We start from the raw sequence: 112,368 nt of genomic DNA, 5'->3' as shown, positions 1-112,368 counted from the left end.
GTACGGCCCCGCCGCCGTCTGTGCCGAGCAGGACGAATGGCGCACGCTGCCTGAACACGATCGCGCCACGATGAAGGCGCGCCAGGGCGTGCGGTATCACCTGCAATCGCAGGTGGCGGTGCTCGATCCGGAAACCATGCAGTTGGTGCCGGCCGACGGCGAGACCATTGGCGAAATCATGTTCCGCGGCAACATCTGCATGAAGGGCTACCTCAAGAACGAGAAGGCCACGCGCGAGGCCTTTGCCGGCGGGTGGTTCCACACCGGCGACCTGGGCGTCTGCATGCCCGACGGCTACATCAAGATCAAGGACCGCAGCAAGGACATCATCATCTCCGGCGGCGAGAACATCTCCAGCGTGGAGGTGGAAGACGCGCTGTATCGGCACCCCGCCGTGCTGGCCGCTGCGGTGGTCGCCCAGCCGGATGCGAAGTGGGGCGAAACGCCCTGCGCCTTCGTTGAACTCAAGGACGGCGCCACCGCCACCGCAGAAGACCTGATCGCGCACTGCAAGACGCTGCTTGCAGGCTTCAAGGTGCCCAAGGCGGTGTTCTTCGGGCCGCTGCCCAAGACGTCGACCGGCAAGATCCAGAAATACGAGCTGCGCCGCAAGGTGAAGTCGACTTCGGCGATTGATGTGTGACACACGCTGACGGCGTGGGCGTTGCCTGCGCTGCCCGCCTGCAGAGAAAAGCCCCTCGCCATGGCGAGGGGCTTTTTGTATCTGGCAGCCTATCTGCCGCCACCCCTCAAGGCACCGCCGCAATCGCCATCCCGCGCGGGATGTTGCCGGTGGCGGCCGACCCGCTGGCCACGGCGGTCAACTTGCCGGTGGTGCTGTCGATGCCGTACGCGCTGACGCTGTTGTCCACTGCGCTGACCACGTAGGCGAAGGTGCCGGCGGGGTTGACGAGCACGGTCACGGGTGCGGTGCCGGTGGGCGTGGTGTCGACCAGCGTGAGCGCGCCGTTGGCGGGGTTGATGCTGAAGACGCTGACGGTGTTGTCCAGCACGTTGGCCACGTACAGGAATCCGCCCGACGGTGCGATGGCGATGTAGAACGGGTTGGTGCCGGTCGCCACAGGTGAGCCCGATGCGGTGAGTGCCCCGGTGCCATCAATGCTGTACACGCTCAACGTGTTGTCTGCCGAGTTGGCCACGTAGGCAAAGGTGCCTGCGGGGTTCACAGCAATGAACTGCGGCGTGCCGCCCGTGGCCACGACGCTGCCCACTTGCGTGAGCGCGCCCGTGCTGCCGTTGATGCCGAACGCCATGGCCGTGCCGGTGGCGTTGCCGCTGTCGGCGTTCACCAAGTAGGCAAAGGTGCCCGCGCTGTTCAGGGTGACGGTGTACGGGTTGTTGCCAGCCGTGATGGGCGCCAGCGCCGTGAGCGCGCCCGTGCCGGTATCCACCGAGAAGGCCGACAGCGTGTTGTCCCCAAAGTTGGCGGTGTACGCGAACTTGCCGTTGGGCGTGCGCGCAATGCTGTACGGCTGAATGCCTGTGGGCGTGGCCGAGCCAACCACCGTGAGCAGGCCGGTTTCTGCATCGATGGCGAGCGTGCTGACGGTGTTGTCGTTGGCGTTGGCCACGTAGACGTACTTGCCTGCCGGGTCGATGGTGAGCGACAGCGGCCCTTGTCCCACGGGCACCGACGCGCCGATGGCTGTGGGCATGCCGGTGGTCAGGTCCAGCGTGAAGGCGGAGATGGTGCCGTCGTTCGAGTTGACTGCGTAGCCGAACAGCGGCCGCGGCGCGCAGGCCACCGCAATGGTGCTCACGTTGCTGGTGCCGACAAAACCGCTGCCGTTGGTGACGGTGCAGTTCTCGCCCGAGGGCCGTGTGCCGACCGTGGCGGCATACGGTGCGCCCTGTGCCAGCGCCGTGGCGAACTGGAAGCTGCCGTCTGCGCTGACCGTGACCGCGTCGCCGCCGTTGTTCAACAGCGTGACGGATTTGCCCGAGGCCAGGCCGGTGACGGTGCCGCCCACGGAGTAGGTTGCCGGGGCGGGTGCAGGTGCCGGTGCGGGCGTTGGCGTTGGCGTTGGCGTTGGCGTTGGCGTGTTGTTGCTCGTCGGTGGGGTCGTAGCCGTTGCATCGTCACCGCCACCGCAGGCGGTGAGACCCAACGAAAGCGCGGCGGCCATCACCAGTGCGGCACCGTGCATGCCGCGTGCGTGCCGTGGGGCTTCGGGCGGGGCGGGCGCAGGCGTCGGTTGTGCGTTTGCGTTTGCGCGGCATCTGCGTTGCGCTTGGGCGATCAAAAGCTCGGCCATGGCTTCCCCCGGTTCTCGTTGTCGCGGTCTGTTGACGCGCGTTTCCCCGAAGGATAGAAACCCCTACCCAAACGCCGACATAGGCCAATTGACCGACAAAGCCCTCGGCTTCATGGACGGAGGCGCCGCTGTAGGTCTCGTGCATGTGATTGGCGCGATACTGGCGGCTCTCGTCTGCTCTGCTTCTTGCCCGCTACTTGCCCACACGCACTGCCAGCCATGTCCAACGCCACCCCGAACCACAACGCCGTCGTGATCCGCCAGCTGTCTTCCACCAATGCGGCCGATGTGGCGGACTACCGCGCCATTCGTCTGGCTGCGCTCAAGGATGCCCCCGATGCATTCGGTTCAACCTACGAGGCTGAGGTTGGGCTCGCGATGGAAGCCTTTGCCGAGCGGCTGGCCACCACCATCGTGCTGGGTGCCTATGCGGCAGCGGCAGGCGGAGGCGACGCGCGCATCATCGGCATGGTCGGGTTCAAGCAGCAGACGATGACCAGGCTCGCGCACAAGGGTTTTGTGTGGGGCTTTTATGTGGAGCCGGCAGCGCGCGGCCGCGGTGTGGGCGTAGCGCTGGTGGAGGGCATCGTGGCGGCGGCAACGGGGTTGGTCCAGCAGCTCACGTTGTCGGTGGTGCAGGGCAATGATGCGGCGCTGGCGCTGTACGAGCGTTGCGGGTTTGAAACCTATGGCGTGGAGCCGCGCGCGCTCAGATCGGCCACCGGCTATGCAGATGAAGTGCTGATGGTGCGCTTCCTGCACGGTTAAGCCTGTAGGCGCAGCGCCTACGCGTGGGCGCAAGCGCCGCTGTACAGCGATCGTCGTATTCGGGCCGACCTTGTTACGCCGCTGCAACGTATGGCGCGTTCAGCGGCACCGGGTTGCGCAGGCTCACGTTCAGCAGGTTCCAGCTGTTGATGGTGACGATCACAAAGCTCAGCTCGGCGATCTCTTCATCGCTGAAGTGTTGGCGCAGCCGGGCGAATTCTTCGTCGCTGGCATCGCTGTACGGGGTGTTGGTGACCAGTTCAGCCCAGCGCAGTGCGGCGCGCTCGCGCTCGGTAAAGAACGGTGCCTCGCGCCAGCCGGCCACGGCGTTCAGGTGGCGCGGGTCTTCGCCCATCTTCACCAGGTCGCTCCAGTGCATGTCGATGCAGAAGGCGCAACCGTTGATTTGCGACACACGCAGCAGCACGAGGTCGACCAGCTTTGCGCCCAGCAAGTCGCGGCGCAGGCCGTTCGACAGGTTCAGCAGGTTGTTGAACGCCTTCGGTGCGAGTTGGAAGTAGGCAATGCGAGGGGCTTGCGACATGAGCGGCTCCTGAGGGTTTGGCTTGATGAAGGAGCCGATGCCGGCGGCGGGTGGCTGCCTTGCGTCGCTCCATACCCTGAAGACGCCCCGCGCGGCCGGGTTGTGACAGCCCGGCCAAAAAATCTTCGTGTTTTTTTTATGCGCCGATGCCGATGTGCGCCAGCTTGTCGGGATTGCGCACCACGTAGATGGCCACGATGCGGCCATTCTCGATGACGAACGACTGGGCCGATTCCAACGTGCCGCCCACGTAGCGCAGCAGGCCGGGTTCGCCGTTCACGCGGGCGTGCACGTAGCGGACGTCGCCCATGGCGCGCACCAGCTCGCAGTAGATCTTGGTGATCTGGCCGGCGTCTTGAATGATGCGCATGAACGAAGGCACCTTGCCGCCGCCGTCGCCCACCAGTTGCGCGTCGTCTGCCAGCAGGGCGCGGATGGCATCGCGCTGGCCTGTACGTGAGGCTTCGGCAAAGCGCTCAAGCAAATCCCGATGCGCATCGGGTGCGACATCGAAGCGCGGGCGTTCCTGCTGCACGCGGTCGGATGCGCGATGCACCATCTGCCGGCACGCGGCTTCGGTCTTGCCCAGCAGGGCGGCGATCTCCGCGTAGTCCTGCTCGAACACCTGCCGCATGAGAAACGCCGCGCGCTCTTCGGGCGACAGGCGCTCCAGTACCCACAGCAGGGCCATCGACAAGTCGCCCGCCAGTTCCACGGCGGCTTCGGGCGAGGGCGCGTCGGATTCCGGTTCGACCAGCGGCTCGGGCAGCCACCAGCCGACGTAGGCTTCGCGCTCGGTCTTGACGGCGCGCAGGCGGTCGATCGACAGCCGGGTGACGACCGTTACGAGCCACGCCTCGGCCGATTGCAGCGTGGTCTGGTCGGTCTGGTGCCAGCGCATCCAGGCGTCTTGCAGCACGTCTTCCGCATCGGCCCGGCTGCCGAGCATGCGATAGGCAATCGCAAACAGGCGGGGGCGGGCGGCGGTGAAGATCGTGTCTTCGCTGTCGGTGCGGGTAGGGCTCGGGCTGCGCTGGGTCATGGCGGAGGTGTCGTCTAGGGATGATGCTCCCTAGACGGGCGGGCGCGGTCGGTTGTGACAGGGTGCGGCGATTATGCGGCGTTCGTCACATGTTGCGTGTCGGCCGCCGTCGCCGTTGCCGTTGCCAGCCACGGCGCCAGCGCCTGCTGCAGCGTGCCAAGGTCGATCGGCTTGCCGAGCAGGCGTGCGCCGGGGATGGGCTCGCCAATCTCGGCCTCCGTGCCGTAGCCGGACATCAGCAGCACATCCACATGCGGCTGCAGGCGCAGCAGCGTGCGCGCGAGGTCCGCGCCGGATTGGCCAGGCAAGGTGAGATCGCTCAGCAGAACCTGCACAGAGCGCGTGCGCGCCAGTGCGAGGGCGTCTTCAGCCGTGGCGGCAGATACGCACTGCAGGCCGAAGGTGGTGAGCACCTCCTGCAAGGCTTCGCGCGAGGCGGTGTCGTCTTCCACCAGCAGCACCGTAGGCGATTGTGAAGCGTCGCTTGCCACCGGATGGCTCATCGATTGCGATTGCGCGGTGCGGCTGGCGCTGAGCACGTTGCGCACCATGCGCGCCAAGTCGTCACGCCGGTAGGGCTTGCCGAGCAGCGTCACACCGGGCGGCAGCCTGCCGTCGTGCTGCACCTCGTCACGCGTGTAGCCTGAGACCAGCAGCACCGGCAGCGGCGGCACGCGTTGCGCGGCGCGTATCGACAGTTCGCCGCCCTTGATGGGGCCCGGCATGATCACGTCGGTAAAGAGCAGGTCGATGGGCGTGCCGCTGTTCATGAGTTCGAGTGCGGCCTGGCCGTTGGCTGCCGTGAGCACGCGGTAACCGAGCTGGCTCAACATGTCGACGGCGGTCAGGCGCACGTCGGTATCGTCTTCCACCACGAGAATGGTCTCGCGCCCGCCCATGGGCGTGACGATGGTGTCGTGCACCTCCACGGCATCGTCCGGGGCCGCCTCTGTGCAGCGCGGAAAGTAGAGCCGCACCGTGGTGCCCTGCCCGACCGCGCTGTCGATGGCGATGTGTCCGCCGCTCTGCTTGACGAAGCCGAACACCATGCTGAGCCCCAGGCCCGTGCCGTGGCCGTCGGGCTTGGTGGTGAAGAAGGGCTCGAAGACGTGTTCGACCACTTCGGGCGGCATGCCCACGCCCGTGTCGGTGACGGAGAAGACGAGGTAGTCGCCGGGGGCAGGCTGGTCGCGCTCTTGCCCCTGCGTTTTGTCGAGCGTGATGTTCTTGGCGGAAATGGTCAGCACGCCATTGCCGCGCATTGCATCGCGCGCATTGATGGCCAGGTTCAGCAATGCATTCTCGAGCTGGTTGCGGTCCGCCTGTACGTTCCACAAGTCGCCGGCCAGATGCGTTTCCACCTTGATGGCTTCGCCCAGCGCGCGGTGCAGCATCTCGCTCATGCCCTGAACCAGCCGCGTCGGGTTGACGACTGCCGGAGACAGCTGCTGCCTGCGTGCAAAGGCGAGCAACTGCGCGGCCAGCGTGGAGCCGCGCTGTACGGCCCGCGTGGCGGCGGCAATCCGATGCTGCACGCGCGCGTTGCCTGGCGCCTCGACGGAGAGCAGCTGTAGGTTGCCGGCAATCACCTGGAGCACGTTGTTGAAGTCGTGCGCCACGCCGCCGGTCAGGCTGCCGATGGCTTCCATCTTCTGGGCCTGGCGCAATTGCGCTTCCACTTCAGCGCGGGCAGACAACGCATCGGCCACGCGTTGCTCCAGCGTTTCGGTCAACTGGCGCAGGGCCTGCTCGGCGGCCTGCCGTTCGCGTTCGGTCTGCACGCGCTCGGTGGTTTCCACCACGATGGCCAGCACACCCGCCGGGCGGCCAGAGTCGTCGGGCAGCGGGCTGTAGTAGAGATCCAACCACACGTCTTCGGGGCGGCCGTTGCGCAGCAGGACGAGTTCCTTGTCGCGGTACGACAGCGTCCCGCCACCGAGGCAGACATCCATGACATGACGGTTGAAATCGGCCACTTCGGGCCAGCCCAGTTCAACGGGGCAGCCAAGAAGATAGGGATGACGCCCGCCGGCAAACTCGGCGTAGGCGTCGTTGTAGACCATGTAGCCGTGGCGGCCCCAAAGCATGACCAGCGGCACCGGGCATGCCAGCACCATTTGCACGGCGGCACGCAGGCTGGGGGGCCAATCCTGGATCGGGCCCAGCTCAGTGGAAGCCCAATCGAATGCCTGCACGCGCTGCGCCATCTCACCGCTCCAGCCGAGGCAGTCATGGTGATGCGCGAGAAACGGCATAAGGTCTCCTGTCTGACGGGCGGCACAGTGCACCCGAGTCGCGGTCATTCTAGAAAATCGGGTGCCCGGCCGGGGTCCGCATTCAGACGGCTCAAAGCGATCCTGTGCACGCAGAAAACGTGCCCGAGGTGTCCTGCACGCTTTGCGAGGGCTGTCTATCATGAGCATCCGTGCCCGCGCAGCAGCGCGCTTCGCACCAAGGTTTCCATCCACCACACGCCCACACTCCCAGGAGATTCCATGAAGTTGATCGGCATGCTTGATTCCCCGTACGTGCGTCGCACGGCCATTTCGCTCAAGTTGCTCGGGCTGCCGTTCGAGCACGCGTCGGTGTCGGTGTTCCGGCATTTCGATCAGTTCAGCGCCATCAACCCCGTGGTCAAGGCGCCCACGCTGGTGTGCGACGACGGCACCGTGCTGATCGACTCCACGCTCATCATCGATTACGCAGAAGCGCTGTCGGGCCGCAGCCTGATGCCCTCCGCCATTGCCGAGCGCCAGCATGCGCTGCGCGTGATCGGCCTAGCGCTGGCCGCGTGCGAGAAGGCGGTGCAGATCGTCTATGAACACAACCTGCGCCCGACCGAGAAGGTGCACGGGCCGTGGGTCGAGCGTGTACACAGCCAACTGCTGGCGGCGGTGGGGGCGCTGGAAGCGGAGTGGAAGGATGAGCCGTTGCCGGTGGACCAGAACGAGCTGACGCAGGCCGGCGTGACGGTGGCCGTGGCCTGGGCCTTCATCCAGCTGATGGTGCCGGACCGCGTGCCGGCAGCGGACTACCCGCGCCTGGTGGCGTACTCGGCGGCGGCGGAACAGCTGGGCGCGTTTCGCGAGTTGCCGATGGATGCGGTTTGATGGCCGCTCAGGCCACCTGCGGCTCGATGTTGGCCTGACGGTACAGCCCGCCCACCAGGTCGGATTCGGTAACGATGCCGGCCAGCCGGCCATCCGCATCCAGCACGGGAATGTGGTGGTGGCCGGCGCTGGCAAACATCGGCACCAGATCCGACATGGGCGCAGTGGCAGCGATGGTTTGCACGCGCGTCTTCATGTGATCGGCCACGCGCGGCGGTGTGAGCGCGCCGATGCTGAACCAGCGGCGCAGCGTCTGGCGCATGTCTGCCGGCGCCAGGCCAAGCAGGTCGACGCGCGTGACGATGCCCACCACGCGCCGACTTTCGTCCACCACCGGTAATGCCTTGAAGCCATGCTGACGCAGCAGTTGCAGTGCGCGCGGGATCGACGTGCCGGCCGAGACCGTGACCACCGGCGTGGTCATGATGTCGGCGCAGGTGAGCGCGTGGAACGTGCGCGTGTAAGCCTGCAGCTGCATCTCGCGCAGCACGGCTTCGATGTCTTCGGGGTCGATGTCGAGCAGTTCGCTCTGGCGGCGCAGCGCGGCGACGATGTCGGCGCGGGTGAAGCCGGCGGCGGTGGGCGGACGTTCAGCCGCAGGCAGGCGTTGCGCGTGCGGATACCGGTGGCCGGTAGCAGCGTGGTACACCAGTGCGCCCACCAGCAGCAGCGCTGACTGGATCAGGATCGGCTCGAGTACGAAGCGATAACCCAGCGCATGCACGGCCGGCCCGCCAATCACGGCGGTGAGCGCCACCGCGCCCGAAGGCGGGTGCACGCAACGCAGCGCAAACATGCCGGCAATGGCTGCGGAGATGGCCAGCGCCGACGCAATCACCGGATCATCGACGAGCAGCCCGAACGTCACGCCCACGGTGGCCGCCACCAGGTTGCCGCCGATGATGGACCACGGCTGCGCGAGCGGACTGGCCGGCACCGCAAACAGCAGCACGGCCGAGGCGCCCATTGGCGCGACCAGCAACGGGATCAGCGTGGAGGCGCCCGGCACCATCTTCATCATCGTGCCGGTAAAGAGGATGCCGACGAGTGCGCCGACGGCGGAACGGACGCGTTCGCTCCAGCGCACCGTCACGGGGGCGGGAATGAAGCTGTGGAGCCAGCGGCGCAGGGCGGGATGCAGAGGTGAAGCGGACATGGTCGACGGGACGGCGATTGCCCGGACGAGGCTTCACCAAAGTCAAAAAACGCAGCCGGCGATTGTATCACTCTGTGACATAAAGCACTGTCAGCGCTGTCATGGCGCGGAATGCTCCAATGTAGGGCGCAGATCACGCGGATTTGTCAACGAAACGTCACGGTTATTTCATGGGACGTGCCGAGACTGCTGGGCTTTCCAGCGCTCTCTCCGGGTTGCAAGCCCGCCGCACCATGTCCTTTACTGTTCGCCCTGCGTTCTCTCGCCCGCGTCTTTGCTCCAGCCTCGTTGCGCTGCTCGGCGCCCTCGCGCTTACCGCCTGCGGTGGCGGCGAGGACACCACCACGGCGCCGGTCGCCACCACGCAAGCCATTCCCGCGCCGCCGGCAGACCCGGGCTTTGTCGACACGGCGGCAGTGGCCACTGGCGTACCGGCGTTCGTCGACAACATCGCCACCAACCAGCGCGGCGATGCGCGCTACGCCACGCTGGGCACCAACGCCGGTGTGCGGCTGTTCACGCGCTTTCTCGATCTTTGGCAGCCGCTGACGGAAATCGTCGACGCTGGCGTGAGTGCGCCGGCCAATGGGTCGTTCCCGGCGGTGGTCGCTTCCACATGGACGGGCCTGCCGAATGACGGCACGGCCGGCGGCACGCAACTCAATCTGCCGGTCTTGAACGCAAACGTTCAATACGTGGTGAACGCCACCACCAACCGCACGCAGGCCCAGGCCGATGCGGCGTACTTTGACGACCGTCGCGGCAAGGGCTACAGCGTGAGCGACGGCATGGGACCGCTGACCACCGCGTGGCGCACGCTGGCGCAGCAGACCACATCCATCACCACCGTGCCGGCCGATGCAACCACCGTGCTCTACAACGACAGCGGCAACAACACGGGCGTGGGCACCTCGGGCGGCAATACCGCCTTCGGCAAGGTGGTCGACCTGATCAACACGGTGGGCAACAACGCCTCCACCGAGCCGTCCAAGCGCTTCTACAAATACGCACGGCCGTACCGCTGGAGCAGCAGCGTGGTCGTCGTGCCGACGCTGGTGCCGGCCGAGAGCCCGACGCCCACGACCGACGGCGGCTTCATCAGCGGCCACTCGGCCGAAGCGGTGCGCGATACCGTGGCAATGGCGTACCTGGTGCCGGAGCGCTTCCAGCAGATCCTGGCGCGCGGCATGGAACTCGGCGAGAACCGCATCCTGGCCGGCATGCATTCGCCGCTGGATGTAATGTCCGGCCGCATGATCGGCATCGCTGCGGCGGCGGCCAACCTGGCCGACCCGGCCAACGCCACGCTCAAGGCGGCGGCCTTCACGCAGGCGCACACCGCGCTGATGGCGCAGACCGGCACGGATGCCACGACCTTCCCGGCACTCGCCCAGTCCGGCACGCCCGCCACCGACCGCTTTGCCGATTACGCCACCAACCAGGCCAATTTCACGCGCCGCATGACGTTCGGCTTCACGCAGATCGGCGCGGCGACGCTGGCGCCGGTGGTGCCCAAGGGCGCCGAGGTGCTGCTGGAAACGCGCTTCCCGTACCTGAGCGCCGACCAGCGTCGCGTGGTGCTGAAGACGACAGAGCTGGCGTCCGGCTACCCCGTGCTCGACGACGCCGAAGGCTGGGGCCGCCTCAACCTGTTCGCGGCGGCCGACGGCTACGCCGCGTTCAACGGCAACGTGATCGTGTCGATGGATGCAACGCAGGGCGGCTTCAACGCGGCCGATACGTGGCGCAACGCCATCTCCGGCGCAGGCAAGCTCACGCTGCAAGGCACCGGCCGGCTGCGCCTGGCGGGCGCCAACACTTACACCGGCGGCACGCAGGTGGCAGGCGGCGTGCTTGAAGCCGATTCGACCAACGCGTTTGGTACGGGCGACGTGTATGTCGGCGCCGGCACGCTGGCGGTCAACGCACCGGTGGCGGTGGCCATTGCGGGCAAGTTCACGCAGTTGCAGGGCACCACGCTTGATCTGGCCATCGGCCCGAACGGTCAGGGCAAGTTGAGTGTGGCCGGCCTCACCACGATTGCCGGCGGCACGCTGCACGTGAAGTTCGTGAACGGCTACGCGCCCAAGGTGGGCGACACCATCGCCGTGGTGGATGGTGCCGGCAGCAATCGCCAGTTCGCGTCGGTGGTGGTGGACGGCTTCAAGGCCACGGCCATCTATACGGCTGCTGGCATCCAGATCCACCTGGACGCCTGATCGTTCATCTGAGCGGTAGCAGCACGTCCGTCACGGCTTCGTGCTCAGGCACGTCGGGGTAGAAGCGCACGCGCTGGAACAGCAACGGCGCGTCGCGCAATTCCTCGCCGCTGGCCGGCAGCCAATCGGCATACAGGTACGCCACGCTCTGGCCGAGCGTGTCGTCTGAGCCCGTGTGGCGCAGCACGGCGTAGCGGCCGCCTGCCAGCGTCTTGGCCACCACGCCCGCAGCATTGGGTGCGACCGGCGCGGGCGTGGCGGCGCAGATATCCATGCGAAACGCCTCGGGCGGCACATCGTCCGGGTTGTCGTAGACGACGTTGTACGTGGCCGAAACGCTCGGGGGCAGCCGATGCTCGCGGCGCCAAGCGATGAACGTGCGGATGGTCTCGCCCAAGCGCGCTGGGTCGCCGCGGTGCTCGATGGCGGCGACGGCCACGGCCTCGCGCACGACGATCTCGACGGATTGGGTTTGCGGTTGTGCGGGCATGTGGTGGCTCCTGAGGGCGCGCAGCGCCTGTAGATCGGTGGCCCAGGACGCCCACTGCGGCGCGGCGCGAAAGGCAGATGGCGATTGCCCTGCCTGCCTGCGGAACGCCCGCGCAAATGCTTCCGGCCCTTCGTACCCGCACGCCAGCGCGATGTCGGTGATGCGCGCATCGTCGCGATAGGCGAGTTGATGCGCGGCGCGCTTCAGGCGCAGCAACTGCACATAGCGCCCGACGTTCATGCCGAACAGCAACGAGAACTGGCGGTGAAAGTGATAGCTGGAAAACGCCGCTACGTTGGCCAGCCCGTCCACGTCGAGCGTGTCTTCCAGATGCGCGTCGATGTATGCGAGCACGGCGCGGAAGCGGGCGAGGTAGCGGTCGGTGGCAGTGGTCAACATGGGGCTCCTGGGTAGCGATACGGTAGCGGTGCGCTCCTTCGCGTGCCTGACCGCAATTGCTCGATGCCATAAAAAAACCGCCCCGAGAGGCGGTTCTTTTTTGCGGCAGCGTGCGTGGCCTTAGGCAAACGCCTTGGCTGGCTCGCCGCTCAAGCCGGCTGCTTCACGCAGCAGCAGCGCCTTGTCGGTCGCTTCCCAGCTGAACTCCGGCTCTTCGCGGCCGAAGTGGCCGTACGCGGCGGTCTTTTCGTAGATTGGGCGCAGCAGGTCCAGCATCTGCACGATGCCCTTCGGACGCAGGTCGAAATGCTCCTGCACGAGCTTGGCGATCTGCTCGTCCGGGATCACGCCCGTGCCTTCCGTGTACACCGTGATGTTGATCGGGCGTGCCACGCCAATCGCGTAGCTCACCTGCACCTGGCACTGGCGCGCCAGACCGGCGGCCACCACGTTCTTGGCCACGTAGCGCGCGGCATAGGCGGCCGAGCGGTCGACCTTCGACGGGTCCTTGCCCGAGAACGCGCCGCCGCCGTGCGGGGCCGCGCCACCGTACGTGTCGACGATGATCTTGCGGCCGGTCAGGCCGCAGTCGCCTTGCGGGCCGCCGATGACGAAGCGGCCGGTCGGGTTCACCAGGTACTTGGTGTCCGCCAGCATGTGCGAAGGCAGCACCGGCTTGATGATCTCTTCGATCACGGCTTCGCGGATGGCCTCTTGCGACATCTCCGGCGCGTGCTGGGTGGACAGCACCACGGTATCGACGCTGTGCGGCTTGCCGTCCACATAACGCACCGTCACCTGGGACTTGGCGTCCGGGCGCAGCCAGGGCAGGCGGCCGTCGCGGCGCAGTTGCGACTGGCGCTCGACCAGGCGGTGCGCGTAGTAGATCGGGAAGGGCATCAGCTCGGGCGTTTCATCGCACGCGTAGCCGAACATCAGGCCCTGGTCGCCGGCGCCCTGGTTCAGGTAGTCGTCCGATGCGCGGTCGACGCCTTGCGCGATGTCCGGCGATTGCTTGTCGTAAGCGACGAGAACGGCACAGCCCTTGTAGTCGATGCCGTATTCGGTGTTGTCGTAGCCGATGCGCTTGATGGTTTCGCGCGCAACGTGGATGTAGTCGACGTTGGCCGTCGTGGTGATTTCACCCGCGAGCACCACCAGGCCGGTGTTGCACAGCGTTTCTGCTGCGACGCGCGCATATTTGTCCTGGGTGAGGATGGCGTCCAGGATGGCGTCGGAAATCTGGTCGGCGACCTTGTCGGGATGGCCCTCGGAGACCGACTCCGAGGTGAAGAGGAAGTCGTTTGACACGGCTGTTAGCTCCAGATTGGCTATCACGTTGCCAATCCGCTAAGCCACGGCCGGCGACGCTTTAGCGGTATTTAGCAACCTTGCCGAGGTTTGTGGCCAAGCAAGGATTCGCCCCGCAAGTTGTCAGTTAACTCGGCGAATCGCGCTATTATACGCGGCACTTTTCGGGGCCGCAGCAAGGCCTGCCAAGACCCTGCTCCCCTGTCGACTGCGACCAACACATTGCAGCGTACGCACGCATGACCTTCCTCTACTGGCTGTTTTCTCGCCTGCCCCTGTCAGTGCTGCAGGCGCTGGGCGGCTGGCTGGGAGCGTTGGCCGCCAAGGTGCCCGGCCGCTATCACGACCGGCTCATCGCCAACTTCCGCCACGCCTATCCCGACGTTACGCCCGCCATGCTCAAGGAGGCCGGGCGCTCCGCCGGCCGGATGGTGTTCGAGATGCCGTACTTCTGGGTGCGCAAGAACGGGGCGGACGTCGCTCCGCACCTGTTCGACGTCTGCCGAACCATTATTGAGCGCGCACTTGCCGACGGGCGCGGCCTGATCTTCCTCACGCCGCATCTGGGCTGCTTCGAGGTGCTGCCGCAGGCTTATGCGCGCGAGCATCCGGTCACCTCGCTGTTCAAGCCACCGCGCAAGGAAAGCCTGCGCACCTGGATCGAGCACATGCGCGCGGGGCCGAACATGCAGATGGCCCCGGCAGACCCGCGCGGCGTGCGCATGCTGGTGCGCGCGCTCAAGCGCGGCGAGGCCATTGGCATCCTGCCCGACCAGACACCCACCGGCGGCGAGGGCGTATGGGCGCCGTTCTTCGGCAAGCCCGCCTATACGATGACGTTGGTGCACCGCTTGCATCGCCTGACAGGTGCGCCGGTCGTGGCCCTGTTTGCAGAGCGACTGCCGCGCGGCGCGGGCTACCGCTTGCACGTGGAAAACATCGGCGATCTGCCCGAAGACGCAACGCAGGCCGCCACGCGCATCAACGCCGCCATCGAAAAGTTGATTGCCGTGGCGCCGACGCAATATCTCTGGGGCTATAACCGCTACAAGCATCCCAAGGGCGCGGACGCTCCGCCCGCTGCCTGACACTGCTGCCTTTATGGAACGTTTCTCTGCCAAACTCGGACTCGGCTTCTTGTGGCTGTTGTCCTTCCTGCCGTACGGTTTTGTCGCGCGATTTGGCGAAGGCCTGGGCGGGCTGCTGTACCGCATTCCCAATGGCCGTCGCCGCGTGGTGCTGGCCAACTTGCGCGCGTGCTTTCCCGAGAAGTCCGACGCCGAGCGCGAAGCTATGGCGCACGACGTCTTCCGCAAGGTCTTCCGCAGCTTTGCCGAGCGCTCGTTTGCGTGGTTCGCATCGGAAAAGCGCCTGATGCGCGTGGTAAAGATCGACGACCAGGCCAACCTGCCGGCGCTGCATGGCCAGCCGCACATTCTCGTGACGCTACATCTGTCGGGCGTGGAGATTGGCGCGCTGGCGCTGACGGACTACCTGCGCAAGCACGTGGGAAACGCAGGCTGCTCGCTATACACGCGCATGGCCAACCCGGTGCTGGACGATGCCATCAAGGCGCTGCGCAGCCGCTTTGGCGCGACCATGGTGTCGCGCAACGAAAACATCCGCCAGATCATGCGCACCATCAAGCGCGGCGAGGCATTGCAGCTCATCTCGGACATGGATTTCGGCGAGCGCGACTCGGAGTTCGTGCCGTTCTTTGGCGTGCCGGCGCTCACGCTCAACGCCATTCCGCGCATGGCGTCGATGACGGGCGCCAAGGTCATCCCGATGTACACCGAGATCCTGCCCAACTACGAGGGCTATGCGCTGCGCATCCTGCCCGCGTGGGAGAACTACCCCACCGGCGATCTGACCGCCGACACGCGCCGCATGAACGCCTTCTTTGAAGACGCGATCCGCCCGCGCATCACCGAGTATTACTGGGTGCACAAGCGCTTCAAGCACCGCCCCGAGGGCATGCCGGGCATTTATTGATGCCGGGAGCCGGCCCGGGGCAACCGCGGCCGGCTCGCTTTAGAATGGGCGTTTTCCGAACGCTCATCGCCGCATCTGTGCGGCCTGCCATGAAACTGCACTTCACCAAGATGCACGGCGCGGGTAACGACTTTGTCGTGCTCGACGGCATCCAGACCCCGATCGACTTCACGCCCGAGCAATGGGCTGCCATTGCCGACAGACACTTCGGCGTAGGGGCGGACCAGCTGCTGCTGGTCGAGCGTTCGACACGGCCCGACGTCGATTTCCGCTATCGCATCTTCAACCACGACGGCGGCGAGGTGGAGCACTGCGGCAACGGCGCACGCTGCTTCGTCAAGTTCGTCACCGACCGCGGTTTGACCGACAAGCGCACCGTGCGTGTGGAAGTCATGAACGGCATCGCCACCCTGACGATGCAGGACGACGGCCAAGTCACAGTCGACATGGGCGCGCCTGTGTTCGAGGCGGCGCGCCTGCCGTTTCTGCCTGAAGGTCTGCCCACCCGCGTCGAAGGCGACGACACGCAGCACGCGCTGCAGATCAACGGCCGGACTGAATGGCTGTCCACGGTGTCGATGGGCAACCCGCACGCCGTGCAGATCGTCGACGACACGGAGGCCTTTCCCGTGCTGGAAGACGGCCCGCTGATCGAGTCGCATGCCGTGTTTCCGCGTCGCGTGAATGCGGGCTTCATGCAGATCGTCGATCGCCATTCCGTGCGCCTGCGCGTGTACGAGCGCGGCGCGGGCGAGACACTTGCTTGTGGGACCGGCGCGTGCGCAGCGGTGGTGGCCGGCATCCGCCGCGGCCTGATCGATTCGCCCGTCAAGGTGGCCACACATGGCGGCGATCTGACCATCGCGTGGGCGGGCGTCGGCCAGCCGGTCATGATGACGGGCCCCGCCACAACCGTCTTTGAAGGCACGCTGGACCTCGATGCACTCAAGCTGACCGCCGCCGCGCATTGATACGCGGATACCGCACGGCGGCCGGCGCGTACGTCAGAACAACAAGGCAACAAGGAGGTACCGTGGCATCCAGCGGCAAGAACCCGATTGACTCCTGGTATTTCGACGGCAGCAGCAAGTTCAAGATTGCCAAGTTCGATCCTGCCGCCAAGCCGTGTACCACGGGCAGTAAGGCGGGTGACCTGGCACGGCTGGCCGAACTCTCCGCGCGCATAGAGGCATTCCAGGACATTTTTTACGCTGAGCACCGGCGCAAGCTGCTGGTCGTGCTGCAGGGCATGGACACCGCCGGCAAGGATGGCACAGTACGCACGGTGTTCCGTGCGCTCGACCCGCTCGGCCTGCGCGTGGTGGGCTTCAAGGTGCCCACGCCGCTGGAGTTGGCGCACGACTTCCTCTGGCGCATACACGCACAGGTGCCGGCCGCTGGCGAGATCGTCATCTTCAATCGCAGCCATTACGAAGATGTGCTCGTCACTCGCGTGCATGGCGATATCGATGCCGCCGAGTGCAAGCGCCGCTACGCTCACATCAACGCGTTCGAGCAGATGCTGGCCGAGACCGGTACCACCCTCATCAAGTGCTTTTTGCATATCTCCAAGGACGAGCAGCGCGACCGGCTGCAGGAGCGTATCGACGATCCGCAAAAGCACTGGAAGCTCGGGATGGCGGACATTGAAGAACGCAAGCTCTGGGATGGCTACATGACCGCCTATGAAGATGCCATCAATGCCACGGCAACCCCGCACGCGCCCTGGCACATCATTCCGGCGAATTCCAAGTCGCATCGCAGCCTGATGGTGGCGGAGATTCTGCTGCAGGTGATGGAGCGGCTGAAGCCGGAGTATCCGGCGGGGAATCCGGCGTTTACGGGGTTGAAGATCGAGTAGTTGTTGGGCCTTGTTGGTCCATCCCGGCAGGGGATGAACCAAAGGCCAAACCAAAAAACAAAAACCCCGGTGAACCACTTCCGCCGGGGTTTTCCAACAACACCAAAACTTTAAATCGCGCTAACGCCGTACTTATCGCGATAAGCCGCAGCCTTCTCCCGATACCCTGCCAGCGCGGGATCGCCCGCGTTATCGAGATACCCCAACAGGTCGTCGAGGTTGGCAATCGACACAACCGGCATGCCGTATTGCGCCTGCACATCCTGCACCGCAGAGCGCTCGCCGATATCCACAGCGTTGCCGCTACGCTCCATCCGATCCATCAGGATCAGCACGGCGGCCGGCGTCGCACCAGCAGCGCGAATCAGCTCAACCGACTCGCGCACCGAGGTGCCGGCGGAAATCACGTCATCGACGATCACCACGCGCCCCTGCAGCTTCGCGCCGACCAGGCTGCCGCCTTCGCCGTGGTCCTTGGCTTCCTTGCGGTTGTACGCAAAACCGACGTTGCGGCCGAGGCCCGCCAGCGCCACGGCGGTGGCCGACGCCAGCGTGATCCCCTTGTAGGCCGGCCCAAACAGCATGTCGAACTCGACACCCGAGTCCAGCAGGGTTTTCGCATAGAATTGCGCGACTTGGCCCAGCAGCGCACCGTCTGCGAACTTGCCGGCGTTGAAGAAATAGGGCGACGTCCGCCCCGCCTTGGTCACGAATTCCCCGAACGACAGCACGCCGGCTTCCACCGCAAAGCGGATGAAGGATTGGCGCAACTCGCTGTTTTGGCTCATCTTTTTTCTCTGGTCTGCAAAAAAGTCCCGCCATGTTACGCATCATTTCCGCCAACCTCAACGGCGTTCGCTCCGCTGCCAGCAAAGGCTTTTTTGAATGGATGGGCAAGCAGGACGCCGATTTCGTCTGCGTGCAGGAACTGAAATGCGCGCAAGACGACATGACGCCAGAATTCCTGGCGCCGCACGGCTACCACGGCGTGTTCCAGCATGCGGTGAAGAAAGGCTACAGCGGCGCAGGCCTGTACACGCGCCACAAGCCGGACGAAGTCATCGTCGGTTTCGATAACGGCGAATTCGACGCCGAAGGCCGCTATGTCGAAGCCCGCTACGGCAAGCTGTCGATCATCTCGGTCTACGTGCCGTCGGGCTCCAGCGGTGAAGAGCGCCAGCAGGCCAAGTTCCGCTTCATGGACCTGTTCATGGAGCACCTCAAAGACCTGCGCCACGAAAAAGGCCGCGAGGTCGTGCTGTGCGGCGACGTCAACATCGTCCACAAGGAAATCGACATCAAGAACTGGAAGGGCAACCAGAAGAACTCCGGCTGCCTGCCCGAAGAGCGCGCGTGGCTGACCAAGCTGTTCGACGAGGTCGGCTATGTGGATGTGTTCCGCACGCTTGATCAGCGCCCCGAGCAGTACACCTGGTGGAGCAACCGCGGTCAGGCATACGCAAAGAACGTCGGGTGGCGCATCGATTACCAGATCGCCACGCCGGGCATTGCCGCCACAGCGCGCCGTACGTCGATCTTCAAGGACATCAAGTTCAGCGACCACGCGCCGCTGACGATCGATTACGACGCCAAAGTGCATTGGTAAGCGGTAAGTAAATCACTTTATTGCGCTGCCGCAGAAAATTCTCCGTCAGCCGCTACAATGCAAAACTCACGCGCCGGCACCGCTTGCCGGCGTTGTCTTTGGCCCCCAGTTTTTTAGCGAGATCACCATGGCATTCAAGGTTTTCGTCGACGGTCAGGAAGGCACCACCGGCCTTCGCCTGCTCGACTATCTGTCGCAGCGCGACGATATCGAGCTGCTGCGTATCGCCGACGACAAGCGCAAGGATTCCGCCGAGCGCGCCAAATTCCTGAATGCCGCCGATATCGCATTTCTGTGCCTGCCGGACGTCGCCTCGCGCGAGGCCGTGTCGCTCGTCAATAACCCGAACACCTGCATCATCGACGCCAGCACCGCGTTCCGCACGTCGGACGACTGGGTCTACGGCCTGCCGGAACTGGCCCAGGGCCAGCGCGAGCGCCTGCGCACCACCAAGCGGATCGCTGTGCCGGGCTGCCATGCCAGCGCCTTCGTGCTGCTGATGCGCCCGCTGGTGGATGCGGGCATCGTGCCGGCCGACTACCCGGTCACCGCGTTCTCGCTCACCGGCTACAGCGGCGGCGGCAAGCAGATGATTGCCGATTACTTGGCAGCCAATAACCCGAAGCTCGACAGCCCGCGCCCGTATGCGCTGGCGCTGGCGCACAAGCACCTGCCGGAGATGCGCGTGCAGAGCCGGCTGAGCCTCGCGCCGATCTTCACGCCGGTGGTCGGCAACTTCCTCAAGGGCCTGGCCGTGACGATCGGCCTGCACCCGCAGCACCTGGCGCGCAAGGTGAGCCCGACGGACATCGCTCGCGTGCTGGCCGATTACTACCAGGGCGAGCAGTTCATCCGCGTGGCGCCGGCCGACAACGTTGCGACGCTCGACAATGGCTTCTTCGACGTGCAGGGCGCCAACGACACCAACCGTGCCGACCTGTTCGTGTTCGGCTCGGACGAGCGCATGGTCGTCACCGCGCGCCTGGACAACCTGGGCAAGGGCGCGGCCGGCGCGGCGGTGCAATGCATGAACGTGCACCTGGGCGTGGATGAGGCGACGAGCCTGCATGTGGAAGCGCCGATTCCCGCAGCCGGTGCCGAGCACGCCGTGCGCGAAGCGGCTCCGGGTTTTGCGAGCTGATTGCCAGCTGAGCTGAAACGAAAAACGCGCCTTCGGGCGCGTTTTTCTTTGGTGGTGCGACTTACCTGCTTTGCGCGCCGGCCGGGATGTTGAACAACATGCCGCCGCCGTTGCCGCCCGCCATCACGCTCGGCGTCACGCCGTTCCACTTCTCGATGGCGGCTCGCTCGAGCTTCAGGCGCTCCCACGCCAGCAGACGGTCATCCAGCGACGAGGCGAGCGCATGGTTGGCCGCAGCTTCGCCTTCGGCAATCGCCACTTTCTTCTTGGCCTCGGCCTGGGCGGAGCGCACTTCGTTCTCGGTGCGGATCGCGTCCTGGATGGCCTTGGTCTTGGCGCTCACCGCATCGAGCAACGAGCGCGGCGGGCGCAGCGAGCCGACGATGCCGAACTGCTTGATCGACACGCCCAGCGGTGCAAGCCGCGCGTCCAGCTCGTTGGTCAGCCGCGCGACGAATTCTTCCTTCTTGCCGCCGTTCACGTCATCAAAGTTGTATTCGGAGCCGATGGCGACGATCACGTTGCGCGCGGTGTCGCGCAGGTAGCCGTGCGTGAACGTCTCGATGCGATCGGCGCGGAAGTTGGTGTAGAACGCCGGCACTTTCTCACGATCGAGCTGGTACGAAACAGCCACGTCCACATTCACGGGCACGGCGTCCTTGGTGTTGAACGTCAACTCTTCGTTGAGCGCGCGGCCTTCATTCACGTCTTGCGTCCAGATCACGCGCTGCACATACGTCGGGTACTGGATGATCGCCGTCTGCACGGGGTTGTAGAACACGAACCCGGTGACGACGTTTTCATGCGTGATGCCGCGATCGACGAGCCGGTTGATCTTGATGCCCGTGTAGCCGGGCGGAATGATTTGCCAGTTCAGCAGGAAAGTCCGCCCGATGGCCAGCGCCGCAATGGCGCCAAAGACGAGCGCGAGCAGTTTGACCGGCAGCTTGCTTGCCGTGACTTGAGGCATGAGGGTTCCCCTTGCTTGTTGGTTTGCTTCTGAGGTGTGGCTGGCGGGGCGGGCGCTGCTTACGCAGCGGCCCGCTTGCTGGCGCAGGAATCGTCAGCGATTCCCGTCAGGGATGGCCGCGCCCGGTGGGCGGGTGGTGGCAAGCGCGCTTGCCAATGATGATGAGGCGGTGAGCTTCAATACGGCCGAGGTGGCGCATTGCGATGCCCGGATGTTGCGATGCACAAAGTATAGGCGGGCGCCCGATTTTTGCGCCCCTCCGGAAGCACTAGAGCGCGGCTTCGAATGCGCGGGCGGCGCTGGCGTTCTGACGCCGAATCAGGCGTCGCCGGGGTTGATGCGCGCGGGGTTCCAGCCCAAGGCGTTGTACACGTGATACCGCGCGATGCCGATCCACTCGTGCAGCGCGAAATCCGTCAGCGCAAAGTTGTACGCCATCGGCAAGGGCGATGCCGCGGCTTGCAGATCGTCGGCGCGCACGGGCACCGGCGCCATGCCGAAGTGGGTGAAATACAGCAGGCTGCGCCGAAGATGGATGGCCGACGAGACGAGCACCGTGCGATCCGCCGCGTATTGCGCAAGCACCGTGCGCGAGAACTGCGCGTTCTGCCACGTGTTCATGCTCTTGGGCTCCATCAGCACGTCGGCCTTGTCGACGCCGAGGGCGACGAGTTCGCGGCCGTAGACCGTGGCTTCCGACTCGCCGTGGTGACGGGCATCGCCACCGCTGACCAGGATCTTGCAATCGCCGTCGGCCTTGCGGCAGGCCTGGTACAACTGCGCGGCTTCCACCATGCGCGGGTAAGAGAACAGCCCCGGCTCTACTGCATCGCCCACGCGGAACGTACCCGCGCCCAGCAGCACGATGGCGTTGCGCGCGCCCCATTGGATGTGCGGCTCGTTCTCGAACGGCTTTTCCAGCGAATCGAGCAGCCACGCCGGCACCGGCCCGCAGCCGATCGCCATCACCAGCACACCCGAGAACACCGCCAGCCCGCGCGCAGCCCGACGTCGGCCGCGGGCTGCACACACCGCTGCCACGATCACCAGCACACACAGGATGGTCAAGCTCACACGTTCCTCCAGGTTGGCGCGCTATGCGCATACGTGAGGAGGCATCGTAAAGAGGAATGAACGGTTGCGCGACCCGTCTGCTTACGGGGTTGTTGCGGCTGGCTGCGGATTGGCTGAAGGCAGCAATCGGATGTGCCTGTCACTCCGCCGCGCCAATCTTCCCCAGCAACGCACGCAACATCGACCGCTCGGCCGGGCCCAGCGCCGCAAGCATGCGCTCCTCCGTTTCGACGTGGGAGGCAACGAGCCCGTCAATCAGTTCAAAGCCTGCATCGGTGAGGGCGATCTGCAGGCCGCGCCGGTCCTCGGGATCGGTCCTGCGGACAATGAGGCCGCGAGTTTCCAGCCGGTCAAGCCGATTGGTCATGGCCGAAGTCGACAACATCATGTCCTTGGCCAGGGCTGATGGCGACAGCGCCTCTTCGCGGCCATTGCGGCGCAGGGTGAGCAGCACGTCAAATCCGGCCATGTCGAGCTCTGCCTCGGCCACGTTGGCGACGACCGCCTGCCGCAGACGTTCGCCCGCGCGCCAGATTTCACCGCAGACCGCCATCGGGCTCGGGTCGATGTCCGGACGCTCGCGACGCCACTGCGCGAGAATGCCGTCCATCGGCCCGCCTTGTGCCGGCGCTGAATTGCCTTGACCCATCGAACACCCCATCCTAGTATTTCGACATCAAACTACTTGATGTCGAATTTTAAAAATCGTACCGGGTTTGCGGGCCTCCAGCAATCGGCCTGCGTACGGCTTGCGTATTTCCAGCTCTTTTTGCAGGCAATTATTTCGACATCAAATTACGTTACGTGGAGATTTCTTATGCCGTTTAACCGTCTGGCTGCGATGTTGGCCACAGCCTTGGCGCCCATGCTGTGGGGCACCACGTATCTCGTCTTTACGCAGACGCTCCCTGTCAGCCACCCGTTGCTGGTCGGCGCGCTGCGTGCGCTGCCGGCTGGCGTGCTGCTGATGCTGCTGGGCCCTGGCCTGCCACCGCGAAACAAGCTGTTGCCGCTGCTTTTTCTCGGGCTGGCGAACATCGGCGTGTTCTTCGCGCTGTTGTTTGTGGCGGCGCAGCGCCTGCCGGGCGGCGTGGCGGCGACGATCATGTCGGCGCAACCGCTTGTGGTCGCGCTGCTCGCGTGGCCGTTGCTCGCTCGCAAGCCGCGCCCGGCGCAACTGGCGGCAGCGCTGGCGGGGTCGGTGGGTGTGGGGCTGCTGATTCTCGGCCCGGCGGCCAAGCTGGATGCAATCGGCGTGGCGGCGGCGCTGGCTGCTGCGTTCTCGATGGCGATCGGTACCGTGCTCATCGAACGCTGGGGCCGTATCGGTACGCCGCTGGCCGTTGCGGCATGGCAACTCGCGCTCGGCGGGCTGGTACTGCTGCCCGTGGCGTTGTTCGTGGAAGGTCTGCCGCCCGCGCTCACGGCGCGTAACGCGGTGGGCTTTGCGTACCTCATCGTCATCGGCACGGCGTTGGGCTACTGGCTGTGGGTGCGCGGCATCGGCGTGCTCGGCGCGGACGTGACATTCCTTTCGCTGCTCAGCCCGCTGACGGCGACGGTGCTCGGTGCGCTGGTCTTGGGCGAATGGTTCAGCCCGATGCAGACGGCCGGGGCAGTGCTGATCCTGGGCGCGACGGTGGCGGGGATGGCGTTGTCGCGGCGGGCGAAGGCGGCCGCACAAACAACAAGCCCCGCGAGGCCGGCAAAGGCTGCGGGGCTGGTTGAGCGGTGAAGCTGCTCGCGGTGCTTACTGGACCGACTTCGTGACGTACGAGAAGCTCTTCAGGTAGGTAGTCGGCGCCGTGCCCTTGTACGCGTAGCTGATCTCGCACTTGACGGTACGTTGCCCATCGACATCCCACCAGCAACGTTCGTCCAGGTCATAGGCCGCCGTTCCGGTCGAGCCGCCTTGCAATTGGCTGTCGTTGGAGTTGGTCGTCGCAATCACGTGGTGGATGCGCAATGTATTGAGCGTGCCCATGGGCGTGACCAACGGTTCGTAGGCTTCTACGGTCGACGTGATGCTGGATTGTTCCTGGTAGCCGGCCACACACCCGTATTGCCATGAGGCGGACCATGTTTTGCCCACGAACAGCGGGAAGTTCACCAGCGGGCGCTTGGGGGTGTAGCGGCAGACGTTGCCGTTTTGGTAGGTGCGCGACAGGCGGTTGGCATCAAGGTCAGACGTATAGCTCTCATCGGCCGCACCATCCAGGGTCGAAGTGGTGGAGGTCACGCCTGCGGTGGTATCAACATTGACGGTGGTGCTGGCTCGCTCATGCACATCCGTCGTGCCGTTCAGGCGCGAGTTTGTCTCCGTTTGGGTGATGACGCGTCCCACTTTGGGCGTTCCTGCCGTGTACTCATGCGGCGTCACCGTCACCGTCACCTTGGCCGACTTGCTCGCGTCCTTGGCCGACGTCACGGTCACCGTGAACGTGCCGCCCGGCGGGCTCTTCAGGCCGGCGGTCCAGCTTTGTGTGCTGGCACCCTTGACGGACACCTCGGTATTGCTCGTCGCATCGCCGGACTTCCAATTGACGTCGGTGCTGCTGTCCAGACGCAGGTCCTGCCCAGACTTGACCGTCAGCGTCGCAGTTTGGCCGCTGCTTGCGCTAAACGTTTGCACCTTGGTGCCGCCAACGGTTGCGCTGACCGAAAAGCTGTTCGGGTCAGCAACACCGCCGTCGCCGCTATCGCCGCCGCCACCGCAGGCGCTTAGCGCGCATGCCAGTGCAATTCCTGTAAATCCCTTGCCCCATGCCTTCATTTTTGTACGTATCCCTGTTGCTGTGATTTTTGTGGAGATTTGTGCGCAGAAAATCTGCCGGCGCAGCGTACAAGCGGCGCGAATTTGTTTTCTTAGGATTTGCTTAGTGCGGGGTGACTCCCCACTAACTGGTGGGCGTGCTGGTGATTAAGGCGATTGCGAAAGCAAAACGCGCTGCAAATCGAGGGGATATGCGCCTGAGCAGAGCATGCTGTGCGCAAGAACGGCTACCAATGTGTCTCTCGAGCGCATCGCTATGCAATCGGACGGCTTATCGAAGCTGACGCGCGGTAATACGTTGATGATTATTTACCGCCGCACCATTGGCCGCATCGGCGCCTCATCGCCATTATCAACAGGCGCGGCGCCCAGATATTGCATGTTCGACCGATATTCCGGCAGCTTCGCCATCGTCATATGGCGCGCGTCGGCAAATAGCGTGAGCGTTTCGGGCAAATGGCGCGACAGCACGGCCATGCGCGTGCGTCCCGATGGATGTGTCGACAGAAACTGCTTTTGCTCCGTCCCGCCAATCGAGCCCATTTTCTGCCACAGGGTGAGCGCGGCGCGGGGGTCGTAGCCGGCGCGCGAGGCGATGTCCATGCCGACCAGGTCGGCCTCGGTTTCCTCCGCACGCGAGAAGGCCAGCAGGTGCATCTTGGCGCCTTCGCCCAGGTCGGTATCGCCCCGGTTGCCGAAGCCGAACAATTGCGAGATGACGTTGGCGCCAAGGTTGGTGATCTCGCGCTGGCCGGCGCGGGCGCGGGCGTGCTCGCGCAGCGCATGGGCGATCTCGTGGCCGAGCGCCATGGCGAGTTCGTCGTCCGTCAGCTTGAACTGTTCGAGCAGCCCCGAAAACACGGCGATCTTGCCGCCGGGCATGCAGAACGCATTCACCTGCGACGAGCCGATCAGGTTGACCTCCCACTGCCAGTGCGCGGCGTCGGGGTTCCAGCGCGGCGCCTGCGGTGTGAGCCGCCGGACGATGCCGCGAATGCGGATCAAGTCGGGCACGTTGTCGGGCGCGAGCGCGCCTTCGTGGGCCGCGTTGTCGATGATCCCTTGGTATTCGGCCAGTGCGCGCTTGTCGATTTCTTCAGCGGGAATGACGAGGCGGATGTTGGGCGACGTGGTGGTCGGCGCTTCCAGCTTTACGCCGTCGGCCGGCACGGGCAGCGGGCCATCCATGGCGGTTGCCCACGCAGAGAGCGCGAGGCCGATAGCGGTCAGCAGGGAGCGTGTGGCGCGGGGCATATGGGTAAGGGGCCGAATCCGTGCGACATAATATCGGCCAACGCACCGCGCCACGCTACGTGGCAACCCGCATTCGCCTTCCCCACCGGCCCGCCGCATGACCTTCCACGATTACCTCGATATTTTCCGAAACCGCCGCATCGGCGCGATGTTGCTGCTGGGCTTTGCCTCCGGCCTGCCGCTGGCGCTCACCTCGGGCACGCTGCAGGCGTGGATGACGGTGGAAGGGCTCGATATCCGCACCATCGGACTGTTCTCGCTGGTGGGGCAGGCGTACATCTTCAAGTTCCTCTGGGCGCCGCTGATGGACCGCTTCACGCCGCCCCTCATGGGCCGCCGTCGCGGCTGGCTGGTCCTGACGCAGGCCGGGCTGGTGGCGTCGATTGCCGCCATGGCCTTCACGCCGCCGCACGCCGCGCTCTGGGCGCTGGCGGGGCTGGCCGTGCTGGTGGCGTTTTTGTCCGCGTCGCAGGACATCGTCTTCGATGCCTACAGCACCGATGTGCTGCATTCGAGCGAGCGCGGTGTCGGCGCGGCCGTGAAGGTGCTCGGCTACCGGCTGGCGATGCTGGTGTCGGGCGGCCTGGCGCTGTATCTGGCCGATCGCGTCATGGGCTGGAGCAACATGTACCTGCTGATGGCGGGGCTCATGGCGTTGGGCATCATTACGACACTGTGGTCGCCGGAGCCTGAGGTGTCGGCGCGCCCGCCGCGCAGCCTGCAGGAAGCGGTGGTCGGGCCGCTGCGGGACTTTTTCTCGCGCCGCGGCGCGTGGGCGCTGCTGGCGCTGATCGTGCTCTACAAGCTGGGCGATGCGTTTGCGGGCAGCCTGTCGACTACCTTCCTCATCCGCGGCGTGGGCTTTTCCGCCGGCGAGGTCGGCATCGTCAACAAGACGCTCGGCCTGGCGGCCACCATCGTGGGCGCGCTGTATGGCGGCACGCTGATGGTGCGGCTGGGGCTGGTGCGCGCGCTGCTGCTCTTTGGCGTGCTGCAGGCGGTGTCGAACCTGGGCTACTGGGTGCTGGCCGTGACGCCGCAGCATCTGTGGACGATGGGGGTGGCCATCGGCATCGAGAACATCTGCGGCGGCATGGGCACGGCGGCTTTTGTGGCCTTGCTGATGGCGCTGTGCAACCGGTCGTTCTCGGCGACGCAGTATGCGTTGCTGTCAGCGCTGGCTTCCATCGGCCGCGTGTACGTCGGACCAACCTCGGGCTACCTTGTTGAAGCCTATGGATGGCCTGCGTTCTATCTGATGACCGTGGCGTTTGCCTTCCCCGGCCTGGTCCTGTTGTGGTGGATGCGCAGCACGATCGGCCGCTATGAGGCCGAGCAGAACGAACGCGCCTTGGAAGCCCAAGCGGCCAAGGCCGCGTCAGCCTGATCGACTAACCCAAGCGGTTCGAGCGGTCGGCATCCGTAAAACCGGCCAGCGGCAGTGCCGCATCGATGCCTTTGCCCAGCGCAATGGCCTTGAACAGTTCGCCCATTTCCGCTTCCGACAGCAGCTTCTGCACGGCGTTGGCCGCCGGCAGAAACTGCATCGGGTCGGACGGATCAAGCGTCATCAGCAGCTCGCCGACGCCGGCGCTCAGCAGAAAGCGCGCCTGGCTCGTATAGCCGAGCAGTTCCAACCCGGCTTCCTGCCCCGCTTGGGCAATCCCTGAAAAATCGACGTGCGCGGTGATGTCCTGCAGGCCGGGCAGCCAGAACGGATCGTCGTGCGCGTGCTGCCGGTAGTGGCACATGAGCGTGCCGTTGGCGCGGTGCGCGTGGTAGTACTCGGCGGCCGGGAAACCGTAGTCGATCAGCAGCAGCAGACCGCGCTCGAGTGCCGCGCCGGCGCTGCGGATGAAGCCTTCGGCGGCTTCGTGCGATTCGGTGACGAGATCATCCGTGCCGGGCAGGGCAGCCAGCTTGGCAGGCACTTCCGACGGATCAACGAGCCGGTCTTCCCATTGCAGGCCGTTGTCGGCATCGAGCACCACGCCGCGCTGGTGCCACACGCCGGCGCGCCGCGCCCACAGCGACACGGGCATCGCATCAAGCACTTCATTGCCGATCATCACGCCAGTCAACGGCGCGGGCAACGTGTCATGCCACTGCGCGAGGGCCCCCAGCTCGGGGCCCAGCGCGTTCAGGCGTTCCTGCTGGCGCTGGCGAAGCTCGCCAGAGAGCTCGACGATGCCATAGCTGTCGGGCCGCGCGCCCAGCGCATCGAGTTCGGTGAGGATATCGGCGGCCAGCTTGCCGGTGCCGGCGCCAAATTCCAGCACGTGGCGCTGGCCTTCGGGCAATGTCTGCAGCACCTGCGCGATCTGGTGCGCCACGGTGCGGCCGAAGAACGGTGTCAGTTCAGGCGCGGTGATGAAGTCGCCGCCGTCTTCCACGCGGCGGCCGAATTTGGCCGCGCCGCCGCTGTAATAGCCCAGGCCGGGCGCGTAGAGCGCCAGTTCCATGTAGCGGTCGAATGGAAGCCAGCCGCCGGCGGCCGCAATGGCGTCGGCGATCACGGCGAACAGGTGCGCGGACTGCGCCTGCGCCGCCTCGTTGGGAAGCGGTAGACTCACGGTTTTGCTCATCGGCGAATTGTAAACAATGGCGCAGACGCCCAACCAGTCCACTGCGGAATCGGCCGCAGAATCCGCTGCACAGCGGCGCATCGCCCTCGTCACGGGCGCAGGCCGCCGCGTGGGGCGCGTCATTGCCCTGGCGCTGGCCCGGCACGGCTGGGACGTGGCCGTGCATTGCCACCGCTCGCGTGCCGAGGCCGACGCCGTGGCCGCCGAGATCGTCGCCATCGGCCGCCGCGCCGCCGTGCTGCAGGCCGACCTGTCGGACGAAGCCGCCGCCGGACGCCTGATTGCCGATTGCATCGCTGCACTGGGTACGCCCACTTGCCTGGTCAACAACGCGTCGCTGTTCCAGTACGACGTGGCGACCAGCTTCAGCTACGCGTCGCTCGATACGCACATGCGCACCAACGTGGCGGCGCCGCTGCTGCTGTCGCGCGAGCTGCACCGTGCGCTGACGGCCGATGGCGCCCAGGGCCACGGCGTCGTCATCAATCTGCTCGACCAGAAGCTCGACAATCTGAACCCGGATTTCCTCTCGTACACGCTGTCGAAGGCGGCGCTGTCGACGGCCACGATGCAGCTGGCGCAAGCGCTGGCACCGGCGTTGCGCGTGGTGGGCGTGGCGCCGGGCATCACGATGGTGTCGGGCGACCAGTCGCAAGGCGGATTTGCGCGCGCGCACCAGATGACGCCGCTGGGCCAGTCGTCCACGCCGGAAGACATCGCCGATGCGGTCTGCTACCTCGCCACCGCCCGCGCCGTGACCGGCACTACGCTGTTCGTCGACGGAGGCCAGCACCTGATGCCGCTGGCCCGCGACGTGATGTTCCTCACTGAATAATTCTTCCCCCGGACGCCCCATGCTTTCCCTGCTATCCCACCCGCGCCTGTCGCACTGCCGCCGCATGTTCCTGCGCAACTACGAAGTGCAGATCAACATCGGCGTGCACGAATTCGAGAAGAAGGGCGAGCAGCGCGTCCTGATCAACATCGAGCTGTACGTGCCGCTGGAGCATTCGTCTCCCACGGAAGACAAGCTGCACGAAGTGGTGGATTACGACTTCATGCGCGAGACCGTGGCGCGCCGCATGGCGCAAGGCCATATCCATCTGCAGGAGACGCTGTGCGATGACGTGCTGACTGCGATGCTCAAGCACCCGCATGTGCTGGCTGCGCGGGTGTCGACGGAGAAGCCGGATGTGTATCCGGATTGTGAGTCGGTGGGGGTGGAGGTGTTTCGGATTAAGGATCAGGCGTAAGCGGCTGTTCTTTGTTGGTGGTTCGCCCCTTGTTTCATCCCCTGCCGGGGCTGACTCACTTTCTTTGTCTTGCCAAAGAAAGTAAGCAAAGAAAGGCGCGCCCGAGATGGCGACTTCCCCTTGAATTTATGTCGCAGAGAGGGGAAGGGAAAAACTCGCTGCGCTCAGACAGTTTCCCTTCCTTTTTCCTCCCTGCAACAGAAATTCAAGGCGCCATCTAGGGCATCAACGGCCAGGCCGTTGGTGTGCGGGCGTTGGTGCCTGGGGTTTGGCGGCTTAAGCCGCCGTCGCGTATTCGCGGCGCTGGGCGTGCAACGCGCCCGCTACGCTGGCCAGCAGGTCCAGGGCCAGACGCGCTGTGATCCCGCCCTTGTCGTGGCGCGGGTTGTATTCCACCAGTTCGAATGCGGCGAAACGTGCATCGCGTGCGCAGGCCGCGAGCGCCTGGGCCATGCCGTAAGCGGTGAGGCCGTCCGTTTCGGGTGTGCCGACGCCGGGTGCGACGGCGGGGTCGAAGGCGTCGAGATCGAGTGTCACGCCAAAGGCCGCAGTGCCCGATTTGACCTGCCGGATGGCGTCGGCCATGACGGCGCGCAGGCCGTTGCGTGCCACTTCGGCGGCGTCGATGACGCGCACGCCGAGCAGATCCAGCAACGCGCGTTCGGCCGGTTCATAGCTGCGCGCGCCGATCACCACGACGTGTTCAGGCAACAGCTTTGGCGCGGCATCTCGGATTTGCGTGAGGGCCGCGGCGCCGTGGCCGAGCAGCGCCGCCAGCGGCATGCCGTGGATGGCGCCGGAATCGCTGGTCTGCGGTGTGTGGCTGTCGAGGTGGGCGTCGATCCAGATCAGGCCGAGCGGACCCTTCGGTCGCAAGGCGTTGGCCACGCCGGACCACGTGCCGATGGCGCACGAGTGGTCGCCGCCGATCACCACGGGCACATGCCCCTGGTGCACGCTGTGCGCTGTCGCATCGCCAAGCGCGCGCGAGAAACCCGCAACGCCCGGGAGCGCCGCCAGGCGCGCCGAGCGGCTGTGCCCGGCCGACGTCGCCAGTTCGATGTCGTGCACGAGCGCAGCGTGCGTGTCCGGCGTCTGCAACCGCGCCAGAGCGCCGGCTTCGAGCAGCGCACGCGGGCCGTCCTTGCAGCCGTCGTCTTGCGCGCCGCAGCCGATGGCCGCGCCGATCAGATCGATGATGGTCATGTCACTCCCCTTGCGAGTTCTTCCGTCACGCCACCTTGCGGCGCGGCCACCCTGCCAGCGTCTGGCGGATGGCTTCCAGCGCCAGTGACAGTTCAGCTTCGCCAATCACCAGCGGCGGTGTCAGGCGGACCACGTTGCCGTTGGTGTCCTTGGTCAGCACGCCGCGCTCGGCCAGCGCGAAGGCGAAGTCGTGTGCGTCGATGTCGGCGTCGAGCTGCAGGCCGATCAACAAGCCGCGTCCACGCACCTGCCGCACGCCATGGCCGACCAGCGATTTCAGCTCATTGATGAATGCTGCGCCCACGCGGGCGGCACGCTGTGGCAGTTGTTCTTCCATCAGCAAGGCAAGTGCCGCGCGTCCGATGTGCGCTGCAAGCGGGTTGCCGCCAAACGTGGAGCCATGGTCGCCCGGCTGGAACACGCCGATGACCGCCTCGCGCCCCGCGATGGCCGACACAGGGACCATGCCGCCCCCAAGCGCCTTGCCAAGCACCACCAAGTCGGCGTCAACGCCTTCATGCCAGCTCGCAAGCACATCGCCGGTACGGCCGAGGCCCGTCTGCACCTCGTCGCACACGAGCAGCACGTTGTGCTGGGTGGCCAGTTCGCGGGCGAGTTTGAGGTAGCCCGCAGGCGGTTCGACGATGCCGCCCTCGCCCTGCACAGGCTCCATCAGGATGGCGCCCGTGTTGGGGCCGATAGCGGCGCGCAGCGCATCGGCGTCGCCAAACGGGATGCGCCGGAAGCCTGCGGCGAAGGGGCCGAATCCGTAGCGATATTGATCGTGCGAGGAGAACCCGACGATCGTCGTCGTGCGGCCGTGGAAATTGTTCTCGAAGACGATGATCTCGGCCGCCTCGGGTGCCAGGCCTTTTACGTCGCGTGCCCACTTGCGCGCGGCCTTGATGGCGGTTTCGACGGCTTCGGCGCCGGTGTTCATGGGCAGCGCGCGGTCCATGCGCGTGATCCGGCAGACGTCGGCCAGGAACGGGCCCAGCTCGACGTTGTGGAAGGCGCGCGACGTCAGCGTCAGCCGGCCAGCCTGTTCCGTCAACGCAGCAACGAGTTTCGGATGCGAATGCCCGAAGCTGACGGCTGAGTACGCCGACATCATGTCGAGGTAGCGCCGGCCATCGGTATCGAAGAGCCACACGCCTTCGCCGCGTTCCAGCATGACCGGCAAGGGCGCGTAGTTGCGTGCGCCGTAACGGTCTTCCAATGCATAGCTCGGATGTTGCATTGCGGTCGTCATGATGGCCTCCTGCCTGGATCGGTCGTTCACTTGCGGCGGATTGTGCGATCTGACAGACTTGAAATCAAATCGAATGTTTTTCGTTTTTCGATCCAAAAATTTGATGAATTGAGGCGCCATGTCGCACTCGCCGCTGCGCTATCTGCATAGTTTCCTGACCGTCGCCAACGAGGGCAGCTTCGTGCGGGCCGCCGATCGCCTGGCCGTGTCGCAGCCAGCGCTGTCTTATCAGATGCGGCAGCTGGAGCAGTGGCTCGGCGTGCCCCTGTTCGAGCGCTCGGGGCGCAAGCTCGTGCTCACGCGTGCCGGCACGTCGGTGCGGGCGTGGTGCCGCGATGCGTTTGCCGGGCTGGATGAGCTGCGTGCCGCCTTGCACAGCGGCGAGATGGAGCGCGTGTCGCTCAAGCTGGCGAGCGGCTCCAGTTTCGGGCGCTATGTGCTGATGCCGGCGCTGCTGACGCCTTCGCCCGAATCCGATGCGCCGCTTCTCGACGACGTGCGCCTGGAACTCGCCTTTGGCAGCGACGAGGAGGTCTTCGGCCATGTCGAATCCGGTCGCGCCGATCTCGGCTTCGTCTACACGCCGCGCACCTCGCGCCTGTTTGAGCACCACGCTGTCTATACCGAGGAATTCGTGCTGGCGTGCAGCGCTGGCGCACTGCGTGAGCACGCTGCACCACGTACGCTGGCCGACTGCGCTGCGCTGCCCTTCGTCACCTACGACGAATCGGATGCGGTCTACGGGCTGTGGTTCAAGGCGCTGTTCCGGCGCATGCCCGAGACCACCGTCAGCGCACATCACGTCTCCGATCTGGAAGAGGTCAGCACCTTGGTAGAGGCCGGCATGGGCTGGTCGGTGCTGCCGCTGCACGCCATTCAGGATGCGGTGGAGCGCGGGCGCCTGCACGTCGTACGCCCGATCGTGGCGCGGCGCTGCCTGAATACCGTGTTCGCCGTGCGCCGCACATCGAGCTTTCCGAGCGAAGCGCAAGACCGCTTGCTTGTGCGGCTTGCGCAGCTTGACGCAGCGGCGCGCGTGTAGGCGCGCGGTCGCAACCTTCCCGGCTGTTCCGCAAACGCCAACATGTCGCCTTGAAATTAATTAATTCGACAATTAATATGCGCGGCATGGCAACCCGCAAACCTTCCACGCGCGGCCCAGGCCGCCCCCGTCGCCAGGATGGCGCAACGCAGGACGACCTCCGTGACCGCCTGCTCGACATCGCCGTCACCTTGTTTGCGCGCGATGGCGTCGGCCCGACCACGCTTGCCGCCATCGCGCGCGAAGCCGGGGTGACGGCGCCGATGGTGCATTACCACTTCAAGACGCGCGATCAATTGCTCGATGCGGTGGTGGAGGGGCGCATCCGCCCGTTGGTCGACCAGGTGACAGGCCCGGCGCTGGCCATCATCGCCGATGACGCGCATCTGCCCGACCTTGCGCAGACGGTGGCCGGCGTGGCGCAGCGCATGGTGGCGGTGGCGACGGCCACGCCGTGGTTTCCGACGCTGTGGATTCGCGAGATCGCCAGCGAGGGCGGCCAGTTGCGCGAGCGCGTGTTCGCTCGCATCGCGCTGGCGCGCGCCACGTTGCTGGTCGACCGCATTGCGCGTGCGCAGGCGGCCGGCGCGGTGAACGCGGCGCTGCAGCCGCCGCTGGTGATGGTGTCATTGATCGGCCTGGCGATGCTGCCGCTGGCGACGCGCGCGCTGTGGGGGCGCCTGCCGCTGGCGGACCGTGTCAGCGACGAGGACATCGGCCGGCACGTGGCCGCGCTGCTGCTGCACGGCATCGGCCCCGTCGCGGCGCCCGAGGACGGCGCCGGCAAGAAAGCGAAGCCGAAGCCAAAGAGCAAGGGGCGCAAGTAGGCGAACAGACAGGTCAATCGAATCCCGCGGAGGGCGGTATGCGGCAAGCGTTGTGCATCGGCAGGGCAGGGTGGTTTGCGGTGGCATCGGCCGCAGCGATGGCCCTGGCGGGCTGCGCCAAACAAGACAACCACACCTACCAGGGCTATGTGGAGGGCGAGTTCGTCTATGTGGCATCGCCCGTGGGTGGGCGGCTCGAACATCTTGGCGTGCAGCGCGGGCAGACCGTCAACGCAGGGGCGCCGCTCTTTGCGCTGGAATCGGTGGACGAGACGGCAGCTCGCCAGCAGGCAGCCGCGCAACTGCAAGGCGCCGAAGCGCAACTCGCCGATCTGAACGTCGGCAAGCGTGTGCCGGAGGTGGATGCGGTGCGCGCGCAACTGGCGCAAGCCGTGGCGGCGGACAAGCTTTCGTCGACGCAGCTGGCGCGAGACGAGGCGCAGTTCCGCGCAGGTGGCATCGCACAATCGCAACTCGATGCAAGCCGCTCGACCGCACAGTCCAACGCACAGCGCGTGCGTGAACTGACCAACCAGTTGCGCATTGCCCAGTTGCCGGCGCGCAATGATCAGATTCGCGCGCAATCCGCACAGGTAGAAGCCGCACGCGCCGCAGTGGCGCAAGCGCAGTGGCGGCTCGATCAGAAAGCGCAGAAGGCTACGCAGGGCGGGCTCGTGTTCGACACGCTGTATCGCGAAGGCGAGTGGGTCGGCGCCGGCAGCCCTGTGGTGCGCATGCTGCCGCCGGCCAACGTGAAGGTGCGCTTCTTTGTGCCGCAAGGCGTGGTCGGCGCGCTCAAGCTCGGGCAAGCCGCGCGCCTGCACTGCGATGGCTGCGCGGCCGATATCAATGCCACGGTCACGTACATCGCAACGGAAGCCGAATACACGCCGCCCGTCATCTACAGCAACACGACGCGCGACAAGCTTGTCTTCATGGTGGAAGCGCGTCCCGCCGTGGCCGATGGGCCGAAGCTGCGCCCAGGCCAGCCTGTGGAGGTCACGCTGCCATGAGCGCTGCCAGCCACGACGGTCAACCGCATGCTCGTAATGGCGACTACGCCATCGACGTGCGAGGCCTGAACAAGCACTTCGGCGACAAGCACGTTGTGAAAGACCTCTCCATGCAAGTCGCGCGCGGTGAGATCTTCGGCTTTCTGGGCCCCAACGGCAGCGGCAAGACCACGTCAATCCGCATGATGTGCGGGCTGCTGACGCCCGACAGCGGCAGCGGCTCGTGCCTGGGGTACGACATCCTCAAGCAGTCGGCGCAGATCAAGCGGCGCGTCGGCTACATGACGCAGCGGTTCTCGTATTGGGATGATCTTTCCATTCGCGAGAACCTGGACTTTGTTGCACGGCTGTATGAGATGCCCAATCGGCGAGAGGCGGTGGACAACGCGCTCGAGAACCTCGGGCTGGCATCGCGCGCCAAGCAACTCGCGGGCTCGCTGTCGGGCGGCTGGAAGCAACGCCTGGCGTTGGCTGCCTGCATGCTCCACAAGCCTGAACTGCTGCTGCTCGACGAGCCCACCGCCGGTGTCGACCCGAAAGCGCGCCGCGACTTCTGGGAAGAACTGCACCGGCTGGCGGCGGAGGGCATCTCGGTGCTCGTCAGCACGCACTACATGGACGAGGCCGAGCGCTGCCACAAGCTCGCCTACATCGCCTATGGCGAGCTGCTCGCGCAAGGCACCGCCGATGAGGTCATCGCCGGGCAGCGCCTGTCGACGTGGGCGGTCTCGGGTGGCAATGTGGTTGAGCTGGGCCGAAAGCTGGAAGGGCAGCCCGGCGTGGATCAGACCGTCGCGTTTGGCTCGGTGCTGCACGTGACCGGCGCCGATGCGCAAGCGCTGGAGGGCACGTTGCGCAAGCTCGCCGGGGAATCTGGCATGCGCGCCGATCCCATCAACACCGGCCTCGAAGACGTGTTCATCCACATGATGAAGCGCTCCTCCGACAATTACGGAGCGCAGCCATGAAGCCGGACGGCAATCGCTTTTCGTTCGTGCGCTGGTGGAGCGTGGTGCTCAAGGAGTTCCTGCAACTGCGGCGCGACCGCGTGACGTTCGCCATGATGATTGGCATTCCGATCATGCAGCTGTTCCTGTTCGGTTTTGCCATCAACGCCGACCCGAAGCACCTGCTGACCGGCGTGATTGCCGCAGACCAGAGCGAGTTCACGCGCAGCTTCCTGGCCAGCATGCGCAACTCCGACTACTTCGACTTGGCAACCACGCTGCCGGACGAAACCGCGGGGCGCGAGGCGTTGGCCAAGGGGCAACTGCAGTTTGTCGTATCGATCCCGCCGGACTTCACGCGCAAGCTCGTGCGCGGCGAGAAACCCTCGCTGCTCGTGGAAGCCGATGCCACCGACCCCGCCGCTACTGGCCTGGCCGTGGCCTCGCTTTCGCAACTGGTGCAGGGTGTCGTCAGCAAGGATATGAAGGGCGCGTTGTCACCTCTGGCAGGTGGCGCGGGCGGCTCCGCGAGCACCGCACCGCCGTTCGATGTACGCATCCACAAGCTCTACAACCCGGAAGGCATCACGCAGTACAACATCATCCCCGGCCTGATGGGCACCATCCTCACGATGACCATGGTGATGATGACGGGCCTGGCCATGACGCGCGAGCGCGAGCGCGGCACGATGGAAAACCTGCTCGCCACGCCGGTGCATCCGCTGGAGGTGATGACGGGCAAGATCGTTCCCTACATCTTCATCGGGCTGGTGCAGGTGACCATCATCCTGCTGATGGCGGTCTTCGTTTTCCACGTGCCGTTTGTCGGCAGCGTGTGGATGGTCTACGTGTCGGCGCTGCTGTTTATCGTGGCGAGCCTGACGGTGGGGATCACGCTGTCGTCGCTCGCGCAGAACCAGTTGCAGGCGACGCAGCTGACCTTCTTCTACTTCCTGCCCAACATCCTGCTCTCGGGTTTCATGTTCCCGTTCGTGGGCATGCCGAAGTGGGCGCAGGCGGTGGGTAACCTGCTGCCGATGACGTACTTCAACCGGCTCACGCGCGGCATCCTGCTCAAAGGCAATGGCTGGTTCGAGCTTTGGCCGAGCATTTGGCCGTTGATGGTGTTTACGTTGGTGGTGCTGGGGGTGGCGTTGCGGTTTTATCGCAAGACGTTGGATTGAGGTGGCTATGTGGACGCTGTGGATTCGACGTGCTGACGCTGGTGGTGCATCCCTTGTTTCGTCCCCTGCCGGGGCCGACTTACTTTCTTTGTCTTGCCAAAGAAAGGTAAGCAAAGAAAGGCGCGCCCGAGATGGCGACTTCCCCTTGGATTTATGTCACGGGGAGGGAGGAGAGGCAAACTCGCTGCGCTCAAACAGCCTCCCCTCTTTTTCCTCCCCGCGACAAAAATCCAAGGCGCCATCTAGGGCAGGGTACGGCCAAACCCTCTGGCAGCGTTTGCTGGCGTTAGGGCAAGCGCTGGTGGGTGGCGAGCGGTTGCTTGGCGTTGTGATTGTTGCCGCGCTGGGTGTGGGAGGCTGTGCCGTCGGTCCTGACTTCAAGACGCCGGGCGGGCCTGCGGCCGCGGGCTATTCCGCACAGCCTGTGTCGCCGGAAACCGCATCCGCGCCCGTTGTTGGCGGCGAAGCGCAGCATCTTGTCGATGCCAACGTGCCGGCCGATTGGTGGCACCTGTTCCGATCGCCCGCGCTGGATGCGTTGGTGGGCGAGGCGTTGCGGGCGAGCCCGTCCGTGGCCCAGGCGCAGGCGCGCTTGCGTCAGGCGCAGGCCGAAGCGCAGGCGCAGTTCGGTTATGCGTTGCCGTCGGTGGATGGCACCGTGTCGGCGGTGCGTCAGCAGATCAACCCGGAGGCGTTCGGATTCAACACGCCCAAGCCGGGGCCGTTCACGTTGTATTCGGCGTCGCTGTCGGTGTCGTATGCGCTGGATATTTTTGGCGGCGTGCGCCGGGCGCTGGAGGCATCGCAAGCACAGGTCGATACGCAGCGTTATGAACTGGAAGCGGCGCGGCTGTCTCTGGCAGGCAATGTGGTGACGACGGCGGTGCGGATTGCCGCGCTGGATGCGCAGATCGCCACCACGCAAAGATTGGCTGCCGAGCAGCGCAGTCAGTTGGAGATCACCGAGCGGAGGTTGAGCGTGGGCGGCGTCGCGCAGGTCGATGCGTTCTCGCAGCGCACGCTTGTCGCGCAAACCGACGCCACGTTGCCGCCGCTCGTGCAACAGGCCGCGCAGCAGCGGCATCGTCTATCGGTGTTGCTGGGCCGCGAACCTGGCGCCGGGTTGCCGGAGTTGCCGTCGCTTGACGCGCTGCATCTGCCGGACCCGCTGCCGGTGTCGCTGCCGTCCACACTCGCGCAGCGCCGCCCCGACATCCGCGCTGCTGAGGCAATGTGGCACGAAGCCAGCGCCAATGTGGGTGTCGCCACGGCCAACCTGTTCCCGCGCATCACTTTGTCCGCAGGGCTAGGTTCGGAAACCACGAGCTTCCGCAACCTTCTCGGCGCCGGATCGAGCATCTGGAACCTCGGCGCAGGGCTCACGCAGCCAATCTTCCACGGCGGTACCCTGCGCGCCAAAAAGCGCGAAGCCGAAGCCGCCTACGACGCGGCCGGCGCTGCCTACAAACAAGCCGTATTGCAAGGTCTGCAAGAAGTGGCCGACGCCCTGCACGCCGTGCACAACGACGCCCAAACGCTGCAGGCCAGAGCGCTGGCAACCGACCAGGCGCAACAGACCCTGCGCGCCGCCCAAGCCCGCCACGCCGCCGGCGGCATCAGCACGCTAACGTTGCTGGACGCCCAGCGTCAGGTCGACCAAGCCACGCTGCAACAGGTCCAGAGCCAAGCCGACAGGCTGCTCGACTCTGCTGCGCTAATGCAAGCCTTGGGCGGAGGCTGGCAATAAACCCACGACAAAGGGAAACCAAATCGACAACGCAAGCCTTCAGACGGTGTGGCCGTTGATGCCCTAGATGGCGCCTTGAATTTCTGTTGCAGAGAGGACAAAGAGGGGAGGCCTGTTTGAGCGAAGCGAGTTTGCCTCCCCTCCCTCTCTGCGACATAAATTCAAGGAATCTTTCGCCATCTCGGGCGCGCCTTTCTTTGCTTACTTTCTTTGGCAAGACAAAGAAAGTGAGTCAGCCCCGGCAGGGGATGAAACCGGGGATGAACCCCAAACACAAAACAATCAAACGGCAGCCCGCAACAACCGCTGCTGATAAGCCTGCAAATGCGCAAACGCCACCCGCAGCAGCGACACATCAACGCCCAACGCCCGCCCACGGCGCAGCATGTCCCCCACGATGTGATCCGCCTCCACCCGCGCACCACTCTCCAGATCTCGCAGCATCGATGCCGTCAGCGGCGACCCAGCCTGCGTCAGCACATTCAACCCACGCTCGCGCGCAGCCTGCCGATTCGGATAGCCCGACGCTGCTGCTACACGCTCGCACGCCGTGAACATCGCCTCGTTCAGCGCAGCGCCCTCATCCGTGGCGACAATCTCACCCACCGTCGCCCGCATCAGGCACGTCATTGCCGCCAGCGAAGTGAGGAAGGTGAATTTCTCCCACATGTCCTGCATGACGTTCTCGGCCAGCACGGAATCAAAGTTGGCCGTGGCAAATACATCGCGAATCGCCTCGGTGCGCTCGCGCGGCGCGTGCAGCGTGCGCTCGCCAAAGGTGATGGAGTGCACGGCGGGCCCTTGGCCGTTGCTCAGGTGCAGCACCGCACCATCGGGCGCGCTCGTCGCGCTGATATGGCACAGCCCACCCAGCACGCGCGATTCACCAAAGGCGGCATCGAGCCGTTCCAGATGCGCGAGCCCGTTGAGCACCGGCAGCACGACCGTGCGTTCACCCACGGCGGGGCGGATGGCCGTGATGGCGTCTTCCAGGTCGTAGGCCTTGCAGCTCAGCAGCACCAGGTCGGCACGGCCCCAAGCCGCGGCCTGGTCTGCGGTGAGGGTCTGCACGGGCAATTGCGCATCGCCGTGCGGGCTGCGGATCACGAGACCGTGTTCGCGCAACCGCGCCGCACGCGCAGGGCGCACCAGGAAGGTCACGTCCGCACCCGCCTGGGCGAGCCGCCCGCCGAAATAACCGCCGGTGCCACCGGCGCCAAGCACCAGAATCCGCATTGCTGTCGTCATGGGGTTCGTTTCCATCGAGCCGAAGATAGGCAAACGATTCTAGGCCTGTTCGCGCGACCCTGCAGACGGCGCCCCGCGCGCGCTAAAATGCTGATTTTCCTCACGATTTGACGCCCGTTCGGCCATTATTCAGCGCTGGCGGGGTCGATATGCCATGACGTTCTCCAATAATTTCCACCGCCTCGAAACCCGTCTGCAGTCGCAGGTTGGCCGCGCCATCGGCGACTTCAAGATGATCGAAGACGGCGACACCATCCTCGTGTGCCTGTCCGGCGGCAAGGATTCGTACACGATGCTGTCGGTGCTGATGGCGCTGCAGAAGCGCGCGCCGGTCGACTTCAAGCTGATCGCCATGAACCTCGACCAGAAGCAGCCCGGCTTTCCGGAAGAGGTGCTGCCCAACTACCTGAAGAAGCTGGGCGTGGAATATGTGATCGTCGAGGCGGACACGTATTCGATCGTCAAAGAGAAGGTGCCCGAGGGCAAGACCACGTGCTCGCTGTGCTCGCGCCTGCGCCGCGGCGTGATCTACCGCACGGCCAAGGAACTGGGTGCCAACAAGATCGCGCTGGGCCACCACCGCGACGACATCGTCAACACGTTCTTCCTGAACATGTTCTTCGGCGGCAAGATGAAGTCGATGCCCCCCAAGCTGGCCACCGACAACGGTGACCACATCGTCATCCGGCCGCTCGCCTATTGCGCGGAAAAGGACATTGCTTCCTACGCCCGCGCGATGGAATTTCCGATCATTCCGTGCAACCTCTGCGGCTCGCAGGAAAACCTGCAGCGCAAGAAGGTCAAGGAGATGCTGCTGGAGTGGGAGCGCCAGACGCCGGGCCGCATCGACAACATCTTCGCCTCGCTGCAGAACGTCGTGCCGTCGCACCTGGCCGACACGGACCTGTTCGACTTCAACGGCCTGACCACGGGCCTGGCGAAGATCGGCGAAGACGCGCTGTTCGGCCAGACAGCCTACGACCAGGCCCCGCTGGTGTTTGCCGGCTCGCATGACGACCGCATCGAGTTCGTGCGGTTTGAGCGCAAACCGGGCGACAAGCCCGCCGAGCAAGCCGTGCCGGGCGAGGTGGCCGCAGGCTGAGCGTGGCCCGCTCCCCATGTGACCCTCTCCCCATGTGGCGGGCGCGCCATGCCGGGCGTCCGCCATCCGCCTGACCGGCCAGCGGGCTACCCGTCTCGGTCATGGCGCGATTGCAACAATTCCACCATTTGACCGGTTCTGGGGGAGGGTGGGCCCCATGCTAGAATTTTTCCATCTGTGTCTTATACGCCGCAAAAGCGCCCCGCAGAAGGGTTTGCAGGCGGTCCGGCCATCCTGAGGGGAGGTGGCGGGCGGTGGGTTTCAGGCAGCCATTCCCGGTGCCGGCAACCCCTCGCAGGCTATCGCTTCGAGTCACTCTAGGAACCTCCTTGTGAATATCGTCATCCTGGCTGCAGGCATGGGCAAACGCATGCGCTCTGCCCTGCCGAAAGTGCTGCACCCCCTGGCCGGCAAACCGCTGCTGGCGCACGTCATTGAAACCGCACGCACCATGTCGCCGACGCGGCTGGTGGTGGTGGTCGGCCACGGCGGGGATCGGGTGCGCGAGATGGTCGGCGCGCCCGACATCGCCTTCGCCACGCAAGACAAGCAGCTGGGCACGGGCCACGCCGTCATGCAGGCCGTGGACCAGCTCGACGAGAGCGTGCCCACGCTGGTGCTCTACGGCGATGTGCCGCTCACCCGTGCCGAGACGCTGAGCGCCCTGGTGGGCGCCGCCGGCAACGGCCACCTGGGCGTGCTGACCGTGCACCTGGGCGACCCGACCGGCTACGGCCGCATCGTGCGCGACGCCGCCGGCCGGATCACGCGCATCGTCGAGCAGAAAGACGCCAACGAGACGCAGCTGGCCATTCACGAAGTGAACACCGGCATCCTCGTGTGCCCGACGGCCAAGCTCAAGAACTGGCTCGCCACGCTCTCCAACGACAACGCGCAGGGCGAGTACTACCTGACCGACGTCATCGAGCGCGCCGCCAGCGAAGGCGTGCCCATCACCTCCGCGCATCCGCTGGCCGAGTGGGAAACGCTGGGCGTGAACAGCAAGGTGCAGCTGGCCGAGCTTGAGCGCATTCACCAGCGCAACCTCGCGCAGCAACTGCTGGAAGACGGCGTGACGCTGATCGACCCGGCGCGCATCGACGTGCGCGGCAAGCTCACCTGCGGCCGCGACGTGGTGATCGACGTCAACTGCATCTTCGAGGGCGATGTGACGCTGGCTGACGGCGTGCGCGTCGGCGCCAATGCGGTGATCCGCGATGCCGCCATCGAGGCCGGTGCCGAGATCCTGCCGTTCTGCCACATCGAGAGCGCCAAGGTTGGCGCCGACTCGCGCATCGGCCCGTACGCGCGCCTGCGCCCCGGCACCGAGCTGGCCGAAGACGTGCACATCGGCAACTTTGTCGAGGTCAAGAACAGCCAGGTCGCGGCACACAGCAAGGCCAACCACCTTGCTTACGTGGGCGACGCCACGGTCGGCTCGCGCGTCAACATCGGCGCGGGCACCATCACGTGCAACTACGACGGCGCGAACAAATTCCGCACCATCATCGAAGACGACGCCTTCATCGGTTCCGACACGCAGCTCGTGGCGCCGGTGCGCGTTGGCAGGGGCGCGACGCTGGGTGCCGGCACCACGCTGACCAAGGACGCGCCCGAGGGCAAGCTGACGGTCTCGCGGGCGCGGCAGGTCACCATCGACAGCTGGCAACGCCCGGTCAAGCAAAAGAAGGCAGGCTGACAGGTTTTCTCCTGCGCCGAACAGCGGATGCCGCTTCGGCGCACGAGCATCGATACTGAATTACCGAGTGCGGCGCACATTGAGCGTGCGGCCGCACCCCAACTGGAGAAATCAACATGTGCGGTATCGTTGGCGCGGTTTCCACGCGCAATATCGTTCCCGTCCTGATCGAAGGCCTGCGCCGCCTGGAATACCGCGGCTACGACTCATGCGGCGTTGCCGTTCAGCGTGATGGCCAGCTACAGCGCGCGCGCACCGTTTCGCGCGTGGCCGATCTGGATGCTCAGGCACAGACGAGCCACCTGGATGGCGCCATCGGCATCGCGCACACCCGCTGGGCCACGCATGGCCGGCCGGACACCGTCAACGCGCACCCGCACTTTTCGGGCGACACCATCGCCCTGGTGCACAACGGCATCATCGAAAACTACGAATCGCTGCGCGAAGAACTCAAGGCCGTCGGCTACGGGTTTGAATCGCAGACGGATACGGAAGTCGTCGCGCACTTGATCCACCAGGCCTACACCTACCCGAGCAGCGCCACGCGCGGTGATCTGTTTGCATCGGTGCGCGCGTCGGTCAAGCGCTTGCACGGCGCCTATGCGATTGCCGTGTTTGCACGCGACAACCCCGACGTGGTGGTGGGTGCGCGCGCCGGCTCGCCGCTGGTGGTGGCGATCGGCGAGAACGAATCGTTCCTGGCATCCGACGCGCTGGCCGTGGCCGGTACCGCCAGCCGCATGGCCTACCTGGAAGAAGGCGACGTGGTGGAACTCACCCGCGACGGCTTCACCGTGGCCGATGCAAACGACAAGATCGTCGAGCGTGAAGTGAAAGAAGTCGGCACCTACGCCGCCGCTGTGGAACTCGGCCCCTTCCGGCACTTCATGCAGAAGGAAATCTTCGAGCAGCCGCGCGCCCTGGGCGACACGCTTGAAGGCGTGCAAGGCTTTGCGCCTGACCTGTTCGGCCCCGAGGCGGCCGCGGTGCTGCCCAAGGTCGACAGCGTGCTGATCCTGGCTTGCGGCACGAGCTACTACTCGGGCTGCACGGCCAAGTACTGGCTTGAATCGATCGCCAAGATCCCGACGCAGGTCGAGGTTGCCAGCGAATACCGCTATCGCGAGACGGTGCCCAACCCGAACGCGCTGGTCGTCGTGATTTCGCAATCGGGCGAAACCGCCGACACGCTGGCCGCACTGCGTCACGCACGCGAACTGGGCCACACGCACACGCTCGCCATCTGCAACGTGGCGACCAGCGCCATGGTGCGCGAGACGCAGCTCAAGTTCCTCACGCGCGCCGGCACCGAGATCGGCGTGGCGTCCACCAAGGCATTCACCACGCAGCTGGCCGCCCTGTACATGCTGGCGCTCACGTTCGCCAAGCTGCGCGGCCATCTGAACGCCGAGCAGGAAGAGGACGCGCTGCGTCATCTGCGTCACCTGCCGTCGGCGCTGAATGCGGTGCTGGCGCTGGAGCCGCAGATCATCGCGTGGTCGGAAGAGTTTGCCCGCCGTGAGAACGCGCTGTTCCTCGGTCGCGGTCTGCATTACCCGATCGCCCTGGAAGGTGCGCTCAAGCTCAAGGAAATCTCGTACATCCACGCAGAGGCCTACCCGGCCGGCGAACTTAAGCATGGCCCGCTGGCCCTGGTGACCGAGCAGATGCCCGTCGTGACCGTGGCTCCGAACGACGCGCTGCTCGAAAAGCTCAAGTCGAACATCCAGGAAGTACGCGCGCGCGGCGGCAAGCTGTACGTGTTTGCCGACGCCGATACGCACATCCAGTCAAGCGACGGCATCCAGGTGATCCGCATGCCGGAGAACTACGGGCAGCTCTCGCCGATCCTGCACGTGGTGCCGCTACAGTTGCTGGCGTATCACACGGCATTGGCGCGCGGCACCGACGTCGACAAGCCGCGTAACCTGGCGAAATCGGTGACTGTCGAATAAGTTTCGGCAGACGCAGAAAAAGAAAAGGCCGTCCTTCGGGACGGCCTTTTTTCGTGGTGTGCGCTTCGCCAGACAAGCATTCGCTCCACCGTTGCCTTAAGTATACCGCGGCCCCTGGGGCTTGCGGGAAGCCCCGGCGGCCGCAGTAGCATCGCCCCCCAATCTTGAAACCGACCGAAAGGAGGGCGAGACATGCGTGTGATGCCATCGACGTTTGAAGCGCAGGGCAGTGCCGTGGTGATGCCGGCCGGAGGTGTGAAATGAGCGGGCATGCCGTGGTGATTGCCGGCGGGGGACCGACGGGGCTCATGCTTGCGGCGGAGCTGGCGTTGGTCGGGATTGACGTCGCCATTGTGGAGCGCCGCGCCAACCAGGACGTGGTCGGCGTGCGTGCACTGGGGCTACATGCGCGCTCCGTCGAGGTGCTCGACCAGCGCGGTTTAGCCGAGCGCTTTGTCTCGCAGGGCAAGACCTATCCGGTCGTGCACTTCGGCGAGAGCCCGCTGGACATCAGCGACTTTCCCACTCGGCACAACTATGTGCTCGGCCTGTGGCAGCACCATACCGAGCGCATCCTGGCGCAGTGGGTGAGCGAGCTTCGCGTGCCGTTCTATCGCGCGCGGGACGTCACCGGCTTCTCGCAAGACGACACCGGCGTTGACGTCACGCTATCCGACGGCGAGATGCTGCGTGCGCAATACCTCGTTGGCTGCGATGGCGGGCGCAGCGCGGTTCGCAAGGCCGCCGGCATTGCGTTTGCAGGCTGGGACGCCACGACGAGCTGGCTGATCGCCGAGGTGCACACCACGCAGACGCCGCCCCCCTTCGGCTTCAAATACGATGCCATCGGCCGGCACGCCGTCGCGCCCATGGAAGATGGCAAGTGTGTCCGCGTCGTGCTGACGGAGCGACAACTTGGCACCGACAATGCGCCCACGCTGGCGGACCTGAGCGAGGCGTTGATCGCCGTCTATGGCACGGACTTCGGCGCGCATCGCCCGAACTGGATCTCGCGGTTTTCCGATATGGCCCGCCAGGCCGTGGCCTACCGCGACAAACGCGTGCTGCTGGCAGGCGACGCCGCGCACGTGCATCCGCCCATGGGCGGACAGGGCCTGAACATGGGCATGCAGGATGCCGTGAACCTCGGCTGGAAGCTGGCCGCGGTCATCAAACGAACAGCACCCGACAGCCTGCTCGACAGCTATCACGCGGAGCGCCATCCGGTTGCCGCGCGCACGTTGCGCAATACGCTGGCGCAGGTGGTGCTGCTTCGCCAGGACGAGCGCTCCAAGGCGCTGAGCGAGATCACCTCGGAGCTGTTTCGCATGGATGAACCGCGCAGGCGCCTTGTTGGGATGGTCTCCGCGCTCGATGTGCGATACGACTTCGGTGAAGGGCATCCGCTGCTCGGTCGCCGCATGCCCGATCTCGACCTGGAGACCGCCGAGGGCACGGTGCGCGTCTTCCACCTGTTGCACGGGGCGGGGGCGGTGCTGATCAACTTCGGCCCTGCGGATGCCATCGACATCGCGCCATGGGCCGATCGCGTGCGACGTGTCGACGCCCGCTATGCAGGAACCTGGTCGCTGCCGGTGGTTGGCACAGTGCCCGCACCTGCTGCGGTGCTGATCCGTCCTGACGGTCACGTGGCGTGGGTCGGTGACGGAACGACTGCGGGGCTGCAAGCGGCCTTGCATCGCTGGTTCGGTGCGGCGACGGCCTGAGCACCCGCCGCCAGCAGATACGGCCGGGTGGAGGGCGGCGTCTATCCAGGTGTTTGAAGCGGCAGGAGGGACCGCGGTGGCCGGTATGCTGCATGGCACCTGAATCACCGTCCCTCTGGAGTCCTGGCATGTTCAACGTCCTCAGCAAGATCGTCCTGCTCGCCGTGTATGGCCTCGCGCTGGCGAGCTATGCCACGCCACTGCCGCTGTCGGCCGACGCGATTGGCTGGCTGCGCATCGTGGCGCTGGTGTTGCTGGCTGCGCACCTGCTGGAAGTGGTGCTGTGCTTTCGCAAGGTCGCGCTGCACAACGGACCGCTGTTCGACAGCGTGCTGCTGACGTTGCTGTTCGGCTTTCTGCACTGGAAGCCCCTGGCCGACGCCGCGCGACAAGCCCGCTGATCGCCCCTCGTCGCCGCTGATTGGTCGACTAGCCGCAACGGCAGGGCAGACCTACTCTAGTTCCAGTCGTCCCTGGATTGACCAGTTGGGACTCCTTGCTGCAACGCGGCATCGATCATGGACAGAGTGGAACGAACGGCGTTTGTCTTTGCCGGCGGCGGCAGCCTCGGCGCCATCGAGGCCGGCATGCTGCGCGAGCTGGTGGCCTCGGGCGTGGTGCCCGACATGGTGGTGGGGGCCTCGGCTGGCGCCATCAACGCTGCCTTTTTTGCGTGCCATCCGCACGCGGCCGGCACGGCGCAGCTCGAGGCGCTGTGGCGCGGTGTGCGGCGCGCCGACGTGATGCCGTGGTCCTGGCGGGCGATGTTCAGCATGCTGGGCATCCTGGGCGGACAACGGGAACACCTCGTCGATGCGTCTGGCCTGCAGCGCCTGCTGACGCGGCATTTCGCGCAGACCCTGCTGGAGGCGGCCACGCTGCCGCTGCACGTCGTGGCCACCGACATGCGCACCGGTGCCGAGGTGGTGTTGTCGTCTGGCGCCATCGTGCCGGCCGTGCTGGCCAGCGCCGCCATTCCCGGCGTGTTTCCGCCCGTGCGCGTTGGTGATCGCCTGTTGATCGACGGCGGCGTCGCCAACAACACGCCAATCTCCGCGGCCATCCGGCTGGGCGCCACACGCGTCGTCGTATTGCCGGCGGGATTCGCGTGTGCCGACCGTCGCGCCCCGCGCAGCGCCATCGAGCACGCGCTGAACGCCTTGTCGCTGCTGGTCGCGCGTCAGCTTGTGCAAGACCTGGAACGCTGGGCCGGGCAGGTACCCATTACGGTCGTGCCGCCGCTGTGCCCGCTCGACGTGTCGCCCTACGACTACGCCCGCTGCGGCGAACTGATCGACCGTGCCGCTGCCGCCACGGCGGCTTGGCTCGCAGCCGATGGTCTGGCGGGCACCGGGATCCCGGGGGCGCTGCGTGAGCACCATCACAACGAAGATCACCCGAACTGCAGCGCAGACCCCCAAGGCATGCCAGCGGCTTGATGCGGATAGGGCGGGATTTTCTGTCTGGCGCTTCCATCCGCTTGATGGCTGGGCCTGCAGTTGCGGGCGCCATGCGAAGGATGGTGGGCATCTTGTCGAGCGCCTAGCCGGCGCGCACGGTCGCCCAATCCAGCCCGAACCGTGCGAGGTACTTGCGCAGCCGGTCGGCATCATTCACCTTGGCCTTCTCGGCGCGCGACACGTCGAAGAGCCGGCGTCCGGCGTCGGACAGCGATGCCGATTCACGGCACACGGCAATCACGTTCTCCAGCTGCATGCGGTCGAACAGGTCGATCGATGCCACCGCGTCGCCGATCAAGTTGGCAAGGCTGTCGCCTTTGCCTGCCGCATCCGGTTCGGCCCACGTGCGTTGCAGACGAGTGATTTCGTCCGCGACATCGGCTTCGGTAATGCGTCCGCCTTCGGCCAGCGTTGCCAGCCGCGTAACGCTGGCCGACAGTTCGCGGAAGTTGCCCGTCCAGCGGGCCTGCGGCGAGGTGACGAACTTCAGATAGATGCGGCGCGCCTCGGTATGGAAGCGCACTTGCTCGCCGTGCTCGCGCGCAAAACGGGCTAGTTCGAAATCCAGATTCGGTTCCAGATCTTCAGGGCGATCAGCGAGGCCCGGCAGGTCGAAGGTCCACAGATTGATCCGCGCGTATAAGTCTTCGCGAAAGCGCCCCTCGGCCACCCACTGCCGCAGGTCGCGCACGGTGCCCGCGATAAGCTGGAAATCGCTTTTGACTTCGCGGTCGCTGCCAAAGGGGAGGAAACGCTTCTCTTCGATGGCCTTGAGCAGCATGGCTTGTTCGTCCAGGCCGAGTTCGCCAATCTCGTCGAGGAAAAGCAGGCCGCCGTCCGCGCTGCGCAGCAGGCCCGCGCGCTCGGTCTGTGCGCCGGTAAAGGCGCCTTTCACGTGGCCGAAGAGCGCCGACATGGCGCTGTCGCCGCGCAGCGTGGCGCAGTTCACTTCGACAAAGCGGCCCGCCAGTTGATGGCGCGCTTTCTTCATCTCATACACACGGCGCGCGAGGAACGACTTGCCGGCGCCGGTCGGCCCGAACAGCAGCATTGGCGATTTGGAGCGCGAGGCCACGCGCTCGATCTGCTCGATCATGCGGTTGAACGCCGGGTTGCGTGTGGCGATGCCCGACTTTAGCAGCGACACCGTGTCTTCGCGCTCGCGTGCAAAACGCCTGGCGATCTTGTCGTAGCGCGAGAGGTCCAGGTCGATGATGCTGTAGCTGCCGGCCGTGTTGCCGAGTTCCTTCTTGCGCGGCGGTGCGGTCTGGATGAGCTGGGCCGGCAGGTAGCGCGCTTCGGCCAGCAGGAACCAGCAGATCTGCGCGACGTGCGTGCCCGTGGTGATGTGGATGATGTAGTCCTCGGCCTCGGTGTCGAAGGCATAGCTGCGGGTGAAGTCGTGCAGCGTGCTGTAGACCTCTTCGAAGTCCCACGGGTCGCGGAGCGACACTTCCACACTGCGCACCTCGGTCTCGGGCGATACGGACGCGATGTCCGAGCGCAGCCGTTCGAACAGGCCGCGGCTGCGGGCGTCGTGCAGCAGCTCCAGACGGTGGATGACGAGGTCGTCCTGCTGGCACAGGCCGACGGTCGGCCGCCACCGCTCCCAGCGCTGCGCGCCCTTGCCCACGTAGTCGAGCGTGGTACCGACGAAACCGATGGCGACGTTTTTTCGCATCCCGCGTGTTTATCCAAAAAGATAAACCAATATATCGATAGATCGATATTTCGGGAAGTTTAGCGTGCCTACATCTGCGTTGGATGCGTGAAAACCCAATGGAATCAAGGTGTTGCGAAGTTGGTCGTTCCATGGGAAGTGACCTGGCATACCCATTGCACTAGAGGATGTGTCCAACTCAGCGGGAGCGCACCATGATCAGCGGTAAACAAAAGCGCGCCGCCATCATGGCGCGGCGCCACGAGCGGCGAGAACAGGCAAAGATTGCCTGCCTGCGGGCACGAGCGCCGGTGTCGCCTCCACCTCCGCCTCCACCGCGAGGTAGCTTGCCGGTGGATTTGTCGCAACTTGCGCCGCACAACAGCTGGGGTTCCGGTCTGCCCCGCTTCGCACAGCACGGCTACTACGTCGATCAGTGGTACGCCTGCGTCGATTGCGGAAAGCATGAGGTCTGGACCGCCGCACAGCAGAAATGGTGGTATGAAACCGCCAAGGGCTATATCGACTCGATCGCCATCCGCTGCAAACCGTGCCGAGTGGCACGACGCAGCGGACGCACGATCAGCAAGAAGAACAACGACAACAACAAAGGAAGCAACGCATCATGAGCAGCTACAACACCCTTCACGTCGACAACGGCGCCGACATCAAGCTGTGGACCAACGGCGTGCCGGTGGAAGACGACGCCCGCAAGCAACTGATGAACACGGCCAAGATGCCGTTCATCTTCAAGCATCTGGCAGTGATGCCGGACGTGCATTTGGGTAAGGGTTCGACCATCGGCAGCGTGATCCCGACGCACGGCGCGATCATCCCGGCGGCCGTCGGCGTGGATATCGGCTGCGGCATGATGGCCGCGCGTACGACGCTCACGGCGGCTGATTTGCCGGACAACCTGCACGGCCTGCGCAGCGCCATTGAAGCGGCGGTGCCGCACGGCCGTACGCCGGGCCCGCGCGACAAGGGTGCGTGGAACACGCCGCCCGAAACCGTCGACGCCATGTGGGGCGAACTGGCCGATGGCTTCAAGCGCATCACCGACAAGTACCCGAAGTTGAAGAACACCAACAACTACAAGCACCTGGGAACGCTCGGTACCGGCAACCACTTCATCGAGGTCTGCCTGGACGAGGCGCAGCGCGTCTGGTTCATGCTGCACTCGGGTTCGCGCGGTGTGGGTAACGCCATCGGCAACCTGTTCATTGAACTGGCGCAGGCCGATATGCGACAGCACATCGCCAACCTGCCTGACCGCGACCTGGCGTACTTCGAAGAAGGCAGCGAGCACTTCAACGATTACGTTGAAGCCGTCGGCTGGGCGCAGGACTACGCGCGCCGCAACCGCGCCACGATGATGCAGAACGTGATTGCGGCGGCGCGCAAGGTCATCACCAAGCCGTTTGCGGCCGACGTGGAAGCGGTGAACTGCCACCACAACTACGTGCAGCGCGAAACCCACTTCGGGCGCGAGGTGCTGGTGACGCGCAAGGGCGCGGTGTCGGCACAGAAGGGGCAGCTTGGGATCATCCCGGGGTCGATGGGCGCAAAGAGCTTCATCGTGCGCGGGCTCGGTAACGAAGACGCCTTCTGTTCGTGCAGCCACGGCGCAGGCCGTACCATGAGCCGCACGCAGGCCAAGAAGCGTTTCACGGTCGATGACCAGATCCGCGCCACGGCCCACGTGGAATGCCGCAAGGACGTCGACGTGATCGACGAGATCCCGATGGCCTACAAGGACATCGACCACGTGATGGCCGCGCAGGCGGACTTGGTGGAGATTGTCCACACGCTGCGGCAGGTGGTGTGTGTGAAGGGCTAAGCGGGGGCGAGCATGCTGACGGGTGTTGAGCGTCCGGAACTGGAAGCAATGCGGCAGCACTTGCTGCAAGCCGGCTGCGTCTTCGACTTCGCGCTGTATCGCGTCGAAGCGCCGGATGGGCCTGGCATTGAGATTCACCGCCAGGCACTGGCCGGCTTGTTTGCGCAGCTTGGATGGCCCGCGCAGGACGTCCACCTGGACCGTGCTTGTCCCCGGACGCTCGGCGCGGCTGACGTCCGGGCGCTCACAAAAAAGGGTGGGGCGTTGGAACGTGCCTTCCTGGATCCGCCCTACGGCACGAAGCTCGAAGCCAAGGCGTTCTCGGAATGGGCGGCGGTGCTTGGCCTTCTGCCGGCTGACGGAGTGAACGTCATCGACTGGGTGGGCAACCCTGACGAAGAGCCCGGACGCAGTACCTGGTGCGATTACTTTGATGCAGGAAAGGAATGGTGGGGCATCTGGTGCCTGACCGTCTTCAACCCGCGATGCCGCACGCTGTGTGTTCTCGCGGCAAGCACCACCGATTAAGACAAGAACAACGAATCGCTATGACCTTCATCTACTCACACCCCGTCTCGGACGAAATCCGCGAACGCGTGCTGGCGGAGCTGACCAACATCGAACAGCAGCACGATGTGCGCGTGCTCTTCGCATGCGAATCGGGTAGCCGCGGCTGGGGCTTTGCCTCGCCAGACAGCGACTACGACGTGCGCTTCGTCTACGTGCATCAGCCCGAGTGGTACCTGCGCGTGGAGCCGCAGCGCGACGTTATCGAACTGCCCATCAGCGACGAGCTGGACATTTCCGGCTGGGAGCTACGCAAGGCGCTGCAACTGATGCATCGCTCCAACCCGACATTGCTCGAGTGGCTCGCTTCGCCCGTGGTCTATCGCCAGGACGCGGCGCTGGCCGCCCGCATGCGCATGCTGGCGCCGACGTTCTTTTCCGAGCGCAAGGGCCGTTGGCACTATGTGTCGATGGCGGCGAAGAACTTTCGCGGCTATCTGCAGGGCGAGACGGTTCGCATGAAGAAGTACCTGTACGTGCTGCGTCCGCTGCTCGCCGCACAGTGGATCGACGAAGGCCGGGGCATCCCGCCGATGCGTTTTGCCGACCTGGCCGACGTGATGGTGCGGGATGCCGCGTTGCGTGACGAGATCAACCAACTGTTGGCGATCAAGATGGAGTCGGGCGAGGCGGAATATGGCGCACGCTTTCCGCGTATCCATGCCTTCATCGAGGAGGCATTGGCGCAGGAAGACGTGCCTGCAGATTTCCGCCAAGCCACGGGCAATCCAGCCGCGCTGGATGCGTTTCTCCATGACACCGTGCTGACGCGCTGGCCCTGCACGACCTGACGCGCATTCCACGAAGGGTTGCGTAGTCCAACAAGAAAAACAAACCATGAACACCCTATTACAACGAAACGCACACCACGCGCAGTCCGCCGATTGCATCGAGCTGGACGGCGCACAAGGGGAAGGGGGCGGGCAAATCCTGCGTACGGCGCTCACGCTGTCCATGCTGACCGGCACGCCATTCCGGATCGAGAACATCCGCGCCAAGCGTTCGAAGCCGGGCTTGCTGCGCCAGCACCTGACGGCGGTGCAGGCGGCCGTGCAGATCAGCGGCGCGACGGTAGAGGGTGCAGAAGCAGGCTCGCAGACGCTGCGGTTTGCGCCGGGCGCCATCCGTGGCGGTGATTACCGTTTCGCCATCGGCACGGCCGGCAGCTGCACGCTCGTGCTGCAGACGATCCTCCCAGCACTTTGGTTTGCCGATGCGCCGAGCATCGTGTCGGTCAGCGGCGGCACGCACAACCGCGCGGCGCCGCCGGTCGATTTCCTCATCCGGGCGTGGCTGCCGCTGGTGGCGCGGATGGGCGTGACACAGACGCTTGCGCTCAAGCGCCATGGTTTCTACCCGGCGGGCGGCGGCGAGGTGGTGGCGACGGTGGCGCCGTGCTCGAATGCCTTGACGCCGCTACATCTGACCGAGCGCGGTGCGCAACGGGCGCTGCGTGCCGAAGGCATCGTTGCCGGCGTGCGCGGCAGCGTGGCGCGGCGCGAATTGGACACGTTGACTCGCCTCGTGCCCGGCGTCGAAGGCACGGTCCGCGACCTCGGCAACGCGGAAGGCCCCGGCAATGCGCTCGTATTGGATATCGAGCATGAGCACGTGACCGAAGTGTTCACGGGCTTCGGCGAGCGTGGCGTGACGGCAGAGACGATCGGCAAGGACGTGGCTCACATTGCGCAGCGCTACCTGCAAAGCACCGCAGCCGTCGACGAATACCTCGCCGATCAACTTGTGCTGCCGATGGCGCTCGCAGGCGCCGGTGCTTTCACGGTGGTCACGGCGTCATCGCACCTGCTGACCAACATCGGCGTGATCGAGAAGTTCCTGCCGGTGGAGGTGGCGGCGCGCCCGCTGGAATCAGGCGCCGTCCACGTCGAGGTGGCCTGACTGCGCCACCTCAACTTTCCGTGTCACTCCTTCTCCTTATGCACCGGAAACAACGCCGACAACACCTGCCGCGCCGTCCCGCGCAGCACACCGCTGGCGTCCGGGTCGCCGTACGCCAGGGCCGTCGCAAAGTTGCGCGCCTGCTGCAGCGTGACGTGCGGCGGCAGCGGCGGCACATCGGGGTCGGTCTTCACTTCCAGGACCACGGGGCGGTCTGCGTCGAGCGCTTCGTCCCACGCACCGGCAAGCTGGTCGGGGTTGTCGACGTAAATGCCCTTCAACCCGATCAACTCCGCAAACCGGTGATACGGCACGTCGGGGATGTCCTGTGACGCCGGGAATTTCGGGTCGCCTTCCATCACGCGCTGCTCCCAGGTGACTTCGTTCAGATCCTGGTTGTTGAGCACCATGCAGATCCACTTGGGAGACTTCCACCGCTTCCAGTATTTCGACACGGTGATGAGTTCGGCCATGTTGTTCATCTGCATGGCGCCGTCGCCCACGAGTGCGATGACAGGGCGATCGGGGTACGCAAACTTGGCGGCAATCGCGTACGGCACGGCGGCGCCCATCGAGGCCAGCCCGCCCGAGAGCGAGCCCATCATGCCGGGCTTGAACTTGATATCGCGCGCATACCAGTTGGCGCAGGTGCCGGAGTCGCTGGTGACGATCACGTTGTCCGGCAGCTTGGGTGACAGCTCCCACAGCACGCGCTGCGGGTTGACGGGATAGGCCGGCTGCAGCGCGCGCTCTTCCAGCGTCTTCCACCAACTCTCGTTCCAGCGGGCAATGCGGTCGGGCCAGTAGCGATCGGTCTTGCGCTGAAGCAGCGGCAGCAGCGCACGCAGCGTCTGCGCGCTGTCGCCGACGAGGTTGACCTCCATCGGATAGCGCAGCCCCAGCATGCCGGGGTCCAGGTCGATCTGTACGCCGCGCGCCTGGCCTTCCTTGGGGAGAAATTCTGCGTAGGGAAAGCCGGAGCCGACCATCAACAGCGTGTCGCAATGGTTCATCAGCTCCCAGCTCGGCTCGGTGCCGAGCAGGCCGATGGCGCCGGTCACATAGGGCAATTCGTCGGGCAACACGGCCTTGCCTAGCAGCGCCTTGGCCACGCCCGCGCCGAGCGTTTCCGCCACGGCTGCGACTTCTGCGCTGGCCCCGAGGGCACCCGCGCCCACGAGCATCGCCACCCGGCGGCCGCTGTTGAGGATGTCCGCTGCGCGTTCCAGATCGGCGGCTTGCGGGATCACGCTCGGCGCGCTGTAGCCGACGCCCGAGTGCACCGTGCCATGCGCGCGCGGCGGCTCGGCGTAGGGCATTTCCTGCAGATCGTTTGGTAGCACCAACGCCGTCACGCGGCGTTGCCCGATGGCGATGCGCACTGCACGATCCAGTAGGTGCCGCACCTGTGCCGGCATGCTGGCCTGGTGGACAAACGCGCCCGCCACGTCGCGGAACATCGCCGCCAGATCGACCTCCTGCTGGTAGTGACCACCGACCGCTGTGCGCGCCTGCTGGCCGGTAATCGCCAGCACAGGCATGTGGTCGAGTCGCGCGTCATACAGCCCCGTGATGAGGTGTGTGGCACCCGGCCCGGACGTTGCCATGCACACGCCCAGCTCACCCGTGAACTTGGCGTGCGCCGAAGCCATGAAGGCGGCCATCTCTTCATGCCGCACCTGCACGAACTCGATCTTGCCGCCCGCGCGCTGCAGGGCCCCGAACATGCCGTTGATGCCGTCTCCGGGGTAGCCAAAGATGCGCCGCACCCCCCAGTCATACAGGCGGGCGACGAGGAAATCGCAGACGGTGGCTTGCATGGTGTCGGTCCGGTATCGGGTGGTGGGTCGTCAGCTGGCGGTCTCGGCGAGCAGGGCTTCCTTGCGCGCGGTCATGGGTTCCTGCAGCGGTGTCAGGTCGATGTGCTGACGGACGAGCTTGGGAAAGAGTTCGGTCTCTTCCTCTTCCACGTGGTGCGAGACGTACTCGGCCAGTACGGTGAACTTGGCCGCGAACAGGTCGTCGCCCGCATGCATGCCGTTCAACTGCTTGATCAGGTCCTTTGCGGTGGCGTGCTCCACCACGGCTTCGTCGACAAGGTCTTTGAACGCTTCGCCGCCGTTGTCGCGCACGAACGGGTAGAACACCTCTTCCTCAAGCTGCGTATGGACGGTCAACTTTTCACACGCTTCGCGCACGATTTGCTCGCCGGTGGCTTTGTCTTTCTCCTGTTGGAACGTCTTGAACAGTTTTTTCACCTCGCGGTGATCGTCCAGCAGCATCGACAGCACAGCGCGTTGCGCCACAGGGATTTCCGCTTTGTTCATGGGGCTCTCCGGTAGGGGTTCTGGTTTGAGTACGCCGAACCGTCGAGCAAGCGGCATGCCGCACGCGCGTCTCTGCAGTCGATGCGGCGCAGGCAAGCTTCGTGCTGACACAGGTGGTTACGTGCGACAGAGGCCGCGCAATTGCGTGGCCGCCGCACATCATCCTGAACGTCAACTGATTGATGGGAGGTAACTGCTATGCAAACCACGACAACCGGCACCACGCTGGGCACCGGTACCGCCACTGGTGTGGGAACCACCGCCGGTGTACGCATGCGCATCATCGGGCGCGCCGATGCCGATTCGGCTGGCCCCGGCCCGGAACTGATGGCGGCCGATACGCTGGAGGGCAATCGCGTCGTCAACCTCAATGGGGAAGACCTCGGCAAGATCACCGACATCATGCTCGACGTGCAGCGCGGCCGGATCGCCTACGCGGTGATGTCGGTGGGCGGCTTCCTGGGCATTGGCGACAAGCTGTTTGCCGTGCCGTGGAGCGCCATGTCGCTCGACGTGGACCGCAAGTGCTTCGTGCTCGACGCCAACAAGGATCGCCTTGAGGCGGCTCCAGGCTTCGACAAGGACAGCTGGCCCACGATGGCCGATCCGACCTGGGCGCAGTCCGTGCACGAGTACTACGGTTCGCGTCCGTACTGGGAAGAGTATTGAGCGCTCAGTTGAGGCGCTCAGTTGAGGTGCCCGGGCACGCCGTTCGCTTGCGTGTCGTCAACCACGCTTGAAACAGGAGGGCGCCATGGAGAAAGGCAAGAAAGAGAAGCATCCGCACGCAGAGAAGCGTGAGGAGCTGGTGGAAAAAGCCGTGGAAGACACGTTCCCGGCCAGTGACCCGCCCGCCACGGGCGGCATCACGCGCGTTGTCGACAAGGATAAGAACGGCAGCGCACACCAGGACAAGCGCACCCACAACGGCAACCACCGGTAGTCATCACCCGGCACTGCCGCGCCCGCATCGCCTCTTTGGCATGCGGGCGTTTTTCTTCGATGCAGCCGCGTTAACGGTGCGCCAGGATGTTGATCACGTTGCCGAACGGATCGCGCACGTAAAAGCGGCGCACGCCCCAGGGCTCATCAACGAGCGGGTAGACGATCTCCAGGCCCAACGAGACGGCCCGCGCATGCACGGCATCCACGTCGTCCACCTCTACTGAAAGCGCCGGCACCGGCGTACCGTTTCCGCCTTCGCTGGCGATGCTGACCTGCGGCGTCATCGTGTTGGCCGCGTCGGCAAAGGTGACGATCCAGCCGTGGTCCATTACCGCTTCCAGATCGAGCAGTTCGGCATAGAACGCGCGGGCACGTGCCGGATCGGCAGCATGCAGGTTCGGGACGATGCGTCGGACGGCCATGCGGAGCTCCTTTTTACCGGTTCGGTGGCGGCATTCTAGTCACGGCTGTGACGCCGTGTTGGCATGCGCACGCGGCGCACATCACGTAAAGTGGCGGGCACTCGAACTACAGAGACACGCACGCCATGGAATTCCTGCAATCGCTGCTGGCACCCCGCCTGCAAAACGTTGAAACCTCCGCCATCCGTGAGCTGTTCAAGGTGCTCGGCAAGCCGGGCCTGATCTCGTTTGCTGGCGGCTTTCCGGATGCCGCCCTGTTTGACGTGGAAGGCCTGAAGGCCGCCGCCGACAGCGCGCTCACCACCGACGCCGCCCGCGCCCTGCAATATGGCGCCACCGAAGGCTTCGAGCCGCTGCGTGAGGCCATCGTCACGCTGATGACCTCGCGCGGCGCCACCGTCGCCAACACCGACATCCTCGTCACCACCGGTTCGCAGCAAGGGCTGGATCTGCTGGGCAAGGTGCTGATCGGCGAGGGCGACACGGTGCTCACCGAGGCGCCCACCTTCCTCGCCGCCATTCAGGCATTCAAGCTGTACGGCGCCAAGGTGGCCGGTGTGCCGACCGATGGCGACGGCCTGGACGTCGACGCGCTGGAGCAGGTGCTGTCCACTGCGCGTCCCAAATTCCTCTACGTGATTCCCAACTTCGGCAACCCCAGCGGCGCGCTGATGAGCCTGGAGCGCCGCAAGCGCCTGCTGGACGTGGCGGTGCGCCACAACCTGCTGATCGTGGAAGACGATCCTTACGGCGATCTGTATTTCGACGCGCCCCCGCCGCCGTCGCTGTACGCGCTGTCGCAGCAGACCGACGGCGCACAGGGGCGTGTGATCTACCTGGGCAGCCTGTCGAAGGTGGTGGCGCCGGGCCTGCGCGTGGGCTGGATGATCGCCTCGCAGCCGGTGCTGGGCAACGCGGTGATGGTGAAGCAGTTTGCCGACGCGCACACCTCCACGTTTGCGCAAGCCACGGCCGCTGCCTACCTGCGCAGCAATCGCCTGGACACCGTGCTGCCGCGCACGCGCGCTGCCTATGCCGAACGCGCCCACGCCATGGCCAACGGCCTGCGTGCGCTGCTGCCCGACACCGAACTGACCTTCAACCGCCCGCGCGGCGGCATGTTCCTGTGGTGCACCTTGCCGGGCCGCAATGCCGGCGATGTGGCCAAGGTGGCCATCGAGCGCGGTGTGGCGTTCGTGCCGGGTGCGGCGTTCTACCCGGTCGACCCGGATCGCTCGACGCTCCGCTTGTCGTACGCCACCTCGTCGCTGGCGCAGGTGGAAGAGGGGGTGCGCAAGCTCGCGCATGCCATTGGCGAGTTCAAGCTGGGCTGACGCCACCGGCAGGCTGCGGTGGCACCGGCACACACCGACGCGCAGCAAGACCCCGCGCTGCTGCGCCGCCTGCTGCGCGCCAAAGACCGCATGGACGCCGCCTCGCACGAGGCGTGGCCCGTCAAGCGGCTGGCCGAGGTGAGCGGCGTCTCGGCGGCGCATTTTGCGCGCTCGTTCAAGCAGGCCTTCGGCATTCCGCCGCACCGCTACCTGCTCACGCGCCGGATCGAGCAGGCCACCACCCTGCTGCGCGACACCGACCTGCCCATCATCGAAATCGCCTACGCCACGGGCTGGGAAAGCCTCGGCACCTTCGGCCGCATCTTTCGCGACATCACCGGGCAGAGCCCGAGCGAGCTTCGCCGCCACGCACAGGCCACCGCGCCCCAGCAACAACTCGACCGCGTGCCCGCCTGTGTGCTGAAGGCGGCGCAGCGGCCCGACCTCGTCACAGCAGTTTCGGAGAAGCGCCGCCAACTGGCGGAGGGTACAAATCCGTCACCCACCAACAACAAGGAGCGGTGATGAGCCAAGGGATCAATGTCGTCGGGCTGTATGTGGATGATCAGGATGCGGCGCTGGCGTTCTATGTCGACAAGCTTGGGTTTCGCGTGCATACCGACGTGCGTAACGGCCCGTACCGCTGGCTGACGGTGCAGCATCCGGAGCAGCCGTCGTTTCAGCTCGGCCTGTTCCAGCCCGGCCCGCCCATCCACGACGAGGCCACCGCGCAGACCTTGCGCGCCATGGTCGCCAAGGGCGCGATGCCGCCGCTGGTGCTGACCGTCGCCGATTGCCGCGCCGCCTACGCCCAATTGCGCGAGCGCGGCGTGGAATTCACGCAGGAGCCCATCGAGCGCTTTGGCAGTGTCGATGCCGGCTTTCGTGATCCGGCCGGCAACGGCTGGAAGATGATCCAGGCCGCCGGAGGTGCACAGTGAGCGCCCGCAACGGAATCCGCCAGTTTCACCGCTGGGTGTCGATGGCGTTCACGCTCACCGTCATCGCCAACTTTGTCGCCATGGGGCTGAGCAAGGGCGCGCAGCCGCCGGCGTGGATCACCTACGCGCCGCTGCTGCCGCTGGCGCTGCTGCTGTTCACGGGGCTCTATATGTTTGCGTTGCCGTACCTGGATCGGCGAGGCGGGCGGCGCGCAAATCGGGCCAACCGCGAAGCCCCCGCCGCTGGGGCCTGAGGCCGGTACGCCGAGCTCGGAGCTCGAACCGCGAGGCATTTTGCTCGGCCCGCCGAGCTCGGAGCTCGGATCGCGAGGCTTTTTGCTCGGCTCGCCGAGCTCGGAGCTCGAACCGTGACGCTTCTTGCTCGGCCCGCCGAGCTCGGAGCTCGAACCGCGAGGCTTTTTGCTCGGCCCGCCGAGCTCGGAACCTTGAGCATGGCATCGGCGGCCCGGCGCTCAATGTGCGATCGATGTGGCCGTCGGTCCGTCTGCCTGTGCGGCTTCATGGCGCGCACTGTTGCGCCACAACACCACCGCCACCACATGGCACGCGGCGGCTGCCCACCCCAGCATGCCCGGGCCGCCATGCGCCAGGGCCAGCGCGCCAACGCTCGACCCCAGCGCAATTCCCACATACACTGCAGACGCATGCAGCGACAGCGTGATCGGCGACACATCGGGCGCGAGGCGGATCAAGCGCGTCGCCTGCGCCGGGCCGAAGCCCCAGCCGGCCATGCCCCACAGCACGACCGCGCCGATGGCGACTGCGCCGGCCACCGTGCCGTGCAGCATCTGTGCCGACAGCGAGAGTACGGAGAACGCCAGCACGATGCCCGCGCTGCTGACCGCCAGCACGCGCGCCACGCCTGCGCGGTCGGTCATGTGGCCGCCCAGGCCCGTGCCCAGCGCCGCAAAGCTGCCGACCAGGAACAGCACGATGCCCACGTGCTGCGGCGCAAAGCCCAGCCCCTGCACAAAGAACGGTGCGACGTAGGTGTAGAACGTAAAGCCGCCCGCCGCCCACAGCGTGGACACCGCCAGCGCGCGCAGCATGCCGGGGCGGCGTGCCACGGACAGGCGCTGCGCCAGCGTGGTCACGCTGTGCGGCAGCGCACGCGGCAGGCCGAAGGCGAGGCCCGCGGTGGCCAGTGCCGACAGCACACCGCATGCGACGAACGTCGAGCGCCAGTCGCCCTGTGCCGCAATCCATGCGCCCAGCGGCACGCCGAGCGCCACCGCCACCGTGCCGCCGCCCGTGATGATGGCGAGCGCCGAGCCGCTGCGCGAGGCCGGCACCAGCGAGGTGGCCACCGCATTGGCCGTCGGCAGAAACACGCCGGCCGCCAGCGCCAGCAGCACGCGCGCCGCCATCAACTGCCCAAAGCCGTGCGCGGTGGCTGCCAGCAGGTTGCCTGCCGCAAAGATGGCCAGCGCGCCGATCAGCACGCGTCGGCGGTCGACATTGCCGAGCAGCGTCGCCATGACCGGCGAGCCCACGGCATACGTAACGGCAAACACGGTGACGAGCTGCCCGGCCGCCGGCACGCTCACGCCCAGGTCTGCGGCCAGCACCGGCAGCAGGCCGGCGATCATGAAACCTTCAGTGCCGATGGCGAACGCGCCCAGGCACAACCACCACAGCGATGCCGGCATGGTCGGCTCCTGTCAGAAAAGGAAAACGAAGAGGAAAACGGAGGGGGGCGGAGCGCGCAGGCTCCGCAGGGTTCAGCGCGCGGTGGAGGTGGCCGTCTGGCCGAACAGCACGCTGCGCTCGTCGTCGGAGATGTCTTCGCGGCGGCGGGAGTAGGCACGCTCCACCCCGGCATAGGCGCGCTGCGTGGCCGGCCGTGCGCCCACGGCTTCGAACCAGCGCTGCAGGTGCGGGAAGTCGTTCAAGTCCTGACCATGCCCGGCGTGCGGGACGATCCACGGATAGGCCGCGATGTCGGCAATGGTGTAGTCGTTGCCGGCAATGTAGGGGCGATCGGCCAGGCGGCGGTTGAGCACGCCGTAGAGGCGGTTGGTCTCTTTGGTGTAGCGCTCGATGGCGTAGGGCACGCGCTCGGGCGCATACACGTTGAAGTGGCCGATCTGCCCGGCCATGGGCCCCAGGCCGCCCACCTGCCAGAACAGCCACTTGAGCACTTCCATGCGGCCGTGCAGGTCGGCGGGCATCAGCTGGCCGGTTTTCTCGGCCAGGTAAAGCAGCATGGCGCCCGATTCGAACAGCACCACCGGCTCGGTCCCCTCGGCCGGGTCGTGGTCGACCATGGCCGGGATCTTGTTGTTGGGCGAGATAGCCAGGAACTCGGGCTTGAACTGGTCACCCCGGCTGATATCGACGGGGATGACGCGATGCGGCAAGCCGGTTTCGGCAAAGAACAGCGCCATCTTCAGGCCGTTGGGCGTGGCGCAGTAGTAGAGGTCGATCATGGCGGGGCCCTCGTGTTCTGTCATGTTGGTTGACAGAGTAGGCGCGCGAGTGGCCTTTTGTAATGTCCAGAAACTGGAATTTTCAGGTGACCACTTAGGGGTTGTGTGCCGCTTCGGGGTCCGCCGTTTCGCAGGAGCGTGCGTACCATTCCCACGCCGCCGTGCCGCACAGCACGCCCGTCGCCAGCGCGGAGACTGCGAGCGCGGGCAGTTCGCCCGCTGGCAGCCAGGCGCCGCCCAGCACCACCAAGCCAACCACATGCGCCGGGCGCAGCCGCCCGAAGATCGCCCACTTGAACAGCAGGTTGCCCAGCAGGTACAGCGCCGCGCTGCCCAGCACCGCCAGCGTTGTCCCTTCATGGGCGTGGCCCACCGGATGCGCCAGCACAAATTCATCGGCCACGGCCCCGACGATGATGCCCGCCACCAGCACCACGTGGATGTAGGTGTAGGCCAGCCGTGCGAGCCGGCCCGGATCCGCCGAATGCGACATGGTGTGCGCGCCGCGCTCGGCAATCGTGTCGAAGTACAGCCACCACATCGCCAGGCTGCCGATGAACGACATCGCCATCGCCGCGATGTTTTCGGCGGTCCAGCCGAGCCCGGCAAACGTGGAGCCCGTGACCAGCACCGATTCGCCCAGCGCGATGATGATGAACAGCGAGCAGCGCTCGGCCATGTGGCCGCCTTCCACGTTCCAGTCGTTGGTGGTGGAGCGGCCCAGGCCCGGCGTGTAGAAGCCCATCGAGGGGCCGAGCCATTCGATGGCCAGCGCGACGATCCAGCAGGCCCAGCGCACGGAACCGTCCGACAGGCCGCCTGCCAGCCACAGCACGGCGGAGATGCCAAGCCACGTGGCGATGCGCTGGAAGTTGCGTCGCATGGGCAGCGACTCGCCGCGCACGGCCCAGAGGAAGAACACCGTGCGCCCGAACTGCATGAACACATAGGCCAGCGCAAACGCCAGTCCGCGCGAGCCGAACGCCTGCGGCAGCGATGCCGAGAGCAGCAGCCCGCCCGTCATCAGAACGAGCATCAGCATGCGGATGGCGAGCTTGTCCGGATCGAGCCAGTTGGTGACCCACGAGGTGAAGATCCACACCCACCACACGGCCAGCATCAGCAGCAGCGCCTGCGCGCCGCCTTGCAGCGTGAAGTTGCCGATCAGCAGGTGCGAGAGCTGCGTCACCGCAAACACGAACACAAGATCGAAGAACAGCTCGATGTTGGTGACGCGGTGGTGGCCATGGGCCCCGTCGGAAGTGACTGGCGAGGGGCGGAGGTAACTGCGGGGCATCGGGTGTCCTGGGTACGGCCTGTGGAGCGATCAGGCCGACTGCATGCCGAGCGTGAGCGTACCTGCGCCCACCATCACTGCCCCGCCCGTGTAGCCGAAGCGGCGCTGCGCGGCCACGCTGGTCAGGCGCTTGGCGAGCAGCTTGGCGGCCAGCGCGTACATTGATGCGTTGGCGGCGGCCAGGATGACGAAGGTCGGCAGCAGGATCACGCTCTGCGAGAGGAAGGTCTGCTCGGCCGACATGAACTGCGGCACGAAGGCGACGAAGAAGACGATGCTCTTGGGGTTCAGCGCGGTGACCGTCCACGCGGACAGGAACCGGCGGCCGGCGGACTTTTGCTGAACAGGGATGGTCGCCTCGGGTGCGTCGTCGCGAAGGCGGCGCGCGCTGAGGATGGACTTGATGCCCAGATAGACGAGGTACGAACCGCCGATGAGCTTGAGCGCAGTGAAGGCTGCGGCCGATGCGGCCAGCAGTGCGCCCGCACCGGCAAGGGAAACCGCCATGGCGGTGGTGTCGCCTGCCGCCACGCCGGCAACGGTGCTCCACGCCGAACGGCCACGGTTGGCCAGCGAATCACCAATCACCAAAAGGATGGTCGGGCCCGGAATGAGCAGGATGATGATGCTGGCGCCGATGAAGGCCAGCCAGGTTTGGAGGGTCATGGGGTGGCTCGCTGTGTTGTTGGGGGGGAGGGGACACAGTTATCCATGAAAAAAATGGGGAGTCAAATGGAGGGGTGTTTTTTTGTTTTTTGGTTTTGGTGTTTGTGGTGCATCCCTTGTTTCATCCCCTGCCGGGGCTGACTCACTTTCTTTGGTCTTGCCCAAAGAAAGTAAGCAAAGAAATGCGCGCCCGAGATGGCGAAAGACTCCTTCAATTTTCGTAACCGTGCGGAGGCGGGGAAAACTCGCTGCGCTCAGACAGTTCCCCGCCTTTTTTCCGCCCGCTTACAAAAATTGAAGGCGCCATCAAGGGCAGGAACGGCCAAACACTCGGTATGCCGGTGCAAACGAAAAAGCGAGCCTTGGTGACTCGCTTCGTGTTCGATGGTTTGCTTTTCCCTTGCCCTAGATGGCGCCTTGGATTTTTGTTGCGGGAAGGATAAAGAGGGGAGGCCTGTTTGAGCGCAGCGAGTTTGCCTCCCCTCCCTTCCCGCGACACAAATCCAAGGGGAAGTCGCCATCTCGGGCGCGCCTTTCTTTTGCTTACTTTTCTTTGGCAAGACAAAGAAAAGTGAGTCGGTCCCGGCAGGGAACGAAAGGGAGGTGGACCACCAAGGCAAAAAACAACCCCAAAAAAACTACCCATGTCGCCGCGCCGCCAACCCCACCCCACTCACCAACAAAACCGCCGCAGCCACCTCAAGCCCATGCGGCAACCGAGCCTCATAAACAAATCCATACACCAACGCAAACACCGTCTCAAACACAATCAACTGCCCCGACAGCGTCAACGGCAACTTGCGGCTGGCCGCATTCCACAGGCTGTTGCCCAGCACCGACGCCCCCAGCGCCACGCCCATATTCACCAGCCAGAACATCCCCCACGCCGATGCGGGCTGCGCAGACGCCGTTGCCATGCCGGGCAGCAAAAACGCCGGCACGGCCAGTGCCAGTGACAGCACCCCGGTCGCGACGCCCGTCAACAGCGACCATTCCCGGCTCGTGAACTGCGGCCGCGCGCGCAGGTACCGCGCATTGCACACCGCGTACACCGTCCAGCACGCCAGCGCGCCCGCTGCCATCAAGAGCCCGATGAAATAGGTTCTGCCGCCGGCATCCGAATGCACGTCGGGCGCATCCAGATAAATGCACACCACACCGGCCACGGCCATCAGCAGCGGCAGGGCCAATTGCCGCAGGGGCAGGCTGCCCCGTTCCGCCGAGCCCGCGAGCGTGACCGTCACCGGCAACAACCCGACGATGAGCGAGACCGGCGCCACGCCCGCGCGCTGCACGCCCCCCGCCACGCACAGGTAGTAGAGAATGTTGCCCGGCAGCGATGACAGCAGCAGCGCCGCCCAGTCGCGCCGAGTCGTCTTGCGCCATAGCGTGCGCCACACCGGCAGCGCCAACGCGAGCGAGAGCACGCCGTACAGCACATACCGCGCGGCCGACAGCGCCAGCGGGGAAAACTGCGGCAGCATCTTCGGCGCGACGAAGATGATGCCCCACAGCGCCCCGGCCGCGACGCCGTAGCCGATGCCCGTGAGGTGGTCGCGCCGCGCGTCGTGCTGACCGTGATGAAGCTGCGTTGCAGTGGAGGTGTCGCCAACAGCCATGGAGCGCCTGTCCGAAAAGACCAATCGAACCGGCACTTTGCGCGTGCGCGCGCCGCGCGTCTTGGCGAAGACGGCTGCGCTTTGGCAAAAAAGGAAATGGCGGGCTAGCGCCGCACCGCTGCGGGCGTGATGCCGTGGGCCGCCTTGAGGTGGCGCGTGAGGGCGCTTTGGTCGTAGTAGCCGGTGCGCGCGGCAATCTCGGCGATGGGCAGGGCGGTGGTTTCCAGCAGCGTCAATGCATGCCGCAGCCGCACCTGGGCCAGATGCGCATGCAGCGTGGTGCCGTAAGCGGCGCGGAACAGCGTGGCGAGGCGACGCGCGCTCACGCCTGCCTCTGCGGCCAGCGCATCGGCGGTGAGCGGCTCGGCGTAGCGATGCTCGATGGCGTGCCATGCGCGCTCGGCACGGGCATCGGGGCGTGCGCGGATCTGCGTGGATTGATTGGCCGGATGCGCGGCCAGCGTCGCCAGCGCGAGCGACGACCACGCATTGGCCAGGACGGCATCGACGATGGGCGCGTCCTGCAGCCAGGTTGTCAGGGCGCGCAGGCCGGGCGTAAGCGGAAAGAACACGCGATCGGCCAAGCCGCCCAGGCTCGGGGCATCCACGGTTTGGCCGGGGATGTCGAAGACGATGAAACGGTTCGCGCCGGTGGCTTCAAACGCATGCGTGGCGCCCGCCGGGATGAGCGCGGCGTGGTGCGTGTCGACGCGGCCGCCGCGGCCGTCGACGTCCATCTCGAGGATGCCGCGTGCGGGCATCACGACCTGCATGAAGTCGTGCGAGTGCGGGGGCGCGGCCAGGCCGTAAGTGCGGAAGTCCAACATGGTGCCGCCGAGAATAGCACCGGCATCCGCCCAAAAAAATACCCGGCCCGGCCACAGATCGTCTGCGCCGGGTCTCGGAACTTTCACGGAAAGAGGATCCGTGAGAAGAGGAACAGCCGCATCGTGCGCTGTCTGCATGACAGCGGCATGTCAGCTGCGCCTGCGCCCTCATTCCTCCTGGATCGTCACCTTGTTCGGATAGAACGCCAGATAGCCCGCCACTTCACGCGCGACGGGCTTGGGTTGTTCGTACGTCCAGACGGCGTTTTCAGCGCGCACGTCGCCAGCCACGATCGTGTAGTACGACGCATCGCCCTTGTACGGGCAATGGGTGTGATGCTGCGTGCGCTCGAGCAGGTTCATCTGCACATCGTCGCGCGGGATGTACTGCACGGGCGGGTACGACGCCTCGCGCAGCGTGCGTGCCAGGTGCGTGCTGGCGATGGTGAAGCCGTTGAGGGTCACGGTCACGCGGCGCGGGTTCGACTCGACGGTGATGGGGTGATTCGGATCGATTTCGGGCATGCGGCACTCCTGCAGTTGGGCAAGGGAAGACGCTTCCACTGTAGCAAGCGCCGCGCGCGCCTTCCCGCCTCCCGCCACATCCCAGGCTTACCAGTGCGTTTCCGATTCCGGCGTGGACGAAACGCGATGGATCGCCAGGTCGGCACCCATGAATTCGGCCTCGCGGTCCAATCGCAGCCCCACGACTTTGCGCAGGATGCCGTACACCACCGTGCCGCCGATCAGCGCAATCACAATGCCGCCCGCCGTGCCCGCCACCTGCGCCCAGAACGACACGCCGCCCAGCCCGCCCAGCGCCTTCAGGCCGAAGATGCCGGCCGCGATGCCGCCCCATGCGCCACAGAGGCCGTGCAGCGGCCACACGCCGAGCACGTCGTCGATGCGCCAGACGTTCTGCACGCGCGTGAACATCCAGACAAACAGCACGCCCGCAATGCCGCCAACAGCCAGCGCGCCCAGCGGGTGCATCACATCGGAGCCGGCGCACACGGCCACCAGGCCGGCCAGCGGCCCGTTGTACGAGAAGCCCGGATCGTTCTTGCCCATCCACCACGCGGTGAGCGTGCCGCCCACCATGGCCATCAGCGAGTTGATGGCGACCAGGCCGCTCATCTTGTCGAGCGTCTGCGCACTCATCACGTTGAAGCCGAACCAGCCCACCGCCAGCACCCAGGCGCCGGCTGCCAGGAACGGGATGTTTGACGGCGGATGCGCGGCGATGCGGCCGTCGTCCTTGTAGCGGCCGTGGCGGGCGCCCAGCAGCAGCACCGCCGGCAGCGCGATCCAGCCGCCCACCGCGTGCACGACCACCGAACCGGCAAAGTCGTGGAACTCCGCGCCCGTCACGCTCTGCAGCCAGTGCTGGATGCCGAAGCGCTCGTTCCAGGCGATGCCCTCAAAGAACGGGTAGACGAAGCCCACCAGCACGAAGGTTGCCGCCAGTTGGGGCTCAAAGCGCGAGCGCTCGGCAATCCCGCCCGAGATGATGGCCGGGATGGCCGCCGCGAAGGTCAGCAGGAAGAAGAACTTCACCAGCTCGTAGCCGTTCTGCTGGGCGAGCACGTCGGCGCCGGTAAAGAAGTTGACGCCGTACGCGACCGAATAGCCGATGAAGAAGTACGCGATGGTCGATACGGCAAAGTCGACCAGGATTTTGACCAGTGCATTGACCTGGTTCTTCTTACGGACAGTGCCCAGCTCAAGGAACGCGAAGCCGGCATGCATGGCCAGCACCATGATCGCGCCCAGCAGGATGAAGAGCGCGTCGCCCCCGGTTTTGATGGAGTTCATTGCGGTTGTCGTGCGGGTTGAGGGTCAGCGCCATCCGGGTGCAGTGCATGCCCACAAATGACGCAAAAGGCGCCGACTGATGCAATTCTTGTTCCAACGGTGTGCAAAAAGGTGATATGGCGCACCATGGCCGTGCGCGCGAGGGAGGGGTCGGGCTGCGCGTTGAGATTGGCCCGAAATCGGTGCGTGATTGCCTTGAATTGGTGCGGGCGGTGTGGCAAATGCGCCGTCGTGGTGCGTTCTGCCGTGGGGAGGGTTACGGCTTGGCGCCGGCGACGCTGAAGGATGCCGCTACGGCATTCCACAGCGGCTCGTACCGCAAGCGCACGGTGCTGGCCTGTTCGGGCGATGTGGCGGGAGACTGCATGTGCAGCATCAGCAGCGCGCCGTCGGTCGGTACCATGAAGACGCGGCCGACCAGCGTATTGCCCGTGGCGCGCGGGATATGCGGGCCGGGCGATTCGCCGATGTAGCTGGCCCACACGCCTGGGCGCCCGCCGAACGATTGCGTGCCCCACCCGAGCAGTTTGCACGGGCCGGCCACGGCTTGCTTGACGGCGTCGCGCATCCAGCGCGGTTCGCGGTTGTCCGGCACGGCTTCAAGATCGCCCTCTGTCGGGCGCACGATCATTTCGAGGCGCGACAGCCCCGAGCCGCCCTGATTGGCCCACGCGCCGATCGCCACCCGCGCGGGGTCGGGCTTGCGCGGCGCTGTCGGGGGCACGCGCTCCCAGGAAAACGGCAGCCTGAGGCTCAGGCTCGCGCCGCGCGCATTCGGCCAGTCAGACAACGTTACGGCCTGGGTGAAGCGGCTGCTCAACTCATCGGCGGGGCGGTCGTCGTAGACCACCGCCAACAGCGTCTGCAGCGTGGCGCGGTCCTGGCTGCCCTGTGCGCGCTCAACAACGCGTCCGGCCAGGGCGTGGGCGGTCTGGGCCGTCTGGGTGGCAACGCCCACGCTCGGTTGGTGAATGTCCAGCGCACGCTCGATCAGCAGCTGGCGCTCGTCGTCGGATAGCGGAATGCCGGCGATCAGGCGGCGCGTGCGGGCCAGCGCCTGCGGGAAGGTGTTGTCGAACTGCGTACGGGCGCGGATCAGCTCTTCACGCTGACCGGGAAAGCGCTGGATGGCGCGGTCCAGCGCCTGCGATTGCACGGTCAGGAAACCAAGCACGCTGATCAGCCCCGGGATGGCGCCGGGCGTGTAGTCCCACGCCAGGGCGTGGCCGGACCACGCCAGCAAGGCAGTCAGACACCAGCGCATCGTTGCGCGGCTTGGCATTGGAAGTTCCCCCTGTGGCCGGACCCGTTTCCGACCAAAATCCGACTCTAACGATTTGTATCGATTGTGTGCAAGCTGGGTGTTGCACCAAGATTGGACCGCTCCAGCCGCCCGCAATTTGCGCAAAATGGTCCGGATGCCGGCGTGCTGATTTAAGGGAATGGCGCGCAGGCCATCATCAAGCCCCGGGGGCGCAGAAGAGCAGAAAGGTCCTCGCCCGTGCCGCCGGTTGACGTGTGCGTCAACCCCGAAAATACTGTCTGTTCGACCCGCCGACCGGCACGCTTCGCCTTGTGCGTCGTACAACACATCCAACGCCGGCGCCCCACTTATCGAAGGTGGAGACATGACCGATCTTTCCGCTGCCCGCGCGGCCGATCCCACGCCTGCCAGCGAAGCTGCGCCGGTGCGCAACAAGGTGCGCTTCGTGACGGCCGCGTCGTTGTTCGATGGGCATGACGCGTCGATCAACATCATGCGGCGCATCCTGCAGTCGATGGGCTGCGAGGTGATCCACCTCGGGCACAACCGCTCGGTGGATGAGGTGGTCAATGCCGCGCTGCAGGAAGACGTGCAGGGCATTGCCGTATCCAGCTACCAGGGCGGCCACGTCGAATACTTCAAGTACATGATCGACGCGCTGCGCGCACGCGGCGGCCAGCACATCCAGGTGTTCGGCGGCGGCGGCGGGGTGATCGTGCCGGCGGAGATCCGCGAGCTGCAGGACTACGGCGTCGCGCGCATCTACAGCCCAGAAGACGGCCAGCGCATGGGTCTGGCCGGCATGATTGCCGACATGGTGCAGCGCTGCGATATCGATCTCTCCGTCTACGCGCCGGCTACGCTGGAGCCCGTTGCCAACGGCGATCGCCGCGCTCTGGCGCAACTGATCACCGCGCTGGAATCGGGCCGCGTCGATCCGGCGTTGCGCGAGGCCGTCCACGCGGCTGCGATGGCCGCGCCGACGCCTGTGCTTGGCATCACGGGCACGGGCGGTGCGGGCAAGTCGTCGCTCACCGACGAGCTGATCCGCCGCTTCCGGCTCGACCAGCAGGACGCGCTGCGCATTGCGGTCATCTCGATCGATCCGTCGCGGCGCAAGTCGGGCGGCGCCTTGCTGGGCGATCGCATTCGCATGAACGCGATCAACCATCCGAACATCTTCGTGCGCTCGCTGGCCACGCGCGAGGCGAGCCGCGAGATTTCCGACGCGCTGCCCGACGTGATTGCCGCCTGCCGCGCTGCCGGGTTCGATTTCATCATTGTCGAGACCTCCGGCATCGGGCAGGGCGATGCGGCCATCGTGCCGCATGTCGATCTGTCGCTGTATGTGATGACGCCCGAGTTTGGCGCCGCCAGCCAGTTGGAGAAGATCGACATGCTGGACTTTGCCGATCTGGTGGCGATCAACAAGTTCGACCGCAAGGGCGCGCAGGATGCATGGCGCGACGTCGCCAAGCAGGTGCAGCGCAACCGCGAGCAATGGCACGCCCGGCCTGAAGACATGCCGGTGTTCGGCACGCAGGCCTCGCATTTCAATGACGACGGCGTGACGGCGCTGTATCACGCGCTGGCCGATCGGCTGACCGAGCGCGGCATGGCGCTGGCCGAACGCACGTTGCCGCGCCCAGCCGGCAAATGCTCCACCAGCCACGATGCCATCGTGCCGCCCGCGCGCGTGCGCTACCTGGCGGAGCTGGCCGATACGGTGCGCGGCTACCACCGCCGCGTCGACGCGCAAAGCCGCCTCGCGCGGGAACGTCAGCAATTGCAGGCCAGCCACCGCATGCTGGAGCAGGCCGGTGCCACGGTGCAGACGCTGTCCGCGCTCGACAAGCAGGCGGCCGAGCGCGACGCACAACTCGGCGCTGCCGAGCGCAAGCTGCTCGCCATGTGGCCCGACCTGCGCCGTGCGTATTCCGGCGACGAATACGTCGTGAAGATTCGCGACAAGGAAATCCGCACGCAGCTCACGCACACCACGCTTTCGGGCACCACGATCCGCAAGGTCGTACTGCCGCCGTATGAAGATGACGGCGAAGTGCTGCGCTGGCTGATGCGCGAAAACGTGCCGGGCAGCTTCCCGTACACCGCCGGTGTGTTCGCCTTCAAGCGCGAGAACGAAGACCCGACGCGCATGTTCGCGGGCGAGGGCGATGCCTTCCGCACCAACCGGCGCTTCAAGCTCGTCTCCGAAGGTATGGACGCCAAGCGGCTTTCCACAGCGTTTGACTCCGTCACGCTGTACGGCGAAGACCCGGCGCTGCGTCCCGACATTTACGGCAAGGTTGGTAACTCCGGCGTCTCCATCGCCACGCTCGACGACATGGAAGTGCTGTACGACGGCTTTGACCTGACCAGCCCTGCCACGTCGGTTTCCATGACGATCAACGGGCCGGCGCCCACGATCCTCGCGATGTTCATGAACACCGCCATCGACCAGAACCTGGCCCGGTTCCGCGCCGACAACGGGCGAGAGCCGACGCAGGACGAAGAGGCGAAGATCCGCGCGTGGGTGCTGCAGAACGTGCGCGGCACGGTGCAGGCCGACATCCTCAAGGAAGACCAGGGGCAGAACACCTGCATCTTCTCGACCGAGTTTTCGCTCAAGGTGATGGGCGATATCCAGGAATATTTCGTGCACCACCAGGTGCGCAATTTCTATTCGGTGTCGATCTCGGGCTACCACATTGCCGAGGCGGGCGCGAACCCGATCTCGCAACTCGCCTTCACGCTTGCCAACGGTTTCACGTATGTGGAGGCGTACCTCGCGCGCGGCATGCATATCGATGACTTTGCGCCGAACCTGTCGTTCTTCTTCTCCAACGGGATGGACCCGGAGTACAGCGTGCTCGGCCGCGTCGCGCGCCGCATCTGGGCGGTGACGCTGCGAGACAAGTACGGCGCAAACGAGCGCAGCCAGAAACTGAAGTACCACGTGCAGACGTCGGGCCGGTCATTGCACGCGCAGGAAATCGCCTTCAACGACATCCGTACGACGCTGCAGGCGCTGATCGCCATCTACGACAACTGCAACAGCCTGCACACGAATGCCTACGACGAGGCGATCACCACGCCGACGGCCGAGTCGGTGCGGCGTGCGCTGGCCATCCAGCTCATCATCAACCGCGAATGGGGCTTGGCCAAGTGCGAGAACCCGAACCAGGGCAGCTTCATCATCGATGAACTGACGGACCTCGTGGAAGAAGCGGTGCTGCAAGAGTTCGAACGCATTGCCGAGCGCGGCGGCGTGCTGGGTGCCATGGAAACCGGCTATCAGCGCGGCAAGATCCAGGAGGAGTCGATGCTATATGAGCAGCGCAAGCACGATGGCTCGCTGCCGATCATCGGCGTGAATACGTTCCGCAATCCCGACGCCGAGAGCGTAGTGCCGCCGCACATAGAACTGGCGCGTTCCAGCGAGGAGGAGAAGCAGAGCCAACTCGCGCGGCTGCAGGATTTTCATGCGCGGCATGCGGGGGAAGCCCCGGCTATGCTGCAGCGCCTGCAGCGGGCGGTGATTGAAGATCAGAACGTGTTTGCGGTGCTGATGGACGCGGTGCGGGTCTGCTCGCTTGGGCAGATTACGCATGCGTTGTTTGAGGTGGGGGGGGAGTATCGGCGGAATATGTAGGGGTTCTTTTTTGGTTGTTTTTGCCTTGGTGGTGCATCCCTTGTTTCATCCCCTGCCGGGGCTGACTCACTTTCTTTGGTCTTGCCAAAGAAAGTAAGCAAAGAAAGGCGCGCCCGAGATGGCGAAAGATTCCTTCAATTTTCGTAACCGTGCGGAGGCGGGGAAAACTCGCTGCGCTCAAACAGTTCCCCGCCTTTTTTCCGCCCGCTTACAAAAATTGAAGGCGCCATCAAGGGCAGGAAAGTCAAAGGACAAAACCCAAACCACCGGGGCGCCAGCCCCAACGACAAAGGCCCACTCGCGATGGGTTGGCCTTTTCTTTTGACGTTGAGCCCTTGATGGCGCCTTGAATTTTTGTGAGCGGGCGGATCAAGGAAGGAGGCTGTCTGAGCGCAGCGAGTTTGCCTCCTTCCCCGCACGGTCACACAAATTCAAGGGGATGTCGCCATCTCGGGCGCGCCTTTCTTTTGCTTACTTTTCTTTGGCAAGACAAAGAAAAGTGAGTCGTGCCCGGCAGGGTACGAAACAGGGATGGACCACCCGCCGTTCCGCCAGTAACAAGACATCATCCACCACTATCCAGAAACAAAACCTACCGCTGCATCACAGCCAGTGCCACCAAGATGCCCACCGGCGGCAACACGCACCAGAACGACAGCGTCGCAAACGCCAGCGCGCCCAACACCGCCCCGATGGCAAAGCCGGCAAGCGGCGGCACCATCTTGCGCAACCGCGTGCGCGCAACATCCTTCTGCGTACCGCCGGGCGACAGCAGCTCCACCACGTCGATCACGATCTGCGTGGTGTTGCCCGTCATGATCGTCGTGGGGGCGTGTTCCGACAGCACGATGCGCGCCTTGGCGTTCTGCACGCCCATCGCCGCGACACCAATCAGCCCGACGACGATCGTGGCCGGCGCATCGGCCGATTGAATCGGCAGCGCCAGCAGCCCCGCCGCCATGAAGGCCAGCAGCAGAACGGCCTGCGCAAGCAGCAGCGGCCGCAGCGGCGCCACGCCGCGCCGCGTGAGCGCCGTCACGGCGAGCTTGGTCGCCGCCACGGCCACCACGAACATCGGCAACGCCAGCAGTTTGGCGAGCACGCCTTGGCCGGAGCCCGCCAGTTCCAGGCCGATCATCACGAAGTTGCCCGTAACGTGCGCGGTGAACAGCCCAAACAACGCTGCAAAGCCGACCACATCCACATAGCCCGCGACGAACGCCAGCAGCGTTCCCTGGGCGATCAGGAAACGCGCTGACGCCGGTGTGGCCGTTGCAGACGACGCCGCTTCAGAAGGCAAAGCACGAACACCCGAAGGCGCCCCAGAAGCCGCGGAAGTCGCTGGTCGGCACATTGGCCGTGCGCGCTTTCTGGTGCGCGTGGCCGTGCACCGAACACGAACCGACGCACTGATGCACCTGCTGCTGCATGGGCGCAGCCGGCCGCCAGTGCCCGGGCACGCGCGCCACGGGCGACCACTCCGGCAGGACCGGAATGGGCGGCGGGCCGAACTCGGTGAACTCCGCCGCGCCGTAGACGATGCGGCCACCCACCACCGTGAGCACCGATTCGATGGTCTTGATATCGGCCTCGGGCACGCTGAAGAAATCCGCCGACAACGCCGCCAGGTCGGCGAGTTGCCCGACCTTGATCTGCCCCTTGTTGCCCTGGTCTGCGGAGAACCACGCGCTGCCGTGCGTATACAGCTCGAGCGCCACTTCGCGCGGCAGCCCTTCCGGATACAGCGCCATGCCGCCCACGGTGCGCCCGCTCGCCAGCCAGTACAGCGACGTCCACGGGTTGTAGCTCGACACGCGCGTGGCATCGGTGCCAGCGCCCACCGGCACGCCTTCGGCCAGCATGCGCTTGATGGGTGGCGTCTGTTCGGCAGCGGCTGCGCCGTAGCGGTCGACAAAGTACTCGCCCTGGAAGGCCATGCGGTCCTGGATGGCGATGCCGCCGCCGAGTGCGCGCACGCGCTCGATGTTCTTCGGCGAAATGGTCTCGGCATGGTCGAAGAACCACGGCAGGCCGTTGAAGGGAATGTCGCGGTTCACGCGCTCGAACACGTCGAGCATGCGCGAGATCGATTCGTCGTAGGTGGCGTGCAGCCGGAACGGCCAGCGCTGCGCGACGAGGTGGCGCACCACGGTTTCCAGCTCCTGCTCCATCGTCTCGGGCAGGTCGGGGCGCGGTTGCAGGAAGTCTTCGAAGTCGGCCGCGGAGAAGACCAGCATTTCGCCCGCGCCGTTGTGGCGGAAGAAATCATCGCCTTGGCGGTATTGCACGCTGCCGGTCCAGTTCTTGAAGTCGGCCAGCTCCTCTTTCGGCTTCTGCGTGAAGAGGTTGTAGGCGATGCGGATGGTGAGCTGGTTCTGCGCCGACAGTTCGCGGATGACCTCGTAGTCTTCCGGGTAGTTCTGGAAGCCGCCGCCCGCGTCGATGGCGCTCGTCACGCCCAGGCGGTTCAGCTCGCGCATGAACTGGCGTGTGGAGTTGACCTGGTATTCCGGCGGCAGCTTCGGCCCCTTGGCGAGCGTCGCGTAGAGGATCATCGCGTTGGGTTTGGCGATCAACATGCCGGTGGGCTCGCCGGAGGCGTCGCGCTGGATCTCGCCGCCCGGCGGGTTCGGCGTGTCCTTGGTGTAGCCGACCTGGCGCAGCGCCGCGCGGTTGAGCAGCGCGCGGTCGTACAAATGCAGCACGAACACGGGCGTATCGGGCGCGGCCTGGTTCAGCTCTTCGAGGGTGGGCATGCGGCGCTCGGCAAACTGGAATTCCGTCCAGCCGCCGACCACGCGCACCCATTGCGGCGATGGCGTGCGCGCGGCCTGCTCCTTGAGCATGCGCATCGCGTCGGCCAGGGAGGGCACGCCTTCCCAGCGCAGCTCCAGGTTGTAGTTCAGCCCGCCCCGGATCAGGTGCAGGTGCGAATCGTTCAGGCCGGGAATGACGGTGCGCCCGCGCAGGTCGATGACCTGGGTGGAGGCGCCGCGCTGGGCCATCACGGTGGCATCGTCGCCCACGGCAACAAAGCGGCCGTCACGCACGGCAACGGCGCTGGCGGAGGGGCGTTCGCGGTCGACCGTGTGGATGCGGCCGTTGTGCAGGATGAGGTCGGCGGTCATTGCGTCAGTATTTGGGAAAGATCGAAAAGCGTCCGGGCCCGGCAATCAGGACGGTGGTGAAGATGATCAGCAGCATCCATCCGAACTGTCCATCGGCAAGCGACCAGTCAGGATGCACTACCAGCATGGCCACCAGCAACGTGGCGATGATGGGCAGGCACGCCAGGCGCGTGAGCACGCCAAGCGCAATCAGCAGCGGACACAGCGTTTCTGACAGGATGGCGAGCAGCAGCGTGGGCGCGGCGCCCATGTGGAACGGGTCTTCAATGCGCGTGAGTTCCTGGCTGTAGTGCAGCACCTTGGGCAGCCCATGCACGGTAATCAGCAGGGCGCTGCCGGTCAGGCGCAGGAACAGCAGGCCAACATGCAGGGCGGTATCGGCAGGGGCCGCGGCGTGCGAGGGGTCGAGCGACAGGCGTGTCATGGCGTCAGCTTGGATTGCGCGGCGTGGTGCTGCCGGGCTCACCGCTGGCAGCAAGGCTTGTCGGCGGTGCCTCGGGTGCCGCCTGGGCCGGCGCGCCCGTGATCTTCGGCACGCACTCGTGGCGGAACCACGCCATGGTGATCGGCTCGCCGGCCAGCAGGCGCTGCGCGGCCGGCACGATCTGTTCGCCGATCAGCATGCCCAACAGCCCGACCAGTGCGATCGCCGGTGGCGCCGGTGAGCGGACGTGCAACAACGCATAGATGACGCCGACCAGCATGCCGACGCCGATGGAGATGAGATAGGGCTTCACGAGGAGGGCTCCAGGATGCCAAGGGCGGCGCGCGCAAACGGCGCCGCCCGTGCCGATCAGGTGCTGAGGAAGGCCAGCAGGTCCGCGTTGACCTTGTCCGCCTCGGTCACGCACATGCCGTGCGGGCCGCCCGGATAGACCTTCAGCGTCCCGTTCTTCACCAGCTCCACGCCCAGCCTGGCCGAATTGTCGATCGGCACGATCTGGTCGTCGTCGCCATGCAGGAACAGCACCGGCACGTCGATCTTCTTCAGGTCTTCGGTGTAGTCGACTTCGGAGAATTCCTTGATGCACAGGTACTGGCCGTGAATGCCGCCGGTCATGCCCTGCGCCCAGAAAGCATCGATGGTGCCCTGCGAGACCTTCGCACCCGGCCGGTTGAAGCCGAAGAACGGCGTGGCGAGATCGCGGTAGAACTGCGAGCGGTTGTCCGCCACACCCTTGCGGATGCCGTCGAACACGTCCATCGGCAAGCCCTTCGGGTTGGCGGCCGTCTTGAGCATGATGGGCGGCACCGCGCCGATCAGCACGGCGCGGGCGACGCGCTTGGTGCCATGGCGGCCGATGTAGTGCGCGACTTCGCCGCCGCCGGTGGAATGGCCGACCAGCGTGGCCCCCTGGATGTCGAGTGCATCGAGCAGCGCTGCGAGGTCGTCGGCATAGGTGTCCATGTCGTTGCCCTGCGAAGGCTGGTCGGAACGGCCATGGCCGCGCCGGTCATGCGCGATGACACGAAAGCCCTTTTGCACGAGGAACAGCATCTGCGCGTCCCACGCGTCGGCATTGAGCGGCCAGCCGTGCGAGAAGACGACGGGCTTGCCGCTGCCCCAGTCCTTGTAAAAGATGCGCGTACCGTCTTGGGTGGTAATCGTTTGCATGGGAATGAGAGAGAGGGTGGTGGCTGGTTGAATGGACGACGGGGCGACGCATGCGGTTGCACATGCGTCGCCCGGCCGGAGCAGCGTCTTGTTTTATGGTCGGCAGCGCGATCAGTTGGCAGCCACGGCAGCCAGCGCCTCGTGCGGCGTCGCGGTGCGTTGCGGGGCCTTGTGCACCATCGTGTAGGCGTAGTCGACGCCCATGCCGTAGGCGCCGGAGTGTTCCTTCACCAGCTTCATGACGGCGTCATACGTGTCGCGGTGGGCCCAGTCACGCTGCCATTCCAGCAGCACCTGTTGCCACGTCACGGGCACCACGCCGGCCTGGACCATGCGCTGCATGGCGTAGTCGTGCGCGTCTTTCGACGTGCCGCCCGAGGCGTCGGCGACCATGTAGATCTCGTAGTCGGCATCGTGCATGGCCGACAGCGCGAAGGTGCAGTTGCACACCTCCGTCCACAGGCCCGAGACGACCACCTTCTTGCGGCCGTTCTTTGCCAGGGCATCGCGCACCTTCTGGTCGTCCCAGGAGTTCATCGAGGTGCGTTCGAGCAGTGGCTGATCCGGAAACACGTCGAGCAGCTCCGGGTAGGTATAGCCGGAGAAGCTTTGCGACTCGACGGTCGTAATGGTGGTGGGGATGTTGAAGATCTTCGCGGCCTTGGCAAGGCCAACGGTGTTGTTCTTCAGGACCTGGCGATCGATCGACTGCACGCCGAAGGCCATTTGCGGCTGGTGGTCGATGAAGATCAGTTGACAGTTCTGGGGGGTGAGGACTTCCAGCTTGGGATTCATGGCCGTATCCAGTTTCCGATAGGAGATGCGAGGGGGGATGCTGCAGACCTGACGCCGCATCGGCGCGGCGCGATCAACGGCCCATCCATCATAGGAAGTTGCGTTCGGGGCGCAACGCCCCAATCGGCGAGTGCAGTTTTTGCGATTGCCGAACAATCGTCGCGACTTCCCGAAACATTCCGTCGGTACCCTGGACACGCGCGCCGGTCGTGGGATTCGACGCGCGTGGCGGTCAGCGGACGTCAGCGGACCCAGCCGCGCTCGAGCAAGGGCTTGTCCCAAGCCAGCTCGCCGGCGTGGTGGCTGGCAAGGCAATCGATCAGTGCGCACACCTTGACTGCCTGGCGCTGCGTTGCCGGATACACGGCCGAGAAGTGCAGCGGTGTGAGGTCGTAGTCGGCCAGCACCGGCACGAGGCGGCCCGCAACCAGATCGTCGCTGATGACGAGGGTCGGCAGGCACGCAATGCCGGCGCTGGTGAGAGCGTAGTCGCGCAGCAGATGCACGGAGTTGGAGCGCACCTGCTCGGGCAGGTCCATCGCAGGAAGGGTTTCGCCGTTGCGCGAGAACTCCCAGCGTTTGCGCGTCGGGTAACCGGAGTACAGCGCCAGCGAATGCTGCAGCAGATCGGCCGGTTGCTGCGGCATGCCGTATTCCTCCACGTACGCGGGTGTGGCGCAGAACATGCGCCGCAGCGGAAACAGGCGCCGCTCGATCAGCGAATCGTTGATGGGCGGGAAAATCTGGAACACCACGTCGAACCCTTCGGCAATCGGGTCGACCACGCTGTCGTCCACCACCACGTCGAGCTGGATATCGGGGTACTGCGCACCGAACCTCGCCAGCGGCTCGGCGAAATGGCTGAGCGCGTATCCGGGCAGCATGCGGATGCGCAATTTGCCGGCGGGCGTGGCGCGCAGGCCGCGCATCTGGTCGGTGAGGTCCGTCAGCATGCAGACGGCTTCGGCGCATTGCTTGTAGTAGGTCTCGCCCACTTCGGACAAGCGCACGTGCCGCGTGCTGCGGTGAAACAGCGGCGCTTCAATAAAGCGCTCCAGTTGCTGCACGCGGTTGGTGACCACCGAGTTCGTCACGCCCAACTGGCGGGCGGCCTCGGCAAAGCTGCGCGTTTCCGCCACGCGCACGAAGGCTTCAATACTGAGAAAACGGTCCATTTCCGGCGTCCTTGCGCCTGAGAGGAAAGAGCGGCGCGACGCCGGCCATCATACGGCGATCCGGTGGAATGTGACGCGAGCGTTGGCAAGGCTTTTCTGCGCATCGTCGCGTCGTTTATCCTTTGCAATCTGTTTCATTTCCATCTCTCATTCCAATACCAAGCGAGGATCAGTTCATGGCAATTCAAGTCGTCGGCATCGTCGGTGCCGGAACAATGGGCAACGGCATTGCGCAAGCGTGCGCCGTCGTCGGGCTGGATGTGGTGATGGTGGACATCAGCGATGCCGCCGTGCAGAAGGGCATTGCCACCGTGGCCGGCAGCCTGGATCGCCTCATCAAGAAGGAAAAGCTGACCGAAGCCGACAAGGCTGCCGCGCTCGCCCGCATTCAGGGCTCGACGTCGTACGACGACCTCAAGCGCGCCGACCTCGTCATCGAGGCCGCCACCGAGAACTTCGACCTGAAGGTGAAGATCCTCAAGCAGCTCGAAGCTGCTGCGGCACCGCACGCGATCGTGGCGTCGAACACCTCGTCGATCTCGATCACCAAGCTGGCTGCCGTGCTGCAAGACGCGAGCCGCTTCATCGGCATGCACTTCTTCAACCCGGTGCCGATGATGGCGTTGGTGGAAGTCATCCGCGGCCTGCAGACGAGCGATGCCACGCATGCGGCGGTGGAAGCGCTGGCCAAGCAATTGGGCAAGATGCCGATCACGGTCAAGAACAGCCCGGGCTTTGTCGTCAACCGCATCCTGTGCCCGATGATCAACGAGGCGTTCTGCGTGCTGGGCGAGGGCCTGGCCTCGCCGGAGGAAATCGACGAGGGCATGAAGCTCGGCTGTAACCACCCGATCGGGCCGCTGGCGCTGGCCGACATGATCGGCCTGGACACCATGCTCGCCGTGATGGAAGTGCTGTATACCGAGTTTGCCGACCCGAAATACCGCCCGGCCATGCTGATGCGCGAAATGGTGGCCGCCGGCTACCTGGGCCGCAAGACCGGCCGCGGCGTGTACGACTATCGGAAGTAAGCCCCTGACGTTCGCGCTGTCCGCCAACTGTCAGGCCGGATTCGCGCAAAGTGTCTGCAAGTGTGCATGGAGGCGGTGTGGTGGTGCGTTGATGATGACGCATCGCCACACCGTTTTTTTCTTCGCCAACACTTCGGACGCCACCATGTCGCGCTACGCCTTCCGCCTGCTCAACGTCTTTGCCGAATCCACGTTCGGCGGCAACCAGCTCGCCGTCTTCGAAGACGGACGGGGCCTGGACGACGCCACCATGCAGGCCATCGGACGCCAGTTCAACCTGTCCGAGATCACGTTCATTTTTCCCGACGACACGGATGGCGCCACGGCGCGTTTCCGCATCTTCACGCCCGATTACGAGATGCCGTTTGCCGGCCACCCGTCGCTGGGCACCGCGCAAGTGGTGCGCGAGCTGTATGGCCCGGGCAATGAACTGACGCTGCGTTGCCAGTCGGGCATCGTGTCATTGACGGCGCAGGACGAGGGGTGGTCGCTGGTGCCGCCGCGCTCCGGCGCGCTGAATACGCGCGAAGCCGATCCGGCCATCGCCCAGATGCTCGGGTTGGACGCCGATGCGCTGGCGGGGCCGCCACTGTGGGTTGATGCAGGGATCGAGCAACTGATGGTGCCGGTCAAGACGCGCGCGTATGTGGAGCGCGCCCGGCCCGACCCGTCAGCCTTCGATGCGTGGCCGCGCAGCCGCAACGACGGGCGCAACGCGTACGTCTTCACCATGCCGGCGCCTGGTAGCAACGATCCGGTGGTCTCGCGTTTCTTCTTCGAATACGGCACCGGCCTGTGGGAAGACCCGGGCACCGGCTCGGCGTGTGCCAACCTGGGCGGCTGGCTGCGGTCGACCGGCCATGCTTTGCCGGCAAGCTACCGCATCGAGCAGGGCGCTGCAGTTGGGCGACCCTGCCACCTCACGCTGCGAGTGGATGCCGACGGCACGATCCACGTGGGTGGCCGCGTGATCGAAATCGGCCGGGGCACGTTGACGATTTAATCTGCGGCGCCCAACTGCTTGCAGAAGAACGTCGTCCCGCAGAACGCGCCGTCGGGCATCAGCGCGTAGTTGGGCACCACGCCCACGCGCTGCCAGCCGGCGCGTGCGTACAGCCGCTCGGCATCGCCGCCCGTCACCGTGTCGAGCACGAGCACGGTCTTGCCCTCGGCACGTGCCTCGTCTTCGATGGCCGCCATCAACCGCTGCGCCAGGCCCTGGCGGCGCGCGCGGCGGTGTACGAGCATCTTGGCGACGTCGGCGCGGTGCGGCTGGTTTTCCGGCTGCGCCAACACCAACTGCACGGTGCCGAGGATGGCACCGGCCGCATCTTCGGCAATCAGCAGCGCGCGCTCGCCCTTCGCCACGCCTTCGGCCACCCCGCGCCAGAATGCCCGCGCCTTGTCTTGCGACAGCGGCGCCATGAAGCTGACGGACGCGCCGCCCTCCACGCAATCGATGAGCACAACGGCCAAGGCATCGACGCACGCGCTTGCTTCGTTGGCGCCCACGCGGCGGATGGTGAGGGTATCGATCATCAGGGCCTCCAGTGGGCAGCGGATACGGTTGTCAGCGCGACGAGGTAGCGGGCCGGCCGCCGCGTGGGGTTGTGATAGACGATCGGACAGTCCAGCCGCATGGTCAGGCAATCGCCTGCATTGAGGCGCCAGTGTGTGTTGCCCACGGTCATTTCCATCGTGCCTTCGATGATCCACACCTGCTGGTGGATCTCGGCATCGCGCGCGCCGGTGTCGTAGGCCACGCGCTCGCCCGGGGGAAAGTGCACCTCGACGAGCTGCAGCGGCGAACGCGCTGCCGGCGACAGGTTGCGCCGCACGTAGCCGGACGCGGGGTCGGTCCACTCCGGCTGCTCCGCCGCGCGCGATACGGGCGAAGGCTCCACGGCGGGCGCTGCACTGTCCTCGAACAGCAAGGCAAGCGTCACGCCCAGCGCGGAGCTGAGCCGATCGAGCACCGCTGCGGTCGGGCTGCTCTGGCCGCGTTCGATCAGGGAGATGGCCGAACGGCTGACCTGGCTGCGTTCTGCCAGCGCCTCAAGCGAGAGGCCCTGGGCGTCGCGCAGTTCGCGCAGGCGCTGGGCGATACGTTGGTGCATGTCCATGTCGTCCAGTTTAATGGAATTTGTCGTCTAGTAAACTGGAATATGAGGCGACGAATGATTGGCCTTGCTGAGGGTAGTGCCTTGCCCAACGGCCGGCTGAATCTTGCGATTGCTGCTAGATTGCCCAGCCACGCAAATTTTTTTCGCCGCTTTCTAGACGATCGGTCTACAGGAGCTTGTCATGCCGCAACGCGAAGCCGTCAACCGCCGTATTGTTCTCGCCAGCCGCCCGAGCGGCACGCCTTCGCTCGAGAACTTCCGCATCGAAGAGACCGCCGTGCCCACCCCGCAGGACGGCCAGGTGCTGCTCCGTACGCTGTACCTGTCGCTCGACCCTTACATGCGCAATCTGATGGATGAAGTCGGCCCCGGCTACGCACCACCCGTGGAGGTGGGCGCGCCCATGGTGGGCGGTACCGTCAGCTGCGTGGTGGCATCGCGGCACGCGCAGTTTCGCGAGGGCGATGTGGTGCTCGGCGCTGCGGGCTGGCAGGACTATGCTGTTGCCGCCGCTGAGGAACTGACCGCGCTGGGCGATATGCCCGAGCCTTCGTTGGCGCTGGGCGGGCTCGGCATGCCGGCGTTCACGGCGTATGTCGGTCTGCTCGACATCGGCCAACCCAAAGCTGGCGAGACGGTTGTGGTGGCCGCAGCCACCGGGGCCGTCGGTGCGGTGGTCGGGCAGCTCGCCAAGCTCAAGGGCGCGCGCGTGGTCGGCATTGCCGGCGGCGCGGACAAATGCCGCTACGCCGTCGACACGCTCGGCTTTGACGCTTGCCTGGACCGCCGCCAGCCCGACCTCGCGAAGCGCCTGGCGGACGCTTGCCCGGACGGCATCGACGTGTACTTCGAAAACGTGGGCGGCGAGGTGTTCGATGCGGTGCTGCCGCTGCTGAACATCGGCGCACGTGTGCCGGTGTGCGGCTTCATTTCGCACTACAACGATGAGGCCCCCGCCGGGCCTGACCGCCTGCCCAAGGTAACGGCGACCGTGCTGCAGAAGCGCGTGCGCATGCAGGGCTTCATCATCCTCGACCACTACGCCAGCCGCTACGACGCTTTCCAGCGCGACATGACCGCGTGGGTGGCGGCCGGCAAGGTGAAGCTGCGCGAAGACCGCATCGACGGGCTGAAGAACGCCCCAGCCGCGTTCATCGGCCTGCTCGAAGGACGCAACTTCGGCAAGCTCGTGGTGCGGGTGGCCGAGGCCTGATTACGCGCTCGGCCGCTATTACCGGGGCTATTGGATGGCTGTGTCCCGCCGCTGCAGGGCAGGCGGCAGCCACGATGCGTCCAGTGCCGCTTCCTTGGGCCAGGTCAGTTGCATGCGCAGCAGGAACGGGCCGGTGGGCGGTGGCAGCCAATTGTTGCGCATGCCCTTGGGCGGAGCCCGCTGGATCAGGATGTCGAGCGAGCCATCGCGGTTCAGGCGCGGGCGATCTGCTTCGCTCAGCACGCTGCGCAGGCCCCGGCGTTCGGACGCCTGGCGGGGCTGCCCGACAGTCGACAGGGCGGCGACAGCCCAGCCGGCATTTTCGGGCGGGAGCTGGTTGCGCTCGAAATGCAGTACGTAGCGGTGCGTGCTGTCCAGCGCCATGCCGTTGGCGTCGGTCGTGGCGGTGGCGATGAGCATGTCCTGCGGCAGGTCGGTGCCGCCACCGTTCCACGCCACGATGGCACGCTGGGCGTAATCCAGCCCGTAGGCGCCAACCATGCGCGGGATGAACCAGCCGTTCTGCGTGACGGGCGGCTGCTTGACGGCGAGCGCCAGCGTCTCGCGTGCGGCTGCCACGCCGGCGTCCATCACCTTCAGGTTGGCGGCGCTTACCGCCTTGGCGTCGAACGGCGCACCGGGCACGATGCCCAGATCACGCAACGATTGCAGCATCGTCGAATCGGCCGCGTGCGGCGGATTGTCCTTCAGCAGCTCGGCAAAGCGCGTGAAGTAGCTGTTGGCGTCCAGCGCGGTGACACGGCGGCGCGCGGCATCCAGGCTGACGTCGAGGTCGGTGGCCTTGTCCGCGTTCACCTTTGCCCCGGCTTCGGCCTCGCGCGGGGTGGTTTTGCCGAAGACCTCCAGCGGGGTGATGCGGTAGCGGTCCTGTATGCGGCGTGCGGCGCTCAGGTCGCGCGGTCCGGCCACCGGCGTCCGTGCCACCACCCAGACGAGGCTGGTCGGCGCGGCAATCTGCTTGACGCCCGTGGGCAGCGTGCCGTCCCAACCCGGCGGCGTGATGGCGTAGTGCGCGGCACGCGCCCCGGTGGTGCGGTTGCCGAGCGATTCGAACACGTCGTTCCACCCGTCGTGCAGTGCCACCCAGACGTGCCGGCGCCCGGCGTCGGGCAGGCTCAGGACGACCGGGCCGTTCCGCAAATCAATGAAGGCGCTGCTGGCGAGTACGTCCACGCGGGCGCGTACGCCGGTGGGCAAGGCTTCGTCTTCCAGCGTGCGCTGGTGCATGAACGTGCCGGCAGGCGCCAGCGCAGACGTCGTCTGCAGCAGCGCGTCGGTCATCATCAACGGAAACGCGTAGACATAGGCCGAGCGCACGAGCGCTTCGTTCGGTTGCGGCAGACGTTGTTCGATCGGTGCCGTGGTCGCGGCGTTTTGGGTGGAGCAGCCGGTCAGGCCCAGGGTAAGCGCCGAGGCCGCCACGCTCAGCGCCACAGCCGCCAGCTTGGTAAGCGGGCGCGCGGGCGCAGGGCAGTGCGTCATCTTGTTCTCCTTTTGTCGTCGGTGCGCGCAACAGGAAAGCAGACGCCTGTCGAACATCCCCCCAAGGATGCTTGCGCATACGGTTGCGCGGTGGCCGATCCCGCAGCCCCACGCATATCGTGTCTTGAATCTTTGGAATGTAGAAGCGCCGCCAGCGCAAGTCAATTCAAGTGCAGTGGGGCACGCACGCATGGCTGGGCGCAGGCGGTTTCTAGAGGCGCAGGTGCAGCGCGAGGCGCAACTTTGCCGCGTCGTATTCGGCTTTCAAGCGCGCCACGATGTCGGCGGCGGGCGGCAGATCGGCAATCTGCCCGACACCCTGGCCGGCGCCCCAGATGTCTTTCCAGGCCTTGGCGCGCGAACTGCCGTCGCCAAAATTCATCTTCGATTTGTCGGCCTCGGGCAGGGCGGCCGGGTCCAGGCCCGCCAGTTCGATGCTCTCGCGGATGTAGTTGCCGTGCACGCCGGTAAAGAGGTTGGTGTAGACGATGTCAGACGCGGCCGCGCGAAGGATGGCTTGCTTGTAGCTTTCTGCCGCGTGGGCTTCCTGGCTGGCGATGAAGCGCGTGCCGATGTAGGCAAGGTCGGCGCCCATGGCCTGCGCGGCCAGGATGGCATCGCCTGTGGCGATTGCGCCCGACAGCGCGATCGGCCCGTCGAAGATGCGCCGCACCTCGCCAACGAGTGCGAAGGGCGAGAGCGTTCCGGCATGCCCGCCCGCGCCGGCGGCCACCAGGATCAGCCCGTCGACGCCGGCTTCCAGTGCCTTTTCGGCATGGCGCAGGTTGATCACATCGTGCAGGACGATGCCGCCATAGCTATGCACGGCATCCAGGATCTCCTTGACCGGCGCGCGCAACGAGGTGATGAAGATCGGCACCTTGTGCTTGACGCACGTGGCCACGTCCTGCTCCAGCCGCGCGTTTGAGTGGTGCACGATCTGATTGACGGCGATCGGTCCGACCACCTCGTGCGGATGCGCCGTGCGGTATGCCGCCAGTTCCTCGTTCATCTGCGTGAGCCAGTCGTCCAGCACCTCGGCCGGGCGCGCATTGAGCGCAGGAAACGCCCCGACGATGCCGGCCTTGCATTGCGCCAGCACCAGTTCCGGATAGCTGACGATGAACATCGGCGAACCGATCACGGGCAGCGTCAGGTGCTGCAGCGCGGGCGGCAGGTGCTTGGCGGCGGGCATGGCGTCTCCTGGTTTGGCAAACCGGCACAACAGGGCAGGGCATGTCGTTCGATTATAGGAACGATCCGGCACCCCGCCGTACGCGGTCTACCCGCCGGGCTCAGACGTGGGCGTGCTGCGCCAGCAGTTCGATGAAGGTGCGGTTGAAGGCGGGCAGGTCATCGGGCTTGCGGCTGCTGACCCAGTTGCGGTCGGTCACCACTTCGCGGTCCACCCACATGCCGCCGGCATTGCGAATGTCGTCCTGCAGCGTCGGCCAGCTCGTCAGCGTGCGCCCGCGCACCAGGCCCGCAGACACCAACAGCCACGGCCCGTGGCAGATCACGGCGATCGGCTTTTGCGCGCGCTCGAACGCTTTCACGAAGGCCTGTGCGGCCGGCACGACGCGCAACGCATCAGCGTTGAAGACGCCGCCCGGCAGCACTAGGCCATCGAAGTCGTCGGCCTTGGCCTGGTCCAGCGTCAGGTCCACCTTGAAGGTATCGCCCTTGTCGGCGTGGTGCAGGCCGGTCACGCTGGGGCCTTTCGGCGCGACGATGCTGACGTTGGCACCGGCGTCTTCCAGCGCCTGCTTGGGGCTGGCCAGCTCGGCCTGCTCGAACAAGTCGTCGACGAGGATGGCGATGCGCAAGTCTTGCAATGGGGTCATGGCGAACTCCTTATCAGGGGAAAGCGAAAGAAGGGAACGGCAGTGGACGGTGCCGCAACGCGCGTGCCCGCTCTGCGCTAGCATGCCGAGCATTCGCCACGCATTGCTTCCCCCACGACTGATCACCGGAGACTTGCATGACCACGCCGCTTTCCATCGATGCCGCCACCGCTGCTGCAGACGCCGCGCTGTTTCCCGGCTTTCGTCCGTTTCGCCAAATGGTCAACGGGGTGGAGATCGCGGGGGTGATCGGCGGCAGCGGTCCGCCGCTGCTGTTGCTGCATGGCCATCCGCAAAGCCATGTGATCTGGCACAAGGTCGCGCATGAATTGGCGCGCGATTACACCGTCGTTGCGACCGATCTGCGCGGCTATGGCGCCTCGTCCAAGCCGGCCGGCAGCGCCCGGCACGCGGAATACAGCAAGCGCACCATGGCGCAGGACCAGGTGGAAGTCATGCGCGCACTCGGCTTCGGCCGCTTCCGGCTGTGCGCACATGACCGCGGGGCGCGCGTGGCGCATCGCCTGTGTGTGGATCACCCCTTGCACGTCGAGCGCGCCATGCTGCTCGACATCGCCCCCACGCTGGCGATGTACGAGCACACTGACATGGCGTTTGCAACTGCTTACTGGCATTGGTTCTTCCTGATCCAGCCCGCGCCGTTTCCCGAGACGCTTATCAACGCCACGCCCGATTTCTACATCGGCAAGCTGATGGGCCTGCGCCACGCGGGGCTCGAACCGTTCGCCCCGGAAGCAATGGCGACCTACGCCGCTGCCATGCGCGAGCCCGCCTGCGTGCACGCCATGTGCGAGGACTACCGCGCCGCCGCCACCATCGACCTCGAACATGATCGCGCCGACCGCGATGCCGGCAAGCGCGTGAGCGTGCCGCTGCGCGTGCTGTGGGGCGAGCACGGCGTGATCCAACGCTGCTTCAAGCCGTTGGAGTTGTGGAAAGCCGTGGCGGACGACGTGAGCGGCGGCACGGTGCCATGCGGGCATTACGTGCCGGAAGAGGCACCGGAGGCGTTGCTCAAGGAGATGCGGGCGTACTTTGCCTGAGGCGGGCGTCTACGCTTCGGCCCACTCGCGCAGCAGGTTGTGATACGTCCCCGTCAACGCGATAACCGATGCGTCGTCCTGCCCCAGCAGCCCCATCAGCCGCTGCAGTTCTGTATCCATCTGGAACAGCAGCGTGCGATGCGCGTCGCTGCGCACCATGCTCTGCAGCCAGAAGAATGAGCAGACGCGTGCGCCGCGTGTAACGGGCGTGACGCGGTGCAGGCTGCTGCTGGGGTAGAGCACCATGTCGCCCGCCGCAAGCCTGACGCGGTGTTCGCCGAAGGTGTCGTCGATCACGAGTTCGCCGCCGTCGTAGTCTTCAGGCTCGGTCAGGAACAGCGTGCAGGAGAGGTCGCTGCGGATGCGGAAATCGGTGCCGCGCAGGTGGCGCACGGCGTTGTCGACGTGGTTGCCGAAGGTCTGCCCGCCCGCGTAGCGATTGAACAGCGGCGGAAACAACTTAAGCGGCAACGCGGCGGAGAAGAACAACGTATTGGCCGAAAGTGCATCCTGAATGAGGGTGCCGACCTCGCGCGCAGCCGGCGAGCCTTCGGGCAACTGCATGTTGTGCTTCACCTGGCCCGACTGCGCGCCAGCCGTGACCTTGCCGTCCACCCACTCGGCAGCATCGATCGTGGCGCGGCACTGCGCGACCTGTTCCTTGGCAAGGACCGCAGGAATCTTCAGCAACATGGCGATGGGATGGTCAGCACGCGGGCCAGCGCACGCAAACGCGCATCGGGGTGGCCGGCAAGAAAGTCATGCGCCTTCGCGAGGAAGGCCGGTGTGGCTGTGTGCGGTACGGCTTGCATCCAGGTGCGGGCCTCGTCGGGGCGGTCCGCGATTGCCAGCAGGCGTGCAGCGTTGAACTGGCCGCGGAAATCGCCGCCCTCTGCGGCGCGCAGGTAGCAGCGCAGGGCCATTGCCGTGTCAGTCTCGACTTCCCAGCCGTCTTCATAGAAGCCGCCGAGCACGTTGATTGACTTGGCGTGGCCTTGCGCGGCGGCAGCCTGGAAAAGCGCGAACGCGTGGGCACGGTCTGCCGGGATGCCGCGTCCGAGCTGCAGGCTTGTCGCGTAGTTGTACTGGCCCCAATCGAGACCGGCATCGGCGGCGCGGGCGTACCAATGTGTGGCGGTTCTGTCGCAGGCGGGCGCGCCCCAGCCGTGCTCATAGCAGCGGCCAAGCATGTTGGCGGCCATTGCATGCCCCGACAGCGCGGCCGTCTTGAACCAGAACAGCGCTTCGGCCGGATTGGGTTCGACGCCGCGGCCATCGAGCAGCCATTGACCGAAGATGGCCTGCGCTTCGGTGTGCCCGCGCCGGGCGGCAGCCGCCAGCCAGCGCACGGCGCGCTCAGCGGGGCCGGTCAGCACAGCGTGGATCGCATCGACCACCGCCGCATCGGCAGCGGTGGCTGCAGCGTCAGGCGGCATCAGTAGCGGATGCCCAGCGTCAGGATGGCCGTGCGGCCCGGCGCCAGCGATGCGTAGTGCGATGCATACGCCTGGTTGAAGTACACCTTGTCGAACACGTTCTGCACGTTGAGCTGCAGGGTGGTGTGTTTGTCGATGCGGTATGCGGCCATGGCATCAAAGCGCCAGTACGCCGGCACCCACTTCGGGTTGGCGGGGTTGGCGCTGCCCCACACCTTCGAGACGTAGTACGCGCCGCCGCCCACCGTGAACTTCGGCATCGGCTGATACGTCGTCCACAGGCTGAAGCTGTTCTTCGGCGTGTTGGGGAAGGCCGTGCCATTGGTGCCACCGAAAGCTGCGCCCGCGCCGCCGTTGTTGCGCAGCTCGCTCTTCAGATACGTGTACCCGCCGAACACCTGCCAGCGGTTGGTCAGCGCGCCCGACCAGCCCAACTCGAAGCCATCGACGCGCTTGTTGCCGGCCATGGCGGCGGTGCCGTCCTGCTGCACGATGCGGGCGTTGGTCGTCTCGATGCGGAAGATCGCAGCTGTCAGCGCAAGCTTGCTGTCGAGCACGTTCCACTTGGTGCCGACTTCGTAGGCGCGGTTCTTTTCCGGAGAGAGCACGTCGCCGCGATTGCCCGAGCGGTCCGGCGTGAGCGCGCTGGTATCGGCGCCCTGGCCCGCCACCGAGCCCGACGGTGTCGACGATGTGCCATACGCCACATAGATGCTGCCGTTCTGCACAGGCTTGAACACCAGGCCGAGCTGGTAGTTCAGCAGGTTGTCGTCACGCGAGAAGGTCGAACGCACGCCCTGCGCATTGGCCGACGTGGTGGCCGATGCCGAATAGCGATCAAAGCGCAGCCCGCCGTTGACCTGCAACCGCGGCGACAGCTCGATCGTGTCAAACACGTAGGCCGACTGGGTGCGCACCGTCGTCTCTGCCGGATTGTTGTTGAGCCGGATGCTGCCCGCCCACGGGTCGTTCGGGTTTGGATTGAACAGATCCGTGCAGTTGTAGCCGCCCGCTGCGCCGACGCCGTTGGGGCAGCGATTGCTGCCGGTGGCCACGGCGTAGGTGTCGTTGCGGCTGCGCTCGCGCGAGAACTCCAGACCCGCCGCGTAGCTGTGCTTGAGGCCGCCGGTGTCGAACTTGCCGGTCGCTTCCGTCTGGTTGGCGACGGTATTGGCCACCGAGTATCGCGAATTGGTGCGGCGCCAGACCATGCCGTAGTAGATGTTGCCCTGGCTGTCGTCGGGCTGCGTCCAGATGGTGTCCTGGCTGGTGCGGGCGATGCGCGTGGTGTTGCGCAGCTTCAACGCGCTCGACACATCGTGCTCCAGCGTGAAGGTGCCCATGTCAGCGCGGTCGCGGCGGAAGTCCCGCGACAGGCCGTAGTAGACGTTGCGGTCGACATTCACGGGCGCGCCGTCGCCGGGGGCGAACAGCTGCGGGCGGCCGTCGGTGCGGCGGTTGAACGTGCCGTTGTTGTACGGAATGCCGGTGTCCGGCGTGTCGTTCGATTGCAGGTGGTAGTACGACAGCGTGGCGCGCGTGGGCGTGCCCAGCCCAAAGGCGATGGACGGCGCGATGCCCCAGCGGCTGAAGCTCGTCACGTCGCGGCCGGCAACGGCGGCGTCGTGCCCCATCGCGTTCAGGCGGAACGCGGCGTGCTCGCCGATCTGGTAGTTGCCGTCGGCCGTGGCGCGTTTGTAGGCCGCGTTGCCGACCGACAGCGTGCCCTCGGTGAAGTGCTCAAGCTTCGGCGTTTTTGTGACGATGTTGACCGCCCCGCCGGCCGCGCCGCGCCCCTCATACGCGCCCGACGGTCCCTTGATGACTTCCACCGATTCCACGTTGAACATCTCGCGCGATTGCGCCCCGATGTCACGTAGCCCGTCGAGGAAGGTGCTGGCCTGCGCGTCGTAGCCGCGGATGAACGGGCGATCGCCGACGGGGTTGCCGCCTTCGCCGGCGCCAAACGCGATGCCCGGGACCGTGCGCAGCGCCTCGGTGAGCGTGACGGAGCCGGTGCCCTGCAACACCTCTGCGGGGATCACCGTGACCGACTTGGGCGTATCAAGCAGCGGCGCAGTGAATTTGGCGCCTGAGGCGGTATCCGTCTTGAAGCCGTTGGTGCCGGTCACGGTCTGCTCGGGCAGGGTGGCGGACACGGCGTCTTTCTTCGTGTCGGCCAGCGCCGGTGCTGAAGCCACGGCGAAGCTCATCGCGCCGGTCAGGTAACCCACCACCGAATGTTCGGTGCGCTTGCGTTCGATCTGTGCTGCGGACATGACGTGGTGACACTCCCCTGAAAGTTGTTGTCACATGTTTGCTGTAAATGAGAATTGTTATCGTTTACATGTGAACGAGTCAACGCGCCGGCTGGCGAATTGCTTACGGCCGCAGGGGGATCGCCATATAAATCATGGGGTTACAACGCTCCGCCGCCGCTGTAGAAAATTGTTGAGCGCTACGGCATCCGAACGCTTCCATTTTTTCAAGCAAATGATTTAGTATTGCCGGGCAGGTTGTTCAACCGAATCCCTTTTCAAGGCGAGCATGGACCCGGAACTCCTCATCGAGCGGCGCGGCCAAGCGCTGTGGTTGACCATTCAGCGCGAAGACCGCCGCAACGCGATCAACGCCGCCGTGCTCGAAGCGCTGACGGCCGCGTTGGCCGATGCCAGCCGAAACACTTCCGTGCGCGCCGTGGTGCTGACCGGCACCGGCACGCGTGCCTTCTGTGCCGGCGCCGATCTGCAAACCGGCCAATCCTTTCGCTTCGACTATTCCCAGCCGCATCAGGCCCTGGCGGATCTGTTCCGCCAGGCGCGCCGCTGCACTGTGCCGCTCATCGCCCGCGTGAACGGAGCCTGCATGGCGGGCGGCATGGGTTTGCTGGCGATGTGCGATCTGGCGGTGGCCAGCCGCAGCGCCACGTTCGGATTGCCGGAGGTGAAGGTCGGCGTGTTTCCCGCCCAGGTGTTGGCGGTGCTGCAGCATCAGTTGCCGCGCCGCGTGCTGAACGAGCTGTGCCTGACCGGCGAACCGATGAGCGCAGACCGCGCGCTCGCCGCCGGCCTCGTCAACGAAGTCACCGAGCCCGAGGCACTTGACGAAGCAGTCGATGCGCTGCTTGCGCGGCTGCTCGACAAATCGCCGTCGGCCATCCGGCGCGGGCTGTACACGCTCAAGCAGGTGGAATCGCTCAGCTTCGAGCAGGCCATGGCGTTCACTGAAAGCCAGATCGGCCTGTTCGCCCTGACCGAAGATGCGCAGGAAGGCCAAGCCGCCTTTCGCGAAAAGCGCGCTCCCAACTGGACGGGGCGCTGACATGCGCAAGGACACCGTTTCCATCGGCGGAGCCAGCGGTTTCTGGGGCGACAGCGTGACCGGGCCGCTGCAACTGGTGGCCTCGGGCCGCCTCGATTTTCTCGTCTTCGATTACCTGGCCGAGCTGACCATGTCGCTGCTGGCCAGCGCGCACATGAAAAACCCCGAGCAGGGTTACGCCACCGACTTTGTGAGCGTGGCGATGCGCGCGGTGCTCAAGGATGCGCTGGCGCAGAACATCCGCATCATCGCCAACGCGGGCGGCGTGAATCCGCGCGGATGCGCGGCCGCGCTGCAGGCGTTGGCCGCTGAGCTGGGCGTGAACGTGCGCATAGCCGTTGTGGAGGGCGACGATGTCACGCCGTTGCTGGCCGCGCTGCGCGACGAAGGTGTGCGCGAGCTGCAAAGCGGCCGCCCCTTACCCGACAAGGTGGTGAGCGCCAATGCGTACCTCGGCGCGTTGCCGATCAAGGCGGCGCTCGATGCGGGCGCGCAGGTCGTCATCACAGGGCGATGCGTCGACAGCGCCGTTACGCTCGGCGCACTGATGCATCACTTCGACTGGGCAATCGATGATTACGATCGCCTCGCCGCCGGCAGCCTCGCCGGGCACATCCTTGAATGCGGCTGCCAGGGGGCGGGCGGACTGCACACCGATTGGGAAGCCGTGCCCGACTGGGCGCACAGCGGCTACCCGATTGCCGAATGCCGGGCCGACGGCAGCTTCATCGTTACCAAGCCCGACGGCACGGGCGGGCTGGTGACGCCTGCGACGGTGGGCGAACAACTGCTCTACGAAATCGGCGACCCGGCGCGCTACGTGCTGCCCGATGTGGTGTGCGACTTCACGCAGGTGACGATGACGCAGGCGGGCGAGCATCGCGTCGAAGTGCGCGGCGCACGCGGCCTCGCGCCCACGCCCGACTACAAGGTGAGCGCAACGTATGCCGACGGCTATCGCGCGACGGGTCAGCTCACCGTCGTCGGCATCGACGCCGATCGCAAGGCGCATCGCACGGCCGAGGCGATTCTGGAGCGCACGCGCGGCCTGTTCCGCCAGCTTGGCCTGCCGGACTACAGCGCAACGCATATCGAGACGCTCGGTTCGGCGTTCCTCTTCGGGCCGCATCAGCCGAACGTACCCCGTTTTGAATCGGTGATGTGGCTGGCGGTGATGCATCCGAACAAGCAGGCGTTGGAACTGTTCGCGCGCGAAATCGCCCCGGCCGGCACGTCGTGGGCGCCCGGCACGACCGGCGCGGGCGGGCGGCCAAGCGTGGTGCCGGCCATCAAGCAATACGCCTTCCTGATCGACAAGGCGCGCGTGCAGCCGCGCGTGACGCTGCTGGGCGGCGAAAGCATCGACATCGCCGTGCCGGCGGGCGGCGCCGCGCTGGAAGCATCCACTGCCGCGCTCGCATCGGCCGCATTACCGCCCGGCCCCACGCGCGAAGTGCCGCTCATCGAACTCGCCTACACGCGCAGCGGTGACAAGGGCGACACCTCCAACATCGGCGTCATCGCACGTCGGCCCGAAGACCTGCCGTTGCTGCGCGCGCAACTGACCGCAGAGGCCGTCGCCGCGTACCTCGCGCACGTCGTAAAGGGGCGCGTGACGCGGTACGAGCTGCCGGGCATTCACGCGTTCAATTTCGTGTGCGAGCAGGCGCTTGGCGGTGGCGGCATGGCGTCGCTGCGCAACGACCCGCTCGGCAAGGGCATGGCGCAGGTCCTGCTGACGATGCCGGTGCGCGTGCCGGTCGACCCCATTTGAACCGACGAGGCGTTCATGTTTCCAGGTCTGTTGCCGTCTGCACTGTTCGATGCCGACCACGATTCGTTTCGCGAGACGGTGCGCCGCTTTGTCGACAAGGCCGTGCTGCCGCATATCGATGCGTGGGAAGAGGTCGAGACGTTTCCGCGTGCGCTCTATCGCGAGGCGGCCGATCTCGGTTTGCTCAGTATCGGTTTCCCCGAGGAATACGGCGGCACGCCGGGCGACTTGTTTCTTGAACTGGCGATGATCGAAGAGCTGACGCGGGCGGCCAGCGGTGGCCTGCTCGCTTCGCTGTTCAGCCACACGATCGGTGCGCCGCCCATTGTTGCGGGGGGATCGGCCGAGCTGAAGGCGCGCGTGTTGGCGGCGATTCTGTCGGGCGAGAAGATCAGCGCGCTTGCCATCACCGAGCCTTCGGGCGGCTCGGACGTCGCCAACCTCACCACACGCGCGGTGCGCGACGGCGATCACTACATCGTCAACGGCAGCAAGACCTTCATCACCTCCGGCATGCGGGCGGATTACATCACCGTGGCGGTGCGCACAGGCGGTGCGGGCGCGGGCGGCATCTCCGTGCTGCTGGTGGAGGGCGATACGCCGGGCCTGTCCCGCACACCGCTCAAGAAGATGGGCTGGTGGTGCTCCGACACCGCACAACTGCACTTCGACAACTGCCGCGTGCCGGCCGGCAACCTGCTCGGCGCGGAAAACCGCGGCTTCGAGCTGGTGATGCGCAATTTCAACCACGAACGCCTGGCGCTGGCAATGCAGGCCTACGGCCTCGCGCGCACATGTCTGACCGAAGCCGTGGAATGGGCCACCCAGCGAGAGACCTTCGGCAAGCGCCTGGTGCAGCATCAAGTCGTGCGGCAGAAACTGGTGGCGATGGCCACGCGCATCGAAGCCACGCGCGCCTTGCTTGAAGACCTGATGCGGCGCATGCAGGCCGGCGATGCGCCGGTCGCGCAGCTGTGCATGCTGAAGAACTTCGCCACGCAGAGCCTGCAGTTCTGCGCCGACACGGCCGTGCAATTGCTTGGCGGCATGGGCTTCATGCGCGGCACGAAGTCGGAGCGCATCTATCGTGAAGTGAAGGTCTACATGATCGGCGGCGGCGCGGAGGAAGTCCTCAACGACCTTGCCGCGCGCCAGCTCGGTTGGGCCTAAGGGCCTAACGCGCGCATTCAGCATTCAGGGAGAGAACCATGTATCGCTCAGTCTTTCGACCGGGGCTGTTCCAGGGGCAGGTGGCCGTGGTGACGGGCGGCGGCAGCGGCATCGGCCGGTGCACGGCGCATGAGCTGGCGTCGCTGGGCGCGGCCGTTGCGCTGGTGGGGCGCAATGCAGAGAAGCTCGCCGCGGTGCGCACGGAGATCGTCGAAGCCGGCGGCACCGCGCACGCCTACGTCTGCAACATCCGCGACGAGGCCGCCGTGCAAGCGACCGTTGCGCAAATCTACGGCGAGCATGGCCGCATCGATGCGCTGGTCAACAACGCGGGCGGCCAGTTTCCGGCGCCGCTCAAGGACATCACCGCCAAGGGCTGGGAGACGGTGCTGCAGACGAACCTGACAGGCGGCTTCCTGATGGCGCGCGAATGCCTGAACCAGGCGATGCAGCAGCGCGGCGGCGCCATCGTCAACATCGTGGCGGACATGTGGGGCGGCATGCCGAACATGGGCCACTCCGGCGCAGCACGCGCGGGCATGGTCAACTTGACGGAGACGGCCGCCTTCGAATGGGCGCAGTACGGCGTGCGCGTGAACGCGGTGGCGCCGGGCTACGTGGCGTCGTCGGGCATGGACGCGTATCCGCCGTGGATGGCCGACACCATTCGCAGCATGCCGTCGACGGTGCCGCTCGGGCGCTTTGCCACCGAGGCGGAAGTGTCGTCGGCGATCGTGTATCTGCTCTCGGAAGCGGCGGGCTTCATTACCGGCACGACGTTGCGCGTGGATGGCGGCCGGCCGAACGTGCGGCCCGGGGCGCCGATGCCGGCACCGCGCCATGGTGCCGCGCCGTTCAACGGCTTTCACCTGGCCGTGACGCCCAAGGTGCTGCAAGACGAGGAGGACCGCAATGCCGCGGCTTGAATCGCGCATCGTGCCGCAGAGCGACGCGTATCGGCAGAACCATGCCGCGCTCACGGAGCGCGTCGGGCAGTTGCGCACGCTGGAAAACCGCACGCGCGACAAGTCCGAAGCCTCGCGCGCGCGCTTTGAGCAACGCGGGCAACTGCTGCCGCGTGACCGGCTTGGCCGCCTGCTCGACGCCGGCGCGCCGTTCCTTGAGTTGTCGACGCTGGCGGGCTTTTGCCTCGATCACGCCGACCCGGCGCGCTCCATTCCTGGCGGCGGCTTCATCGCTGGGATCGGCTGGGTAAGCGGCGTGCGGGCCATGATCATCGTTGACGACGCGGGCATCGACGCAGGTGCCGTGCAGCCGATGGGCATCGAGAAGTTCCAGCGCGCGCAGGCCATTGCGCTGGAGCAGAAGCTGCCGTTCATCCATCTCGTCGAATCGGCTGGCGCCAACCTGCTGACGTATCGCGTGGAGACCTTCATCCACGGCGGCAGCGGCTTCTACTGGCTCGCGCGGCTGTCGGCGGCGGGCATTCCGGTGATCAGCGTGGTGCATGGGTCGAGCACGGCGGGCGGCGCGTACATGCCGGGTTTGTCGGACTACGTGGTGATGGTGCGCGACCGGGCGCGCGCCTTCCTCGCCGGGCCGCCGTTGCTGAAAGCCGCCACGGGCGAGATCGCCACCGAAGAGGAACTCGGCGGCGCCGAGATGCACGCCACCACTTCGGGCCTGGCCGAATACCTGGCCGAAGACGATGCGGATGCGCTGCGCATTGCGCGCGAACTTGTTGCCGCGCTCGATTGGAACCGCGATGTGCCGGCAGTGGATCGGCGCTACGTGCCGCCGCGCTTTGATGCGGAGGAATTGCTCGGCATAGCGCTGAGCGATCACCGCAAACCGCTCGACATGCGCGAGGTGATTGCACGCATTGCCGATGGATCGGACTTTCTGGAGTTCAAGCCCGACTACGGCCCCGGCACCGTCACCGGGCACGCGGCCATCTGCGGCATGCGCGTTGGCGTCATCACGAACAACGGGCCGCTGGACCCGGCGGGCGCCACCAAGGTGGTGCACTTCATCCAGGCGTGCTGCCAGTCCGACACGCCGCTGCTGTACCTGCAAAACACCACCGGCTTCATCGTCGGCAAGGCGTCGGAACAGGCCGGCATGATCAAGCACGGCTCCAAGATGATCCAGGCCATGGCCAACGCCACCGTGCCGCGCATCACGGTGCATTGCGGTGCGTCGTTCGGGGCGGGCAATTACGGCATGTCGGGGCGTGGTTTCTTTCCGGATTTTTGCTTCAGCTGGCCCAACGCCAAGACGGCCGTGATGGGCGCCGAGCAGGCCGCCGGCACGATGGCGACCGTCATGGCCGCCAGCATGCAACGCAAGACGCAGACCGTCGACCACGACGCCATCGAAGCGATGCGCGCCAAGGTGATCGACACGTTCGAGCGGCAGTCCGACGCATTCACCATTTCGGGCCGCCTGCTGGACGACGGCGTGATCGACCCGCGCGACACGCGCAAGGTGCTCGCCTGCGTGCTGTCCGTCTGCGACGAGGCGCGCAGGCGAACGCTGCATCCGATCCAGTTTGGCGTTGCGCGCCCGTAACGCCATCCCGAAATCCATACACGAACTGCCGAGCACAACAGGACAACGGAGCGAGACACCATGCACTTCACCCACGAACACCAGGAACTCCAGCGCAACCTGAAACGCTTCATCGACAGCGACATCAACCCGTACGTGGATGAATGGGAAGCGGCGGAGATGTTTCCCGCCAAGCAGCTCTTCAAGAAGATGGGCGAGCTGGGCTTTCTCGGCATCGCCAAGCCGATTGAATTCGGCGGGCTGGGGCTCGACTATTCGTATGCGATGGCGATGGCCGAGACGCTTGGCCACATCCACTGCGGCGGCGTGCCGATGGCGATTGGCGTGCAGACCGACATGGCGACGCCCGCGCTTGCACGCTTCGGGTCGGACGAACTGCGCGCACAGTTCCTGGCGCCCGCGATCAGCGGCGATGCGGTGGCCTGCGTGGGCGTGTCGGAGCCGAGTGCGGGCTCCGATGTGGCGAGCATCAAGACCACCGCGCGCAAGGACGGCGACGACTACATCATCAACGGCAGCAAGATGTGGATCACCAACAGCCTGCAGGCCGACTGGATGTGCCTGCTGGCCAACACATCCGATGACCCGGCGCACCGCAACAAGTCGCTCATCATCGTGCCGATGAACACGAAGGGCGTGTCGGTCGGCAAGAAGATCCGCAAGATCGGCATGAATTCGTCGGACACGGGCCTCATCTACTTTGACGACGTGCGCGTGCCGCAGCGCTACCGCATCGGCGAGGAAGGCAAGGGCTTCACGTACCAGATGCTGCAGTTCCAGGAGGAGCGCCTGTGGGCCGCGGCCAGCAGCCTGGCGACGATGACGATGTGCATCGAGACCACCGCCGAGTACGCACGCGAGCGCAAGCTCTTCGGCGCCAGCCTGCTCGACAACCAGTGGGTGCACTTCAAGCTGGCCGAGCTGAAGACGGAGGTGGAAGCGCTGCGCGCGCTCACGTATCGCGCCTGCGACTTGTACATCCACGGGCAGGACGTCACGGAGCTGGCGTCGATGGCCAAGCTCAAGGCCGGGCGGCTCGCGCGCATCGTGCCCGATGCCTGCCTGCAGTTCTGGGGCGGCATGGGCTTCACTTGGGACAACCCGGTCTCGCGCTATTACCGCGACGGGCGCCTGGGCTCGATTGGCGGCGGCGCGGACGAGGTGATGCTCGGCATCATCTGCAAATACATGAACACGCTGCCCGGCAAGAAGGGCTGAACGATGGCCGCCCCGCATGCTGCCTTCCGCTCCGTGTTCATCGCCAACCGGGGCGAGATCGCTTTGCGCATCATGCGCACGGCGCGTCGCCTTGGCATGCGCACCGTTGCCGTGTATTCCGATGCTGACCGCGATGCGCCGCATTGCCGCGCGGCCGATCTGGCGTTGCCGATTGGCGCATCGCAACCGCAGGCGTCGTACCTGAACATTGCGGCGTTGCTGGAGGCGGCGCGCAAGTCGGGTGCGCAGGCGGTCCATCCGGCCTACGGCTTCCTCGCGGAGAGCGACGCCTTTGCCAACGCGTGCGCAGACGCGGGCCTCGTCTTCATCGGCCCACCCGCAGATGCCATCCGCGCGATGGGCAACAAGGCCGGTGCCAAGCGCCTCATGGAAGCCGCCGGCGTGCCCTGCGTGCCGGGCTACCAGGGCGAAGATCAATCCGCCGAGCGCATGGCGGAGGAAGCCGCACGGATCGGCTATCCGGTGATGATTAAGGCGGCGGCCGGTGGCGGTGGGCGCGGCATGCGGCGCGTCGAGCGGGCGGACGAGTTTGCGGCGGCGCTGCAGTCTGCGCGTTCCGAAGCGGAGAACGCGTTTGGCTCGGGCGAGTTGATCCTCGAAAAAGCCATCGTCGAGCCGCGCCATATCGAGATTCAGCTGTTTGCCGATACGCATGGCAACGTGGTTTACCTCGGCGAGCGCGATTGCTCCGTGCAGCGTCGGCATCAGAAGCTGATCGAAGAATCGCCGTCACCCGCGGTGTCGCCCGAGTTGCGCGCGCGCATGGGTGCGGTGTCGGTGGCGGCGGCACGCGCCATCGGCTACGTGGGCGCGGGCACGCTGGAATTCCTGCTCGCCCCGGACGGCGCGTTCTACTTCATGGAGATGAACACGCGGCTGCAGGTCGAGCATGCCGTGACCGAAGCGATCGTCGGCGTCGACCTGGTCGAGTGGCAGTTGCGCGTGTCGCTGGGCGAGCCGTTGCCGCTTACGCAAGACGCCATCGATGCACGCCTCGCGCAAGGCGGCCACGCCATCGAAGTGCGGTTGTGCGCAGAAGATCCGCAGCAGAATTTCCTGCCGCAGAGCGGCACCGTCGCCCGCTGGCGTGCGCCGCAGGATGTCCGCACGGACCATGCATTGGCCGATGGGCTCGTCGTTTCGCCGTACTACGACTCGATGCTCGCCAAGATCGTCGCGCACGGCACCGACCGCGCCGATGCATGCCGGCGTCTCGCGCACGCCTTGGACGATTGCCTGCTGCTTGGCCTGCCGACCAACCGGGCGTTTCTGCGCGACTGCGTGGCGCATCCGGCGTTCCTTGCCGGCGATGTGTCCACCGCGTTCATCGACCGGCATTTCCCGGCCCCGATGCGCCAGTCTGCCGTACCCGATGCAGCGGTCTGCCAGGCGGCCGCCGTGCTGCTCACGCACTTGCGCGAAGGCGCCGCACGCCGCTATCCCGCAGAACTACGCGGCTGGGCCAGCAGCCGCACATACCCGACGCTGTGCCGTTTCACGCTCGACGGTGAAGCCATCGACATGCGCCTGCGTGCGCTCGGTGCGCAGCAATGGGAACTGGCCTGGGACGGCGGTGCCACGCAGGTGGCGCTTGTCTCTGAGGGCGACGGTCACCTCACGCTGGCGCTGGGCGACACATTCCACGCGGTGGATTACGCCCTCACCCCGGCTGCGTGCCACTTCGTGCTGAATGGCATCGAACACACCGCCATCGACACCACCTACGCCAAGGCGGAGCGCAGCGGCGCACAAGCGGGCAGCGGCCGCATCAGCGCGCCGATGAACGGCCGCGTGGTCGCCGTGCACGTAGCTGAAGGGGAGGCCGTCAGCGCCGGTCAGGTGCTGCTGGTGGTGGAGGCGATGAAGATGGAGCACAGCATTGCCGCGCCGCTCGCAGGCGAGGTGAGGGGGCTGTTCACCCAGGTCGGGGCGCAGGTTGCGCCCGGCGGGTTGCTGATGGAGATTGCCGCGGCCTGACGGCTGCGTTGCCGTTCCTGTTCATCGTTTCGTCGTGCAATTCGTGCGGTCAATGCGGTCAATGCGGTCAATGCAGTCCACAGGAGACGTCCCATGTCCGAAGCCACGCCAGACACCACGCTTGAAGCCAACCTGCTGAACCGGGTGACGCTGGGCGATACGTTGCATCGCAGTGCACGCAAGTTCGGCGCGAAAGTCGCGCTGGTCGATGGCCCGCGTCGCATGACGCATGCCGAGCTCAACGCAGACAGCAATCGCTATGCGCACGCGCTGCTTGCAAGCGCCCTCATGCCTGGCGACAAGGTCGCGATGGTGTGCGGGAACTCGGCGCAGTTCCTGGTGGCCGCGTACGGCATTCTCAAGGCGGGGCTGGTGTGGGTGCCGATCAACGCGATGCTCGGGCCGGATGACGTGCGCTACATCCTCGAACATGCCGAGGCGCGGCACGTGGTGATCGACGCGGCGCTGTACCCGGCGCTGCGCGACACGCTGAATGCGCTGGGGCTCCCGGCGCACCAATGCTTCGGTGAACCAGTTGCCGATGGCCCGCAAACGGTGGAGCAAGCGCTGCAAGGCCACGCCGATACGCTGCCCGCCGTCGTGATCGACGACCGCGATCTCGCGCTCATCATGTACACCAGCGGCACGACCGGGCGGCCAAAGGGGGCCATGCATTCGCACCGTTCGGTGCATGCCGCGCTGATGTCCAACATCGCCGGCCTGAACCTGAACGAGACCGACGTGTTCTCGTGCCTGCTGCCGATGTTCCACTGCGCGCAGTTTGCGACGGCTGCATCCGCGATGATGGTGGGCGCCACGCTCGTCATCCAGCGCGGCTTTGATCCGGCAGCGCTGCTGGACGCGATTGCGAGCGAGCGCATCACGCAACTGTTCGGCCTGCCGCTCATGTATGCCGCGCTGCTGCACCATCCGCTGCGTGCGCAGCGAGATCTCTCCAGCCTGCGCCTGTGCCTGTATGCGATGGCGCCGATGGCCAAGCCGCTGCTCGAACGCCTGATTGCCGAGGTGTGCCCGAACTTTGCCCTCGGCTCCGGGCAGACCGAGATCTTCCCGATGACGATGTACTTCGCGCCCGACCAGCAACTGCAGCGCACCGGCAACTATTGGGGCCAGCCGTGCATGGTGAACGAGGCCGCGGTGATGGACGATCAAGGCAATCTGCTCGGCCCCAACCAACTGGGCGAGATCGTGCACCGCGGCCCCAACGTCATGCTCGGCTACTTCAAGGACCCGCAGGCCACCGCCAACGCACGCCGCTTCGGCTGGCACCACACGGGCGACCTCGGCATGTGGGATGCCGACGGCCAGCTTCAGTTCAAGGACCGCATCAAGGACATGATCAAGACCGGCGGCGAGAACGTGCCGTCGGTCAAAGTGGAAGAAGTGTTGCTAAGGCATCCGGCCGTGGCGAATGCCGCAGTGGTCGGCTTGCCGCACGCGCACTGGGTGGAAGCCGTGGCCGCGTTCGTCTGCCTCAAGCCCGATGCACACGCCGATGCGGCCGCGCTGCAGGCGCATTGTCGGGCGCATCTCGGCAGCTTTGAGGTGCCCAAGCACATCGCCGTGGTCGACAAGCTGCCCATGACGGCGACGGGCAAGATCCAGAAGCATGTGCTGCGCAGCGCCAATCAGACGCTGTTCGAGGGCGAGGCCCGCTAAGGAACGCTAAGCCGCCGGCTGAGGCGGCGTACGCAGGATGAACAGCACCGCCTGATCGGCGAGCGCATCGATGCTGATGCCCGCGCCGGCCTGATACCACTGCGCCGTCCAGTTCAGCGCACCGAACATCAGCAGCCGATCGACGGGCGTCGGGTGGGCCCATTCGCCGGAGGCACGCAGGCGCTCGATCACGCGCGTCCAGATGTCTTCGTACCGGTCCTTGAGCGCGATGATGCGTTCCTGCGCCTGCGCATCGAGCGAGCGCCATTCGTACAGCATCACTGGAATGAAATCCTGGTGGGGCGCAAGGATCGTGTAGAGGTGCGCGCGCACCAGCTGGCGCATCGCCTCGCGCGGCGGCAGGGCGTTGATATCGATGGCCTCGATGTCGGCCAGCGCCACGGTCAGGCCGTGTTCGATCACGGCCTGCAGGATGTCCTGCTTGGTCTTGAAGTAATAGAACCAACTGCCCGCATGCACGCCCGTGGCAGCGGCAATGTCGCGCACCGTGGTGTTGCCGTAGCCCTTCTCGCGGAACAGCCTGGCCGACTGCTCGATCAGCGCGCGGCGCAAGCCCTCGTTGGCATCCTGTGCGGGGCGGCCGCGCTTGCGTCGCGGTGCTTCGGCTCCAGTGGTGGCTTCGGGCGGGTTGGGTGTGGCAGGTTTCGGCATGCCCTGGGGAGAAGAAGAGGCGTCGCCGCATTGTAGCGGGGCATCGCCACCGCGCGGCACGTCAATCGCGGTTCAGGATGCGGCCGTGTTCGACGGTGGCGGCGCCCGCCTTGACCAGCGCCGCAATCGCGGCATCCAGCAATGTCTCCATCGATTGGCTCGCGAAGAAGCGCGCCTGCAAGCGCGGCATCAGTGTGGTCTGCGTGAACCACGTGAACAGCGCGTCGTGCGACAACGCCTGCTGCTCGAGCAGCTTGAACTTCACCAACACGCGAATGGCGTGCAGTGCGTTGCGCTCGGGGTCAGCACGCAGATAGGCAAGCCGCCCAAGCGACGCGTCAATCGCGGCGTTGACGTCGATAAACGGCCGGCCATGTCCGGGAATCACCACACGCGCATCGAGCTGCGCGATGCGCTCGAGAATGGCCTGCTGCTCGGCAAAGCCGCTCTCGCCTTCAAGCTCGGGAAAGATCACGCCAAAGCCGCGTTCCCACAGTGCGTCGGCGGAGATCAACACACGCGTGTCGGGATTGAACAGGATGATCGCGTGCGGGTCGTGCCCGGGTGCGCTGATCACCTGCCAGTCGAAACCGCCCAGGCGCAGCGTCATGCCGTCAGCGAGGCCCGCGTCGGCATCGCTGTTGGGCAACGTGAAGCGCGCGCACTCCTGGCCTGTGGGGCCGTAGCTGAGGGCGTCGATGTCCCAGCGCCGCACGTCGTCGATCTGCGCGGCGGGCACGCGCGTGTGGCTGCCGTAGATGGCCTGCAGCGCCGCATTGCCGCCGCAGTGATCCGAGTGCAGGTGCGTATTCAGCAGGCGGCGCAGGGGCCGTCCCTGCAGCGCGTGCTTCACCAGCGCCACGGTTTGCGGGGCGTGCGTGAGATAGCCCGAATCCACCAGCGCGCAGCCGCCATGCGCTTCGTCGTCGAAGAAAAGGATGTTGTTGGACGACAGCCAACCGCGCTCGAACACGCGCATCGAATCCGGAAGGGTGACGATATCGTGTTCGGCCATGGTGATCAGCGGTCAGGCGCTGGGCGCGTCGTTGAGCCAGGCGCAGGCGCGCTCGGGCAAGGTTTTCCACACGGCCAGACGAGCCGCGTCGTTCATGGTCGACCACGCGGCAATTTCGTCGATCGTGCGCATGCAGCCGATACACAGGCCGCGCGCCTCGTCCATCTTGCAGACGCTGATGCACGGAGACGACACCGGCTGCGTACGCTCCGCCTGCTGGCGGCTGTTGCGCAACTTGCCGAGCGACAGCTTCAGTTGCGCGCGGGTGCAGGCGTCCATGCGTGTGCGATCAGTCGCGCTGGGCGATGTCGGCCACGGGCGCGCCGGTCATCGCTTCGAGTTCGGCAGGCGTAAGGTTGAACACGGCATGCGGGTGGCCGGCCGCGGCCCACACGCTGTCGAACTGGAACAGGTCTTGGTCGAGCAGCATCACGGGCTTGACCGCATGGCCGACCGGACATACGCCGCCGATGGCGTAACCGGTTTTCTCGCGCACGAACTTCGCATCGGCCTTGGCCAGCGCGCCCACGTGCGCGGAAACCTTTGCCTCGTCGACACGATTGGTGCCGCTGGCGATCACCAGCACCGGCACGTCATCTTCGGCGCGACGGAAGATGATCGACTTGGCAATCTCCGCCACCGAGCAGCCGAGGCCGGCAGCCGCTTCGGCAGACGTTTTTCCGGTGGCCGGCAGCATCACGATGGCTTTTTCGTAGCCGAGCGTGCGGAGGTGGTCGGCCACGCGTTGAGCGGATTCAGGCAGCGGCGCGTTCGTATCGGTAGCGGTCATCGTCGTTGTGCTTGGTGGGGTTTCAGATGCAGGCCTGGGCGATCTGGTCCTGCAGCTTGAGCAGCAGCGCGCGGCCTGCACGTGACGCCGTGGGGCGGCCGATGGCTTGCGAGATGAAGTCGCCCGCCAGCACCACCTTGTCCAGGTCGATGCCGGTGCGGATGCCCAGGCCGTGCAGCAGGTACAGCACATCTTCCGTGGCGACGTTGCCGGTCGCGCCCTTGGCATACGGGCAGCCGCCCAGCCCTGCCACCGATGCGTGGAAGATGGCGATGCCGACTTCCAGGCTGGCGAGGATGTTGGCCAGTGCCTGGCCGTACGTGTCGTGGAAATGACCCGAGAGGCGGTCGATCGGAAAGGTCGCCGCGGCGGCTTCCATCACGGTTTTCACCTGCCCGGCGGTACCCACGCCGATCGTGTCGGCAATGTCGATCTCGTCGCAGCCCAGGTCGGCCATGCGCTTGATGACATCCACCACCGACGACACCGGCACCTCGCCCTGATACGGGCAGCCCAGCGAACACGAGATCGACCCGCGCACGCGAATGCCCGCATCCTTGGCCGCCTTGGCCACCGGCACAAAGCGTTCGATCGACTCCGCAATCGAGCAATTGATGTTCTTCTGCGCAAAGGCCTCGCTGGCCGCGCTGAAGATCACGATCTCATCCGCACCCGCTGCTGCCGCGCCTTCGAAGCCCTTCATGTTGGGCGTGAGCACGGAGTACAGCGTGCCGGGCCGGCGTTGGATGCGGGCCATCACGTCGGCGCCATCGGCCATCGCCGGCACCCACTTGGGCGACACGAACGACGCGGCTTCCACGTTCACGAAGCCCGCCTCGGACAGCCGGTTCACCAGTTCGACCTTGGTGTCGGTGGAAACCGGCGCCTTTTCGTTCTGAAGACCATCGCGCGGGCCGACCTCGACCACCTTCACAAAATTCGGAATGCTCATCTCAGTACCCTCGTTGCAGATCGACGATGCCGGCAATCGGCTCGCCCGCTTCCAGCGCGCGGATCTTGCGCGCGATCTGGGCAATGCTGACCTCGCGCAGCGTCAACGCCGAAATGTGCGGCGTGATATGGATGCGTGGTTCGGTCCAGAAAGGATGGTCGGGCGGCAGCTGCTCGGTGCGGAACACGTCGAGCGCGGCGCCTGCAACATGCCCGCTGCGCACGGCGGCCAGCAGGTCGTCTTCCACCAGATGCTTGCCGCGCGCCACGTTGACAACGAATGCGCCCGGTGCGAGTTGCGCGAGCAGTTTCGCGTCGATCACGTTTTCGGTGTCGGCCGTCAGCGGCAGCACGTTCACCAGCACGCGCGTGCCCGCCAGGAAGCCCGGCAGTGCGTCGCTACCGGCCCGGCAATCGACGCCGTCGACGTGCTTGGCGGAGCGGCTCCAGCCGCGCACCGGAAAGCCGAAGCCTGCCAGCGTCTTGGCGATGTGCGTGCCCAGCACGCCCAGGCCGAGCACACCGACGACGAACTCGTCGCGGTTGAATGGCTTGAGGAAGCGCCACATCTTGGCTTGCTGCTGGCGCTCGTATTCATCGAGCCGGCGGAAGAAGCGCAGCACGGCGTGCGTGACGTACTCGCCCATCTGCGCGGCCATGCCGGCGTCGTCCAGCCGGACGATCGGCAGGCCTTCGGGAATCGCATCGGGGGATTGCGCGCGCAGGCCCAGGATCGCATCGACGCCCGCACCGAGGTTGAACACCGCGCGCAAATCCGTGCGGCCGCGCAGCATATCGGCGGGCGGCTGCCAGACCACGGCGTAGTCGGCATCCTGCGCGGCGCCTTGCTCCCATACCGACAGCCGCGCCTCTGGCAGCGCCTGCGCAAAACCGTCGAGCCAGGGTTGGGGCTTGCCGTCGGGCGTGTAGATCTGGATGTGCATGTGGGGCGACTTCAGTGCGGGTAGTTGACGTATACGTCAAGCAGTGTAGCAGGGGCCGCCAAGGCGCGTGGCGGCCCCGCTTGGGTCTCATCCAGGCGTCATTCGGCCGTCATTCAGCCGGCTTGAACGCCAGCAACTGCACACCCTCCGTCACCTGATCGCCCACGCCATACAGCACCGATTCGACGACGCCGTCGGCCGGTGCGGTGAGCGTGTGCTCCATCTTCATGGCTTCCATGACGACCAGCGGCGCGCCCTTGGTGACGGTCTGCCCCGGCGCGGCCAGCACGGCGATGACCTTGCCAGGCATCGGCGCGGTCAGCTTGCCGCCTTCGTCGTCGGCTTCGCCAGCATGGGCGAGCGGGTCGTGACGCTCGAGCGTCCAGTGCGCGCCGCCGGTGAAGACGTGGAACGTGTCGCCGTCGAGATGCACCTGACCGGTCGCCTTGTGCGAGCCCAGCGTGACGGTGAAGGTGTCGGCGTGGCGCTGCGAAGTGAAGGGCGCTTCATGGCCGTCTGCTTTCAGCCGCGAGCCGTCGCGGCCGTAGACGAGCGTGGCGTCGATGGCCTGATCGCCGTGCATGAAACGCAGCGCGCGTTCAGCCGCGCCGTTCAGGCGCCAGCCGCTGCCGCGCGCCCACGGCGAATGCGGATCGCGCGTGTCGGTGCGCAGGCTGCGCGCCTCGCGGGCGAGCAGCGCAGCCACAGCCAGGGCGATGGCGTCTTGCGGCACGTCCGGCGCTGCCGGGAACAGCGTGTCGTGATTGCGCGCGATCAGGCCGGTATCCAGATCGGCGGTCGCAAACGGCTTCGATGCGACAAGGCGGCGCAGGAAGGCCACGTTGGACGACAGCCCCACCAGGTGGAAGCTGCCCAGCGCCTGCAGCATGCGCGCGAGCGCCTCTTCGCGATCACGGCCCCAGACGATGAGCTTGGCGATCATCGGGTCGTAGTAAGGGCTGATGGCGTCGCCCTCGCGCACGCCCGCGTCGATGCGCACGGCGGCGGGTTCGCCATTGGCTTGCGCGCCGACGGTAAATTCCACCGCAGCCGGCGTACGCAGCACCTTCAGCGTGCCGATGGAGGGCAGGAAATCGCGGTCGGGGTTTTCTGCGTAGATGCGTGCTTCGAGCGCGTGACCGTGAATGTGCAGTTCGTCCTGCGTGCGCGGCAGCGGCTCGCCGGAGGCGACGCGCAATTGCCATTCGACGAGGTCTTCGCCGGTGATCATTTCGGTGACCGGGTGCTCGACCTGCAGGCGCGTGTTCATCTCCATGAAGTAGAACGTGCCGTCTTCATCGACGATGAATTCGACCGTGCCGGCGCCCACGTAGCCCACGGCGCGCGCGGCGGCCACGGCGGCCTCGCCCATCGCGCGGCGGCGGTCCAGCGTCATGCCGGGGGCGGGGGCTTCTTCCAGCACCTTCTGGTGGCGGCGCTGCACGGAGCAGTCGCGCTCGAACAGGTAGACGGCGCCGCCGAAGCTGTCTGCGAAGACCTGGATTTCGATGTGGCGCGGCCGCGTGAGGTACTTCTCGATCAGCACGCGGTCGTCGCCAAAGCTCGATGAGGCCTCACGCTTGACCGAGGCCAGCGAGGCTTCGAACGCATCGCCCGATTCCACCACGCGCATGCCCTTGCCACCGCCGCCGGCGCTCGCCTTGATGAGGACGGGGTAGCCGATGCGATCAGCCTGCGTGCGCAGGAATGCGGCGTCCTGGTTGTCACCGTGGTAGCCGGGCACGAGCGGCACGCCCGCCGTTTCCATCAGCGCCTTGGCCGCGCTCTTGCTGCCCATCGCTTCGATGGCCGAGGCCGGCGGCCCGACGAAGATGATGCCGGCGTCTGCGCAGGCCTTGGCGAAGGCTTCGTTCTCCGAGAGGAAGCCGTAGCCGGGATGGACGGCTTGCGCGCCCGTGGCGCGCGCGGCTTCGAGGATGCGATCGGCGCGCAGGTAGCTGTCGCGGGCGGCGGGCTCACCGATGTGGATGGCTTCGTCGCAGGCCGCGACGTGGCGGGCGTTGGCGTCGGCATCGGAGTAGACCGCGACCGTGCGGATGCCGAGCTTGCGGCAGGTGGCGGCGACCCGGCAGGCGATTTCGCCTCGGTTGGCGATGAGGAGCTTGGTGATCATTTTTGGTGTGTCTCCGGTGTTCTCTGCATCTTTCGCACTTGTGGTGCGTCCCTTGTTTCATCCCCTGCCGGGGCGGGCGGTTTTGGTCCATCCCTGTTTCGTTCCCTGCCGGGACCGACTTACTTTTCTTTGTCTTGCCAAAGAAAAGTAAGCAAAAGAAAGGCGCGCCCGAGATGGCGACACCCTCCTTGAATTTTCGTAACCGGGCGGAGACGGGAAAAACTCGCTGCGCTCAAACAGTTTCCCGTCTTGTTTCCGCCCGCTTACGAAAATTCAAGGCGCCATCTAGGGCAGGAACGTCAACGGCCAAACCGTTGGTGTGCATGCTCTGTCAGGCCCGTGTTTGTTGCTGTATTGCCGTTTGCTTCGCTCCGCGTCTTGCCGCGTATTCACTACTGCGCTTGTGCTCCGATGGTGTGGCCGTTGGAGCCCTAGATGGCGCCTTGAATTTCTGTTGCAGAGAGGAAAAAGAGGGGAGGCTGTTTGAGCGAAGCGAGTTTGCCTCCTCTCCCTCTCTGCGACATAAATTCAAGGAGTCCTTCGCCATCTCGGGCGCGCCTTTCTTTGCTTACTTTCTTTGGCAAGACAAAGAAAGTGAGTCGGCCCGGCAGGGGACGAAAGGGGAGCAGACCACCAACAAAAAACCAAGACCCACCCCCACAACAAAGCATCAGTCCGCCGGCGTAATGTCGATATGACAATGCGAAGACTGCGCCCCCGCATGCGATTCATGGTGCATGTGATCCTGCACCTCCACCCGCATCCCCAACCGCGCCAGCAGCTTGCGGTCAGCATCCGCCTCCGGGTTGTCCGTCGTCAGCAGTTTCTCGCCATAGAAGATCGAGTTGGCTCCCGCCATGAAGCACAGCGCCTGCAGCGCGTCGTCCATCGCCTCACGGCCAGCGGAGAGCCGCACCATCGCCTTGGGCATCGTGATGCGCGCCACGGCAATCGTGCGCACGAAATCGAACGGGTCCAGTTCTTCGTTGCCCGCCAGCGGCGTACCTTCGACCTTCACGAGATTGTTGATGGGCACCGAGTCCGGATACGGCTCCATGTTTGCCAGCTCGGCGATCAGGCCCGCACGCTCGTGCACCGATTCCCCCAGGCCGACGATGCCGCCGCAGCACACGTTGATGCCGGCGTCACGCACATGCTCGAGCGTGTCGAGCCGGTCCTGGTACGTGCGCGTCGTGATGATCTCGCCGTAGAACTCGGGCGCGGTGTCGAGGTTGTGGTTGTAGTAATCCAGGCCCGCTTCCTTCAACTGCGCGGCCTGTTCCTGCTTGAGCATGCCGAGCGTCACGCAGGTCTCCAGCCCCATCGCCTTCACGCCGCGCACCATGTCGGCCACGGCGTCGAGCTGATGCGGCTTCGGGTTGCGCCACGCGGCGCCCATGCAGAAGCGGCTTGCGCCGTTTTGCTTGGCGCGCGATGCTGCTTCCAGCACTTCGTCGATCGGCATCAGTTTTTCAGCCTCG

103 protein-coding genes (2 of these 103 only partly in view) are annotated in these 112,368 nt (G+C 65.7%); 50 read left to right on the top strand and 53 right to left on the bottom strand.

The features are described from left to right. On the top strand, positions 1-643 hold the end of the coding sequence (locus ACTJK6_RS08500; protein ID WP_440838714.1) for an acyl-CoA synthetase. 992 nt of this gene lie to the left of the window's left edge; only the last 643 of its 1,635 coding nucleotides appear in the window; the start codon falls outside the window, past its left edge; it ends in the stop codon at positions 641-643. A 106-nt stretch (positions 644-749) separates the two neighbouring features. Here ACTJK6_RS08500 and ACTJK6_RS08495 read toward each other — a convergent pair whose 3' ends face one another. Further along, a complete protein-coding gene (locus ACTJK6_RS08495; protein ID WP_440838712.1) occupies positions 750-2,276 on the bottom strand; it encodes a lactonase family protein in 1,527 nt (508 codons plus the stop codon). A 219-nt stretch (positions 2,277-2,495) separates the two neighbouring features. Here ACTJK6_RS08495 and ACTJK6_RS08490 point away from each other — a divergent pair, with 219 nt between their 5' ends. Then, positions 2,496-3,044, top strand: coding sequence for an N-acetyltransferase family protein (locus ACTJK6_RS08490; RefSeq protein WP_440838711.1), 549 nt, complete (start codon positions 2,496-2,498; stop codon positions 3,042-3,044). 73 nt (positions 3,045-3,117) lie between these two features. Here ACTJK6_RS08490 and ACTJK6_RS08485 read toward each other — a convergent pair whose 3' ends face one another. From ACTJK6_RS08485 to ACTJK6_RS08475, 3 genes are all read right to left on the bottom strand, one after another. Beyond that, positions 3,118-3,588, bottom strand: coding sequence for a carboxymuconolactone decarboxylase family protein (locus tag ACTJK6_RS08485; protein WP_343621036.1), 471 nt, complete (start codon positions 3,586-3,588; stop codon positions 3,118-3,120). Positions 3,589-3,724: 136 nt separating this feature from the next. Further along, on the bottom strand, positions 3,725-4,630 hold the full coding sequence (locus ACTJK6_RS08480; protein ID WP_440838709.1) for an RNA polymerase sigma-70 factor: 906 nt from the start codon (positions 4,628-4,630) through the stop codon (positions 3,725-3,727). A gap of 71 nt (positions 4,631-4,701) precedes the next feature. Next, positions 4,702-6,885: a response regulator gene (locus ACTJK6_RS08475; RefSeq protein WP_440838708.1), complete on the bottom strand. Its 2,184-nt coding sequence runs from the start codon at positions 6,883-6,885 to the stop codon at positions 4,702-4,704. A gap of 240 nt (positions 6,886-7,125) precedes the next feature. On the opposite strand from ACTJK6_RS08475, the gene ACTJK6_RS08470 reads away from it, so the two are divergent. Beyond that, positions 7,126-7,740: a glutathione S-transferase gene (locus ACTJK6_RS08470; RefSeq protein WP_232041653.1), complete on the top strand. Its 615-nt coding sequence runs from the start codon at positions 7,126-7,128 to the stop codon at positions 7,738-7,740. Between the two features lie 7 nt (positions 7,741-7,747). Here ACTJK6_RS08470 and ACTJK6_RS08465 read toward each other — a convergent pair whose 3' ends face one another. Then, entirely contained in the window at positions 7,748-8,896 is a 1,149-nt protein-coding gene (locus ACTJK6_RS08465) for an HPP family protein (protein WP_316870254.1), read from the bottom strand. A gap of 233 nt (positions 8,897-9,129) precedes the next feature. Between ACTJK6_RS08465 and ACTJK6_RS08460 the strand changes: the two genes are divergently transcribed. Continuing rightward, positions 9,130-11,115, top strand: coding sequence for a phosphatase PAP2 family protein (locus ACTJK6_RS08460; RefSeq protein ID WP_440838707.1), 1,986 nt, complete (start codon positions 9,130-9,132; stop codon positions 11,113-11,115). A gap of 4 nt (positions 11,116-11,119) precedes the next feature. Here the strand turns inward: ACTJK6_RS08460 and ACTJK6_RS08455 are convergent, their stop codons facing one another. Both ACTJK6_RS08455 and metK read right to left on the bottom strand, forming a co-directional pair. After that, the gene (locus ACTJK6_RS08455) at positions 11,120-12,004 is read right to left on the bottom strand and encodes an AraC family transcriptional regulator (protein ID WP_440838706.1); all 885 of its coding nucleotides are present in this window, start codon (positions 12,002-12,004) and stop codon (positions 11,120-11,122) included. Between the two features lie 120 nt (positions 12,005-12,124). Further along, on the bottom strand, positions 12,125-13,315 hold the full coding sequence (gene metK, locus ACTJK6_RS08450) for a methionine adenosyltransferase (RefSeq protein ID WP_232041657.1): 1,191 nt from the start codon (positions 13,313-13,315) through the stop codon (positions 12,125-12,127). A gap of 239 nt (positions 13,316-13,554) precedes the next feature. On the opposite strand from metK, the gene ACTJK6_RS08445 reads away from it, so the two are divergent. From ACTJK6_RS08445 to ACTJK6_RS08430, 4 genes are all read left to right on the top strand, one after another. Then, positions 13,555-14,403, top strand: coding sequence for a lysophospholipid acyltransferase family protein (locus ACTJK6_RS08445; protein WP_440076535.1), 849 nt, complete (start codon positions 13,555-13,557; stop codon positions 14,401-14,403). Positions 14,404-14,416: 13 nt separating this feature from the next. Beyond that, on the top strand, positions 14,417-15,310 hold the full coding sequence (locus ACTJK6_RS08440; RefSeq protein WP_232041659.1) for a lipid A biosynthesis lauroyl acyltransferase: 894 nt from the start codon (positions 14,417-14,419) through the stop codon (positions 15,308-15,310). Between the two features lie 89 nt (positions 15,311-15,399). Beyond that, a complete protein-coding gene (gene dapF, locus ACTJK6_RS08435) occupies positions 15,400-16,281 on the top strand; it encodes a diaminopimelate epimerase (protein ID WP_260803789.1) in 882 nt (293 codons plus the stop codon). A 62-nt stretch (positions 16,282-16,343) separates the two neighbouring features. Beyond that, positions 16,344-17,171, top strand: a complete 828-nt coding sequence (locus ACTJK6_RS08430) for a polyphosphate kinase 2 family protein (RefSeq protein WP_440838705.1) — start codon at positions 16,344-16,346, stop codon at positions 17,169-17,171. 110 nt (positions 17,172-17,281) lie between these two features. Here ACTJK6_RS08430 and pyrE read toward each other — a convergent pair whose 3' ends face one another. Further along, positions 17,282-17,959: an orotate phosphoribosyltransferase gene (pyrE, locus tag ACTJK6_RS08425; RefSeq protein WP_004635818.1), complete on the bottom strand. Its 678-nt coding sequence runs from the start codon at positions 17,957-17,959 to the stop codon at positions 17,282-17,284. A gap of 32 nt (positions 17,960-17,991) precedes the next feature. On the opposite strand from pyrE, the gene ACTJK6_RS08420 reads away from it, so the two are divergent. Both ACTJK6_RS08420 and argC read left to right on the top strand, forming a co-directional pair. Continuing rightward, positions 17,992-18,777 carry an exodeoxyribonuclease III gene (locus ACTJK6_RS08420; protein ID WP_232041663.1) on the top strand — a complete coding sequence of 262 codons (786 nt, stop codon included), beginning with the start codon at positions 17,992-17,994 and terminating at the stop codon, positions 18,775-18,777. A gap of 127 nt (positions 18,778-18,904) precedes the next feature. Next, complete coding sequence (gene argC, locus ACTJK6_RS08415) at positions 18,905-19,918, top strand: N-acetyl-gamma-glutamyl-phosphate reductase (protein ID WP_343620870.1); 1,014 nt, start codon at positions 18,905-18,907, stop codon at positions 19,916-19,918. 61 nt (positions 19,919-19,979) lie between these two features. On the opposite strand, the gene ACTJK6_RS08410 is transcribed toward argC, so the two are convergent. The 3 genes from ACTJK6_RS08410 to ACTJK6_RS08400 form a co-directional block, all read right to left on the bottom strand. Continuing rightward, a complete protein-coding gene (locus ACTJK6_RS08410; protein ID WP_322017128.1) occupies positions 19,980-20,888 on the bottom strand; it encodes a prohibitin family protein in 909 nt (302 codons plus the stop codon). Positions 20,889-21,206: 318 nt separating this feature from the next. Then, on the bottom strand, positions 21,207-21,962 hold the full coding sequence (locus ACTJK6_RS08405) for a YdcF family protein (protein WP_316870242.1): 756 nt from the start codon (positions 21,960-21,962) through the stop codon (positions 21,207-21,209). Positions 21,963-22,101: 139 nt separating this feature from the next. Next, on the bottom strand, positions 22,102-22,572 hold the full coding sequence (locus ACTJK6_RS08400) for a MarR family winged helix-turn-helix transcriptional regulator (RefSeq protein ID WP_373407668.1): 471 nt from the start codon (positions 22,570-22,572) through the stop codon (positions 22,102-22,104). Positions 22,573-22,779: 207 nt separating this feature from the next. On the opposite strand from ACTJK6_RS08400, the gene ACTJK6_RS08395 reads away from it, so the two are divergent. Further along, entirely contained in the window at positions 22,780-23,697 is a 918-nt protein-coding gene (locus tag ACTJK6_RS08395) for an EamA family transporter (protein ID WP_414560028.1), read from the top strand. Between the two features lie 15 nt (positions 23,698-23,712). Here ACTJK6_RS08395 and ACTJK6_RS08390 read toward each other — a convergent pair whose 3' ends face one another. Together ACTJK6_RS08390 and ACTJK6_RS08385 are read right to left on the bottom strand one after the other, a co-directional pair. After that, entirely contained in the window at positions 23,713-24,735 is a 1,023-nt protein-coding gene (locus ACTJK6_RS08390; RefSeq protein ID WP_414560030.1) for a hypothetical protein, read from the bottom strand. Positions 24,736-25,044: 309 nt separating this feature from the next. Next, positions 25,045-25,989, bottom strand: coding sequence for a M48 family metallopeptidase (locus ACTJK6_RS08385; RefSeq protein WP_440838703.1), 945 nt, complete (start codon positions 25,987-25,989; stop codon positions 25,045-25,047). Positions 25,990-26,086: 97 nt separating this feature from the next. Here ACTJK6_RS08385 and ACTJK6_RS08380 point away from each other — a divergent pair, with 97 nt between their 5' ends. Then, a complete protein-coding gene (locus ACTJK6_RS08380; protein WP_440838702.1) occupies positions 26,087-27,376 on the top strand; it encodes a muropeptide transporter in 1,290 nt (429 codons plus the stop codon). Between the two features lie 4 nt (positions 27,377-27,380). Here ACTJK6_RS08380 and ACTJK6_RS08375 read toward each other — a convergent pair whose 3' ends face one another. Beyond that, the gene (locus ACTJK6_RS08375; protein WP_440815154.1) at positions 27,381-28,574 is read right to left on the bottom strand and encodes a class I SAM-dependent methyltransferase; all 1,194 of its coding nucleotides are present in this window, start codon (positions 28,572-28,574) and stop codon (positions 27,381-27,383) included. A 16-nt stretch (positions 28,575-28,590) separates the two neighbouring features. Between ACTJK6_RS08375 and ACTJK6_RS08370 the strand changes: the two genes are divergently transcribed. Both ACTJK6_RS08370 and ACTJK6_RS08365 read left to right on the top strand, forming a co-directional pair. Continuing rightward, positions 28,591-29,409, top strand: a complete 819-nt coding sequence (locus tag ACTJK6_RS08370; RefSeq protein WP_260803798.1) for an SDR family oxidoreductase — start codon at positions 28,591-28,593, stop codon at positions 29,407-29,409. 19 nt (positions 29,410-29,428) lie between these two features. Next, positions 29,429-29,827: a dihydroneopterin aldolase gene (locus ACTJK6_RS08365; protein WP_045205029.1), complete on the top strand. Its 399-nt coding sequence runs from the start codon at positions 29,429-29,431 to the stop codon at positions 29,825-29,827. Between the two features lie 276 nt (positions 29,828-30,103). On the opposite strand, the gene ACTJK6_RS08360 is transcribed toward ACTJK6_RS08365, so the two are convergent. Continuing rightward, positions 30,104-31,033 carry an arginase gene (locus tag ACTJK6_RS08360; RefSeq protein ID WP_440838701.1) on the bottom strand — a complete coding sequence of 310 codons (930 nt, stop codon included), beginning with the start codon at positions 31,031-31,033 and terminating at the stop codon, positions 30,104-30,106. 25 nt (positions 31,034-31,058) lie between these two features. Beyond that, positions 31,059-32,285, bottom strand: a complete 1,227-nt coding sequence (gene rocD / locus ACTJK6_RS08355) for an ornithine--oxo-acid transaminase (protein WP_440477000.1) — start codon at positions 32,283-32,285, stop codon at positions 31,059-31,061. A gap of 118 nt (positions 32,286-32,403) precedes the next feature. Here rocD and ACTJK6_RS08350 point away from each other — a divergent pair, with 118 nt between their 5' ends. The 6 genes from ACTJK6_RS08350 to ACTJK6_RS08325 all read left to right on the top strand — a co-directional run bounded on the left by ACTJK6_RS08350 (position 32,404) and on the right by ACTJK6_RS08325 (position 39,045). Then, the gene (locus tag ACTJK6_RS08350; protein ID WP_316870235.1) at positions 32,404-33,327 is read left to right on the top strand and encodes a LysR family transcriptional regulator; all 924 of its coding nucleotides are present in this window, start codon (positions 32,404-32,406) and stop codon (positions 33,325-33,327) included. A gap of 86 nt (positions 33,328-33,413) precedes the next feature. After that, positions 33,414-34,154, top strand: a complete 741-nt coding sequence (locus tag ACTJK6_RS08345) for a TetR/AcrR family transcriptional regulator (RefSeq protein WP_440838700.1) — start codon at positions 33,414-33,416, stop codon at positions 34,152-34,154. Positions 34,155-34,192: 38 nt separating this feature from the next. Continuing rightward, on the top strand, positions 34,193-35,167 hold the full coding sequence (locus ACTJK6_RS08340; protein WP_260803802.1) for an HlyD family secretion protein: 975 nt from the start codon (positions 34,193-34,195) through the stop codon (positions 35,165-35,167). Continuing rightward, on the top strand, positions 35,164-36,135 hold the full coding sequence (locus tag ACTJK6_RS08335) for an ABC transporter ATP-binding protein (RefSeq protein WP_316870232.1): 972 nt from the start codon (positions 35,164-35,166) through the stop codon (positions 36,133-36,135). Before ACTJK6_RS08340 ends, ACTJK6_RS08335 begins: the two co-directional genes overlap by 4 nt. After that, on the top strand, positions 36,132-37,298 hold the full coding sequence (locus ACTJK6_RS08330) for an ABC transporter permease (protein WP_440838699.1): 1,167 nt from the start codon (positions 36,132-36,134) through the stop codon (positions 37,296-37,298). Before ACTJK6_RS08335 ends, ACTJK6_RS08330 begins: the two co-directional genes overlap by 4 nt. Before the next feature lie 7 nt (positions 37,299-37,305). After that, positions 37,306-39,045 (top strand): efflux transporter outer membrane subunit, encoded by a 1,740-nt coding sequence (locus tag ACTJK6_RS08325; protein WP_440838698.1) that lies wholly within the window; start codon positions 37,306-37,308, stop codon positions 39,043-39,045. A 282-nt stretch (positions 39,046-39,327) separates the two neighbouring features. On the opposite strand, the gene panE is transcribed toward ACTJK6_RS08325, so the two are convergent. Further along, the gene (gene panE / locus ACTJK6_RS08320) at positions 39,328-40,281 is read right to left on the bottom strand and encodes a 2-dehydropantoate 2-reductase (RefSeq protein ID WP_440838802.1); all 954 of its coding nucleotides are present in this window, start codon (positions 40,279-40,281) and stop codon (positions 39,328-39,330) included. A 166-nt stretch (positions 40,282-40,447) separates the two neighbouring features. On the opposite strand from panE, the gene ttcA reads away from it, so the two are divergent. The 6 genes from ttcA to ACTJK6_RS08290 all read left to right on the top strand — a co-directional run bounded on the left by ttcA (position 40,448) and on the right by ACTJK6_RS08290 (position 48,215). Beyond that, entirely contained in the window at positions 40,448-41,395 is a 948-nt protein-coding gene (ttcA, locus tag ACTJK6_RS08315; protein WP_260803805.1) for a tRNA 2-thiocytidine(32) synthetase TtcA, read from the top strand. A gap of 331 nt (positions 41,396-41,726) precedes the next feature. Continuing rightward, on the top strand, positions 41,727-43,094 hold the full coding sequence (gene glmU / locus ACTJK6_RS08310; protein WP_440838697.1) for a bifunctional UDP-N-acetylglucosamine diphosphorylase/glucosamine-1-phosphate N-acetyltransferase GlmU: 1,368 nt from the start codon (positions 41,727-41,729) through the stop codon (positions 43,092-43,094). Between the two features lie 116 nt (positions 43,095-43,210). Next, a complete protein-coding gene (glmS, locus tag ACTJK6_RS08305) occupies positions 43,211-45,049 on the top strand; it encodes a glutamine--fructose-6-phosphate transaminase (isomerizing) (protein WP_440838696.1) in 1,839 nt (612 codons plus the stop codon). A 260-nt stretch (positions 45,050-45,309) separates the two neighbouring features. Then, on the top strand, positions 45,310-46,776 hold the full coding sequence (locus ACTJK6_RS08300) for an FAD-dependent monooxygenase (protein ID WP_440838695.1): 1,467 nt from the start codon (positions 45,310-45,312) through the stop codon (positions 46,774-46,776). Positions 46,777-46,904: 128 nt separating this feature from the next. Next, positions 46,905-47,177: a DUF1145 domain-containing protein gene (locus tag ACTJK6_RS08295; RefSeq protein WP_102064293.1), complete on the top strand. Its 273-nt coding sequence runs from the start codon at positions 46,905-46,907 to the stop codon at positions 47,175-47,177. A gap of 117 nt (positions 47,178-47,294) precedes the next feature. Then, a complete protein-coding gene (locus ACTJK6_RS08290; protein ID WP_440838694.1) occupies positions 47,295-48,215 on the top strand; it encodes a patatin-like phospholipase family protein in 921 nt (306 codons plus the stop codon). Between the two features lie 103 nt (positions 48,216-48,318). On the opposite strand, the gene rtcR is transcribed toward ACTJK6_RS08290, so the two are convergent. After that, positions 48,319-49,917: an RNA repair transcriptional activator RtcR gene (gene rtcR / locus ACTJK6_RS08285; RefSeq protein WP_440838693.1), complete on the bottom strand. Its 1,599-nt coding sequence runs from the start codon at positions 49,915-49,917 to the stop codon at positions 48,319-48,321. 194 nt (positions 49,918-50,111) lie between these two features. Here rtcR and ACTJK6_RS08280 point away from each other — a divergent pair, with 194 nt between their 5' ends. From ACTJK6_RS08280 to rtcA, 5 genes are read left to right on the top strand one after another with little or no spacing between them, the layout of a single operon-like run. Next, positions 50,112-50,525 (top strand): zinc-ribbon domain-containing protein, encoded by a 414-nt coding sequence (locus ACTJK6_RS08280; protein WP_440838692.1) that lies wholly within the window; start codon positions 50,112-50,114, stop codon positions 50,523-50,525. Continuing rightward, positions 50,522-51,736 carry an RtcB family protein gene (locus tag ACTJK6_RS08275; protein WP_440838691.1) on the top strand — a complete coding sequence of 405 codons (1,215 nt, stop codon included), beginning with the start codon at positions 50,522-50,524 and terminating at the stop codon, positions 51,734-51,736. Before ACTJK6_RS08280 ends, ACTJK6_RS08275 begins: the two co-directional genes overlap by 4 nt. A gap of 12 nt (positions 51,737-51,748) precedes the next feature. Next, positions 51,749-52,264: a hypothetical protein gene (locus tag ACTJK6_RS08270; RefSeq protein WP_414560056.1), complete on the top strand. Its 516-nt coding sequence runs from the start codon at positions 51,749-51,751 to the stop codon at positions 52,262-52,264. Positions 52,265-52,284: 20 nt separating this feature from the next. Next, a complete protein-coding gene (locus ACTJK6_RS08265) occupies positions 52,285-53,094 on the top strand; it encodes a nucleotidyltransferase domain-containing protein (RefSeq protein ID WP_343620709.1) in 810 nt (269 codons plus the stop codon). A 46-nt stretch (positions 53,095-53,140) separates the two neighbouring features. Then, positions 53,141-54,202, top strand: coding sequence for an RNA 3'-terminal phosphate cyclase (gene rtcA, locus ACTJK6_RS08260; protein WP_440838690.1), 1,062 nt, complete (start codon positions 53,141-53,143; stop codon positions 54,200-54,202). Between the two features lie 23 nt (positions 54,203-54,225). Here the strand turns inward: rtcA and ACTJK6_RS08255 are convergent, their stop codons facing one another. Both ACTJK6_RS08255 and ACTJK6_RS08250 read right to left on the bottom strand, forming a co-directional pair. Next, a complete protein-coding gene (locus ACTJK6_RS08255) occupies positions 54,226-56,022 on the bottom strand; it encodes a thiamine pyrophosphate-requiring protein (RefSeq protein WP_440838689.1) in 1,797 nt (598 codons plus the stop codon). A 30-nt stretch (positions 56,023-56,052) separates the two neighbouring features. Beyond that, a complete protein-coding gene (locus ACTJK6_RS08250; RefSeq protein ID WP_322017139.1) occupies positions 56,053-56,529 on the bottom strand; it encodes a hemerythrin domain-containing protein in 477 nt (158 codons plus the stop codon). A 198-nt stretch (positions 56,530-56,727) separates the two neighbouring features. On the opposite strand from ACTJK6_RS08250, the gene ACTJK6_RS08245 reads away from it, so the two are divergent. Together ACTJK6_RS08245 and ACTJK6_RS08240 are read left to right on the top strand one after the other, a co-directional pair. Further along, positions 56,728-57,198, top strand: a complete 471-nt coding sequence (locus ACTJK6_RS08245; RefSeq protein ID WP_232041689.1) for a PRC-barrel domain-containing protein — start codon at positions 56,728-56,730, stop codon at positions 57,196-57,198. A gap of 85 nt (positions 57,199-57,283) precedes the next feature. Next, entirely contained in the window at positions 57,284-57,472 is a 189-nt protein-coding gene (locus ACTJK6_RS08240; protein ID WP_232041690.1) for a hypothetical protein, read from the top strand. 70 nt (positions 57,473-57,542) lie between these two features. Here the strand turns inward: ACTJK6_RS08240 and ACTJK6_RS08235 are convergent, their stop codons facing one another. Next, the gene (locus ACTJK6_RS08235) at positions 57,543-57,896 is read right to left on the bottom strand and encodes a glyoxalase superfamily protein (protein WP_322017140.1); all 354 of its coding nucleotides are present in this window, start codon (positions 57,894-57,896) and stop codon (positions 57,543-57,545) included. Positions 57,897-58,021: 125 nt separating this feature from the next. On the opposite strand from ACTJK6_RS08235, the gene ACTJK6_RS08230 reads away from it, so the two are divergent. Genes ACTJK6_RS08230 through ACTJK6_RS08215 form a run of 4 tightly spaced genes read left to right on the top strand, consistent with a single transcriptional unit; the run spans position 58,022 to position 60,425 of the window. After that, positions 58,022-59,230 (top strand): aminotransferase-like domain-containing protein, encoded by a 1,209-nt coding sequence (locus tag ACTJK6_RS08230; RefSeq protein ID WP_322017141.1) that lies wholly within the window; start codon positions 58,022-58,024, stop codon positions 59,228-59,230. An 18-nt stretch (positions 59,231-59,248) separates the two neighbouring features. Next, positions 59,249-59,755: a helix-turn-helix domain-containing protein gene (locus tag ACTJK6_RS08225; protein WP_232041693.1), complete on the top strand. Its 507-nt coding sequence runs from the start codon at positions 59,249-59,251 to the stop codon at positions 59,753-59,755. Then, positions 59,755-60,171 (top strand): VOC family protein, encoded by a 417-nt coding sequence (locus ACTJK6_RS08220; RefSeq protein WP_440838688.1) that lies wholly within the window; start codon positions 59,755-59,757, stop codon positions 60,169-60,171. Before ACTJK6_RS08225 ends, ACTJK6_RS08220 begins: the two co-directional genes overlap by 1 nt. After that, complete coding sequence (locus tag ACTJK6_RS08215; protein WP_414560059.1) at positions 60,168-60,425, top strand: hypothetical protein; 258 nt, start codon at positions 60,168-60,170, stop codon at positions 60,423-60,425. Before ACTJK6_RS08220 ends, ACTJK6_RS08215 begins: the two co-directional genes overlap by 4 nt. 219 nt (positions 60,426-60,644) lie before the next feature. Here the strand turns inward: ACTJK6_RS08215 and ACTJK6_RS08210 are convergent, their stop codons facing one another. The 9 genes from ACTJK6_RS08210 to ACTJK6_RS08170 all read right to left on the bottom strand — a co-directional run bounded on the left by ACTJK6_RS08210 (position 60,645) and on the right by ACTJK6_RS08170 (position 70,127). Then, positions 60,645-61,841, bottom strand: coding sequence for an MFS transporter (locus ACTJK6_RS08210; protein ID WP_440838686.1), 1,197 nt, complete (start codon positions 61,839-61,841; stop codon positions 60,645-60,647). Positions 61,842-61,913: 72 nt separating this feature from the next. Beyond that, positions 61,914-62,621 carry a glutathione binding-like protein gene (locus tag ACTJK6_RS08205; RefSeq protein ID WP_440838801.1) on the bottom strand — a complete coding sequence of 236 codons (708 nt, stop codon included), beginning with the start codon at positions 62,619-62,621 and terminating at the stop codon, positions 61,914-61,916. Between the two features lie 94 nt (positions 62,622-62,715). Beyond that, positions 62,716-63,918, bottom strand: coding sequence for a low temperature requirement protein A (locus ACTJK6_RS08200; protein WP_440838685.1), 1,203 nt, complete (start codon positions 63,916-63,918; stop codon positions 62,716-62,718). A 30-nt stretch (positions 63,919-63,948) separates the two neighbouring features. Beyond that, positions 63,949-64,584, bottom strand: a complete 636-nt coding sequence (locus tag ACTJK6_RS08195) for a LysE family translocator (RefSeq protein WP_147218873.1) — start codon at positions 64,582-64,584, stop codon at positions 63,949-63,951. Between the two features lie 638 nt (positions 64,585-65,222). After that, on the bottom strand, positions 65,223-66,203 hold the full coding sequence (locus ACTJK6_RS08190; RefSeq protein ID WP_440838684.1) for a DMT family transporter: 981 nt from the start codon (positions 66,201-66,203) through the stop codon (positions 65,223-65,225). Positions 66,204-66,307: 104 nt separating this feature from the next. Further along, positions 66,308-67,030: an AraC family transcriptional regulator gene (locus ACTJK6_RS08185; protein WP_343620069.1), complete on the bottom strand. Its 723-nt coding sequence runs from the start codon at positions 67,028-67,030 to the stop codon at positions 66,308-66,310. Positions 67,031-67,198: 168 nt separating this feature from the next. After that, positions 67,199-67,555, bottom strand: coding sequence for a DUF427 domain-containing protein (locus tag ACTJK6_RS08180; RefSeq protein ID WP_440076554.1), 357 nt, complete (start codon positions 67,553-67,555; stop codon positions 67,199-67,201). 87 nt (positions 67,556-67,642) lie between these two features. Beyond that, positions 67,643-68,845, bottom strand: a complete 1,203-nt coding sequence (locus tag ACTJK6_RS08175) for an ammonium transporter (protein WP_260804083.1) — start codon at positions 68,843-68,845, stop codon at positions 67,643-67,645. Between the two features lie 256 nt (positions 68,846-69,101). Further along, the gene (locus tag ACTJK6_RS08170; protein WP_440838683.1) at positions 69,102-70,127 is read right to left on the bottom strand and encodes a hypothetical protein; all 1,026 of its coding nucleotides are present in this window, start codon (positions 70,125-70,127) and stop codon (positions 69,102-69,104) included. Positions 70,128-70,473: 346 nt separating this feature from the next. On the opposite strand from ACTJK6_RS08170, the gene icmF reads away from it, so the two are divergent. Next, positions 70,474-73,761: a fused isobutyryl-CoA mutase/GTPase IcmF gene (gene icmF, locus ACTJK6_RS08165; protein WP_343620066.1), complete on the top strand. Its 3,288-nt coding sequence runs from the start codon at positions 70,474-70,476 to the stop codon at positions 73,759-73,761. A gap of 592 nt (positions 73,762-74,353) precedes the next feature. Here the strand turns inward: icmF and ACTJK6_RS08160 are convergent. From ACTJK6_RS08160 to ACTJK6_RS08130, 7 genes are all read right to left on the bottom strand, one after another. Further along, on the bottom strand, positions 74,354-75,061 hold the full coding sequence (locus ACTJK6_RS08160) for a YoaK family protein (protein ID WP_440838682.1): 708 nt from the start codon (positions 75,059-75,061) through the stop codon (positions 74,354-74,356). Further along, positions 75,051-76,889: an amidohydrolase gene (locus ACTJK6_RS08155; RefSeq protein ID WP_440838681.1), complete on the bottom strand. Its 1,839-nt coding sequence runs from the start codon at positions 76,887-76,889 to the stop codon at positions 75,051-75,053. The genes ACTJK6_RS08160 and ACTJK6_RS08155 overlap by 11 nt, the downstream gene beginning before the upstream one ends. Positions 76,890-76,893: 4 nt before the next feature. Further along, positions 76,894-77,313: a DoxX family protein gene (locus ACTJK6_RS08150; RefSeq protein WP_316868149.1), complete on the bottom strand. Its 420-nt coding sequence runs from the start codon at positions 77,311-77,313 to the stop codon at positions 76,894-76,896. Positions 77,314-77,317: 4 nt separating this feature from the next. Further along, positions 77,318-77,626 carry a XapX domain-containing protein gene (locus ACTJK6_RS08145; protein WP_316868150.1) on the bottom strand — a complete coding sequence of 103 codons (309 nt, stop codon included), beginning with the start codon at positions 77,624-77,626 and terminating at the stop codon, positions 77,318-77,320. A 56-nt stretch (positions 77,627-77,682) separates the two neighbouring features. Beyond that, entirely contained in the window at positions 77,683-78,504 is an 822-nt protein-coding gene (locus ACTJK6_RS08140; protein ID WP_440838680.1) for an alpha/beta fold hydrolase, read from the bottom strand. A 111-nt stretch (positions 78,505-78,615) separates the two neighbouring features. Next, positions 78,616-79,299 (bottom strand): hydrolase, encoded by a 684-nt coding sequence (locus tag ACTJK6_RS08135; protein ID WP_102064330.1) that lies wholly within the window; start codon positions 79,297-79,299, stop codon positions 78,616-78,618. A gap of 242 nt (positions 79,300-79,541) precedes the next feature. After that, complete coding sequence (locus tag ACTJK6_RS08130; RefSeq protein WP_232041708.1) at positions 79,542-80,474, bottom strand: LysR family transcriptional regulator; 933 nt, start codon at positions 80,472-80,474, stop codon at positions 79,542-79,544. 176 nt (positions 80,475-80,650) lie between these two features. Between ACTJK6_RS08130 and ACTJK6_RS08125 the strand changes: the two genes are divergently transcribed. After that, positions 80,651-81,505 (top strand): 3-hydroxybutyryl-CoA dehydrogenase, encoded by an 855-nt coding sequence (locus tag ACTJK6_RS08125; RefSeq protein ID WP_440838679.1) that lies wholly within the window; start codon positions 80,651-80,653, stop codon positions 81,503-81,505. A gap of 145 nt (positions 81,506-81,650) precedes the next feature. Further along, positions 81,651-82,508 (top strand): PhzF family phenazine biosynthesis protein, encoded by an 858-nt coding sequence (locus ACTJK6_RS08120; protein WP_440838799.1) that lies wholly within the window; start codon positions 81,651-81,653, stop codon positions 82,506-82,508. Here the strand turns inward: ACTJK6_RS08120 and ACTJK6_RS08115 are convergent. Both ACTJK6_RS08115 and ACTJK6_RS08110 read right to left on the bottom strand, forming a co-directional pair. Then, the gene (locus tag ACTJK6_RS08115) at positions 82,505-83,044 is read right to left on the bottom strand and encodes an N-acetyltransferase family protein (protein WP_440838678.1); all 540 of its coding nucleotides are present in this window, start codon (positions 83,042-83,044) and stop codon (positions 82,505-82,507) included. The two genes, ACTJK6_RS08120 and ACTJK6_RS08115, sit on opposite strands and share 4 nt — an antisense overlap. Further along, entirely contained in the window at positions 83,044-83,628 is a 585-nt protein-coding gene (locus tag ACTJK6_RS08110) for a helix-turn-helix domain-containing protein (RefSeq protein ID WP_440838677.1), read from the bottom strand. The genes ACTJK6_RS08115 and ACTJK6_RS08110 overlap by 1 nt, the downstream gene beginning before the upstream one ends. 181 nt (positions 83,629-83,809) lie before the next feature. Here ACTJK6_RS08110 and ACTJK6_RS08105 point away from each other — a divergent pair, with 181 nt between their 5' ends. Continuing rightward, on the top strand, positions 83,810-84,841 hold the full coding sequence (locus ACTJK6_RS08105) for an NADP-dependent oxidoreductase (RefSeq protein WP_440838676.1): 1,032 nt from the start codon (positions 83,810-83,812) through the stop codon (positions 84,839-84,841). A gap of 27 nt (positions 84,842-84,868) precedes the next feature. Here ACTJK6_RS08105 and ACTJK6_RS08100 read toward each other — a convergent pair whose 3' ends face one another. The 3 genes from ACTJK6_RS08100 to ACTJK6_RS08090 form a co-directional block, all read right to left on the bottom strand. Beyond that, positions 84,869-86,344: a DUF1254 domain-containing protein gene (locus tag ACTJK6_RS08100; RefSeq protein ID WP_440838675.1), complete on the bottom strand. Its 1,476-nt coding sequence runs from the start codon at positions 86,342-86,344 to the stop codon at positions 84,869-84,871. 211 nt (positions 86,345-86,555) lie between these two features. Next, positions 86,556-87,539 carry an NAD(P)H-dependent flavin oxidoreductase gene (locus ACTJK6_RS08095; RefSeq protein ID WP_260804071.1) on the bottom strand — a complete coding sequence of 328 codons (984 nt, stop codon included), beginning with the start codon at positions 87,537-87,539 and terminating at the stop codon, positions 86,556-86,558. A 100-nt stretch (positions 87,540-87,639) separates the two neighbouring features. After that, entirely contained in the window at positions 87,640-88,188 is a 549-nt protein-coding gene (locus tag ACTJK6_RS08090) for a type 1 glutamine amidotransferase domain-containing protein (protein ID WP_440838674.1), read from the bottom strand. A gap of 137 nt (positions 88,189-88,325) precedes the next feature. On the opposite strand from ACTJK6_RS08090, the gene ACTJK6_RS08085 reads away from it, so the two are divergent. Then, positions 88,326-89,252, top strand: a complete 927-nt coding sequence (locus ACTJK6_RS08085) for an alpha/beta fold hydrolase (RefSeq protein ID WP_414560072.1) — start codon at positions 88,326-88,328, stop codon at positions 89,250-89,252. Positions 89,253-89,261: 9 nt separating this feature from the next. Here the strand turns inward: ACTJK6_RS08085 and ACTJK6_RS08080 are convergent, their stop codons facing one another. Genes ACTJK6_RS08080 through ACTJK6_RS08070 form a run of 3 tightly spaced genes read right to left on the bottom strand, consistent with a single transcriptional unit; the run spans position 89,262 to position 92,967 of the window. After that, positions 89,262-89,945 (bottom strand): Fe2+-dependent dioxygenase, encoded by a 684-nt coding sequence (locus ACTJK6_RS08080; RefSeq protein WP_440838673.1) that lies wholly within the window; start codon positions 89,943-89,945, stop codon positions 89,262-89,264. Beyond that, positions 89,936-90,688 carry a tetratricopeptide repeat protein gene (locus ACTJK6_RS08075; RefSeq protein ID WP_440838672.1) on the bottom strand — a complete coding sequence of 251 codons (753 nt, stop codon included), beginning with the start codon at positions 90,686-90,688 and terminating at the stop codon, positions 89,936-89,938. Before ACTJK6_RS08075 ends, ACTJK6_RS08080 begins: the two co-directional genes overlap by 10 nt. Next, positions 90,688-92,967 (bottom strand): TonB-dependent receptor, encoded by a 2,280-nt coding sequence (locus ACTJK6_RS08070; RefSeq protein ID WP_440838671.1) that lies wholly within the window; start codon positions 92,965-92,967, stop codon positions 90,688-90,690. The genes ACTJK6_RS08075 and ACTJK6_RS08070 overlap by 1 nt, the downstream gene beginning before the upstream one ends. A 268-nt stretch (positions 92,968-93,235) precedes the next feature. Between ACTJK6_RS08070 and ACTJK6_RS08065 the strand changes: the two genes are divergently transcribed. From ACTJK6_RS08065 to ACTJK6_RS08030, 8 genes are all read left to right on the top strand, one after another. Beyond that, entirely contained in the window at positions 93,236-94,009 is a 774-nt protein-coding gene (locus ACTJK6_RS08065; RefSeq protein WP_440838670.1) for an enoyl-CoA hydratase/isomerase family protein, read from the top strand. 1 nt (position 94,010) lies between these two features. Further along, on the top strand, positions 94,011-95,783 hold the full coding sequence (locus ACTJK6_RS08060; protein ID WP_440838669.1) for an acyclic terpene utilization AtuA family protein: 1,773 nt from the start codon (positions 94,011-94,013) through the stop codon (positions 95,781-95,783). 15 nt (positions 95,784-95,798) lie between these two features. After that, entirely contained in the window at positions 95,799-96,953 is a 1,155-nt protein-coding gene (locus ACTJK6_RS08055; RefSeq protein ID WP_440838668.1) for an acyl-CoA dehydrogenase family protein, read from the top strand. Positions 96,954-96,991: 38 nt separating this feature from the next. Then, on the top strand, positions 96,992-97,879 hold the full coding sequence (locus tag ACTJK6_RS08050; RefSeq protein WP_440838667.1) for an SDR family oxidoreductase: 888 nt from the start codon (positions 96,992-96,994) through the stop codon (positions 97,877-97,879). Continuing rightward, positions 97,866-99,485: an acyl-CoA carboxylase subunit beta gene (locus ACTJK6_RS08045; RefSeq protein WP_440838666.1), complete on the top strand. Its 1,620-nt coding sequence runs from the start codon at positions 97,866-97,868 to the stop codon at positions 99,483-99,485. The genes ACTJK6_RS08050 and ACTJK6_RS08045 overlap by 14 nt, the downstream gene beginning before the upstream one ends. Before the next feature lie 60 nt (positions 99,486-99,545). After that, positions 99,546-100,703, top strand: coding sequence for an acyl-CoA dehydrogenase family protein (locus tag ACTJK6_RS08040; RefSeq protein WP_260804058.1), 1,158 nt, complete (start codon positions 99,546-99,548; stop codon positions 100,701-100,703). A 3-nt stretch (positions 100,704-100,706) separates the two neighbouring features. Further along, positions 100,707-102,701: an acetyl/propionyl/methylcrotonyl-CoA carboxylase subunit alpha gene (locus tag ACTJK6_RS08035; RefSeq protein WP_440838665.1), complete on the top strand. Its 1,995-nt coding sequence runs from the start codon at positions 100,707-100,709 to the stop codon at positions 102,699-102,701. A gap of 93 nt (positions 102,702-102,794) precedes the next feature. Continuing rightward, a complete protein-coding gene (locus tag ACTJK6_RS08030) occupies positions 102,795-104,381 on the top strand; it encodes an AMP-binding protein (RefSeq protein WP_440838663.1) in 1,587 nt (528 codons plus the stop codon). Between the two features lie 6 nt (positions 104,382-104,387). On the opposite strand, the gene ACTJK6_RS08025 is transcribed toward ACTJK6_RS08030, so the two are convergent. The 8 genes from ACTJK6_RS08025 to bioB form a co-directional block, all read right to left on the bottom strand. Then, complete coding sequence (locus ACTJK6_RS08025; RefSeq protein WP_440838662.1) at positions 104,388-105,053, bottom strand: TetR/AcrR family transcriptional regulator; 666 nt, start codon at positions 105,051-105,053, stop codon at positions 104,388-104,390. A 61-nt stretch (positions 105,054-105,114) separates the two neighbouring features. Beyond that, entirely contained in the window at positions 105,115-106,068 is a 954-nt protein-coding gene (locus tag ACTJK6_RS08020; protein WP_440838661.1) for an MBL fold metallo-hydrolase, read from the bottom strand. Positions 106,069-106,080: 12 nt separating this feature from the next. After that, positions 106,081-106,347, bottom strand: coding sequence for a DUF1289 domain-containing protein (locus ACTJK6_RS08015; RefSeq protein ID WP_440838660.1), 267 nt, complete (start codon positions 106,345-106,347; stop codon positions 106,081-106,083). Positions 106,348-106,357: 10 nt separating this feature from the next. After that, positions 106,358-106,858, bottom strand: a complete 501-nt coding sequence (locus ACTJK6_RS08010; RefSeq protein ID WP_440076581.1) for a YbaK/EbsC family protein — start codon at positions 106,856-106,858, stop codon at positions 106,358-106,360. A gap of 22 nt (positions 106,859-106,880) precedes the next feature. Then, positions 106,881-107,810: a hydroxymethylglutaryl-CoA lyase gene (locus tag ACTJK6_RS08005; protein ID WP_232041730.1), complete on the bottom strand. Its 930-nt coding sequence runs from the start codon at positions 107,808-107,810 to the stop codon at positions 106,881-106,883. Position 107,811: 1 nt separating this feature from the next. Beyond that, entirely contained in the window at positions 107,812-108,753 is a 942-nt protein-coding gene (locus ACTJK6_RS08000; protein WP_440838659.1) for a 2-hydroxyacid dehydrogenase, read from the bottom strand. Between the two features lie 109 nt (positions 108,754-108,862). Then, positions 108,863-110,887 carry an acetyl/propionyl/methylcrotonyl-CoA carboxylase subunit alpha gene (locus ACTJK6_RS07995; RefSeq protein WP_440838658.1) on the bottom strand — a complete coding sequence of 675 codons (2,025 nt, stop codon included), beginning with the start codon at positions 110,885-110,887 and terminating at the stop codon, positions 108,863-108,865. Between the two features lie 670 nt (positions 110,888-111,557). Beyond that, on the bottom strand, positions 111,558-112,368 hold the 3' portion of the coding sequence (gene bioB / locus ACTJK6_RS07990; RefSeq protein ID WP_260804049.1) for a biotin synthase BioB. It continues 269 nt past the right edge of the window; only the last 811 of its 1,080 coding nucleotides appear in the window; its start codon lies beyond the right edge, outside the window; the stop codon is at positions 111,558-111,560.

Source organism: Ralstonia sp. 22086 (assembly GCF_052045975.1).
Lineage (GTDB): Bacteria > Pseudomonadota > Gammaproteobacteria > Burkholderiales > Burkholderiaceae > Ralstonia > Ralstonia wenshanensis.
Note: the sequence above shows the minus strand (reverse complement) of the source record. Positions and strands in the feature narration are given on the sequence as shown.

What these genes read in the sequence shown, in the direction of transcription:
- ACTJK6_RS08300 (WP_440838695.1), top strand. Translation starts at nt 45,310, where the DNA reads ATGAGCGGGCATGCCGTGGTGATTGCCGGCGGGGGACCGACGGGGCTC.
- ACTJK6_RS08025 (WP_440838662.1), bottom strand. Translation starts at nt 105,053, where the DNA reads ATGCCGAAACCTGCCACACCCAACCCGCCCGAAGCCACCACTGGAGCC.
- ACTJK6_RS08465 (WP_316870254.1), bottom strand. Translation starts at nt 8,896, where the DNA reads ATGTCCGCTTCACCTCTGCATCCCGCCCTGCGCCGCTGGCTCCACAGC.
- ACTJK6_RS08035 (WP_440838665.1), top strand. Translation starts at nt 100,707, where the DNA reads ATGGCCGCCCCGCATGCTGCCTTCCGCTCCGTGTTCATCGCCAACCGG.
- ACTJK6_RS08380 (WP_440838702.1), top strand. Translation starts at nt 26,087, where the DNA reads ATGACCTTCCACGATTACCTCGATATTTTCCGAAACCGCCGCATCGGC.
- ACTJK6_RS08150 (WP_316868149.1), bottom strand. Translation starts at nt 77,313, where the DNA reads ATGACACGCCTGTCGCTCGACCCCTCGCACGCCGCGGCCCCTGCCGAT.
- ACTJK6_RS08265 (WP_343620709.1), top strand. Translation starts at nt 52,285, where the DNA reads ATGACCTTCATCTACTCACACCCCGTCTCGGACGAAATCCGCGAACGC.
- ACTJK6_RS08065 (WP_440838670.1), top strand. Translation starts at nt 93,236, where the DNA reads ATGGACCCGGAACTCCTCATCGAGCGGCGCGGCCAAGCGCTGTGGTTG.
- ttcA (WP_260803805.1), top strand. Translation starts at nt 40,448, where the DNA reads ATGACGTTCTCCAATAATTTCCACCGCCTCGAAACCCGTCTGCAGTCG.
- ACTJK6_RS08460 (WP_440838707.1), top strand. Translation starts at nt 9,130, where the DNA reads ATGTCCTTTACTGTTCGCCCTGCGTTCTCTCGCCCGCGTCTTTGCTCC.
- ACTJK6_RS08325 (WP_440838698.1), top strand. Translation starts at nt 37,306, where the DNA reads ATGTGGACGCTGTGGATTCGACGTGCTGACGCTGGTGGTGCATCCCTT.
- ACTJK6_RS08235 (WP_322017140.1), bottom strand. Translation starts at nt 57,896, where the DNA reads ATGGCCGTCCGACGCATCGTCCCGAACCTGCATGCTGCCGATCCGGCA.
- ACTJK6_RS08115 (WP_440838678.1), bottom strand. Translation starts at nt 83,044, where the DNA reads ATGATCGATACCCTCACCATCCGCCGCGTGGGCGCCAACGAAGCAAGC.
- ACTJK6_RS08230 (WP_322017141.1), top strand. Translation starts at nt 58,022, where the DNA reads ATGGAATTCCTGCAATCGCTGCTGGCACCCCGCCTGCAAAACGTTGAA.
- ACTJK6_RS08050 (WP_440838667.1), top strand. Translation starts at nt 96,992, where the DNA reads ATGTATCGCTCAGTCTTTCGACCGGGGCTGTTCCAGGGGCAGGTGGCC.
- ACTJK6_RS08180 (WP_440076554.1), bottom strand. Translation starts at nt 67,555, where the DNA reads ATGCCCGAAATCGATCCGAATCACCCCATCACCGTCGAGTCGAACCCG.
- ACTJK6_RS08015 (WP_440838660.1), bottom strand. Translation starts at nt 106,347, where the DNA reads ATGGACGCCTGCACCCGCGCGCAACTGAAGCTGTCGCTCGGCAAGTTG.
- ACTJK6_RS08370 (WP_260803798.1), top strand. Translation starts at nt 28,591, where the DNA reads ATGGCGCAGACGCCCAACCAGTCCACTGCGGAATCGGCCGCAGAATCC.
- icmF (WP_343620066.1), top strand. Translation starts at nt 70,474, where the DNA reads ATGACCGATCTTTCCGCTGCCCGCGCGGCCGATCCCACGCCTGCCAGC.
- ACTJK6_RS08330 (WP_440838699.1), top strand. Translation starts at nt 36,132, where the DNA reads ATGAAGCCGGACGGCAATCGCTTTTCGTTCGTGCGCTGGTGGAGCGTG.
- ACTJK6_RS08055 (WP_440838668.1), top strand. Translation starts at nt 95,799, where the DNA reads ATGTTTCCAGGTCTGTTGCCGTCTGCACTGTTCGATGCCGACCACGAT.
- ACTJK6_RS07995 (WP_440838658.1), bottom strand. Translation starts at nt 110,887, where the DNA reads ATGATCACCAAGCTCCTCATCGCCAACCGAGGCGAAATCGCCTGCCGG.
- ACTJK6_RS08075 (WP_440838672.1), bottom strand. Translation starts at nt 90,688, where the DNA reads ATGCCGCCTGACGCTGCAGCCACCGCTGCCGATGCGGCGGTGGTCGAT.
- ACTJK6_RS08335 (WP_316870232.1), top strand. Translation starts at nt 35,164, where the DNA reads ATGAGCGCTGCCAGCCACGACGGTCAACCGCATGCTCGTAATGGCGAC.
- ACTJK6_RS08340 (WP_260803802.1), top strand. Translation starts at nt 34,193, where the DNA reads ATGCGGCAAGCGTTGTGCATCGGCAGGGCAGGGTGGTTTGCGGTGGCA.
- ACTJK6_RS08205 (WP_440838801.1), bottom strand. Translation starts at nt 62,621, where the DNA reads ATGATCGACCTCTACTACTGCGCCACGCCCAACGGCCTGAAGATGGCG.
- ACTJK6_RS08090 (WP_440838674.1), bottom strand. Translation starts at nt 88,188, where the DNA reads ATGACCCCATTGCAAGACTTGCGCATCGCCATCCTCGTCGACGACTTG.
- ACTJK6_RS08375 (WP_440815154.1), bottom strand. Translation starts at nt 28,574, where the DNA reads ATGAGCAAAACCGTGAGTCTACCGCTTCCCAACGAGGCGGCGCAGGCG.
- ACTJK6_RS08295 (WP_102064293.1), top strand. Translation starts at nt 46,905, where the DNA reads ATGTTCAACGTCCTCAGCAAGATCGTCCTGCTCGCCGTGTATGGCCTC.
- ACTJK6_RS08030 (WP_440838663.1), top strand. Translation starts at nt 102,795, where the DNA reads ATGTCCGAAGCCACGCCAGACACCACGCTTGAAGCCAACCTGCTGAAC.
- ACTJK6_RS08365 (WP_045205029.1), top strand. Translation starts at nt 29,429, where the DNA reads ATGCTTTCCCTGCTATCCCACCCGCGCCTGTCGCACTGCCGCCGCATG.
- ACTJK6_RS08190 (WP_440838684.1), bottom strand. Translation starts at nt 66,203, where the DNA reads ATGGCTGTTGGCGACACCTCCACTGCAACGCAGCTTCATCACGGTCAG.
- ACTJK6_RS08175 (WP_260804083.1), bottom strand. Translation starts at nt 68,845, where the DNA reads ATGAACTCCATCAAAACCGGGGGCGACGCGCTCTTCATCCTGCTGGGC.
- ACTJK6_RS08240 (WP_232041690.1), top strand. Translation starts at nt 57,284, where the DNA reads ATGGAGAAAGGCAAGAAAGAGAAGCATCCGCACGCAGAGAAGCGTGAG.
- ACTJK6_RS08440 (WP_232041659.1), top strand. Translation starts at nt 14,417, where the DNA reads ATGGAACGTTTCTCTGCCAAACTCGGACTCGGCTTCTTGTGGCTGTTG.
- panE (WP_440838802.1), bottom strand. Translation starts at nt 40,281, where the DNA reads ATGCGGATTCTGGTGCTTGGCGCCGGTGGCACCGGCGGTTATTTCGGC.
- ACTJK6_RS08275 (WP_440838691.1), top strand. Translation starts at nt 50,522, where the DNA reads ATGAGCAGCTACAACACCCTTCACGTCGACAACGGCGCCGACATCAAG.
- dapF (WP_260803789.1), top strand. Translation starts at nt 15,400, where the DNA reads ATGAAACTGCACTTCACCAAGATGCACGGCGCGGGTAACGACTTTGTC.
- ACTJK6_RS08120 (WP_440838799.1), top strand. Translation starts at nt 81,651, where the DNA reads ATGTCGCGCTACGCCTTCCGCCTGCTCAACGTCTTTGCCGAATCCACG.
- ACTJK6_RS08110 (WP_440838677.1), bottom strand. Translation starts at nt 83,628, where the DNA reads ATGGACATGCACCAACGTATCGCCCAGCGCCTGCGCGAACTGCGCGAC.
- ACTJK6_RS08345 (WP_440838700.1), top strand. Translation starts at nt 33,414, where the DNA reads ATGGCAACCCGCAAACCTTCCACGCGCGGCCCAGGCCGCCCCCGTCGC.
- ACTJK6_RS08020 (WP_440838661.1), bottom strand. Translation starts at nt 106,068, where the DNA reads ATGGCCGAACACGATATCGTCACCCTTCCGGATTCGATGCGCGTGTTC.
- ACTJK6_RS08095 (WP_260804071.1), bottom strand. Translation starts at nt 87,539, where the DNA reads ATGCCCGCCGCCAAGCACCTGCCGCCCGCGCTGCAGCACCTGACGCTG.
- ACTJK6_RS08410 (WP_322017128.1), bottom strand. Translation starts at nt 20,888, where the DNA reads ATGCCTCAAGTCACGGCAAGCAAGCTGCCGGTCAAACTGCTCGCGCTC.
- ACTJK6_RS08420 (WP_232041663.1), top strand. Translation starts at nt 17,992, where the DNA reads ATGTTACGCATCATTTCCGCCAACCTCAACGGCGTTCGCTCCGCTGCC.
- ACTJK6_RS08140 (WP_440838680.1), bottom strand. Translation starts at nt 78,504, where the DNA reads ATGCAAACGATTACCACCCAAGACGGTACGCGCATCTTTTACAAGGAC.
- ACTJK6_RS08195 (WP_147218873.1), bottom strand. Translation starts at nt 64,584, where the DNA reads ATGACCCTCCAAACCTGGCTGGCCTTCATCGGCGCCAGCATCATCATC.
- ACTJK6_RS08280 (WP_440838692.1), top strand. Translation starts at nt 50,112, where the DNA reads ATGATCAGCGGTAAACAAAAGCGCGCCGCCATCATGGCGCGGCGCCAC.
- ACTJK6_RS08185 (WP_343620069.1), bottom strand. Translation starts at nt 67,030, where the DNA reads ATGTTGGACTTCCGCACTTACGGCCTGGCCGCGCCCCCGCACTCGCAC.
- ACTJK6_RS08155 (WP_440838681.1), bottom strand. Translation starts at nt 76,889, where the DNA reads ATGACCGCCGACCTCATCCTGCACAACGGCCGCATCCACACGGTCGAC.
- ACTJK6_RS08400 (WP_373407668.1), bottom strand. Translation starts at nt 22,572, where the DNA reads ATGGACGGCATTCTCGCGCAGTGGCGTCGCGAGCGTCCGGACATCGAC.
- glmS (WP_440838696.1), top strand. Translation starts at nt 43,211, where the DNA reads ATGTGCGGTATCGTTGGCGCGGTTTCCACGCGCAATATCGTTCCCGTC.
- ACTJK6_RS08045 (WP_440838666.1), top strand. Translation starts at nt 97,866, where the DNA reads ATGCCGCGGCTTGAATCGCGCATCGTGCCGCAGAGCGACGCGTATCGG.
- ACTJK6_RS08385 (WP_440838703.1), bottom strand. Translation starts at nt 25,989, where the DNA reads ATGCCCCGCGCCACACGCTCCCTGCTGACCGCTATCGGCCTCGCGCTC.
- ACTJK6_RS08290 (WP_440838694.1), top strand. Translation starts at nt 47,295, where the DNA reads ATGGACAGAGTGGAACGAACGGCGTTTGTCTTTGCCGGCGGCGGCAGC.
- ACTJK6_RS08100 (WP_440838675.1), bottom strand. Translation starts at nt 86,344, where the DNA reads ATGACGCACTGCCCTGCGCCCGCGCGCCCGCTTACCAAGCTGGCGGCT.
- rtcA (WP_440838690.1), top strand. Translation starts at nt 53,141, where the DNA reads ATGAACACCCTATTACAACGAAACGCACACCACGCGCAGTCCGCCGAT.
- ACTJK6_RS08495 (WP_440838712.1), bottom strand. Translation starts at nt 2,276, where the DNA reads ATGGCCGAGCTTTTGATCGCCCAAGCGCAACGCAGATGCCGCGCAAAC.
- argC (WP_343620870.1), top strand. Translation starts at nt 18,905, where the DNA reads ATGGCATTCAAGGTTTTCGTCGACGGTCAGGAAGGCACCACCGGCCTT.
- ACTJK6_RS08245 (WP_232041689.1), top strand. Translation starts at nt 56,728, where the DNA reads ATGCAAACCACGACAACCGGCACCACGCTGGGCACCGGTACCGCCACT.
- ACTJK6_RS08455 (WP_440838706.1), bottom strand. Translation starts at nt 12,004, where the DNA reads ATGTTGACCACTGCCACCGACCGCTACCTCGCCCGCTTCCGCGCCGTG.
- ACTJK6_RS08220 (WP_440838688.1), top strand. Translation starts at nt 59,755, where the DNA reads ATGAGCCAAGGGATCAATGTCGTCGGGCTGTATGTGGATGATCAGGAT.
- ACTJK6_RS08080 (WP_440838673.1), bottom strand. Translation starts at nt 89,945, where the DNA reads ATGTTGCTGAAGATTCCTGCGGTCCTTGCCAAGGAACAGGTCGCGCAG.
- ACTJK6_RS08210 (WP_440838686.1), bottom strand. Translation starts at nt 61,841, where the DNA reads ATGCCGGCATCGCTGTGGTGGTTGTGCCTGGGCGCGTTCGCCATCGGC.
- ACTJK6_RS08390 (WP_414560030.1), bottom strand. Translation starts at nt 24,735, where the DNA reads ATGAAGGCATGGGGCAAGGGATTTACAGGAATTGCACTGGCATGCGCG.
- ACTJK6_RS08475 (WP_440838708.1), bottom strand. Translation starts at nt 6,885, where the DNA reads ATGCCGTTTCTCGCGCATCACCATGACTGCCTCGGCTGGAGCGGTGAG.
- ACTJK6_RS08105 (WP_440838676.1), top strand. Translation starts at nt 83,810, where the DNA reads ATGCCGCAACGCGAAGCCGTCAACCGCCGTATTGTTCTCGCCAGCCGC.
- ACTJK6_RS08470 (WP_232041653.1), top strand. Translation starts at nt 7,126, where the DNA reads ATGAAGTTGATCGGCATGCTTGATTCCCCGTACGTGCGTCGCACGGCC.
- ACTJK6_RS08170 (WP_440838683.1), bottom strand. Translation starts at nt 70,127, where the DNA reads ATGCCAAGCCGCGCAACGATGCGCTGGTGTCTGACTGCCTTGCTGGCG.
- ACTJK6_RS08070 (WP_440838671.1), bottom strand. Translation starts at nt 92,967, where the DNA reads ATGTCCGCAGCACAGATCGAACGCAAGCGCACCGAACATTCGGTGGTG.
- ACTJK6_RS08005 (WP_232041730.1), bottom strand. Translation starts at nt 107,810, where the DNA reads ATGAGCATTCCGAATTTTGTGAAGGTGGTCGAGGTCGGCCCGCGCGAT.
- ACTJK6_RS08480 (WP_440838709.1), bottom strand. Translation starts at nt 4,630, where the DNA reads ATGACCCAGCGCAGCCCGAGCCCTACCCGCACCGACAGCGAAGACACG.
- rtcR (WP_440838693.1), bottom strand. Translation starts at nt 49,917, where the DNA reads ATGCGAAAAAACGTCGCCATCGGTTTCGTCGGTACCACGCTCGACTAC.
- ACTJK6_RS08060 (WP_440838669.1), top strand. Translation starts at nt 94,011, where the DNA reads ATGCGCAAGGACACCGTTTCCATCGGCGGAGCCAGCGGTTTCTGGGGC.
- ACTJK6_RS08085 (WP_414560072.1), top strand. Translation starts at nt 88,326, where the DNA reads ATGACCACGCCGCTTTCCATCGATGCCGCCACCGCTGCTGCAGACGCC.
- ACTJK6_RS08200 (WP_440838685.1), bottom strand. Translation starts at nt 63,918, where the DNA reads ATGCCCCGCAGTTACCTCCGCCCCTCGCCAGTCACTTCCGACGGGGCC.
- ACTJK6_RS08395 (WP_414560028.1), top strand. Translation starts at nt 22,780, where the DNA reads ATGCCGTTTAACCGTCTGGCTGCGATGTTGGCCACAGCCTTGGCGCCC.
- ACTJK6_RS08130 (WP_232041708.1), bottom strand. Translation starts at nt 80,474, where the DNA reads ATGGACCGTTTTCTCAGTATTGAAGCCTTCGTGCGCGTGGCGGAAACG.
- ACTJK6_RS08125 (WP_440838679.1), top strand. Translation starts at nt 80,651, where the DNA reads ATGGCAATTCAAGTCGTCGGCATCGTCGGTGCCGGAACAATGGGCAAC.
- ACTJK6_RS08250 (WP_322017139.1), bottom strand. Translation starts at nt 56,529, where the DNA reads ATGAACAAAGCGGAAATCCCTGTGGCGCAACGCGCTGTGCTGTCGATG.
- rocD (WP_440477000.1), bottom strand. Translation starts at nt 32,285, where the DNA reads ATGACGACCGCAATGCAACATCCGAGCTATGCATTGGAAGACCGTTAC.
- pyrE (WP_004635818.1), bottom strand. Translation starts at nt 17,959, where the DNA reads ATGAGCCAAAACAGCGAGTTGCGCCAATCCTTCATCCGCTTTGCGGTG.
- ACTJK6_RS08010 (WP_440076581.1), bottom strand. Translation starts at nt 106,858, where the DNA reads ATGACCGCTACCGATACGAACGCGCCGCTGCCTGAATCCGCTCAACGC.
- ACTJK6_RS08350 (WP_316870235.1), top strand. Translation starts at nt 32,404, where the DNA reads ATGTCGCACTCGCCGCTGCGCTATCTGCATAGTTTCCTGACCGTCGCC.
- ACTJK6_RS08040 (WP_260804058.1), top strand. Translation starts at nt 99,546, where the DNA reads ATGCACTTCACCCACGAACACCAGGAACTCCAGCGCAACCTGAAACGC.
- ACTJK6_RS08135 (WP_102064330.1), bottom strand. Translation starts at nt 79,299, where the DNA reads ATGAATCCCAAGCTGGAAGTCCTCACCCCCCAGAACTGTCAACTGATC.
- ACTJK6_RS08270 (WP_414560056.1), top strand. Translation starts at nt 51,749, where the DNA reads ATGCTGACGGGTGTTGAGCGTCCGGAACTGGAAGCAATGCGGCAGCAC.
- ACTJK6_RS08360 (WP_440838701.1), bottom strand. Translation starts at nt 31,033, where the DNA reads ATGACCATCATCGATCTGATCGGCGCGGCCATCGGCTGCGGCGCGCAA.
- ACTJK6_RS08445 (WP_440076535.1), top strand. Translation starts at nt 13,555, where the DNA reads ATGACCTTCCTCTACTGGCTGTTTTCTCGCCTGCCCCTGTCAGTGCTG.
- ACTJK6_RS08255 (WP_440838689.1), bottom strand. Translation starts at nt 56,022, where the DNA reads ATGCAAGCCACCGTCTGCGATTTCCTCGTCGCCCGCCTGTATGACTGG.
- ACTJK6_RS08485 (WP_343621036.1), bottom strand. Translation starts at nt 3,588, where the DNA reads ATGTCGCAAGCCCCTCGCATTGCCTACTTCCAACTCGCACCGAAGGCG.
- ACTJK6_RS08000 (WP_440838659.1), bottom strand. Translation starts at nt 108,753, where the DNA reads ATGCACATCCAGATCTACACGCCCGACGGCAAGCCCCAACCCTGGCTC.
- ACTJK6_RS08490 (WP_440838711.1), top strand. Translation starts at nt 2,496, where the DNA reads ATGTCCAACGCCACCCCGAACCACAACGCCGTCGTGATCCGCCAGCTG.